This is a genomic window from Kitasatospora sp. NPDC057940, from assembly GCF_042887425.1.
Taxonomy (GTDB): domain Bacteria; phylum Actinomycetota; class Actinomycetes; order Streptomycetales; family Streptomycetaceae; genus Kitasatospora.
Map to the genome: position 1 here is coordinate 54,395 of NZ_JBHVPH010000012.1, position 102,158 is coordinate 156,552.

Here is a 102,158-nt window from a genome sequence, read left to right on the forward strand (position 1 = left end):
GCTCGGCCTGTTCGGCGGCGTGCTCGCCGACCGGATGCCCAAGCGCCGGCTGCTGATCTACACCCAGGGCGCGATGGGCCTGCTGGCCGCCGGCCTGGCCGTCCTGACCATCGGCGGCGTCGTGACGCCGTACTACGTGTACGCCTTCGCGCTGCTGCTCGGCCTGGTCACCGTGGTCGACAACCCGACCCGGCAGGCCTTCGTGTCCGAGATGGTCGGGCCCAAGGACCTCGCCAACGCGGTCAGCCTGAACGCCGCCAACTTCCAGACCGCCCGGCTGGTCGGCCCCGCCGTCGCGGGCCTGCTGATCGCCGTGGTCGGCAGTGGCTGGGCGTTCGCCGTCAACGCGCTGTCCTTCGCCGCCGTGATCGGCGGGCTGCTCGCGATGCGGGAGAGCGAACTGCGCCCGACCGAGCCGATCGCCCGCGAGAAGGGCCAGCTGCGGGAGGGCCTGCGCTACGTCAAGGAGCGGCCCGAACTGCTCTGGCCGATGGTCCTGGCCGGGTTCATCGGCACCTTCGGCTTCAACTTCCCGACGCTGCTCTCCGGCTTCGCCTACGACACCTTCAAGGTCGGCGCCGGGCAGTACGGCCTGCTGAACACCGCGATGGCGGTCGGCTCGCTGGCCGGCGCGCTGCTCGCGGCCCGCCGGGGCGTGCCCAGGCTGCGCCGGCTGGTGGCGGCGGCGCTGGCCTTCGGCTCGCTGGAGGTGGTGGCCGCGTTCGCGCCCGACTACTGGACCTTCGCGGTGCTGCTGACGCTGATCGGGGTGTTCGGACTCAGCTTCAACACCTCCGTCAACTCCACGCTGCAGCTGGCCACCGACCCCGCGATGCGCGGTCGTGTGATGGGCCTGCTGGTGCTGGTCTTCACCGGCGGCACGCCGATCGGCGCCCCGATCGTCGGCTGGGTGACCGCCTCGTACGGGCCTCGGCTCGGCCTGCTGGCCTGCGGACTGGTGTCCGCGCTGGCGGCCGGCGTGGTGGGCCTGGTGCTGGCCCGCAGCGCGGACCTGCGGGTGCGGTTCGACCTGCACCCCGGCCGTGGCGGCCGGGTGGTGGCCTTCGTGCCGCGGACCGTCACCGCCGCCAAGTCGGAGCTGGCGCCCGCCTGCTGACGAAGTGTCATGCCCCGGGGTGGTGGTCCGCCCCGGGGCTTCGGTGCAGGGTCGAGGAGCTTCGGCGCGGGGTCGAGGAGCTTCGGTGCAGGGTCGAGGAGCTTCGGCGCGGGGCCGAGGGGCTTCGGCGCGGGGCCGAGGTCAGAGCCGGATCGCGAGGACCTGGCCGGGCCAGACGCCGTCCGGCTGCTCGACCTCGAAGGACTCGGTCTCGGTGAACCCGAGCGCCCGGTACAGGCCGACCAGCCTGCCGTCGGCGCCCGCGTAGCAGTCCACCCGCAGCAGGCCGAGGCCGCGCCGGCGGGTCTCCTCGACCGCGTCGGCGATCAGCGCGGCGCCGATCCCCGAGCCCTTGCGGCTGCGGTCGGTGACCAGGATGCGGACGAACAGCTCGGGCTCGTCCACCGGGGGGATGTACTTCCCCCGCTGCTCGGACAGCACGCAGCAGCCGATGGTGCGGCCCTCGTCGTCCTCGGCGAGGCGGATCAGGAACGGTTCGGTGGCGTACCCGGAGACCTGCTCGACCCGGGCCGGGATGGTGCTGAAGGGCTGGTCCCCCCACTGGCCGGTGCGGCCCTGGCCGGCCAGCCAGCCCACGGCGCCGTCGAGCAGGGCGAGGATGTCGGGAATGTCGTCCGGTCCCCCGGTGCGGATCTTCATACGCAAGGTTCTAGCCCAAACGGCCTCGCGCGGGAAGATGTCTCCATGAGGCTCTTCGTGGCGGTCCTGCCGCCGGTCGACGCGTTGCAGGGGCTGTCGGACGCGGTGGCGCCGGTGCGCGGGCTGCCCGGGGCGGACCGGCTGCGCTGGACCACCGTCGAGGGCTGGCACCTGACCCTGGCCTTCCTCGGCGAAGTACCGGCCGAGGAACTGCCGGAGCTGGAGGCGGGCCTGGCCGCCGTCGCCGAGGTGCACCCGGTGCACCGGCTGCGGCTGGCCGGCGCCGGGCGGTTCGGCGACCGGGTGCTCTGGGCCGGGGTGGAGGGGCAGACCTGGGCGCTGCGCAGGCTCGCCGAGGCCGTGTCCGAGGCCACGGCCGCGGTGACCGGGGAGGTCGACGCCTTCACCTTCCACCCGCACCTCACGCTCGCCCGGGCCGGCTCCTCGCGCGGCCACCGGCGGGCCGTCCAACGGCTCGCGGCGGCCGAGCTGGACACCCTGGCGGCCGCGCTGGCCGACTACCGGGGGCCGGAGTGGGAGGCCGCCGAGCTGCACCTGATGCAGAGCGACCTGGACGGCGGCTTCGCCCACTACTCCTCGCTGCGCGCGTGGCCGCTCGCCGACTGGAGCTGAGCCGGGGCGCGCCCGGGGCGGGGGCTGGGCCCGGGGTGTCCGTCGAGCCCGGGGCGGCCGTTGGGCCCGGGGCTCCGGTCGGTCGGCGGGTGGTCCGGAGGTACGCTCGTTGACCGTGGATCCCAAGACTCGTATGCGTATCGTGACCGGCACCCTGGTGCTGCTGCTGGTCGTCGTGCTGATCAGCTCGATGGTCGGCGGGTAGCCGGGCCGGCGGGCACGCCCATCGGGCCCGGCAGGTCGACCCCGCCGCAACGGCTGAGGGCCACCGCCCGGAGGCGGTGGCCCTCAGCCGTGCACGGGATCGCTCAGAGCTGCTCGACCACGTGGTCGATGCAGTGGGTGAGCGCCTCGACGTCCGCCGGGTCGATCGCCGGGAACATCGCGACGCGCAGCTGGTTGCGGCCCAGCTTGCGGTACGGCTCGGTGTCCACGATGCCGTTGGCACGCAGTGCCTTGGCGACGGCGGCGGCGTCCACCGACTCGTCGAAGTCGATGGTGCCGACCACCTGGGAGCGCTCGGCCGGGTTCGCCACGAACGGGCTGGCGTAGGAGGACTTCTCGGCCCACGCGTACAGCCGGGACGAGGAATCAGCCGTACGGGCGACGGCCCAGTCGAGCCCGCCGTTGCCGTTCAGCCATTCCAGCTGGTCGGCCAGCAGGAACAGGGTGGAGATCGCCGGGGTGTTGTACGTCTGGTCCTTCGACGAGTTGTCGATGGCCGTCGGCAGGTCGAAGAACGGCGGGATGTACCGGCCGGAGCCGGCGATCTCGGCGGCGCGCTCCAGGGCGGCCGGGGAGAACGCGGCCAGCCACAGGCCGCCCTCGGAGGCGAAGGACTTCTGCGGGGCGAAGTAGTAGACGTCCGTCTCGGTGATGTCCACCGGCAGGCCGCCGGCGCCCGAGGTGGCGTCCACCAGGACCAGCGAGCCCTCGTCCGCACCCACCGGGCGCTTGATCGGCATCGCGACGCCGGTCGAGGTCTCGTTGTGGGTGAGCCCGTAGACGTCGACGCCGGCCTCGGCGACCGGCAGCGGGTGGGTGCCCGGGGCGGTCTTGATGACGCTCGGCTCGGCGAGCCACGGCGCGGCCTTGACCGAGGAGGCGAACTTGGAGGAGAACTCGCCGAAGTCCAGGTGCTGGGACTTCTCCCGCACCAGGCCGAACGCGGCGATGTCCCAGAAGGCGGTGGAGCCGCCGTTGCCGAGGACGACCTGGTAGCCCTCGGGGAGCGAGAAGAGGCTGCTCACGCCCTCGCGTACGCGCTTGACCAGGTTCTTGACCGGGGCCTGGCGGTGTGAGGTGCCGAGCAGGGAGGTCTGGGTGGCGGCGAGGGCACTCAGGGCCTCGGGGCGCACCTTGGACGGTCCGCAGCCGAAACGGCCGTCTGCGGGCTTGATGTCAGCGGGGATCTGGATCTGAGCCACGCGCGCAGCCTACCGGCCGGGGAGCCGCCCGGGGTACGGTCGTCCGCCCGCTGAGACTGTGATCTTCACGGCTCCCAGCTGCGGAAACAGCGGGCCCGACGGAGGTCGGACCCGCTGCTCAGGGGTGGTGCGGACGCGGAGCGCTCGGGGCGCTCGGGGGCGTTCGGCGGGCGCTCGGGGGCGCTCGGGGGCGCTCGGTGGGCTCAGTGGCCGATGGCGTCCCAGCCCTCGATCTCCTCGGGGCGGCGCGGGCCGGGCCCGATGTAGCGCGCGGCGGGGCGCACGAGCCGGCCGGTGCGCTTCTGCTCCAGGATGTGCGCCGACCAGCCCGCGGTGCGCGCACAGGTGAACATCGAGGTGAACATGTGCGCCGGCACCTCGGCGAAGTCCAGCATGATCGCGGCCCAGAACTCGACGTTGGTGGCCAGCACGCGGTCGGGGCGGCGGTTGTGCAGCTCCTCCAGCGCGGCCTTCTCCAGCGCCTCGGCGACCTCGAAGCGCGGGGCGCCGAGCTCCTTGGCGGTGCGGCGCAGCACGCGCGCGCGCGGGTCCTCGGCGCGGTAGACGCGGTGGCCGAAGCCCATCAGGCGCTCGCCGCGGTCCAGCGCGTTCTTGACCCAGGTGGTGGCGTCGCCGGTGCGCTCGATCTCCTCGATCATGCCGAGCACGCGGGACGGCGCACCGCCGTGCAGCGGGCCGGACATCGCGCCGACCGCGCCGGAGAGCGCGGCCGCCACGTCGGCGCCGGTGGAGGCGATGACGCGGGCGGTGAAGGTGGAGGCGTTCATGCCGTGCTCGGCGGCGGAGGTCCAGTAGGCGTCGATGGCCTTGACGTGCTTCGGGTCCGGCTCGCCGCGCCAGCGGATCATGAACCGCTCGACGACCGTCTCGGCCTTGTCGATCTCGCTCTGCGGGACCATCGGCAGGCCCTGGCCGCGGGCCGACTGGGCCACGTAGGACAGCGCCATCACGGCGGCGCGGGCGAGGTCGTCGCGGGCCTGCTCGGCGGAGATGTCGAGCAGCGGCTTGAGGCCCCAGACCGGGGCGAGCATGGCGAGCGCGGACTGCACGTCGACCCGGATGTCACCGGAGTGCACCGGGATCGGGAACGGCTCGGCGGCCGGCAGGCCGGGGTTGAACTTGCCGTCCACCAGCAGGCCCCAGACGTGGCCGAAGGAGACGTGGCCCACCAGGTCGTCGATGTCGACACCGCGGTACCGCAGCGCGCCGCCTTCACGGTCGGGTTCGGCGATCTCGCTCTCGAACGCGACGACTCCCTCAAGCCCGGGTACGAAGTCGGACATACGACGGCTCCTTCAGTTCTGCGATCGGCGCTGCGCCGTGGTGGGGCGGCGCGCCAGTGACCGAATGGTGGTTGGCACTCGGTGCCAGAGTGACAGGCACCGGGTGCATTGCGCCATACACCACCATGGTGATGTTGCGCTTGGGCCCGCTTGACTTTTCCGCCGAGGGTCGGTCGTGCCCGGGAATCTCCGGAACCAAACGCCTGGTTCGGGACAATTCACCGTACGGGGGGCGGTCGAGCGGTGGCGGGACACCTTATCTCCCACCGGGGTTTGTCCGGAGGTAGCGGTGCCGGTTGCTTGTCGTACGGGATGATGTTGACGTGCAGACCCCGGAACGCGCCCAGTCGACGCCCCTGAGCCCCGCCACCCGGATCCTGGCCGACGATGCCCGGCCCGGACCGGACCTCACCCTGATGCGCAAGCACTACACCCACGAGGGCCTGGTCGAGGAACAGCTCGCGCCCGAGCCGATCGCCCAGTTCACCCGCTGGTTCCACGAGGCGGACGACGCCGGGGTGGTCGAGCCCAACGCGATGGTGCTCTCCACCGCCGACGCCCAGGGGCGGCCCAGCTCGCGCACCGTCCTGCTCAAGGGCTACGACGCGCGCGGCTTCGTCTTCTTCACCAACTACGGCTCCCGCAAGGGCACCGAGCTCGCCGCCAACCCGTACGCCGCGCTGCTGTTCCCGTGGATCGCGCTGGCCCGCCAGGTGATCGTCCAGGGGCGGGTGGAGAAGGTCGGCCGGGACGAGACCGCCGCCTACTTCCGCACCCGGCCGCACGGCTCGCAGCTCGGCGCCTGGGCCAGCGAGCAGTCCAGCCCGGTCGGCGGGCGCGACGTCCTCGAACAGCGCTACGCCGAACTGGAGCGCCGCTACCCGGAGGGCGAGGGCGTGCCCGTGCCGCCGTTCTGGGGCGGGTACCGGGTGATCCCGGAGAGCGTGGAGTTCTGGCAGGGGCGGGAGAACCGGCTGCACGACCGGCTGCGCTACCTCGCCGATCCGGCCGGAGCGGGCGGGTGGCGGGTGGAGCGGCTCTGCCCGTAGCGGGCGGGTCCGCGAGGCGTTCGAATACCGGCGCGTCCGTCGGCTGGCCCGCCGCCGGGCTCGTCGGGCTCGGCTGGTCCGCCGACGGGCTCGTCGGGCCGGCCGTCGGGCGGTGCGGGGGAGTGCGGGGCGCTGTCGAATCGCGCCAACCGGCCTTCGCCGACCGGTGGTTCGGATGGGGCGCGAGCGCCGGGGGAGCGGGCTCCGGCCGCGCCGGTGGAGCGGGTCGGGCCGGGTCGGCGGCCGTGCGTCGGCAAAGGGGCGCCGCCGGGGTGGGTTCGGCGGCGCGACGCCGGGCCCCTGTGCGCCGGTCAGGTGCCTTCACGCGACCGCCGAGTGGGTGAACTTTTGGCGAGACTTCGCTGCGTGAAGGGGGTAGTGGGCTGTTAGGGGCGCGCAAGAGCACGGCGCAGCCCACGTGCTGGCAGTACCCTGGTCGACTAGGCCGACCTATATACCCGGCCCTGCTTCTCTCTAACCCCCATCGTGGAAGAGAATCGAACATGACACCCGCACTGGACACCATGCCCCGCACTGAACTGACGGAGCCTCAGGGCGAAAACCGACCTTCACTGGCCGACCTCGCCCAGCTCGGCGCCGAGGAACTCTCCGCCAGGATCCGACGAGCCCTGCCCGACACCGGTGCGGGTGCGGTGCCGGTCGCGGCCTTCAACTCCTCCATCTGATCAGCCGACTGACCATCGGCTCCGGCTGAATCCGATCGACCATGACGCCAACTCCGCTGCCTTTCACCCAGTTCGTCGTGAAAGTGCACAGCCGGTGTGATCTCGCCTGCGATCACTGCTACGTGTACGAGCACGCCGACACCAGTTGGCGTCGACGCCCCAAGGTCATCGGTGACGAAGTCCTGAACAGGATCGCCGAGCGGATCGGCGACCACGCGGCCGCACACCGGCTGCCCGCCGTCCGGGTCGTCCTGCACGGGGGAGAACCCCTGCTCGCCGGCCCGGACCGGTTACGCCACGCGGCCAAGGCGCTCCGGGCGGCCCTGCCGCCCGGCTGCGCACTCGACCTGCGCATCCACACCAACGGCGTCCAACTGGACGACGCCTACTGCGAACTCTTCGCCGAAGTCGGCATGAGGGTCGGCGTCTCGCTCGACGGCGACCGCGCCGCCAACGACCGCCACCGCCGCTTCGCCGACGGCCGCAGCAGCCACCCGCACGTCCTGCGGGCGGTCGAGCGGCTGCGCCGGCCCGCGTACCGGCACCTCTACGCCGGGCTGCTCTGCACCGTCGACATCGAGAACGACCCGGACGCCGTCTACCGGGCCCTGGCCGAACTCGACCCCCCCGCCGTCGACTTCCTGCTGCCGCACGCCACCTGGGAGGACCGGCCGAAACCGGCCGCCGACGGTGCGCGAACGCCTTACGCGGACTGGCTGTTGGCCGTGTACCGGAGATGGGACGCCGACGGCCGCCCGTTCGCCGTCCGCACCTTCGAATCCGTCCACCGGACGCTGCACGGGCTCTCCAGCCTCACCGAATCGCTCGGCCTGGAACCCTCCGACCTCGTCGTCCTGGAGACGGACGGCAGCTTCGAACAGGCCGACAGTCTCAAGACCGCCTACGACGGCGCGCCGGAGACGGGGTACGACGTCTTCGCGCACAGCCTCGACCAGGTCGCGCTGCACCCCGGCATGGCCGCCCGCCAGTCGGGGCTGGCCGGGCTGAGCGCCGCCTGCCGGGCCTGCCCGGTCGTCCGCAGCTGCGGCGGCGGCCTGTACGCCCACCGGTACCGGGCCGACACGGGCTTCGACAATCCCTCCGTCTACTGCGGTGACCTCATGAAGCTCATCAACGAACTCGCCGGCGACGCCGCCGGGTCCGCCGCCGGGTCCGTCACCGCGGCGGGTCCCTCCGTCCCCGCCCAGGCCGGGGAGCCGGTGGTGCCGGCCACCCTCACCGAGCGGCAGCTCGACCAGCTCGCCCGCGGGTACGGGGACCAGGACACCGTACGGGCCCTGTCCCGCGCCCAACTCGCCCTCACCCGGGCCATGCTGGCCGCCGCCTGGGACGCCTCCGGGCAGCCCGGATCGGCGGCCTGGGCGCTGCTGTCCGAACTCGACGCGAGCGCACCCGCCGCCGTCGACACCGTCCTCGCCCACCCGTACGCCCGCGCCTGGGCCGCCCGCCGGCTCGCCGGGGACCTCACCGTCGGGCTCGGCCCGCTGGCCGCCCTGGCCGCCGCCGCCGCCGTCCGCGCCGGGCGGGGGGACGCGGTCGCGGTGCCGGTGCGCGGCGGGTGGCTGCACCTGCCGACCCTCGGGCGGACCGCCGCCCCGGACGGGGACGCGGTCGTCACCGGCCTGGCCGACGGGTTCAGCGTGCGGGCGTCCGACGGATCGGTGTCCGCCGCCCTGGACGAGCCGCTGCGGCGGGTCCGGCTGGCCGGAGGGTGGACGGTCACCCTGGAGGACGTCGACCCGCTGCGCGACAGCCACGACCACGCCGTGGCCGGCCGGCTCTCCGACGGCGAACTGCTCGACTGGACGGGCGCGTTGCGCGAAGCCTGGGAACTGCTCGGGCACGACCTGCCCGCGTACGCGGAAGGCCTCAGGGCCGGCCTCACCACCATCACCCCGCTCCGGCCGGGCCCCGCCGGGCGGGACGTCAGCTCGGCCGCCCGGCAGGCCCACGGCGCGGTCGGCATCGCCCGGCCCGCGACCGCGCCGACGCTCGCCCTGCTGCTCGCGCACGAGTTCCAGCACGTCAAACTCGGCGCCGTACTCGACCTGTTCGACCTCCACGACCCGGCCGACGACCAGCTGTACCTCGCGCCCTGGCGGCCCGACCCGCGCCCGCTCGAAGGCCTGCTCCAGGGCACCTACGCGCACCTCGCCGTCACCGAGTACTGGGGCACCCGCGCGCTCGCCTACGACGGGCTGCCGGGCGAGGCCGCCGACCGGGCGCGCACCCAGTTCGCGCTCTGGCGCCGGTACACCGCCGAAGCCGTCGACCGGCTGGCCGGATCCGGCGCCCTCACGGCGCTCGGCTTGCGCTTCGCCGACGGCATGCGTGAGAGCGTCGCTCCGTGGCTCGCCGTACCGTTGCCCGCCGCCGCCGAACGGGCCGCCGAACGGGCCCGCCGCGAGCGCGGTCACGAGCGCGGCCACGCCCGCCACGCCGAGGTCTGACCCAGAGGAGCGGCCATGCGCACCGTCACTGCCCTCACCGTCACTGCTCCCACCGGCACTGCTCCCACCGATACTGCTCCCACCGGCACTGCTCCCACCGATACCGCCCTCACCGCTGGGGGCCTGGTCGCCGGGTTCATCCGACTCGGCGTCCGCCCGGGCATGGTGGTGCACGTCGAGGCCTCCCTGCGCGCCCTCGGCCCGGTGGACGGCGGCGCCGCCACCGTCGCCGACGCGCTGCTCCACGTCCTCGGCCCCGGCGGCACCCTGGTCGCCTACACCGCCACCCCCGAGAACTCCGCCACCTCGCGCATCCACCAGACCGCCACCGCCGGCCTCACCCCGGCCGAGACCGCCGCCTACCGGGCCCGGATGCCGCGGTTCGACCCGGCGACCACCCCCTGCTCGCCGACCATGGGCGCCCTCTCCGAGGAGATCCGCACCCGCCCCGGCGCCCTGCGCAGCCGCCACCCCCAGACCTCCTGGACGGCCCTCGGCCGGCACGCCCGCGCGATCACCGCCCACCACCCCCTCACCTCCCACCTCGGCCCCGAGTCCCCGCTCGGACGCCTCTACGACCTCGACGCCCGGGTGCTGATGCTCGGCGTCCCGATGGCCCGGTTCACCGCCTTCCACCTCGCCGACCAGCGGATGCCCGACGTCCCCGTGCGCGAGTACCGCTGCGTCGGCCCCGACGGCTGGCTCACCTTCCGGGCCCCCGAGCTCGACGACCTCCACTTCGCCGACCTCGGCACCCGCGTCCTCGCCGCCGCCACCGGTATCACCACCACCCACCTCGGCACCACCGACTGCCGCCTCGTCCCCGTCCGCGAAGCCGTCGACCTCGCCGAACACCTCCTCCGCCCCTGAGCCCCGCGCAGGCCCGGCCGCGATCACGACGACGGCCCGCGCCTGGGCCGGTTCCGGGTGACCGTCGGTGTAGACGGTGCACAGTCCGTCTGGCTGGATGATCCTGGTAACAGCGTCGCGGCCCGTTGACGACCGCTCCGTGCCGCCTTAGAACGGAGCACAGACCCCGGACACGGTGGGCCCGTGCCGCGCACGGACTGCCGGGGCACCCCCGAGAGATCCTGAGGAGCAATGCCATGGCTCCAGACGACAACGGCTGCCCGGTGCTGGACATGACCGCCCGGGCCCTGCACCAGCAGAACGCGGAACTCCGCGCCGCCGGGCCCGCCGTGCGGGTCGAACTCCCCGGCGGCATCATCGCCTGGTCCGTGACCCGCAGCTCGGTGATCCGCGCCCTGACCGGCGATCCGCGGGTCTCCCGCGACCCGCGCAAGCACTGGCCCGACCTGGCCTCGGTGCCCGAGGGGTGGCCGATGGGCCCGATCGCGTTCCAGCAGAACTTCTTCAACCGCTACGGCGACGAACACCGCTCGGCACGACGACGGATGGCGCCCTCGTTCTCGCCCCGCCGGGTGTCCGCGCTGCGGCCCGGGATCGAGGCGACGACCGCCGCCCTGGTCGGCGCGTTCCGTGACCTCGCCCCCGGCGAGGCCGTGGACATCCGCCGGGCCCTCTCGCTCCCGCTCACCATGACGGTGATCTGCGACCTCTTCGGCGTACCCGCCGACATGCGGCCGCAGATCGGCCGGTCGATGGACACGCTGCTGACGACGACGGCGACGACCGAGCAGATGACGCTCTCGCGGGCGGAGATCAACGTGGTGCTGGTCGAACTGCTGGAGCTCAAACGGCGCGACCCCGGGCCCGACCTCGCCAGCGACGTGGCCGCCGTCAGCACCGGCGGCGACACGGGCCGCGAAGAGGAGGAGTCCCGCGACGAGCTCTTCCTGATGCTCGGCGCCGGGTACGAGACCGCCGTCAACCTCATCACCAGTGCCGTCCAGGCGCTCCTCAGCCACCCCCACTACCTGGCCCAGGTCCGCGAGGGCACCCTCGCCTGGGAGGACGTCATCGAGGAGACCCTGCGCCACGAGAGCCCGGTGATGCACATTCCGCTCCGCTACCCGCTGGAGGACATCGACCTCGGCGAGGGCGTGGTCATCCGGCAGGGCGAGCCGATCCTGCTCGGATTCGGCGCGGCCGGCCGGGACCCGGAGGTCCACCCGGACCGGCCGGACGACTTCGACCCGACCCGCCCCGACAAGGAGCACCTGTCCTTCGGCTACGGCCCGCACTTCTGCCTCGGCGCACCCCTGGCCCGGCTGGAGGCCGAAGTGGCCCTGGCCGGCCTCTTCGGCGCCTACCCCGGCAGCGTCCTGGACCCGGCCAGCCCGCCGCCGGCCCGCCTGGAGTCCGTCATCATCAGCGGCCCGTCCGAACTCTGGATCGTCCCGAAGCCCACCGAAGTGTGACGGCGGTACCCGGAGGAAGGGCGGCTCCCGCGAGTTCGCGGGAGCCGCCCTTCCGTCGAAGGTGGCGACGTTTCTGTGGAGCGTCCCCGTGCATAGGAAGTCGGTGGGCCCGACTTCCTATGCAGCGGCCTCGCAGACTGTCATCGCGGCGGCCAGCGCATGTTTCTGAGTGATCCATTCCGTGTTGCCGGCTTCGACTGAGCGCCGTAGGGCTTCGATCATCTCTTCGTCGGCTGCAGCCGGTCTGGCCAGGTGCGCCCGTATGTAGTGCCTGAAGATTGCCGGCAGCTGGTCGGGTCGGGTTGCGGCCTTGGCCTGCAGGGAGAAGAGGGGGAGGAACCAGGCCTCGAAGCTCTCCTTGATCGCCGGGGTGGCTCGGTATGTGTCGTGGAGCGGTTGAAGACCTGCCGTGTGGTTGTAGGGCAGGTGTCCGTGGAGGGCATAGCGGAGGCGGATGCCGTCGTGTTCGCGGAAGTGCAGGCCGTGGGCGGCGATGTGGTTGGCGGCGTTCTGGGTGATGGTCATGACGGCCACCTCCGCCCGGTGCCTTCGGGCTGCGGCGAGGACGGTGGCATGGATGCCGGCGCGCGGGTCGAGCACGAGGCGGTCGAGACCGAACGGCGACAGGTCGATGCCGTGGTCGCGGGTGCGGGAGAGGATCAGGCGCCCGGGAACCTTTCCGACGGTGCCCTGAAGGTGTCTGGGCTGCTGCCGGTGACTGGCGTGGATGTCCGAGCGGTCGAGGACGGGGCGGTCCTCGGCGGGTTCGGCGACAAGGTGAAGGCCTGCGCGGTCCCGGGTGTCGGTGCTGCCGCAGGCCTTGCAGGGGTGGCCACCGGTACCGGTCATGTGGCCGCAGGCCCGGCAGGTGGGAACGGTCTCACGGCTGATGACCAGGGTGCCGGCGCAGAGGTTGTTCTCGATCATCTCCAGGGCGAGGCCTGCGACCTCAGTGTCGGTGTCGGTCATGATGCCGCCTGTCGGAGACTGCCCCGGCGCGTACTTGCCCGCGATGAGGTCGGTCTCAAAGCGCTGACGGGGGATCTTCGGCTCCTCGGCCTCGCGGTGGCGGAGGTCTCCGGCGAGGGTGACGGTGTTCCACAGGTGGGGTGCGGGCGGTGAGCCGAGGATGGCGTTGAGGACAGCGGCGAGGCGGATGCCGACGGCCTTGCCGGGGCGGGTGTCGAAGATGAAGGTCCCGTTCTGGACAGGGCCGTTGAGGAACAGGTGTCGCACGGGCTCCTCCTAGACCGGCGGGGTTGTGGTTCCCGTCCGGGTGAACCGGCCGTCTCGCAGCTCGTAGTGGAGGATCGCGGCGTTGGGCATCTTGCCCTTCCGCTCCTCGGCGAGGATCTCGGGCAGGGTGCAGGCTTCGAGTAGGGAGCGGAGTGCCACGGCGGCGGTCTGGTGGGTGAAGGCGACGACGGTGCTCGATTCCTGGAGTTCGGCGTGGGCGAGGGCGGCGAACTCGGTGGCCCGGTTGAGTACGCCTTCGGCGAGCGACTCGCCGCCACCCGGTGCGGTCCAGAGGTGCTTGCGCAGGCGGCGGTCCTCGGCGAGTTCGGGGTAGCTGTCGTTCAGCTCACGCTTGGTCATGTAGGTGGCGTCGCCGTAGTGCTGCTCGTCGAGGAGCGTGGTCTGCCGGGGCCAGCCGTCGGGGATGTCGGGCAGGGCGATCGCGGCGGTGTCGATCGTCCTGCGGTAGGTCGAGGTGTAGACGTGCGGCGTGGGGCCTGCGAGCTTCGGCAGGACACCGGCGAGCCACTGGGCCTGCCGGAAACCGTGCGGGGTCAGGCCGACGATCGTGCGGGAGATGGTGTGGGCGACGGCTCCGGTGCAGGGGCGCGGGTCCTGGTAGAAGCCGTGGTACTTGTCGGCGTTCTCGACGGACTCGGCGTGCCGGATGACGAGCAGGGCCACCACGCGGCGCCTACGCGGCGAGGTTGGCGACGTAGGAGCCGCTGACGGTCCAGGGGGTGAGCTCGATGCCGAAGCTGCTGCGGTCGCCGTCCTGGGAGTGGACGAGCTTGCCGGACAGGTGCACGGTGTCTCCGGATCGGAACGCGCCGGTGTAGGCGCCGAGGTAGGAGCGCATGTGGGTGATCCGGCGGGCGAAGGAGTCGGGCTCGTCGATGGTCGAGCTCAGGATGGTCCTGACCTTGATCCCGTAGAGCGCCGGGGTGGTGAGGCCTTCGGCGTGGTCGGTGATTCTCGCGAGGAGGGAGATCTCTCCGATCTCCTTGGAGGAGATGCGGGAGAAGGGTCTGTCGCGGTCGGAGCGGATGGGTTCGCAGTTGATGTGCGCGCCGGAGCTGGAGGTGAGCCCCTGGAGCTTGCGGCGTTCCTGCTTGATGAGGGCCTCGAAGGAGCTGCCCTCCATGTACTTGGCCCGGCGGATGTACAGCCGGGTCAGGTCGTCTCCGTCGTAGGGCTTGATCAGAGCGGTCTGCTGGAACAGGTCCTGGGCGGCCTCGTAGCCCTCCGGCCCGTAGCAGACGAGGTCGATGTCCGAGCGTTCGTTGAAACAGCCGACGAGAAAGGACCCGGTGACACCCAGGAGATCCCGGGCGCCGTTCGCGGTGATCCACTCGGTGATCGCCAGCAGGTCCTTGCCTGCCGGATTGTCGGCGACCGCTCCGGGTTCCTCATGGATGGCGGAGAGGGCCTGGCGGCACGAGTAGTGGACGGCGACGTCCTCACGCGGAATGCCCGTGATGACGCAGCCGAGGGCGTCGGAGTAGACGTAGCACTCCGGTCGGTCGGCAAGGATGCCGAAGGACTTCGACACGACACTGTTCTGCCGGTAGGTCCGGCCGAAGACCCGCCGGTCCCCCTTCTCGTCGGGGTGGTACTTGACGTAGCCCAGGTAGTGGCTGCCGGGGTGACTGTCCCCGATGACCTTGAAGACGACGCCGTGGTGATCCATCAGGTAGTCACGGTCGCGGACGGCGGGGACCGGCCTACCGGTGTTCAGCGGCGAACTGCTCCAGAGCGGGGAAGGCCCCGGTGTCGATCGTGGTGGACGACTCATACTGCTCAAGTCCCATCGAGAAGAGGGCACGGCGGTACTGCCACTTGATGTGCTTGTCATGCCGTGCGGGGTGAGTGGGCCGCATGAGGGCGAGGAAGAAGAAGCACTTGACGAGCAGGAAGTCGCCCAGGTGATCGCTCACCCGCCGGCCGATCAGGGACGTGCTGGTCCGGTCGAGTGCGACGGTGTACGTGGCGCGCTGCTCCGAGGTGATGGTGTAGCCCTTGCCTCCACCTTTGAAGGCCACGATGTCGAGCGCCGGGTACACGTCGTAGCCGAACGGGATCGGTCCGTGGTGCTGCCAGTCGATGATCCCGGCCGTGAGGATGTTGGGCAGGCCGTAGTCCAAGTGCCCGTGCACCATGGGGAGTCGGGACAGCCGGGCGAGGGCGTGCTCGACCGCCTGGTGGACCCGCGGTGTGTCGAAGTCCGGGTTCTCCTCGAAGACGTCCGCCGCGAAGGCCGCCTTCTCGAACCACGGTGTCGAGGGCAGAGGGTGCCTCGCCTGGGCCTGTAGGAGCTTCGAGGCGACGGCGGCCGCGGCGCTGATCACGTGGTCGCCGACCTGTCCGGTCCGCTGAGCATCGGCCAGGGCGTCCTCGTGCAACGAGCTGCTGCCGATGGTGCGTTCGATGGCGAAGTAACTTCCGTCTTCGAATCCGCTGTCGACAATCGCCGGTACGGGGTACCCCAGTCCGGCGGCCAGCTGCTGGAACTCGACTTCCGCCCGCAAGTCCTCTCCGCCGGTCCGTTTGTAGAGCGAGCCGTCGGCCGATCTCCAGACCGCCCCTCGGGTGGCGGTCCGGTCCTTCACGAACTCCCAGGTGTTCATCGGCCCGTCCTTCTGCCGTACCGAGTCGCCGTAGCGCAGGCGTCCAGAGTAGGAGAGTTCGAGCAGGCCGGACAACGGTATTCCCGTCAACGAATAAAGATCACTCGCGGTACATCATCGCCCATTCACCGAGCAGCCCCCTGGCCTCGTCGCCGAAGAGGGCGGATTCTTCGAATATCGAGAAAATTTCACGATAGCGCTGGATGTCCCGGTGATCGCGAAATGCGAGACGGCCGGTGAACGATTCCACAGTGGCGAGGCGGTCGTCGTACACCGTGAACGTGTTCATTGGTCCGCGAGTGATAAGTGTCCCATATGGAATCACGCCGATTCGAACCGACGGCAGATGGGTGAGCGATGCAAGGCGGTCGATCTGGACGGCCATGGCCTGAGGAGGAAGCAGTGCCCACTTCACCGCCTGCTCCGTGAGCAGGAACGTGAACGACTTCGATTCGTCGTAGAGAGCCGCCTGGCGCTCCAGCTTGCGGCCCACGACGATCGTCCTGTCACCAGGGGAGTGGCTCAGGCTGGCCCGAATGTACTCGGGCGTGGCCAGGAGGCCTGTGATCATTGCCGGCAGGAAATATCGCAGCTCTGTCGCGTCCGACTCCAGCGACGCCAGCTCCGCCTGTCGCTTTTCGATGCCCCGGCGCCATGAGGCTCGCTTGTCCTGCCACTCGGTATTGGCCGTACGAGCCAGCGAGGATACTTCCCTGACGAGGGCGGCCGGAGCCCCAAGAGCCCTGAGGATGCGCTCCACATCGACGAGGGTCGGGGTCAGTTTCCCGGTCTCGATCTTACTGATCTTGCTCTGGGAGATGCCACAACGCACCGAAAGCCGGTCTCCTGTGAGACCGGCTTCCAGGCGGAGCCTTCTGAGCGTTTCGGCCAGATCGGACTTCGACCGGCCGAGCTGATCCGGATCGAGCGTCACCCGAGCTCTTTCAGGTATTCGGAAAACGGCACGGAGTGAGCCAGGGCGATTCTTTTCCACTCGTGATGTCGGCGCATGTCGCCGCTGACCAGCTCCCGGTTGATCTGGGTGCCGTCGGGCCGGAAGTTCAGGTGGACTGCCGAGGAACCATCGAACAGCCACCAATCCTGGTCGGGAATGCCGAAGTTCCGTTCAGTGGCGTCCAGGATTCGGATGTCTTCTCCGGCGGCGATGTTGCCGGGGATGCCCCAGGCGAACTGGTACCGCTGGTAGTCCGTGAGGGGGCGGCGCACCACCCGGACGCGGCCGATCGTCCGCCCCGAGGAGACGAAGCCGTGCACCCTCCGGTGCCACGCCGCGTTGTGATCGACCGGCTTCGGCTCGCCGCGCAGAAAGCGGGCCAGGCTCTCTGCTTCCCTGGGCACGGTGTAGGCGGGCTGCGCCTCGAACCGGAACGCTTCGTGCTGGTAGCTGTCGAAGTGAGCGCGCCACTGGTCACCATCCAAGAGCACGGACGGCCTCCTCCAGGACATGCCGGGGAATCTCGACGGCGGACTCCCCGGTGGGCACCTCCAGGGCCGTGAAGTGGTCGCCCTGGACCACGAACGTCCCCCGATCGGTGGCGTACACGTTCGGGCAGTCGTCGTCGTCACAGTTCGGGCCGTTGAACTTGCCGGTAAGACGCAGTAGTTGCGGGCGCTCAGCCATGCTGACCCCTTCCGGGTCGAGTGCCTCCCAACCCGTCGACGACGCTAAGGCCGGCTTCGGCGCCTGTCCAAGCCGTATCGGGCATATTCCTGATCCGGAATAAGAATCTTGCTGGGGGTCTCCCGCTCTGACGCTCCGGGGAACTGTTGGCCGGCGGCTCCTTGCGAGGGGTGCCGCCGGCCCGGATGGAGTCCGTCATCGCCAGAGGCCCGGCCGAGCTCTGGGAAGGGCGGCTCCCGCGGGTTCGCGGGAGCCGCCCTTCTGTGCCGCGTGGGTCAGGCGGTGAAGTGGTCGAACTCGCCGGCCTTGGCGCCGAGGAGCCAGGCGTTGAGCTTGGCTCGCGTGGTGGTGACGATGCGGGCGGGGTCGTCGGACTCGCGGATGTAGACCAGCTCACCGTCGGAGGCGATCTCCACGCAGTTGGTCTGCTCCCCGCTAAAGCTCGACTTCTGCCAGTTGAGCTGTTCCATGCTTACCTTCCCTGTACTGCGTACCGAATGTGCTGGAGCAAGCCCCATGAATCGCGATATGAGGGCGATGGCTCGGATGCGCTGGCCGTCAGGGGCGGGAGTGCCAGGCCTTTGAGTCGTTCGAACTGTCGCCGGAACGAGGCTACTGCTTCGGGCTCGCCAAGGAATGGTGAGCCCTGGGGTTGTTCCATCAAGACGGTGTCCAGCTTGGAGTGTCGGCCGTGAAGCAGCATGAATGGGGTGTCGGCCGAGGCGAACACGGTGCAGTCGAACGGCAGGATCTGGATGGTGACGTGGGGCAGCTTGCCGACCTCGATCAAGTGGTTCAGCTGGTCACGCATGACGGTAGGTCCGCCGTACATCGTTCGTAGGGCAGCCTCGTGGATCACGGCATGAAATGGCGTCCCGCCCTCGACGCTGAGGATCCGCTGTCGCGACTGCCGGAACTCGACGGTCTTCTGCGCGTATTCGAGGATGACCTCGCTGTAGCCCTTGGTCTGGAGCAGCCCAGGGATCAGTAGCGTTTCGTAGGTGTCCAGGCGGGTGGCGCTGTGTTCGAACTCGGCGAGATCGAGGGCTGACGTCGGAACGTAGGGCCGGTAGTCCGTCCACCAGCCCTTGCCGTTGCTCTGGCCCATGGCGAGAAGGCCCGCTCGATACTCGGGATCGTTGGCATGGCAGGCGTCGAGCCAGAGGGTCAAGCGCTCAGGATTGATACCAAGCCTGCCCGACTCGGTGTGGCTGACAGCTGGCCCCTTCATGCCAACCAGCTCGCCGAGGTCCGGAAGGGACATGCCTGCGCTGGTGCGGAGACGTCGCAGCTCATCGCCAAGTCGACGCTGCCGTTCACTGATTGCGGTCCTGAATCCCATGCACGTGCCCTTCTCGTGCAGTAGTTCGGCCAACGAGTAGGCCGCCTACTGAAAGTGTAGATCTAGATGCGGAGAGTGTTGCAGGATTGTGGTGATTGGGCCTACAGTCCACTCACCAATCACTTTGCACCGCTGGGAGATTCCCCATGTGTGACCCCAACCTCAACTCCCCCTCCCTCACCGTCTCTCGCGAGGCGTTGCGCGACACCATGGCGCGCGCCGGGTACCCCAACTCCTCCATCGGGGACGCCGAACTCGCGCTCGTGGAACTGGTGGTGAACGCCTGGCGGCACGGGTTGACCGCCGCGCCCGTCGTCCTGGTCGCCGTCGTGCATGGGACGCTCCGCGTCACCGTCGCGGACCGCAGTCCCGTGTTGCCCGAGCAGCGGAAGCCCGACCCGTTCGCCCAGTCCGGGCGGGGGTTGATGCTGGTGGAGGGGCTCATGCACCGCTGGGGTGCGGAGCCGCAGAAGCTCGGCAAGCGGGTCTGGTTCGAGCTGGACGGCGCCGCGTGATCGCCCACCACCCGATCCACCCTGCCGACCCGGCCCTGCGGCAGCTCACCGGCCGGCAGATCACCGAACTGATCGTCGACCTCCGCACGGAGGGCCGCGAGTTCGGCCTCCTCTGGCCGTCCGCTCAGTCCGGTGAGACCGATCTGAACGGCCGCGCCCTGGTCTCCATCGGCAACATCCCGGCCAGCACCTTGATCAACCTGCTGACCCTGCTGCGCGAGTTCAAGCGTCGGCGGGGCCGGGCGTGACGGGCATGCTGGTCCTGATCCTGCTGGCCGCCGCCGTCGGCGGTGTCTGCCAGGCCCGGTCCGAGCGGCTTCGGGACCGACGGGATCGGACATAGGTGCCATGCATGGCACGCGGGCCCGCCTCTCCCTGGCGGGCCCGCGCCATGTCGGGCGTCGCGGTGGCCCCGTGGCATAGCACCGGCGTACCGCCCCTGTCCTGCGTTCCCGCGACTTTGATCTTCCTGTGGCCGGCTTGCCTACGCTGATGCCGCATCACTTTGTGATATCAGCCGGGGACTCGGAGTCATGGACCCCGTCTCCGTGTCCTCCGAACGAAGGAGCCGTCAGTGACCGACGCATACACCTTTATCAAGGGCAACCAGGCCGAGATCGCCCTCCCCGCCGGCGCGCAGGTCGCCGTCAAGGTGAAGACCAACTCGAAGCTCCTCCAGAGCGTGAAGCTCACCAGCAAGGACGGCCAGGTGGATCAGCTCTTCACCGGCACGGGGGAGCGCAACAACATCATCGGGCAGACCACCCTCACCGGCGTGAGCCAGCTCGTCGCCACCTTCGAGTACGGCGAGAGCGAGGGCGCTCTCAAGCCGAGCCGTCTCAACAGCGGCGGCCCGTACGACATCGGCGCCTACAACCTGATGGTGATCGTCGCCGAGAACGGAGACGACGCCGACTACAACGACACCATCCTGGAATTCAGCTGGTACACGCCGAAGCAGTAGGCGCAGAAACCGGACATCCTGCAACAGCCGGCGGCTCCCGCGAGGTTCGCGGGGGGCCGCGCTGTGCGGTTCAGGCGATGAAGTGGTCGAACTCGCCGGCCTTGGCGCCGAGGAGCCAGGCGTTGAGCTTGGTGCGGGTGGTGGTGACGATGTGGGTGGGGTTGTCGGACTCGCGGAGGTAGACGAGGTCGCCCTCGGAGGCGATCTCGATGCAGTTCGCCTGATCGCTGCTGAAGCTCGGCTGCTGCCAGTTGAGGTGCTCCATGGCTACCTTCCTCGTACTCCGTGACGGGCGTGCTGGAGACACGATAAGCGGGCGCACAGCCGCGTCGTTTCGGTCATGTCAATTCGTACGACTCGTTGTGCTATTCCCTTGGGTCCTCAGTCGTTCCTACACTGAGACCCCGCCGCACGGGGGCTGCGGGAACCAGGTTGCCGACGGGCCCGGGGGAGGCGCGTGTGAACGACCGTGGCTGGGACGAGGACGATGCCCGGCCGTACTTCTTCCTCTCCTACGCGCACACCCCGAAGGCCGGCACGCGCGGCGCCGGTGATCCGAACCACTGGGTCCGCCAGCTGTACCGGGACCTGTGCGAGGCGGTGCTGCAGCTGACCACGGTCCCGGCCGGGGTGCCGGTCGGCTTCATGGACGAGTCCATGCACCAGGGGGAGTTGTGGGCGGAGCGGCTGTCGGAGGAGCTGGCGACCTGCCGGGTGTTCGTACCCCTGTACTCGCCCCGGTACTTCAACAGCGTGCCGTGCGGTCAGGAGTGGCACGCCTTCACCCGCAGACCGGTGTACCCGGCGACGATCGACGCGGAGCGCACCAGCGGCATCGTGCCGGTGCTGTGGGCGCCGATGAGCCGCTACCGGTTGCCCAAGGTCGCCAGTGAACTCCAGTTCAACCACGCCAGTTTCGGGCCGGACTACGCCACCGAGGGCCTGTACGCGCTGATGAAGCTCACCTACTTCCGCTCCGCCTACGAGCTGGCCGTGCACCGGCTGGCGGCGCGGATCGTGCAGGTGGCGGAGGAGACGGTGATCCCGGTCGGGCGGCGGCTGGACTTCAACGGCCTGCCCAGCGCCTTCAACGTGAGCGCGCCGACCAAGCAGCTGCGGATCTCCGTACTCTCCTACCACCAGGGCGAGTTGCCGCCCGACCGCAATCCCGACTTCTACGGCACCCGGCGCACCGACTGGCACCCCTATCGCCCGGCCGGCTCGCCGATCGCCCAGCACGCGGTGCGGCTGGCCCGGCAGCTGGGGTTCCAGCCGACCGTGCACGAGTTCGACGACGAGGTCGAGTCCATCATCGAGGGGGAGGCGGCCGCCCCCGGCCTGCTCCTGCTCGACCGGTGGGCGCTGCGCGATCCGGACCGCCGGGAACTCGTCCGCCGCTTCGACCGCTCGGACGCCACCTGGGTGAGCGTCCTGGAGCCGTGGAACACCGAGGACCCCGAGTGCGAGGAACGCGGCGGCGAACTCGGCGAGTTGAGCGACCAGGCGCTGCGCATCACCCGGCGGGCGAGCCGCCCCAGCTTCCTCGGCGTGACCGGCCCGACCGGGCTGAACACGCTGGAGGACTTCGACGACGCGCTGCCCCGGGCCGCCATGAAGGCCAAGTACGCCTTCGAGGGCCGCACCAGGGCCGAGCCGGAGGACCCGCCGCCGCCCCGCCCGAACCTGCGGGACGCGTTCCGGCGCGGCCCGGGCGCGGCCCCGTTCGGCCGTGACGCCCCCTTCGGGCAGGACGGCTCCGGACCCGACGACCACCCAGACCGTGACGACGGCGATGACCCCGATGACGGGATGGCGCCCTTGGGAGGACGACCCAGATGAGCGAGAACCCCACCAGGAACTTCCGCGTCGGGGGCCTCACCGCGGCCGAACTGGCCGCCCAGCGGGAGGCCGAGCGACGGTCCGCGGAGCAGGACCGCAACGGCCGGATCATCACCTTCTACTCCTACAAGGGCGGCACCGGGCGCACCATGGCGCTCGCCAACACCGCCTGGATCCTGGCCGCCAACGGCTACCGGGTGCTCACCGTGGACTGGGACCTGGAGGCGCCGGGCCTGGCCAAGTTCTTCCACCCCTTCCTCGACCCGGCCTCGCTGGCCGGCACGACCGGGATGATGGACCTGATCGCCGAGTACCGCGAGGAGGCCCTGCGCCCGGTCGAGCACGCCGAGGGCTGGCACCTGGACTTCGCCAGGGTGCACCCGCACGCGCTGTCGCTGTCCTGGCCGCTGTTCCCGACCGGGGGCAGCCTGGACTTCCTGTCCGCCGGCCAGTTCAACCGGGACTACTCCGAGGCCGTCACCCACCTGGACTGGGACATCTTCTACGACCGCTTCGACGGCGGGCAGTTCTTCGACGCCCTCAAGGCCGACATGAGCAAGCGGTACGACTACGTGCTCATCGACTCGCGTACCGGCCTGTCCGACATCGCCGAGATCTGCACCGTCCAGATGCCCGACGACCTGGTGGTCTGCTTCACCCTGAGCGACCAGTCCATCGACGGCGCCTCCCGGATCGCCCAGCACATCCACGACCGCTACCGCGAGCGCGGCATCCGCATCCTGCCCGTCCCGATGCGCATCGACGAGGGCGAGAAGGAGAAGGCCGACGCCGGCCGCGCCCTCGCCCGGGTCCGCTTCGACGGGCTGCCGGCCGGCCTCAACGGCGAGGAACTCGCCTCCTACTGGGGCTCGGTGGAGATCCCGTACCGGCCGTTCTACGCCTACGAGGAGATCCTCGCCACCTTCGGCGACCAGACCGGCACCCCCACCTCGATGCTCGCCGCCTGCGAGCGGCTCACCGCGATGATCACCCAGCGCAAGGTCACCTCGCTGCCGGCCATGGACGAGGAACTGCGGCTGCGCTACGTGGACGCGTTCACCCGCCGCCGCCCGTCCGTCCCCGCCGACCTCTACCTCTCCTACGTCCCCGAGGACCGGATGTGGGCGGACTGGATCGAGTCCGTGCTCACCCGGGCCGGCTTCCGGGTGCTGCCCCGCGACCTCAGCGCCGGCACCGACACGCGCGAGGAGACCGAACGCGGCATCGACGCCGCCTACCGGACCGTCGCCGTGCTCTCGCCCGCCTACCAGCGCTCCCCGCAGGCCCGGGCGCTGTGGGAGTCCGTGGTCAACTCCGACCCCGCCGGCACCCGGCGCCAGCTCGTCCCCGTCCGTGTCGGCGACGTCAGGCTCACCGCGCCCTTCAGCAACCGCAACCCCGTCGACCTCGTCGGCCGCGACGAGGCGCAGTCCGTCCAGACCCTGCTGCGCGCCCTCGGCCGCGGCGACGTCGCGCTGACCGAGCCCAACGGCGGCGGGCCGCGCTTCCCCGGCAGCAAGCCGACCGTGTGGGACGTCCCGCCGCGCAACCCCTCCTTCACCGGCCGCGCCGCCGTCCTGGAGCAGCTGCGCAACCAGCTGCGCGGCGGCATGGCGGCCGTCCTGCCCACCCCCCAGACGCTGTACGGGCTCGGCGGCGTCGGCAAGACCCAGGTCGCGCTGGAGTACGCGCACCGGTTCATGTCCGACTACGACCTGGTCTGGTGGATCGACGCCGAACAGACCGAACTCGTCGCCCCCGCCCTCGCCGACCTCGCCCGCCGGCTCGGCCTGCGCGTCGGCGACTCCGTCACCGAGGCCGCCGAGGCCGCCCGGGAGGCGCTGCGCCGCGGCGTGCCCACCGCGCGCTGGCTGCTGATCTTCGACAACGCCGACGAACCGGCCGAGATCCGCCGCTTCTTCCCCGGCGGCTCCGGCCACATCCTGGTCACCTCCCGCAACCAGGCCTGGACCGGGCACGCCGAGGCGCTGGAGGTGGACGTCTTCACCCGCGGCGAGAGCGTCGAGCACCTGTGCCGGCGCGCCCGCGGGCTGTCCCGCCCGGACGCCGACCGGGTCGCCGAGGCGGTCGGCGACCTGCCGCTCGCCGTCGAGGTCGCGGCCGCCTGGCTGGACACCACCGGCACCCCGGTGGAGACCTACGTCGCCCAACTGCACGCCGAGGCGGCCCGCGCGCTGGCCGTCGCCCGCCCCGCCGACTACCCGACCCCGGTCGGCGCGACCTGGAACGTCTCCATCGGCCGGCTGCGCCAGCAGTCCCCGGCCGCCGTCCGGCTGTTGCAGCTCTGCGCGTTCTTCGCACCCGAGCCGATCTCGATGAACCTCTTCTACAGCGACCAGATGATCCGGGCGCTGGTGAAGTACGACGCCGACCTCAGCGACAAGTTCATGCTGGGCAAGGTGATCCAGGCGATCGGCCGGTACGCGCTGGCCAAGGTCGACGCCGGCAGCAACAGCTTCCAGGTGCACCGGCTCGTCCAGGCGGTGATCCGGGCCGAGATGACCGACGACGAACAGGAGATCGCCGTCCACGAGGTGCATCGCATCCTGACCGGCGCCCGGCCGGTCCTCGGCGACACCGACGACCCCGCCAACTGGCCCGCCTTCGACGAGATCTGGCCGCACCTGTCGCCCTCCAAGGCGCACAACTGCGATGAGGCGGACACCCGCCAGCTGCTCATCGACCGCGTCCGCTACCTCTGGAAGCGCGGCGAACTCGACCGCGCCCGCGACCTCGGCCACGCCCTGGACACCGAGTGGACCAACAAGCTCGGCGAGAACGACCGGCAGACCCTGCTGCTGCGCTTCCAACTCGCCAACGTGCTGCGCTCCCAGGGCAACTACGCGGAAGCCCTGGCCCTGGACGAGGACACCCTGGAACGCCAGCGGGCCCTGCTCGGCGAGCACCACCCGTACACCCTGATGACGGCCGGCTCCCTCGGCGCCGACCGCCGGGCGCTCGGCCGGTTCCAGGCCGCACTCGACCTCGACCGCGAAATCCTCGACCAGTTCCGCGAGTTGTTCGGCGACGACAACCCGCGCACGCTCTCCATGGCCAACAACCTGGCCATCGACTACCGGCTCGTCGGCAACAGCGAGGCCGCCCGCGAACTCGACCAGGAGACCCTCGACCGGCGCACCGCCGTCCTCGGCCCCCGGCACCCGTACACCCTCTCCACCAAATCCAACCTCGCCCGCGACCTGCGCGAACTCGGCGACTACCGCGGCTCGGTGGACCTGCTCCAGGAAGTCACCTCCGACCTCGGCGACGTCCTCGACCCCGACCTGCCGGAGAACCTGCGCAACGCCAAGTCCCTGGCCGTCTCACTGCGCCGCATCGGCGCGCTCGCCGAAGCCCGCCGGATCACCAAGGAGACCTACGAGCGCTACCTGGAGCGCTACGGCGCCGACGCCCCCGACGCGCTCGCCTGCGCCCTCAACCTGGCCGCCGACCACAGCGCCTCCGGCGACAAGGAGGCCGCCCGCGACCTCTGCTCCACCGTCTTCGAAGGCCACCGCCGGCTGTTCGGCGACGAACACCCCTTCACCCTGGCCTGCGCCAACAACCTCGGCATCTACCTGCGCGGCAGCGGTGACATCCAGGGCGCCATCGAACGCGGCCGGCTCACCGTCGAGGGGCTGACCGACTCCGTCGGAGCGGACCACCCGTACACCCTCAACGCGGTGATCAACCTGGCCAACGCCTACGGCGACGACGGCCAGATCGGCCTCGCCGAGGAACTCGGCCGGGCCGCCTACCAGGGCCTGTGCGAGCGCTACACGCCCCGGCACCCGGACGCCGTCGCCTGCGAGGCCAACCTGTCGATCACCCTGCGCTCGGCCGGCCGGCACACCCAGGCCGCCGAACTGCGGGCCCGGGCGATCGGTGAGCTGATCCGGCAGTTCGGCGAGGAGCACCCCAACACGGTCGCGGCGCGCGGCTGGAAGCGGATCAACCGGGACCTGGAGCCGCAGCCGGTGTAAGCGGCGGTGCGGGTACCGGTGTGAACACGGCCTCCGACCGGGGGCGGCGGGTACGCTGCGGGACCATGAGCGAGCAGCCCCCGCCCCCGGTCCTGGTCACCCGGCGCCTCGCGCCCGGAGTGATCGAACGGCTCACCGCGCGCCACGCCGTCACCTGCCACGACTCCGACCGGGCGATGGCCCGGGCCGACCTGCTGGCCGCCGTCCGCGGCCGCCGCGCCGTGCTCACCACCCTGGACGACCGGGTCGACGGCGAGTTCCTGGACGCGGCCGGGCCGTCCCTGGAGATCGTCGCCAACCACGCCGTGGGGCACCACAACATCGACCTGGCCGCCTGCGCCGAACGCGGCGTGCTGGTCTCCAACACCCCCGGCGTGCTCACCACCGCCACCGCCGACATGGCCTGGGCGCTGCTGCTGGCCGCCACCCGCCGCCTCGGCGAGGGCGAGCGCCTGCTGCGCTCCGGCAGCCCCTGGACCTGGGCGCCGAACTTCCTGCTCGGCATGGAGCTGGCCGGCACCCCGCTGGGCGTGCTCGGCATGGGCCGGATCGGGCAGGCGGTGGCCCGCCGGGCCCGCGCCTTCGACATGCCGGTCAGCTACCACAACCGCCGCGAGCTGCCGCCCGAGCAGGCCGACGGCGCCACCTGGCGGCCGCTGGAGGACCTGCTCGCCCACTCCACGGTGCTGGTCGTCACCGCCCCGCTCAGCGCCGCCACCCGGCACCTGCTGGACGCCCGCCGCCTCGCCCTGCTGCCGCGCGGGGCGGTGGTGGTCAGCATGACCGCCGGAGTGGTGGACGAGGAGGCGCTGGCCGCCGCGCTGGAGTCCGGCGCGCTGTTCGCCGCCGCCGTGGACAACTTCGAGCACGAGCCGGCCGTCCCCTCCGCGCTGCTCGCCCAGGAACGCGCCGTCCTGGCACCGCACCTGGGCAGTGCCACCGTCGCCACCCGGCAGGCGATGGGCGGCCTGGCCGTGGACAACGTGCTGGCCGTGCTGGGCGGGGGAGCGCCGGTCACCCCGGTGACGGCCTGAGGCCTCAGCCCGCCGCCCAGGCCAGGGCGGTGGTCAGCACCCGGAACGCGCCGAAGTGCGCGGCGCCGGGCTCCAGGAAGAGCTCGGCGCCGGGGATGTGGTCGCCCAGCCAGCGGGAGTGGTCGACCGGGGAGAACTGGTCGTCGGTGCCGTGCCACAGCCAGCTCGGCACCGCGATGTCCTCGACCTTGAACCCCCAGTCGGCGGTGAACGCCAGCACGTCGTCGATCCAGCCGTCCGCGCCGTGCCGGAACGCCTCCCGGTAGTTGCTCTGCAGCATCCGCCGCAGGCCGCTGTCGGCCACCACCTCCCGGTCGGCGGGCGACAGTTCGGGCCGCAGCCCGTTCAGCAGCCGGACCGGGTCGTCCTTGATCTGCCGGGAGCGGAACTCCATCGCGTCGGCGATCCGGCCGTGTCCGCGCTCCGCCTCCTGGTAGGCGTGCACGTTCGACGGGGTCATCCCGGCGTACCAGTCCAGGCCGGCCGCGTTGCGCGGCGCCAGGCCGACCAGCACCGCCACCCGGCTGACCCGCTCCGGCAGCAGCGCCGCGCAGGCCAGCGCGTGCGGGCCGCCGCCGGAGCGGCCGAGCACCGCGAAGCCGTCCAGCTTGAGGTCGTCCGCGATGGCCCGCACGTCGGCGGCCGCCGCGCTCACCCGGCGGCCGAACTGCCGGGTCGAGTCGCCGTAACCCGGCCGGTCGTAGGAGATCAGCCGCACCCCCAGCCGGTACAGCACGGTGCTGCGCGGGTGCGGGCCCACCCGGCTGCCGGGCATGCCGTGCAGCAGGAACACCGGGCGGCCGCGCGGGTCGCCCAGGGATTCGACGGCGAGGGCGCGACCGTCCGGGGCCTTGACCATCCGTAACGACACCTGCGGCCTCCTCAGTGGTCCCGGTCGGTGGTGGTGCGGATCTCCCGGCGGGCCTGCCAGGTGGTGTGCTCGCGGGAGACCGCGTCCTCGGCGTCCCGGGCCAGCCGGGCCCAGAGCTCCTCGGCGTCCGCCGACTCCACGTCCAGCCGGGCCAGTTGGCGCCGGATGAGCTCCAGCTCGTCGGCGGCCAGCCCGTACGCGGCGGCCAGCGGGCGGTACTGGCGCAGCTGCGCCCACGCGGTGATCGAGGCGGCCACCGCCGAGACGGTGCCCAGCGCGTCGTAGGTGAACGCGCCGAGCGCCCGCAGCACCGCGAGCACCAGCCCGAACGCCGGGAGCACCACGCCCAGCACCCCCGCCAGGGCTCCGGCCCGGGCGCAGTACCGGGACTTGGCGCGGTACCAGTCGTGCTGCACCTGGATCCGCTCCCGCAGGTACACCTCGCGCCGCACCGCGAGCGGCTGCTCGCGCAGGTCGCGCATCGCCGCCGTGATCCCGGCGAGCTCCGCCCCGGCGCCCGGCGTGACCACCCGGCCGTCCCGGAAGGCGCCCAGCACCCCGCCGAGCTGGACGCGGTACAGGCCCTCCGCGTCCGGCAGGGTGTGCGGCGGCGGCTGGTAGGCGTCCGCCCGGACGGCGAACTTCCAGGCCAGCGTCTTGACCGACTCGGCGGCGGCCCGGCCCTCGTACCAGAGCCCCTGCGGGTTCTGCCGGCTGATCACCACCGCGAGGACGATCGCGCCGAGGTAGGCGGCGGCCGCCGGCCAGGCCCAGGGCTCGCCGTCGGCGGAGCCGGTCGCGGCGGCGGCCACCAGCAGGAGCAGCTCCCAGGCGGAGAGCAGCACCGAACGCCGCTGGCCGCGCAGCGAGGCCGCGTCGGCGGCCCAGAAGAACCCGGGCAGCAGTTCCCGCTCGCGCACCCACCCCGTCCGTCCAGCCCCAGACGCCATGTCCGGCCCCCACCCGTCGCTCCGGTCGCACCGCTCTCCTGCCCCGGGCGGCTTCCCGGTACGCCTGGCCCGCCCCCGGGCCGCCCGCAATGGCCGGGATGCCCCGGTGGATTGTCCGGCCCGGGTACGTTCGGTGGGCGGGCGGACACCCTGCGTGGCCCGGGGTGCCCGTGGGCGCGACCGGTGGGTGTCAGTAGGTGTAGAGGATCCGGTCGGCGTTGTCGGCCATCTGCTTGGCGTTCCACTCGGTGCCGCCGGGGACGTTGCCGGAGCGGAACAGCGGCGGGGCCGCGGTGGTGCCCTCGGCCGCCGCGTCGGCCAGCCGGCCGACCGCCGAGGCGACCACGGCCTGCATGAGCGCGCTGGTCACGATGGTGGAGACCGGGCCGAAGGTGGTCTCGGCGGCCGGGTGGGTCAGCTCGCCGTCCCCGACCGCGATCTTGCTGTCCAGCACCACGTCGCAGTTGTCCTTCAGGTACGTGCCGGACGGGTGCGCCGGGGGCACCTCGCCCGGGTACGCCAGCGAGGTCACGCCGATCACCTTCAGACCGCGGTCCCGGGCGTACCGGGCCAGCTCGACCGGCATCACCTGGCGGCCGGACAGCGAGATCACGAACAGCAGGTCGCCGGAGGCGGCCGGGGTCAGGTCCAGGGTGGTGGTGGCCAGGCCGGACACCCGCTCCAGCGCGCTGGCCAGCGGCGCGGGCATCACCGTCACCCCCGCCATCCCGGGGACGTTCAGCAGGTTCATCGGGACCAGCCCGCCGGCCCGGTAGACCACGTCCTGGGCCGGCAGCGCGGAGTGCCCGGCACCGAAGGTGAACACCCGGCGGCCCTCGGTGATCGCCTCGGCGAGCAGCGCCGCGGCGGCCTCGATGGCGTCGGCCTCCTCCTCCCGGACCCGCTGGAGATGGGCGATCGCGGCGTCGAAGTACCGGCCGACCAGGTCGTTCATCTGTTGCCTTCGCTCTCTGCCGGTGGGGGAGCCGGCCGGGTGGGGCGGGCCGGGAGGGTCCGGGCCGCCAGTGGAGAAAGCTACGGCGAGCACCGTGGCGCCCCGGCGGCACCGCTGTCAACAGGAACGAAAACCGGGACCCGGGGCCCTTGCGCGGGCCCGGTTGTCGGTGCAGTACGTCAGAATTGGCGGTGAGGACACCGAAGAACGGAGCCAGCGGCGATGTCTGGGCTGATCGACACCACTGAGATGTACCTTCGCACCATCCTGGAGCTGGAGGAGGAAGGCATCGTCCCGATGCGCGCCAGGATCGCCGAGCGACTGGAGCAGAGCGGCCCGACGGTCAGCCAGACGGTCGGCCGGATGGAGCGCGACGGGTTGTTGCAGGTCGCGGGGGACCGCCACCTCGAACTGACCGACGACGGGCGCCGGCTCGCGGTGCGCGTCATGCGCAAGCACCGCATCGCCGAGTGCCTGCTCGTCGACGTGATCGGACTGGAGTGGGAGCAGGTCCACGAGGAGGCCTGCCGCTGGGAGCACGTGATGAGCGAGACGGTCGAGCGCAAGGTGCTCGCCATGCTCGGCCACCCGACCCAGTCCCCGTACGGCAACCCGATCCCGGGCCTGGACGAGCTGGGCGACGCCAAGGCCGAGGGCGAGGGCTTCGACGCCGCGCTCGTCCCGCTGGACACCGTCAAGCCGGGTGACGGCGGCGCCAGCGTGGTGGTCCGCCGGATCGGCGAGCCGATCCAGACCGACGGCGAACTGATGCGCACGCTGCGCCGGGCCGGGATCCGGCCGGGCTCGACCGTGCGGGTCAGCACCGGCGTCGGCGGCGTGCTGGTCGGCACCGGGGAGAACGCGGCGGAGCTGGGCAAGGACATCGCCCAGCACGTCTTCGTCGCCCAGGCCTGAGGAACGACGCGAAGGGCCCGCTGCTCCCCGTGCAGCGGGCCCTTTCGCCTCCCCGTTCCCTCCCTGTCCCCTCCGTCCCTCCATCCCCTCCGTTCCCTCCCGGCCCCTCCACCGCCTCGCCCGGCTTCCCCGTCCGAGCGCTCCCTCCGGCGTCCCCTCGCACCGCAATTCCTCCCCTCGGCCGATCATGGCAATCCTTGAGCGTTGTCACTCGTCCGGGGGGCTTTCGTCCATGATCAGCGGGTACACGGAGGCCTTATCCGCACATGCGTGTGACGGGCCCCGCCTCCGGTGGGAGACAAGGCCCGTCAGTCGGGCGCGGGGTGTCGCGCGCTGCGCGCCCTCACCCGATAGGCGGAGGGCGGCCGTTCACGGGGCGGTGAATCGAGGCGGTGAACCGAGACGGTGAACCGAGGTGGTGAACCGAGGTGGTGAACCGAGGTGGTGAACCGTTGCTGCGCCCGTTCAGCGCACCGCTGCCGCCGGCTGGGCGGGCTGGGGGTGGGCGGCCGCGGGCGCCTCGCGTCCGCAGGCGTAGGCGAGCGGGCTGATCAGCTCGGCGGCGTCGGGCAGCCAGCGGTTGAGCGCCGAGGGGGAGCGGGCCCACTGGGCGTAGCCGGTGCCGCCGATCCGGGACGGCGGGGCGACCGTCCAGTCCCCTTCGCCGCGGGCCACCAGGTCCAGCCGGCCGGGCGGCCAGCCGAGCTTGCGGAGCATCTCCGGCAGCTTGGCCGCGACCCCGGGCAGCACCAGGAAGTGCAGCCGCCGGCCGATCCGGCCGGGCGAGGCGGGCAGCACCGCGACCGGGCCCAGCTGGAGGTCCATCCGCTCCATCCGCGCCAGCGCCAGGCAGCCGGCCGTCTCCGGGACGTCCAGGACGTCGAAGGACCGGCCGGTGGGCAGCAGGATCGAGGCCTGCGGCCGCTCGGTCCACCAGCGCCGCACCGCCCCCGGCCCGGCGCTCGCCTTGCGGGCCCAGTCCGCGTCGAGCGGGTGGGCCCCCGGCAGCAGGCAGCGCCGGTCGCCGCAGGAGCAGCGGGCGGGCCCGTCGCCGTCGATCAGCCAGGCACCGGGAGCGACCTCCCAGTGGCGGTTCTCGGCGTAGCCGACGGCTTCGATGAGCAGCGGGGGCAGTGCGGCGTTCTTGCCCTGGTCGGGGGAGTCGGGGATGTCTTCCACGCGCTGCTCAACTACCGTGTGTGAGGCTGGTTACGGCCCGGCGCAAGCCGGTTGGGCGCATACCGGCAATGTCACCCGATCCGGTTACTCGACCGAGTTGAGGCGGGCGGGGGCAGGCGCAGTGGGGGCGCACAGGAGCATTTCCCAGGGCGCGTGGGGGGTGCGGATCGTCACCGTGGGTATCCCGCTGGCGTTGCTGATCGCTAACCTGGTGTCAGATTCCTTGGACGGTCGGACAGTCGGCAACAGATCAGCAGAATCGTCGCCCGCCGGCCGGGACCGGAGGGTGTGGGGAGGCGAAACCCAATGGCCGCAAGACCACTCGTCGCACGACAGCCCAACGAGCGTCTGCAGCAACTGATCCAGGAGGCCAGCTGCTCCAACGCCGGCCTGGCCCGGAGGGTCAACCTCTGCGGCGCCGAGCACGGTCTGGACCTGCGGTACGACAAGACCTCCGTCGCCCGCTGGCTGCGCGGGCAGCAGCCGCGCGGGCAGGCGCCGGCCGTGATCGCCGAGGCCCTCGGCCGCAAGCTCGGCCGCAGCGTGTCGGTCGAGGAGATCGGCATGGCCGACGGCAAGAACCTCAGCTCCGGCATCGGGCTCCAGTTCGCGCCGACCCTGAACGCCGCCCTGGAGCAGGTCTGCGAGCTCTGGCGCAGCGACGTCGGGCGGCGGGACTTCCTGACCGGGGCCACGGTCGCGGCCTCCGCGCTGGTGGAGCCCAGTCGGGACTGGCTGATCACCCCGCCCGACCCGGTGGTGGCGCGCACCGGCGGCCCCCGGGTCGGCCCGACCGACGTGGCCGCGATCAAGGCCACCACCACGATGCTGGTCGACCTGGACCACCGCTTCGGCAGCGGTCACGTGCGCCCGGTGGTCGTGCACTACCTCAACTCGGTGGTCTCCAGCCTGCTCGGCGGGGCGTACCGGGACGAGACCGGGCGCCAACTCTTCGCCGCGGTGGCCCGGTTGACCGAACTGGCCGGTTACATGGCGGTGGACACCGGCCAGCCCGGCCTGGCCCAGCGCTACTACATCCAGGCGCTCCGGCTCGCCCAGGCGGCCGACGACCGCGGCTACGGCGGCTACGTGCTGGCGGCGTCGATGAGCCACCTGGCGGCGACGCTCGGCAACCCGCGGGAGATCGCCCAGCTCGCCCGCGCCGCGCAGGAGGGCGCCCGGACGGTCGCCACCCCGACGGCGATGGCGATGTTCTACGCCGCCGAGGCCCGCGGCCACGCCCTGCTGGGGGACGCCCGCTCCTGCGAGGCGGTGTCGGCCAAGGCGCTGGAGATGATGGAGAAGCGCCGCCCGGAGGACGACCCGGACTGGATCGTCCACTTCGACGACGCCTACCTGTCGGACGAACTGGCCCACTGCCACCGGGACTTGGAGCAGGCCGGCCAGGCCGAGCACTACGCCCGCCGGGCGCTCGACCTGCACCCGCCGACCCGGGTCCGCCGCCGCGCGGTGGACCTCGTCCTGCTCGCCACCGCCCAGTTGCAGCAGCGGGACCTCGAACGCGCCTGTGAGACGGGCGCGCAGGCGGTCCGGCTGCTGAGCGGGCTGCGTTCCAACCGGGGCGTGGAGTACCTGGACGAGTTCCGGCGCAGGCTGGAGCCCTACCGGGAGCAGCGGGTGGTCCGCGAGTTCCACGCCCGGGCGGATGCGGAGGCCGCCTAGTGTCACGTCCGGGGTGCCAGGGCCGGTCCGAGGCCCCGGGCCCCGGCGGGGCGGCGTGAGGGGAGCGTGAGGGATGTCCCGCCCGCGTGGTCACCCGGTTCGGCGAACCGGTAGCGTGGGCGTGACGTCCAAGGAACTGTGATGCCCCCAAGAACCGACGAGATGTGGTCCGCCGTCAGCGCGCGGTCGTGCACAGGTGAGGAATCGCGTTGAGCCAGCGCCGCTCGTACCCCAACTCGGGTGACTTCAACCTGGACGACCTGTTCCGCCCCGAGCCCGGCCAGACCCAGGGCGGTGTGCCGGGCCAGCCGCAGGGTCAGCCCCAGGGCCACCCGCAGGGGCAGGCGGGCGTGCCGCCGGTGGGGCAGCCGTCCGGGCAGCCCGAGTACCTCGGCGAGGGCGGGCACGCGCGGCCGACCCAGGCCATGCCGGCCCAGCCCGCCCCGTGGGCCGGCGCCCCGCAGCCCGGTTACGGCGTCCCGCAGCACGAGCCGGCGCCGGAGACGCAGCACCTCCCGCCGTACCCGGGCGCGGACCCGTACGCGGGCGGCTACCCCACGGGCCAGTCCCAGGCCGGCTACCCGCAGCAGCCCGGCCCGGGCGGCTACCAGGGCTACTCGCAGGCCGGGCAGCCGCAGCCGGCGCCGGCCTACCCCGGTCAGGACTACGGGCAGAGCTACGGCCAGGGCTACGGGCAGGACCACGGACAGGGCTTCGACACCACCCAGGCGGGCGCGCAGGCTCCGGCCGCCCGGGGCGGCCGCCCGTCCAACAAGCTGATCATCGGTGGGGTGGTGGCCGGCTTCGCGGTGGCCGGCATCCTGGTCGCCGTCCTGGTGAACGGGGACGACGCCACCCCCGCCGCCGACGCCAAGAAGACCCTCCCGGTGGCCGCCACCGGCAGCGCCACCCCCGGCACGGCGAGCGCGAGCAGCTCGGGCGCCACCGTCGACCCGGCGGTCAAGGCCCAGGCACAGCCGCTGTCGGACCTGCTCGGCACCGCGAGCGACAGCCGCTCGGCGGTGGTCGGCGCGGTCGCCGCGGTGCAGAAGTGCGACAAGCTGCCCGAGTCGCAGCAGGCGCTCACCGGCGCGGCCGGCAAGCGGCGCGAGCTCCAGACCAAGCTCGGTCAGCTGAAGGCCGACAAGCTGCCCGGCGGCCAGCAGCTGGTCGAGCAGCTCAACGCGGCGTGGACCGCCTCCGCGCAGGCCGACGACGAGTACGCGGCCTGGGCCGGGGACTCACAGGCGCCCGGCGCCTGCGACCCCAAGAAGCTGGACAACCAGCACTACAAGAACGCCGTCCAGGCCAGCGGCACGGCGACCACCGCGAAGAAGCAGGCCTCGACCCTGTGGAACGCGATCGCCACCCAGACCGGCCTGCCCAGCCGCAGCGACGGCGACCTCTAGGACGGACGGGGGAACGGGCCCGCCGGCCCGCCCCTTCGTCGTCCGTCCTTCGTCACCGGTCCTGTGCCGTTCCGGCGTCACGCCGGCGGGCGGCCCCCGGTGAGCACCCAGCGGATGTCCACGAAGCCCGGCTGCTGCAGGGTCATCCGGCCGCCCTTGACCACCTGGTAGGTGACCCAGGTGTTCACCAGCCGCGGGGACTCGGTGCTGGGCAGCATGTTGGGGGTGCCCCAGTTCAGCGGCGGGGTGAGGCCGACGTCGATGCTCTCGCCGCTGTCCAGCAGCCCGGTGACGGTCTTCTCGGTGACCTGCCGGCCGGACGCCGCGACCTTCTCGGCGACCAGTCGGAACACCTCGTACGCGACCCAGGTGGTCTGCACGCCGGGATCGGAGACGTCGATGCTGTGGCCGCCGGAGGTGTCGGCGCGCACCACCGCGCGCAGCCCGTCCCAGACCTTCGCCGACTCCGGCGGGTACCAGCTGGTGACGTAGGTGCCGGCCAGCGGGCCGGAGTCGCCGCCGGTGGAGTCGACCACCGACTGCTGGACGCTGCCGATCACCGAGGCGAACCGGGTGTTCCTCGGGTTCAGCCGGCGGTAGGAGTCCAGCAGGTTGCCGGTCGGCTCGGCGGCGAGGGCGCTGGTGACGCAGTTCGCCGCTTCGTCCTTGCCGATCGCCTTGCGGGCCACCGCCGTGTAGTCGGTGGACTGCTCGGGAGCCTTGACGTCGAGCAGCTTGATGCCGGCCGGCTTGAGCGCGTTGGCCAGGTAGCCGAGCAGGTTGTCGCCGGACGGGGTGTCCGGGCGGACGAGTGCGACGGCCTTGCAGCCGGCCTCGACCAGCTGACGGCCGCTGCCGCCGATCAGCGCGGGCATGCCGCCGTCCACCGGGTACGAGAGCGGGCTGCTGAACTCGGGCTGGGAGAGCCCGTAGCCGCCGATCAGGGGGATGCCGGCGCGTTCCAGGACGGGCATGAAGTCGAAGCCGTACTGGCTGTAGGAGCCGATCACGGCGACCGCCTTGGCGTCCACCGCCCGCTGGGCGCAGGCCTTGGCGCCTTCGGAGGTGTTGTGCTCGTTGCAGGTGAGCACCTGCAGCCGGCGGCCGTTCAGTCCGCCCTTGAGGTTGACGTCCCGGCCGATCGCCTCGGCGAGGGCGGTCATGCCGGGCCGGTCGGCGGCGCCGGTGCCGGACGGGGACCAGGTCATCACGGTGAGGTCGCCGCCGTTGGTGGAGGCATCGGCCGGTCCGCCGCACGCGGAGGCCGAGAAGAGGGTGGGGAGCAGGGCCGCGGCGGTGGCGGCCGCGGCGATTGGGCGGCGGCGGCGCCGCGCGAACTGGTGCCGGGGCTGGAACGGGTCCCTTCGGCTGGTCATCGGTCTTCCCTCTCTGGGGCGCCATCCGGCGCACCGGAGCAAGCCAAGCCCCGGCGCCACACGCAGAGAGGGCCGAAGTGCGAACGGTCGGACAACGGGAGCTGAAATCCGGTGGGGCACGCGTGTAGATCGGGAGTGGAGTACGAACGGACAGGGAACGTACGATCGTTCTCCATGTCCGCCAGCACAGATTCTTCGCATCGGTCTGCCCGAAACACTTCTCGTCCGGGCCACCGCTCCAGCACGATGAACGGCATGCCGCTCAACGACCTGCCCTGGTGGCGCTGGCGAGCCCGACTGCGCTCGGCGCTGCACATGTTGTCCGACCCCGGTTTCCAGCAGGAGACCTGGCTGAACGGCCGGGAGGGGTACGGCGACGTGACCGACGCCGTCTACCGGCTGGTGGAGGACACCTGGCTGGACCACTGGTCGGCCGAGAAGTACGTGGGCACGATCTTCCGCGACTCCGCCGAGGCCGCCCTGGTCGACGTCGCGGTGCTGCGGGTGGTCCAGCTGCTGCACGAGGTCGGCGCGGACGCCCACGCCGCCGCCTACTTCGGCCACCCCGGCTGGCCGGAGGCGGTCCGGGCCGCGCGCGAGGCGCACGTCGCGCTGGCGGTGAACGACGGGGACGACCCGGACGCGGCGCCCAAGTCGCTGGACGTGCTGCGCATCCTCACCCGGGTCTGAGCCCGGGTCCGGGCCCGGGTCTGGGCCCCGGCCGACGGCGGGGCCGCCGGTCGGGTGCCTGGCCGGGTGCCCGGTCGGGCTTTCGGCCGGGCCGCTGAGCAGTGCCGTCCCGCAGTACGGGCAGCCGGGCGGCGACTGTCCAGGATGTGACACGCTGGACCACCCACGAACGCCACGACACCAGGACGGGATACCCCCAGTGGACCAGCAGCCGGCCAGCGCCCAGTACGTCCTCACGCTGTCCTGCCCCGACAAGCAGGGCATCGTCCACGCCGTCTCCAGCTACCTCTTCATGACCGGCTGCAACATCATCGACAGCCAGCAGTTCGGCGACGGGGACAGCGGGCTGTTCTTCATGCGGGTGCACTTCTCCGCCGCCGAGCCGGTCACCGCCGACAAGCTGCGGGCCAGCTTCGCGGCGATCGGGGCCTCGTTCGGGATGGACTGGCAGATCCACCCGACCGAGCAGCGGATGCGGATCGTCCTCATGGTCAGCAAGTTCGGGCACTGCCTGAACGACCTGCTCTACCGCACCCGGATCGGCGCCCTGCCGGTGGAGATCGCCGCGGTGGTGTCCAACCACACCGACCTGCGCGACCTGACCGAGAGCTACGGCGTCCCGTTCCACCACATCCCGGTCACCCGGGACACCAAGGCCGACGCCGAGCAGCAGCTGCTGGACCTGGTCGCCAAGGAGGACGTCGAGCTGGTCGTGCTGGCCCGCTACATGCAGGTGCTCTCGGACCAGCTGTGCACCGCGCTGTCCGGCCGGGTGATCAACATCCACCACTCCTTCCTGCCGAGCTTCAAGGGCGCCAAGCCCTACCACCAGGCGCACGCCCGGGGCGTGAAGCTGATCGGCGCCACCGCGCACTACGTCACCGCCGACCTCGACGAGGGCCCGATCATCGAGCAGGAGGTGGCCCGGGTGACCCACGACGTCACCCCGGACCAGCTGGTCGCGCTCGGCCGGGACGTCGAGTGCCAGGCGCTGGCCCGTGCGGTGAAGTGGCACAGCGAGCACCGGGTGCTGCTGAACGGCACCCGCACGGTGGTCTTCGCGTAGCGAGCCCGGGGCGCGCGGTCGGGACGGTCGGCGCGGCCGTGGCCGCTTACGGCCGCGACAGCAGCGGCAGGGCGTGCAGCACCTCGCGGATCGCGGCCCGGTCGCCGTGCTCGCCGACCGGCAGCCGGTCCGGATCGCGGTGCGCGGCGGCCAGCTGGCAGAGCTCCAGGCCGTCCAGCACCATCGAGGCCACCGGCTCGCCGCCGGGCGGCCCCGACTCCGGTCCGTCCAGCGGTATCAGCCACTCGCCGGCCGCCGGGCCGTCGATCACCAGTCGCAGCCGCCGGCCCCGGCCTCGACCCTGGTCCGCCACGGGCGGGAGGGCCGGCGCCCCGGCGGGCTCGGGGCGGGTGGCGCGGGCGGCACGCAGCTCGGCCAGTGCCCGCGGGACCATCCGGACCGCCAGGTCCACCATCTGCCGCAGGTGCTGGGGCGCCGGCGGGTCGTACGGGTAGGCGACCGCGCGGGCCACGTCCTCGCCGTGCACGTAGCACTCGAAGGCGCGGTCCACGAACGCGTCGCGCAGCGGCAGCACGGCGAAGCCGTAGTCGACGGGGGTGTTGCCCTGCGGGGCGAGCGCGGCGGTGCGCACCAGGTCGTGGGTCTGCCGCCGCCACCGCTCCCGCACCGACTGCGGCGGGAGGCCGGCCTGGTCGGCGACCAGCCGGGCGGTGCGCTCGCCGATCCCGGCGTACGGCCCGCCCTGCGGCGGGACCCGGGGCGGGAGCAGCGGCGGGAGCCGGAGCGCCGGCGGCCGCCCGGCCGGCTCCTGCCGCGGCACCCGCCGGGCGGCCGGGGCCGGTGCGGCGCCCGGGCCGGCCGGCACCGGGTCGGGCAGGCCGAGGGCGAGCGCCAGGTAGCCGTCCACGGCGGCGAGGTGGCACAGCACCTCGGCCGGGCGCAGCCGCCCGGTGCCGCCGTGCCACGGCAGGTCGGCCACCTCCTGCCACTCCTCCGGGCCGAGGTCGCGCAGCAGCGCGTCGAGCTTGGCCGTCTCCGCGGTGTACGGCATCCCCCAGGCGGGGACGGGCAGTTCGGCCGGGCGGCGGGCCAGGCACCAGTCGAGCACCTGCTGGCGCAGCGAGTTGGGCTGGTCGAGCGGCTCGTCCAGGGCGAGCCAGCCCGCCGCCTCGCGCAGCCGGGCGGCCTCCTCGGCGCACTCCGGGCAGGTGCGCAGGTGCCGCTCCAGCTCGGCGGCGTCATGGCTCGGGCAGGCGCCGAGGGCCCAGGCGCCGAGCAGCGAGCGCAGGGCGTCGTGCCGCTCCTCGGTGGTGGGCTCGCTCCGCTCGCTCATGCGCCCCTGTCCCCGTCGTCCCTGTCGCCCGCGTCGTCCGTGTCTTCCCGGTCGCCCTCGCGGCCGTGCCGTTCGTCGTGGCGGGCGCGCTCCTCGGCCAGTTCGGTGGCCAGCAGTTCCAGTCCGAGCCGCATCCGCTGCTTGGCGGCCTGCTCGCTGATGCCGAGCAGCCGGGCCGTCTCCTGGTAGGTGCGGCCGTCGTAGTACGTCACCGCGATGGTCTCACGCAGGGGTTGGGGCAGGGAGTCCACCACGTACTGCATGCGCGCGGCGGTGGCCACGGCGCGGATCTCCGCCTCGGCCGCGCCCTCGCCGCCGCCCGGTCCGTCAAGTCCGCTGCCCGGGCCGCCCGGTACCCGCTCGGCGGCCCGCCGCGCCCGTAGCCGGTCGACCGCGCGGCGGTGGGTGAGCGCGCCGAGCCAGGAGCGCAGCGAGCCCTGGGCGGGGTCGAAGTCCTCGGGGTGCTCCCAGACGTGGGCGAATATCTCCCGGGTGAGCTGGGCGGCGGCGGCCTGGTCGGCGAGTATCCGCCCGGCCAGTCCGTGCACCATCGGTGCGAGCTGGTCGTAGATCTCGCCGAGCGCGGTCTCCTCGCCGCGGGCGAGGCGGCGTTGGAGCTGCTCGTCCCAGCGCGGCGCGCGGTCGGGGGTGGCCATCGGGAACCACCCTCCTGCCCGGGTTTCGCTGGCGTACCCAACGGTATCTTGCGGCCGGTCGGCGGCGGGAGCATTCCCCGAAGAACGGAACCCGGGCCCGCGGATCGTCGCCCGGTCGTCGCCCGGTTGTCGCTCGTACCGGCGGCCCGTGTGCGGGGCGGTCCGTGGAGGCCGCTGTTCGAAGGCCGTTGGACATATGTCGCACGGGTGGTTCGCGAGTGGCGGGCCGGGCGTGCGGGGCGTCCGGAGGTAGGTTCGCCACTGCGGGGACCGGCGGGTCGGCCCGGGCCGGACGAGTGCCGGTACGAGGCTCGCGAGAGTGAACGGGACAGTATGCACTGCGCTGTCCCCCGATCGCTGGAATATGCCCGAAGCGCTTGCCGAGGCCCGTCCGCCCACTCATCCTGAGGCGTAATCGAGTCGCGGCCAGTGCGCGACGGACGAGTTGGCCCGGACGAGTTGGCCCGGACGGGACAGGTCGGGTGAGCGCCGGGCGGGAGCCCGGCCGAGGGCCCGGGTGGCACCGGGCGATGTGCGAGGGTTCGCCGGCTGGACGATCCGGCCCGATCGGGACGATGGCCGAACTGCGAGTGCGGGTGGTGGAGCGGTGCAGGTTCTTCAGGTACAGCTGGCGGTGCAGGCGGACCCCGCCGAGGTCGGCCGGGCCCGTCGGTGGGTGCGCTCGCGGCTGCTGAACCACGGGGTGGACCCGGACGCGCCGGTCGCCGAGACGGTGGTGCTGGTGGTCTCCGAGCTGGTGACCAACGCCGTGGTGCACACCGGGTGTCCGGCGGTGCTGCGGCTCTGTCTGCCGGTGGAGGAGGACCAGGCGGGCGGCGAGCCGGCCGGCCCGCTGCGGGTGGAGGTCGCCGACGCGAGCCGGACGGCCCCCGCCCCGCGGCACGCCGGGGCGGACGAGAACGCCACCAACGGGCGCGGTCTGGAGCTGGTCGAGCTGCTCTGCGAGCGCTGGGGCTGGTTCCCGGACGGCTCGGGCAAGCGGGTGTGGTGCGAGATCGGTGCGGACGCCCGGCCGACGGACCCGCTGGCGGGCGTGGACTGGGCGGCGCTGGCGCAGTAGCGGCAGCGGCAGCCCGGGGCCTGCTCGGTTCGCCGCCGTTCCCGCCGCCGTTCCCGCCGCCGTTCCCGTCGGTGATCGTCGGTGGAGATCACTGGCGGAGATCACCGGCCGAAAGTTGACGCAACCATTCCGAATTTCGGACTACCCATTGACGTGACGTATCCGACTGATCACGCTTGGGTGCGGCTCTCCGTCAGTGAGGGGACGCCGAGGGGACGCCCGAACGCCGCCGCGGTGCTGTTGTCCAGGGGGACCACGCCAGCAGGGGGGCCGTGGACCGCCGGTCGCGGGCGCTCCTTGGCGAGTGCGGAGGGCGCGGCGCGGGTTCAGGGCCCGTGCGTCGCGATTGGATGGCGGCCGGCCGCGCCGTGCTCGGGGTGCACGCGGCCGGTCGCCATCCGACCCGCCGTCATCCGGCGTCGCTTTTCGGCCACTCGGCCGAGAGCCGCCCAGGGCACCCGAAGCCGCCCGAGGTCACCCGGGGACGGTGCGGAAGGTGCGCCGGTAGGCGCTCGGGGCGACGTCCAGCCGGTCGCGCAGTTGCAGCCGGAGCGAGGCGGCGGTGCCGAAACCGGACTCCCGGGCGACCTGGTCGATCGTCAGGTCGGTGCGCTCCAGCAGCTGCCGGGCCCGCTCGGTGCGCTGCACGGTGAGCCACTTCCCGGGGCTGGCGCCGGTCTCCTCGCGGAAGCGCCGGGTGAAGGTCCGCACGCTCATGCCCGCCCGGTCGGCGAGTTGGCGCAGCGCCAGCGGCTGGTCCAGGTGTTCCAGTGCCCACGCGCGGACGGCGGCGGTGCCGTGGCCGGTGGAGTCCACCGGGCTCGGGGCCTCGACGTACTGCTTCTGGCCGCCCTCGCGCCACGGCGGCACCAGGCAGCTGCGGGCCACCGCGTTGGCCACCGCGCTGCCGTGGTCGCGGCGGACCACGTGCAGGCACAGGTCCACCCCGGCGGCCACCCCGCCGGAGGTGAGGAGGTCGCCGTCGTCGGTGTAGAGCACGTCCGGGTCCAGCCGCACCTTCGGGTACAGCTCGGCGAAGCGCTGGGTGTAGCGCCAGTGGGTGGTGGCCGGGCGGCCGTCGAGCAGTCCGGCGGCGGCCAGCAGGAAGGAGCCGGTGCAGATCGACATCAGCCGGGTGCCGGGCCGGATCCGGCGCAGCGCGGCGGCCAGTTCGGGGGTGAAGGCGGTGTCGACGGTGGCCGTGCTCGCGTCGGCGGAGGCCGGGATCACCACCGTGTCGGCCCGCTCCAGCAGCTCCGGCCCGTGGTCGACGCTGATCCGGAAGTCCGCGCTGGTGGCGACCGGCCGGCCGTCCAGCGTGCAGGTGGCGACCTCGTAGAGCGGCCGTCCGGCCGGGTCCTTGGCGCCGCCGAAGATGCGGGCGGGGATGCCGAGTTCGAAGGCGATCACGCCGTCGAGGGCGAGTACCGCGACCAGGTGGGCCATGCCGTTCCCCTTCGGTGGTGCGGCCGCCCGGGCCGGGTCGGCGGTTTGAGTCGGGTCGGTTCGGTCGGCGAGTCCGGCCGGTTCGGGCCGGTCCTGCCGGTTCGGGCCAGGGTACGCCGGGACCGTGGCCCGATTCTTGCGAAAGCTGTCATTCAGGCCACTCGTCGCGGCCGCGCCGCTTCGGGACACTCGTCCGCGTGACCGAACGCAACGCCCTCGCCCCCGCCCCCGCGCCCGCCCCCGAAGGACCCGTCCGCCCCGCCCGCCCGGCCCGCTTCCGGGTGCACTACGCCTGGGTGGTGGCCGGTGTCTCGCTGCTGGTCCTGCTCGGCTCGGCCGGCTTCCGGTCCACGCCCAGCCTGATGATGGACGCCCTGCACAACGAGTTCGGCTGGTCGCTCGGGACGATATCCAGCGCGACCTCCGTCAACCTGACCCTCTACGGCCTCACCGCCCCCTTCGCCGCCGCCCTGATGGACCGTTTCGGCGTGCGCCTGGTGGTGGTCTGCGCGCTGCTGACCATCTCGGTCGGCTCCGGGCTCACCATGCTGATGCGCGAACCCTGGCAACTGGTGCTCTGCTGGGGCGTGCTGGTGGGCCTGGGCAGCGGCTCGATGGCCGGCGCCTTCGCCACCACCATCACCGGCCGCTGGTTCCAGGCGCGCCAGGGCCTGGTCACCGGCGTGCTGACCGCCGCCGGCGCAGCGGGAAACCTGGTCTTCCTGCCGGTCGGCGCCTGGCTGGTCGAGCACCACGGCTGGCGCTCGGCGGTGATCGTGGTCTCGCTCGCGGCCAGCGCGGTCGCCGTCCCCGTCCTGCTGCTGATGCGCGAGCGGCCCGCCGACCTCGGCCTGCTCCCGTACGGAGCGACCGAGGAGCCCCCGGCGCCCGCCGCCGACGGCCGCGCCCTGACCCGCTCGCTGCGGGTGCTGCGGGACGCCGCCCGGAGCCGGGCGTTCTGGCTGCTGTCCGGTTCCTTCGCGATCTGCGGCGCCACCACCGCCGGCCTGGTCGGCACCCACTTCATCCCGGCCGCCCACGACCACGGCATGCCGGTGACCACCGCGGCCGGCCTGCTCGCCATGATCGGCGTCTTCGACGTGGTCGGCACCATCTTCAGCGGCTGGCTCACCGACCGGGTCGACTCCCGGATCCTGCTGGTCACCTACTACGGGCTGCGCGGGATCTCGCTGCTCCTGCTGCCGCAGCTGCTCGCCGGCTCGCTGCAGCCGCCGATCCTGGCCTTCGTCGTCTTCTACGGCCTGGACTGGGTGGCCACCGTGCCGCCGACCGTCGCGCTGTGCCGCCGGCACTTCGGCGGGGACGCCCCGATCGTCTTCGGCTGGGTGCTGGCCAGCCACCAGATCGGCGCGGCCGTCGTCGCCGGGCTGGCGGGCCTGGCCCGCGACGCGCTCGGGAACTACGACCTCACCTGGTACGGCGCCGGCGCCCTGTGCGTGGTCGCCGTCGGGCTCTGCCTGGCACTGCGCACCGGCCGGCCGGACCGCCCCGTCCCGGCCCTCGCCTAGGACGGGCCCCCAGGGCGGGTCGGGGGCCTGTCGGACCGGAGAGCTAGGCTCCGCAGCCATGGCGCTCATCTTCACCCTGGACCCGAAGCTCGACCCGGACCTGCGCACCGCCGTCGTCCGGCTGTGGGCCGACGTCACCAACGCCGGCGGCGCGGTCGGCTTCGTGGCGTCGGTGACGGAGGACGAGGTCTGGGACACCGCCGACCACCAGTTCGCCGGGGTCGCGCCGGACGGCCCGGACCGGCTGCTGGTCGCCCACGAAAGTGACACCGGTCGGCTGGTCGGCGTCCTCTTCTTCGAGTCGATGCGCTTCGGCCTGATGGAGCACTGGCGGATGCTCAAGCGGGTCATGGTGCACCCCGACTGCCAGGGCCGCGGCTACGGCGTCCGGCTGCTCGCCGAGGCCGAGCGGACGGCTCGGGAGTGGGGCCTGGAGAGCCTGCGGCTGACCGCGCGCGGCGGCCAGGGCCTGGAGCGCTTCTACACCCGCTGCGGCTACCGGGAGGTCGGCCGGGTGCCGGCCGCGGTCCGGGTCGCCCCCGGGGACGACCGCGACGAGATCACCATGTGGCTCGACCTGCGCTGATCCGCAGGACGGCCGGGCGGCGGCGGGCGGGGGGACGGGCGCCCCCTTCCCCACGCCCCCCGTCAGGCATGCTTCACTGGGAGACCGGCCCCGCCCAGACCAGTGAAAAGGATGTGTCCCGTGAGCAGCACCGGCCAGGAGAAGTCGCATGCCACGCTCCGCTACACCTCCCTGCGGGTCAGCATCTTCCTCGGCTGCCTGCTGGTCGCCCTGCTGCTCGGGCACTTCAAGATCATCCCGGTCAGCGGCCAGGCCGGAGTGATCTTCCTGTTCCTGCTGGCCGCGATCGCGTCCGCGCCGCTCAGCTACGTGCTGCTGAGCCGTCAGCGCGACGACATGTCCGCCCAGATCACCACCAAGGTCTCCGGCCTGCGCAGCCGTACCGCCGAGCGGATCGCCGCGCAGAACGCCGAGGAGGACGCCGCCGACGAGGCGGCCCGGGCGGCCGCCGTCCGGCAGAGCTGACCCCGGCCGGACCCGCAGCCGCAGCCGCCGTGCCCGACTCCGCCGCCTCGGACGCCTCCGCCTCCGCCTCCGACCCCGCTTCCGCTTCTGCTTCTGCGGCTTCCGGGCCCGGACCGGCCGACCCGCCGTCCGGGCCGTCCGCGTCGAGCGGGTCGGCCGCGTCGCCCGAGGCAGCCGTCGAGGGGGAGGCCGGGACCTGGCCGGCCCCGGTGCGCCGGCCCACCGGCCGGGACGTGGCCAGGCTCGCCGGGGTCTCCCAGGCCACCGTCTCGCTGGTCTTCTCCGGCGCCGAGGCCGGCCGCCGGGTCTCCGACGCGACCCGGGAGCGGGTCCGGGAGGCCGCCCGCAGCCTCGGCTACCGCCCGCAGGCGGCCGGCCGGCAGCTGCGGCTCGGCCGTAGCGGGATGATCCTCCTGGCGGTGCCGAACATCCTCGGCCCGTTCTTCGGCCGGGTGCTGGAGGGCGTCCACGAGGAGGCCGGCCGGCACGGCCTGGCGGTCGTGGTCAGCTCCGGCTGGGGGAGCGCCACCCTCGCCGAGGCCGCCACCACCAGCCGCTTCGACGGCCTGCTGATCTGCTCCCCGGACGACAGCCAGCTCGGCGAACTGCCCGCCGACACCCCCGTCGTCTTCCTCGACGCCGACCCGGGCACCGACCGGGCCCGGCCGACCGTCGAACTCGACGTGGCGGGCGGGATGCGCGCCGCCGTCGAGCACCTGGCCGGGCTCGGCCACCGCCGGATCGGGCGGCTGCGCTCCACCCACTCCGCGTACACGTTCCGGGTGCGGCAGGCTGCGTTCGAGCAGGTCGCCGCCGAACTCGACCTGGAGGTCGTGGAGTTGGGCGTGAGCCTGAACGAGGGCCAGCCGGCCGCGCGGACGGTGGCGCACCGCCTGCTGGAGCGCCCGGACCGCCCGCGCGCGGTGATCTGCGACGACGACGTGGTCGCCTCCGGGGTGTACCAGGCCGCCGCCGAGCTGGGCCTGAGGGTGCCGGCCGACCTGTCGGTGGTCGGCATGGACAACGTCGCGGTGGCCGCGCTGCTGGCCCCGCCGCTGACCACCGTCGACCTGCCCGGCGAGGAGCTGGGCCGGGTCGGCGCGGCGGCGCTGGCGGGCCTGCTGCGCGGCGAGCGGGCGGCGCCCGTCCCGCCGCTGGCCACCTCGCTGGTGCTGCGCTCCTCCACCGCGCCGGCGGTCGGCGCGCCGGGGCGGGGCGCGAAGCCGTAGGCAGGGGCAGGGGAGAACGAAAGACCGCGCCCGCCGGCCAGACCCCGGTGGGCGCGGTCGTCTGTGGGGGGCCTCAGCCCACCGGCACCGGCCGCACCGACGGCGCCGGCGGCACCGGGTGGAACCAGCGGCGGGCGCCGAACAGCAGCAGGGCGCCGAGCGCGATCCCGCCCGCCGCGCACAGCGCCACCGGCCGCAGCGAGTCCTCGGCCAGGTTGCCGGACACCGCGTAGCCGAGCGAGTTGCCCGTCGCGAACAGCGTCACCAGCCAGGCGAACGCCTCGGTCACCGTCCCGGTCGGCGCCAGCTCGGCGACCAGCACGAACGCCGCCGCCAGCAGCGGCGCCAGCCCGATCCCGGAGAGGAAGGCCAGCGCGGCCATCGGGTACGGCCCGGGCAGCAGCACCAGCGGCAGGTAGGACGCGGCCATCGCGAGCGCCATGACCCAGGTGCGGGTGGCCGTGCTGCTGCGCCACTTCACCGCGCCGTAGGCGAGCGCGCCGAGCAGGCCGCCGAGCGCCGCCAGCGCCAGCAGGGTGCCCGCGCCGCCGGGCAGGGCGTCGGCGTGGTGCTCGGCGTAGGCGATGAACAGCACGTTCTGCGCGCCGACCGCCCAGCCGGCCCCGGCCAGTCCGACCAGCAGCAGCACCAGGCCGGGGGAGCGCAGCGGGCCGAGCAGCCCGGCGGAGTGCGCGCGGGCCGGGGCGCGCCAGGCCCGGGCCGGGGCGGCGGTGGCCACGATCAGCGCGCCGGCCAGCCCCAGCCCGGCGGCCATCCAGAGCGCGGCGACCGGGCTGAACAGGCCGGCGATCCCGGCGACGGCCAGCGGGCCGGCCACGTAGAGGATCTGCTGGGAGGCGGAGTCGAAGGCGTAGGCGGTGTCGAGCTGCTCCTCCTCCACCACGTCCGGCCAGAGCGAGCGCAGGCAGGGTTCGAGCGGGGGCATGGCGAGCCCGGCGATCGCGGCGCCGAGCGGGGCGGCGATCCCGGAGCCGGGTGCGAGGGCGAGCAGCGCGTACCCGCCGCCGGCGAGCACGGCGGAGACGAGCAGGACGCGGGGCTGCCCGGTGCGGTCCACGATCCGTCCGAGCACCGGCCCGCCGACGGCGGCGGAGATCGCGTAGGCGGCGGTGGCCAGTCCGATCCGCCCGTACGGCGCGCCGGCCTCGCGCAGGGCGAGGGCGATCACCAGGGCGGTCATGCCGGCGGGCAGGCGGCCGAGCAGGGTGCCGAGGAGCAGGCGGCTGACATGGGGGGCGCGGAGCAGGGCGAGGTAGCCCATCGGGCGTCTTCTCCGGTCTGGGCAGGCGGGGGCGGGGACGCCGTCAAAGTTATACGTATAACCGTTCAGCGGTCAATCGGGCCGGTGGGGATGATCTGATGGTGTGTCAGCTTCGTTCGTGTCCGGATCTCACCCCAACCTCAAACAACTACTTTGAACATCTCAAACCTTTGCTGCTAATGTGTCGGCCATGACCACCTCAGACGCATCGCGGAAGCACGGCCAGGGCTCGCTGCCCGGCGCCGCCCGCCCGTGCGCTCTGACCGGTGCTGTGGACAGCCCGCGCCGTTGTCGCGCCATGAGCTGTATCCCGGCGGCACGCCCCTGACCGGGGGCCGGGACCTCCCCGCCCGGCCCGCGCGCCGTGCCGCCTCCTCCGCCACACCCCCACCGTCGAAGCAACGCCCTCCCCCGGAGCCGCACCGTCATGTCCACAGCGCCCGAGGCGACCCCGTCGCCGTCCGTGCTCGCGAGAATCCGCAAGACCCCGTTCTGGGTCCAGATCGTCGGCGGCCTGCTGCTCGGCGTCGGCCTGGGCTACCTGGCCCGCGCCGCCGACATCTCCTGGCTGGCCACCACCCTGGAGACCATCGGCAAGATCTTCGTCCAGCTGCTCAAGCTGGCCGTCCCGCCGCTGGTGTTCACCGCGATCGTGGTGAGCGTCGCCAACCTGCGCAACGTCACCAACGCGGCCCGCCTGGCCACCCGCACGCTGCTCTGGTTCATGATCACCTCGCTGATCGCGGTGGCCGTCGGCCTGGGCCTGGGCCTGCTGACCAACCCCGGCCAGGGCACCAACCTCAAGACCGACGGCCTCAAGGCGCTCGACTCCAAGGGCTCCTGGATCGACTTCCTGACCGGGATCTTCCCGACCAACATCGTCGACGCCTTCGCCAAGGTGAACGTGCTGCAGATCGTCTTCATGGCGGTCGTGGTCGGCGCGGCGATCATCAAGCTCGGCAGCAAGGCCGAGCCGGTCCTCAAGCTCAGCGAGTCCGTCCTGGAGCTGACCCAGACCGCCCTGTGGTGGGTCATCCGGCTCTCCCCGCTCGGCACCCTCGGCCTGATCGGCAAGTCCGTCGCCAAGTACGGCTGGGACCTGCTCAAGCCGTTCGCCACGCTGACCCTCGACATCTACGTCGGCTGCGCGCTGGTGCTCTTCGTCGTCTACTCGCTGCTGCTGAAGTTCGCCGCCGGCCTGAACCCGGTCAACTTCTTCAAGGGCGCCTGGCCCGCCATCCAGCTGGCCTTCGTCTCGCGCTCCTCGGTCGGCACCCTGCCGGTCACCCGCCGCGTCACCGAGCGCCTCGGCGTCCCCAGCGAGTACGCGTCCTTCTCCGTGCCGTTCGGCGCCACCACCAAGATGGACGGCTGCGCCTCGATCTACCCGGCGATCGCCGCGATCTTCGTCGCCCAGGTCTACAACATCGACCTCGGCATCCGGGACTACCTGCTGATCGCCTTCGTCTCGGTCGTCGGCTCGGCCGCCACCGCGGGCCTCACCGGTGCGATCATCATGCTGACGCTCACCCTCTCCACCCTGGGCCTGCCCCTGGAGGGCGTCGGCCTGCTGCTCGCCATCGACCCGATCCTCGACATGATGCGCACCGCGACCAACGTCGCGGGCCAGGTGCTGGTGCCGGTCCTGGTGGCCTCGCGGGAGAAGATCCTCGACGTCGCCGCCTACAACCGCCCCTCCGGCGACCTGTACGAGGACGCGCCGTCGGCCGCCGCCCCGGCGCAGACGGACAAGGCGGCCCCGGTGGCCGCCTGATCCCCGCCGGCTCGGCGACCAGGGCCCGCCTCCGCACCGTTCCCCGGTGCGGAGGCGGGCCCTCGTGCGTGCCGCGGGGGCGCGGGTGGTGTGCTGCTCCCCGGGGCGTGCGGCCGGGAGAAAGGCCGGGGAAAGGCTGAGGGAAGGCTGGGGGAAAAGGCCCGGGGAAAAGGCCCGGGGAAAAGGCAGGGGGCCCGCCGGTTGGGCGGGCCCCCTTGGGTGTTGCTCTTGTGCTCATGGTGACGGCTGTCGGGAGCCGCCGACGGACCCGCTGGGGTCCCGAGCGATCAGAACATCAGAGGATGTCAGATGGGGGTGACGTTCTCCGCCTGCGGGCCCTTCGGGCCCTGGGTGACGTCAAAGTTCACCGCCTGGTTCTCCTCCAGCGAGCGGAAGCCGCTCGCGTTGATGGCGGAGTAGTGGACGAAGACGTCGGGGCCGCCGCCCTCCTGGGCGATGAAGCCGAAGCCCTTCTCAGCGTTGAACCACTTGACGGTTCCCGTGGCCATGCCGTTCTCCTTGCGAGGGACGTGTCGGGGCCACACCGTGTGGCACCCGGTCCGCTGCGCTGATCGCCCTGCCTCCGGACGAGTCCGAAGTTTTTCGATATTGCTGAAAAACTACAAAAAGCCCGCGGTTACATGCTCCGCAGGCTTCAAGTACTGCAAGGGGAATCAAACTGCAACTGAGGGCAACGCTAGCATGCGGTCGCTGTGACGACCAGGGGTGAACTGCGGCCCCCACGGCGCGTGTCGTAGGGCCCCGCGGGGGCCTCCCGCAGGCCTCGCGGGCGCGTGTCGGGTGCCCGGTGCAAGCCTTTGTGAACAGCAGGCATACGCTGCGGGAAAGCGCACGAACAGTACAAGGGAGCGGCGCAGTGGCAGCACCGGACGGACAATCGCGGGAGCCCCAGGAACACCCGGTCAGGCCTCGCGTCGGCCACATCCAGTTCCTGAACTGCGTCCCCCTCTACTGGGGCCTCGCCAGGACCGGCAACCTGCTGGACCTCGACCTCACCAAGGACACTCCCGAGAAGCTGAGCGACCAGCTCGTCGACGGCTCGCTGGACATCGGTCCGATCACCTGCGTGGAGTACCTGCGCAACGCCGACGACCTCCTGGTGCTGCCCGACATCGCGGTCGGCAGCGACGGCCCGGTGATGTCGTGCCTCATCGTCAGCAAGGTGCCGCTCGCCGACCTGGACGGCCGCCGCGTCGCCCTCGGCTCCACCAGCCGCACCTCCGTCCGGCTCGCCCGGCTGCTGCTGGAGGAGCGCGAGGGCGTCCGCCCCGACTACTTCAGCTGCCCGCCCGACCTCAGCTCGATGCTCGCCGAGGCCGACGCCGCCGTCCTGATCGGCGACCCGGCGCTGCGCGCCTACCTCGGCCAGGCCGCCGACCTCGGACTGACCGTCCACGACCTCGGCGAGATGTGGAAGGAGTGGACCGGCCTGCCGTTCGTCTTCGCCGTCTGGGCCGTGCGCCGCGAGTTCGCCGAGCGCCGTCCGGAACTGACCGCGGCCGTGCACCGGGCCTTCCTGGAGTCCCGCGACCTCTCACTGGTCGAGGCCGCCAAGGTCGCCGAACAGGCCGCCCGCTGGGAGGCGTTCGGCGCGGACGTGCTGGAGCGGTACTTCAGCGAGGCCCTCGACTTCTCGCTCGGCGAGCGACAGCTGGCCGGCGTCGCCGAGTTCGCCCGCCGGGTCGCGCACGACAGCGGCTTCGCGTCGGACGTCGCGGTGCGGCTGCTGGAGCCGGCGGCGCTGCCGGTCGGCTGAGCGCGACGGGGCGCTCCGGTGCTCGGGTGCTCGGGTGCTCGGGTGCTCGGGTGCTCGGGTGCTCGGGTGCTCCGGGGCCGACGGGCAGCGGGCTGACGCGGACGCTCGAAAGGCCTGGCGTAGGCTGGTTCGGCCGTACCCGGACGCCCGCCGTCCGGGGGTCGGCAGCGCCGAGAACTGCAGTATCCGAGAGAGAGAAGGCGGCCAGGTGACCGAGCTCGCAGCGACCACCCTCGATGCGCCCAGCACCGATTTGCAGGCCGTGCTCGACCGCGCCGCCGGCGGTGGCCGGATCACCCCGGAGGAGGCGCTGGAGCTGTACCGCTCGGCGCCGCTGCACGCGCTCGGCTCCGCCGCCGACGCGGTGCGCCGCCGCCGTTACGCCGGTACCGAGCACATCGCGACGTACATCATCGAGCGCAACATCAACTACACCAACGTCTGCGTGACGGCGTGCAAGTTCTGCGCCTTCTACGTGCCGCCGAAGAGCGACAAGGGCTGGTCCCGCGAGCTCGACGAGATCCTGCGCCGCTGCGCCGAGACCGTCGAACTGGGCGGCACCCAGATCATGTTCCAGGGCGGCCACCACCCGGACTACGGCGTGGAGTACTACGAGCGCGCGTTCTCGGCCATCAAGGCCGACTTCCCGCAGCTGGTGATCCACTCCCTGGGCGCCTCCGAGGTCGACCACATGGCCCGGATCTCGGGCGTCTCGATCGAGGAGGCCATCACCCGGATCCACCGGGCCGGCCTGGACTCCTTCGCCGGCGCCGGCGCCGAGCTGCTGCCCGCGCGGCCGCGCAAGGCGATCGCCCCGCTCAAGGAGTCCGGCGAGCGCTGGCTGGAGATCATGGAGGCCGCGCACGGCCTCGGCGTGGAGTCCACCTCCACCATGCTGATGGGCACCGGCGAGACCAACGCCGAGCGGATCGAGCACCTGCGGATGATCCGCGACGTGCAGGACCGCACCGGCGGCTTCCGGGCCTTCATCCCCTACACCTACCAGCCGCAGAACAACCACCTGAAGGGCTCGACGCAGGCCACCGTCTTCGAGTACCTGCGGATGATCGCGATCGCCCGCCTGTTCCTCGACAACATCGCCCACATCCAGGGCTCCTGGCTCACCACCGGCAAGGAGGCCGGCCAGCTGTCGCTGCACTACGGCGCGGACGACCTCGGCTCGGTCATGCTGGAGGAGAACGTCGTCTCTGCGGCCGGTGCCAAGCACCGCTCCAACCTCACCGAGCTGATCCACCTCATCCGGGCCGCCGACCGCGTCCCGGCGCAGCGCGCGACCACGTACGAGCACCTGCGGGTGCTGGACGACCCGGCCAACGACCCGGTGGACCCGCGGGTCGCCTCGCACATCGCCTCCACGGCGATCGAGGGCGGCACCGCGCACCCCGAGCTGAAGATCCTGGACAACTGAGGCCCGGGGCACCGCCGTGCTGACCCTGCACCGGGCGGCCCTGGTGCTGCCCGACCCGGCCGACCCCACCGCCCCGTCCCTCCCGGACGGGGCGGTGCTGGTGCGCGGCGACCGCGTCGAGGCCGTCGGACCGTACCGGGAGCTGGCCGCCGCGCACCCGGGGGCGCGACTGCGGGACTGGGGCGCCGCGGTGCTCACGCCGGGGCTGCGCAACCCGTACGGGCACCGGCTGCTGGAGCACGCCTACCACCCGGACCCGCGCGAGGAGATCGGCGTCGAGCCGGTCGCGGACGGGCTGACGGGCTCCGTCGACGAGGGGCGCTGCGGCGCGAGCGCCCGGCGCGGGCTGCAACGGATGCTCGGGTTCGGGGTGACGGCGGTGGCCGGGCCGTTCGAGCGGGCCGCGGTGCGCACGGCCGTGGCGCGCTCCGGGCTGGTCGCGCTGCCGGGCGCCCCGGACGCGACGGACCCGGGGGACGGCCCGCTGGACCCGCTGGCGGTGCTGCCGCTCGCGGCGGCCGTGCACGGCCGGGTGGCGGCGGGCGGCCGGGCCGACTTCGCGGTGTTCCCGGCCGTTGGGGAGGGCTTCGCCCAGCCATCGCCGGGCGGTTGCCTGGCCGCCGTGCTGGGCGGACGGTTGGTGTACCGGCGGCGCTGAACGGGGCCGGGAACCGGGCGGCGTACCCGCCGGTAGTCGGACTTCCTTGCGGCGCACGGCACTTCCTTCGTGTGCCGCCGAACTCCATTGTCCACCCTGCGGGGTGATTCCCCCTTCGCCGTGACCTGAGGGCCCGCCAGCGGATACGATCCCGGACAGCTCACTCCGTACCCTCACCACCTACCGCCCGTGCCCGCGGGTGGCGGGGCCGTGTCCCAGGCCCCGAAGGCAAGCCAGGACAGGAACCATGCGATCCGCGACCGTCCCCCCGCCGCGATCCCCGCGGTTGGGCCGTGGTTGGTACCTCGCCGCCGTGCTCAGCGCCGTGCTGGCCGTCGGCATGTGCCTGCTCGGCTGGCGCCAGGCCGACCAGGCCGACCGGATCGGCGCCCACCCCGTGAGAGTCGAGGGCGTCGTCACCCAGCTCCCCACCGGCGGCGGCTCCTACAGTGCCGTCAGCTACCGGGCGTCCGGCCAGTCGCACACCGCGGCCGCGCTGCCGCTCGCCGACGGTGCCAGGATCGGGGACCCGATCTGCCTGGAGCACGCCGCCGACGACCCGGGCGCGGTGCGGATCTGCGGCGACACCTACCCGCAGCCGGTCGGCGTGGGCCTGGCCCGGTTCAGCGTGCCGGTCGCGGTCGGGATGTTCGTGATCTGCGTGCTGCGCATCCGGCGGCACCGGCGGGCGCTCGCGGTCCGCGCCGGGCAGGGCCGGCTGGCCACCACCGTCGCCCTGGCGACCGGGGCGCTGGCCGACGGGATGCCCGCGATAACCCACGGCAAGCGCTCCCGGCGCCGGCGGCGCGCGGGCGGGCGGCGCGCGCAGCACTGACGGGGCGCGCGGCACCGGTGGGGCCGGGCGGGGGCGCTGGACGGCGGGGGCGTGCGGCGGGGCCCGTACGGCGGGTGCGGACGCCCCGCGGTGTGCCCCGTTGGTCGGGGTGTCGGCGCCAGGGTGAACAATGGGGGCGTGACCCGAGCCTCTCTGGACAAGCAGCCGCACGAAGTCGCCGCCATGTTCGACGACGTCGCGGCCAAGTACGACCGCACCAACGACGTGCTGTCCCTCGGCCAGGCCCGCGCCTGGCGCCGGGCGGTGGCCGAGGCGGTGGCCGCCGGACCGGGGGACCTCGTGCTCGACCTCGGAGCCGGCACCGGCACCTCCTCGCTGCCCTTCGCCGAGGCCGGCGCGCAGGTCGTCCCGTGCGACTTCTCCGTCGGCATGCTCGTCGAGGGCAAGCGCCGCCACCCCGAGCTGCCGCTCACCGCCGGCGACGCCACCCGGCTGCCGTTCGCGGACGGCACCTTCGACTCGGTGACGATCTCCTTCGCGCTGCGCAACGTCCAGGACACCGACGCGGCGCTGCGCGAGATGCAGCGCGTCACCAAGCCCGGCGGCAAGCTGGTGATCTGCGAGTTCTCCACCCCGACCTGGACGCCGTTCCGGACGGTCTACACCGAGTACCTGATGCGCGCCCTGCCGCCGGTCGCCACCGCGGTCAGCAGCAACCCGGACGCGTACGTGTACCTCGCCGAGTCCATCCGCTCCTGGCCCGACCAGCCCGAGCTGGCGGCCCGGCTGCAGGAGAGCGGCTGGTCCAAGGTCGCCTGGCGCAACCTCACCGGCGGCATCGTCGCGCTGCACCGGGCGTACAAGCTCGGGTAGCCGTCGCACCGGCAGGGTGGGGGCGTGGTCGTTTCCGGCGGCGGGGACGGAACTAGACTGCCGGAGACAAAAGCCGCCGTCCCCACAGCCGCAGCTCCAGGAGAGTGTCCACCGTGACCGAGACCGCAGCCGATCTGACGAAGCCGGACAGCCCGGTCGAGAGCACGGCCGACGTCATCGTGGTCGGCGCGGGTCCGGCCGGGTCCACCACCGCGTACTACCTCGCCCAGGCCGGGCTGGACGTGCTGCTGCTGGAGAAGACCGCGTTCCCGCGCGAGAAGGTCTGCGGCGACGGCCTCACCCCCCGCGCCACCAAGCAGCTGGTGGACATGGGCATCGACGTCTCCACCGAGAACGGCTGGCTGCACAACAAGGGCCTGCGCATCATCGGCGGCGGCGTCCGGCTGGAGCTGGACTGGCCCGAGCTGTCCGCCTTCCCCGACTACGGCCTGGTCCGCAAGCGCGCCGACTTCGACGAGCTGCTGGCCCGTCAGGCCGAGAAGGCCGGCGCCCGGCTCTACGAGCGCTGCAACGTCAGCGGGCCCGTCCTGGACGAGCGCACCGGCCGGATCGTCGGCGTCACCGCCAAGCTCGGCGACGAGAAGCGGCCGGTCACCTTCCGCGCCCCGCTGGTGGTCGCCGCCGACGGCAACTCCACCCGGCTCTCGCTCGCCATGGGCCTGCACCGCCGCGAGGACCGCCCGATGGGCGTCGCCTACCGGACGTACTTCACCTCGCCGCGCCACGACGACGACTACCTGGAGTCCTGGCTGGAGCTGTGGGACACCCGCGGCGGCCAGCGCAAGCAGCTGCCCGGGTACGGCTGGGTCTTCGGCATGGGCGACGGCACCTCCAACGTCGGCCTCGGCATCCTCAACTCCTCGCCCGCGTTCGGCGAACTCGACTGGCGCGAGGTGCTCAAGGCCTGGTGCGCCGGCATGCCGGAGGAGTGGGGCTACACCCCCGAGAACATGACCGACCCGATCCGCGGCGCCGCGCTGCCGATGGCCTTCAACCGGCAGCCGCACTACACCCGCGGCCTGCTGCTCGTCGGCGACGCGGGCGGCATGGTCAACCCGTTCAACGGCGAGGGCATCGCCTACGCGATGGAATCCGGCCAGATCGCCGCCGGGGTCATCGTCCAGGCCCACGCCCGGGTCACCGAGACCGGGCGCGAGCGCGCCCTGCAGGGCTACCCGCGCGTCCTCAAGGACGTCTACGGCGGCTACTACACGATGGGCCGCGCCTTCGTGAAGCTCATCGGCAACCCCAAGGTGATGCAGATCGCCACCCAGCGCGGTCTCACCCACCCGATGCTGATGCGCTTCACCCTCAAGATGCTCGCCAACCTCACCGACCCGCAGGGCGGCGACGCGATGGACCGCATCATCAACGGCCTCGCGAAGGTCGCGCCCAACGCGTAGCGGGCCCGGGGCCCTCTCCCGGCCCCCCTGCCAAAGGCCTCAGGGCGTCTCCTCCGCCGTCTTCCGCTCCCCGTCCGCCGGGCGGCGGGAGGCGGCGGTGCGCTGTTCGACGTAGACGAGGCGGTCGGCGAAGACCCGGGCCGCGTCGGGGGTGAGCGTCCGGAGGGCGACGAGGGCGGTGAAGACGACGTCGCAGAGCTCGTGCTGGACGTCCTCCCAGCTGTGGGTGACGCCCTTGCGCGGGTTCTGGCCGGTGGCGCCGATCACCGCGGCGCCGACCTCGCCGACCTCCTCGGAGAGCTTGAGGAGCCGCAGCAGGCGCTCCTCCCGGGGCGACTGCGTGCTCTGCTCGTCGAGCCACGCGACGAGGTGGTCCACGCTCTCCCAGATCCGGCTGTCCATGCGCGCTGCTCCCGTGCGGTGTCGTTGGTGCTGCCACCGTACGGGAGGCGCCGCGGGCGTACGGGAACGGCGTGGGGGCGGGCGGTGCGGGGGCGGGCTCCCGGTCAGCGGGTGCTGATCTTCACGTGGCGGATGTTCACGGGGAGGGTGGGGAAGCCGTCGCCGGGGTTGTTCTGGTCGTCCTCGCCGCCCGCGGCGATCTTCTGCAGGACGTCCAGGCCCGCCGTGATCCGGCCGAACGGGGTGTAGGCGGGGGAGAGCTTGGTGTCCTTCCAGACGAAGAAGAACTGGCTGCCGTTGGTGTTCGGACCGGCGTTGGCCATCGCCACGGTGCCGGCCGGGTAGGTGGCGCCGGTCAGGTTCTCGTCCGGGAAGGAGTAGCCGGGCCCGCCGCTGCCCGTTCCGGTCGGGTCGCCGCACTGCAGGACGTAGAGCCGCTGGGTGGTGAGGCGGTGGCAGTGGCTGCGGTCGAAGTAGTCGTGCTCGGCGAGGAAGCGGAACGAGAAGGTGGTGCAGGGCGCCTTGTCGGTCAGCGCCTGGAAGGTGATCGCGCCCTGGCTGGTGCGCAGGGTGGCGCGGTAGGGCTGGGCGGCCTTCTTGGCGTCGAAGACCGGGATGCCCTTGAAGTTGTCGGCCGGCACCGCGGGCGTGTAGGCGCAGGCGGGCGCGGGCGGCGGGGTGTCCGCGACGGCGGTGCCGGTGCCCGCCGTCAGCGGGAGGACGGTGGCGACGGCGAGCAGGGCCCAGGGTGCGCGCTTCACGGGACTGGCCTTCCGGAGGGTGGTGGACGGCGGGGTTGGCATGGCGACATCATCCACGCCGGGGCGGGGATCCGGTAGGGGTCGGCAGGGATCGGTGGGGTTCGGGGCCTGCCGGGCGGATGGAGGGTCAGGAGTCCTTAGAGGGACCGGGGTTGGCCTCGGGTGCGGAGGTGAACAGCCCGGCGCGGGCGGCCAGCGCGGCGGCGTCGGCGGCCCGCTCGGCGGTGTGGGCGTCCAGCGGCTCGCCGGTGACGAACAGCCGGTAGTAGAGCGGGGCGGTGGCGGCCCGGACCACCTCGGCGCCGTCCGTTCCGGTGGGCAACTCGCCCCGGGCGACGGCTCGTTCGGCGACCTCGGCGGCCTGGCGGTGGCGGGAGGCGAAGAAGGCGCGCAGGGCGGTCGCGCCGGCGTCGGAGCGCTGGGCGGCGAAGATCAGCGCGGTGGGGGTGGCGCCCAGGCCGGGATCGGTGAAGACGGTGAACACCTCCCGGGTGATCAGCCGCAGGTCCTCGCGGAGGTCGCCGGTGTCGGGCAGCGGCCAGGGCTGGTCGGCCGAGGCGGTCAGGGCGTCCGCGACCAGGCCGTCCGCCCCGCCCCACCGCCGGTACAGCGTCGCCTTGTGGACGCCGGAGCGGCTCGCGACCGCCTCGACGGTGAGGCCGTCGTACCCCTTCTCGGTGATCTCGGCGAGCGTGGCGGCGACCACGCCCTCCCGGACCCGGGCGCTGCGGCCGCCGGGGCGCGGGGTCGGGGTGCGGGGCTCGGGGTGGTCCGTCCCGGGGTGGTCCGTCCCGGGGTGGTTCGTCCCGGGGGTGTTCTCGTGCACGGTCGACTCCAGTCGCGTCAGGGCTTGCCGTGGTGTGGCGGTCTCGCCGCGCTCATCGTAAGGCGACTTCTGTCGCGTTACGGGTGGAGTCCAGGCGACCGTCGAGCCCGGGGCCGCCGGCTCCGAGGGCCGTTTCGCACGCTTGTGAACGAAGGGTCAAGCGAGCGTTCGGGCCCCCGCCACCCCTCAGGGTGAGCCGCTATAACACGTCAACATGACGCCTCGAAATTTGCTCCCGTCGACGCATAGTTGATATAGGAGCGCGGCTCTGACCAGCCGCTTCACAGGTAAATGCGACTGATTGTGACCATTTGACTTCTTTGTGTCGACAACTCTGGGCATGTTCATATTCGGCACGATTCCCATCGTGGCGTAGATCACAAAGATGACGTTGAACTGCGTGTCGCAGATCACAAGCCGACGGGCATAGGATGCGCTCGTTCCAGGCTTTGTGAACTGCCTCACATGGGGTGGATTCCGGGAACCGGAACGCGGGTTCACCACAGCGTGACCCGCCGGTTCCGATCTGCAGTCAAGGACGACTGGACGGAGGGAGCGGGGGCTATGAATGCCTACGCGCCGATCCTCGTACTCGGTGCCATCGCGGCGGCGTTCGCGGTCGGCTCCGTCGTGATGGCCTCACTCACCGGCCCCAAGCGGTACAACCGGGCCAAGTTGGAGGCGTACGAGTGCGGCATCGAGCCGACCCCGCAGCCCGTGGGCGGCGGTCGGTTCCCGATCAAGTACTACCTGACGGCGATGCTCTTCATCGTCTTCGACATCGAGATCGTCTTTCTCTACCCCTGGGCGGTGACCTTCGACGCCCTGGGGATCTTCGGGTTGGTCGAGATGCTCCTGTTCATCGCCACGGTCTTCGTCGCCTACGCCTACGTGTGGCGCCGCGGCGGCCTGGAGTGGGACTGAGCGCGGGGTGGCCGCCGCCTTTGTGAACGAGCGGACAAGCCCGAACGGGCCGACGTACCACAGGACTTGAGGGCTTCTTGAGGGCATTGAGAGGGATCTGATGGGAATCGAGGAGAAGCTGCCGAGCGGCTTTCTGCTCACGACCGTGGAGACGGCCGCCGGTTGGGTGCGCAAGGCGTCACTCTTCCCGGCCACCTTCGGTCTGGCCTGCTGCGCGATCGAGATGATGACCACCGGCGCCGGCCGCTACGACCTGGCCCGGTTCGGCATGGAGGTGTTCCGGGGCTCGCCCCGGCAGGCCGATCTGATGATCGTGGCGGGTCGGGTGAGCCAGAAGATGGCCCCGGTGCTGCGCCAGGTGTACGACCAGATGGCCAACCCGAAGTGGGTCATCTCGATGGGCGTCTGCGCCTCCTCGGGCGGGATGTTCAACAACTACGCGATCGTGCAGGGCGTCGACCACATCGTCCCGGTGGACATCTACCTGCCCGGTTGCCCGCCCCGCCCGGAGATGCTGATGGACGCCATCCTGAAGCTGCACGACAAGATCCAGCACGAGCCGTTGGGCGCGAACCGGATCCGGGCCGAGGAGCTCGGCGAGGCGCTCGCCCTCAAGGCCACCCCGGTCAGCGAGATGCGGGGGCTGCTGCGATGAACGAGCAGGTACCCGAGACCCGCCGCGAGCACCCGGTCCGCGAGATCCCGGTCGAGGTGGTCGGCCGCCGGCAGGGCATGTTCGGCGCCCAGGACAGCGGTGACACCTCCGGCTTCGGCGGCCTGGCCGCGCCGATCGTGCTGCCCGGCCCGAGCGAACGGCCGTACGGCGGCTGGTTCGACGAGGTCGCCGACGAGCTGGAGGGCGCCTTGGAGGAACAGGGCCTGGACCCGGCCGAGGTGATCGAGAAGACCGTCGTCGACCGCGGCGAGCTCACCTTCCACATCGACCGCGCGCACCTGCTCCGGACCGCCCGCACCCTGCGCGACGACCCGGCGCTGCGCTTCGAACTGTGCCTGGGCGTGAGCGGCGTGCACTACCCCGACGACAAGGGCCGCGAGCTGCACGCGGTCTACCACCTGCGGTCGATCACCCACGGACGGCTGATCCGGGTGGAGGTCACCGCGCCGGACGCCGACCCGCGCATCCCCTCCGTGGTGAGCGTCTACCCGACCAACGACTGGCACGAGCGCGAGGCCTACGACTTCTTCGGCCTGGTCTTCGACGGCCACCCGGCGCTCACCCGGATCATGATGCCGGACGACTGGCTGGGCCACCCGCAGCGCAAGGACTACCCGCTCGGCGGCATCCCCGTCGAGTACAAGGGCGCCCAGATCCCGGCTCCCGACCAGCGGAGGTCGTACAGCTGATGAGTACTCGGCACCACGAAGATGCTCGGCACGACGAAGAGACCCGACCCCACGAGGAGACCGAGCAGGCAGAGTCCCGGGAGACCACCGAGGGCCGGGTCTTCACGGTCACCGGCGGCGACTGGGGCGAGGTGGTCGAGGCGGTCGGCCGGGCCGACGACGAGCGCATCATCGTCAACATGGGCCCCCAGCACCCGTCCACCCACGGCGTGCTGCGGCTGATCCTGGAGATCGACGGCGAGACGGTGAAGGAGGCCCGCTGCGGCATCGGCTACCTCCACACCGGCATCGAGAAGAACATGGAGTTCCGCAACTGGGTCCAGGGCACCACCTTCGTGACCCGGATGGACTACCTGACCCCGCTGTTCAACGAGACCGCGTACTGCCTGGCCGTCGAGAAGCTGCTCGGCATCACCGACGACATCCCGGACCGGGCCAGCGTGATCCGGGTGCTGATGATGGAGCTCAACCGGATCGCCTCGCACCTGGTCTGCCTGGCCACCGGCGGCATGGAGATCGGCTCCACCACCCTGATGATCTACGGCTTCCGCGACCGCGAGCTGATCCTGGACGTCTTCGAGCTGGTCACCGGCCTGCGCATGAACCACGCGTACGTGCGCCCCGGCGGCCTCGCCCAGGACCTCCCGCCCGGCGCCGTCGACCAGATCCGCGAGTGCGTGAAGACCCTGCGCTCCCGGATGCACGAGTACGACAAACTCGCCACCGGGAACCCGGTGTTCAAGGCCCGCCTGGTCGACGTCGGCTTCCTCGACCTGCCCGGCTGCCTGGCCCTCGGCGCCACCGGCCCGATCCTGCGCGCCACCGGCCTGCCGCACGACCTGCGCAAGACCGACCCGTACTGCGGCTACCAGGACTACGACTTCGAGGTCGCGACCGCGGACAGCGCCGACTCCTACGGCCGCTTCCTGATCCGCCTGGAGGAGATGCGGCAGTCGCTGGGGATCGTCGAGCAGTGCCTGGACCGGCTGCGGCCGGGCCCGGTGATGGTGGCCGACAAGAAGATCGCCTGGCCCGCCCAACTCGCCGTCGGCCCCGACGGGATGGGCAACTCGCTCGACCACATCCGCAAGATCATGGGCACCTCGATGGAGGCCCTGATCCACCACTTCAAGCTGGTCACCGAGGGTTTCCGAGTCCCGGTCGGCCAGGCGTACGCGGCGGTCGAGTCGCCCAAGGGCGAGCTGGGCGTACACGTCGTCAGCGACGGCGGGACACGCCCGTACCGGGTCCATTTCCGGGACCCGTCGTTCACCAATCTGCAGACGATGGCGGCGATGTGCGAGGGCGGCCAGGTCGCCGACGTGATCGTCGCGGTGGCCGGGATCGACCCGGTGATGGGAGGCGTGGACCGGTGACAGACGTCCAGTTGGGGATGCCGGCGCTGCCGGCCACACCGTACCCCGAGGAGGTGCACGCCCGGCTGGCCGCCGACGCCGCGGAGCTGATCGGCCGCTACCCGCAGGCCCGGTCGGCGCTGCTGCCGCTGCTGCACCTGGTGCAGGCCGAGGAGGGCTTCGTCAGCCCGACCGGCATCCGGTTCTGCGCCGAGCAGTTGGACCTCACCACCGCCGAGGTCACCGCCGTCGCCACCTTCTACACCATGTACCGGCGGCGCCCGGCCGGGAAGTACCACGTCGGGGTCTGCACCAACACCCTGTGCGCGGTGCTCGGCGGCGACCAGATCTTCGACGAGCTCCAGCAGCACCTCGGCGTGCGCAACAACGAGACCACCGGGGACGGCGAGATCTCGATCGAGCACATCGAGTGCAACGCGGCCTGCGACTACGCGCCCGTGGTGATGGTCAACTGGGAGTTCTTCGACGACCAGACCCCGGAGAGCGCCAAGCGGCTGGTCGACGACCTGCGCGCGGGCCGGGAGGTCCGGCCGACCCGCGGCGCCCGGCTGTGCACCTTCAAGGAGTCCGCCCGGATCCTGGCGGGCTTCCCCGACGAGCGCCCGGGTGCCAACGACGAGTCCGGCGCGGGCGGCGCGCCCTCGCTGGCCGGCCTGCGCCTGGCCAAGGGCGAGGCGCTGCCCGGCACCGGCGGCACCAAGGTCGTCGCACCCCGCCACGAAGGCACCGGTCACGAGGGCACCGGCCACGAAGGGACGGAAGCGTGATGACCGCCGCCGAGCCGGCCGAGAAGCTGCTCACCCCCGTCCTGTCCGCCTCCTGGGACGACGAACGGCCCTGGACGCTGGCCACCTACCGCCGCCACCACGGCTACGACGGCCTCAAGGCGGCCCTCGCCATGCCGCCGGACGACGTGATCGCCCTGGTGAAGGAGGCCGGGCTGCGCGGTCGCGGCGGCGCGGGCTTCCCCACCGGGATGAAGTGGCAGTTCATCCCGCAGAACGACGGCAAGCCGCACTACCTGGTGGTCAACGCGGACGAGTCCGAGCCGGGCACCTGCAAGGACATCCCGCTGATGTTCGCCAACCCGCACGCGCTGATCGAGGGCATGATCATCGCCTCCTACGCGATCCGCTGCGACCACGCGTTCATCTACCTGCGCGGCGAGGTCGTCCCGGTGCTGCGCCGCCTGCACGCGGCCGTCGCCGAGGCGTACCAGGCCGGGCTGCTCGGCCGCGACGTCCTCGGCTCCGGCGTCAACCTCGACATCACCGTGCACGCCGGCGCCGGCGCCTACATCTGCGGCGAGGAGACGGCACTGCTGGACTCGCTGGAGGGCCGCCGCGGCCAGCCCCGGCTGCGGCCGCCGTTCCCGGCGATCGCCGGCCTGTACGCCTGCCCGACGGTGGTCAACAACGTCGAGTCGATCGCCTCGGTGCCGCCGATCCTGGCCCGCGGCAAGGAGTGGTTCAAGGGCCTGGGCACCGAGAAGTCCCCCGGCTTCACGCTGTACTCGCTCTCCGGCCACGTCACCAACCCCGGCCAGTACGAGGCGCCGCTGGGCATCACGCTGCGCCAGCTGCTGGACATGAGCGGCGGCGTCCGCCCCGGGCACCGGCTCAAGTTCTGGACCCCGGGCGGCTCCTCCACCCCGATGTTCACCGACGAGCACCTGGACGTCCCGCTGGACTACGAGGGCGTCGGCGCGGCCGGCTCGATGCTCGGCACCAAGGCGCTGCAGGTCTTCGACGAGACCACCTGCGTGGTGCGGGCGGTCACCCGCTGGACCGAGTTCTACGCCCACGAGTCCTGCGGCAAGTGCACCCCCTGCCGCGAGGGCACCTACTGGCTGGTCCAACTGCTCAAGCGGATCGAGGCGGGCGCGGGCGTCGACGGGGACCTGGAGAAGCTCCTCGACATCGCCGACAACATCAACGGCAAGTCCTTCTGCGCACTGGGCGACGGCGCCGCGAGCCCGATCGTCTCCTCCCTCCAGCACTTCCGGGCCGAGTACGAGCAGCACCTGGCCGAGCGCCGCTGCCCGTTCGACCCGGCCGCCTCCACCGTCTGGGCCGACGGCCCCCGCCCCGGCCACCAGTCCGCCACCGAAAGGGAGGTGCACGCGTGACGATCACAGAGCCATCCACCTCCACGGGCGACAAGGCCGCGGTCGAGCTGGTCACGCTCACCATCGACGGCGTCGAAGTGCAGGTCCCCAAGGGGACGTTGGTGATCCGGGCCGCCGAACGGATCGGCACCCAGATCCCGCGCTTCTGCGACCACCCGCTGCTCGACCCGGCCGGCGCCTGCCGGCAGTGCATCGTCGAGATCGAGGGTCAGCGCAAGCCCGTCGCCTCCTGCACCATCCCGGTCGCCGAGGGCATGGTGGTGCGCACCCAGGTGAGTTCACCGGTGGCCGAGAAGGCGCAGCGCGGCGTGATGGAGCTGCTGCTGATCAACCACCCGCTGGACTGCCCGGTCTGCGACAAGGGCGGCGAGTGCCCGCTGCAGAACCAGGCGATGTCCACCGGTGACGCCGACACCCGCTTCGAGGGGATGAAGCGCACCTACGAGAAGCCGATCCCGCTCAGCACCCAGGTGCTGCTGGACCGGGAGCGCTGCGTGCTGTGCGCGCGCTGCACCCGCTTCTCGCAGCAGATCGCCGGGGACCCGTTCATCGACCTGCTGGAACGCGGCGCGCTCCAGCAGGTCGGCACCGGGGACGACGAGCCGCTCGACTCGTACTTCTCCGGGAACACCATCCAGATCTGCCCGGTCGGCGCCCTGACGTCGGCGGCCTACCGCTTCCGCTCCCGCCCGTTCGACCTGGTCTCCTCGCCGAGCGTGTGCGAGCACTGCTCCGCGGGCTGCGCCCAGCGCACCGACCACCGGCGCGGCAAGGTGCTGCGCCGGCTGGCGGGCGAGGACCCGGCGGTCAACGAGGAGTGGAACTGCGACAAGGGCCGGTTCGCGTTCCGCTACGCCCAGCAGCGGGACCGGATCGCCACCCCGCTGGTGCGGGTGGACGGCGAGCTGGTGCCCGCCTCCTGGCCGGAGGCGCTGGCCCGGGCCGCCGAGGGACTGCGCGGCGCCCGCGCCGGGGTGCTGACCGGCGGCCGGGTCACCGTCGAGGACGCCTACGCGTACGGGAAGTTCGCGCGGGTGGTGCTCGACACCAACGACGTGGACTTCCGGGCCCGCCCGCACAGCGGTGAGGAGGCGGACTTCCTGGCCGCCGCCGTCGCCGGGCGCGGCGTGGACGTGGACGGCGAGGGCCTGACCTACGAGCAGCTGGAGCAGGCGCCGGCGGTGCTGCTGGCGGGCTTCGAGCCGGAGGAGGAGTCGCCGATCGTCTTCCTGCGGCTGCGCAAGGCCAGCCGCGACCGGGGCCTGAAGGTGTACTCGGTGGCGGCGTTCGCCTCCCGGGGCCTGGCCAAGCTGCGCGGCGCGCTGCTGCCGGCCGCCCCGGGCACGGAGGCGGAGTGGTTCGCCGCGCTGGCCGCCGACGAGCCGCTGAACGACGAGGCCGGGCGGGCCGCCGAGCTGCTGCGCGGCCCGGGCGCGGTGATCCTGGTGGGCGAGCGGCTGGCCGTTGCCCCGGGCGCGCTGACGGCGGTGCTGCGCCTGGCGCACGCGACCGGTGCCCGGCTGGCGTGGGTGCCGCGCCGGGCGGGCGAGCGCGGTGCGGTCGAGGCGGGCCTGCTGCCGGGGCTGCTGCCCGGCGGCCGTCCGGTGGCGGCTCAGGCCGCACGGGCGGAGGCCGCCGGAGTGTGGGGGGTGGCGGAGCTGCCGTCCCGGCCGGGCCGGGACACCGAGCAGATCCTGACGGCCGCGGCGCACGGCGAGCTGGACGCGCTGCTGGTCGGCGGCGTCGACCCGGACGACCTGCCGGATCCGGCGCTGGCCGACGCGGCGCTGGCGGCGGTGCCGTTCGTGGTGTCGCTGGAGCTGCGGCCCTCCGCGGTGACGGCGCGCGCGGACGTGGTGCTGCCGGTGGCGGCGGTGGCGGAGAAGGCCGGCGCCTTCCTGGACTGGGAGGGCCGGCTGCGGATGTTCGAGGCGGCGCTCAAGCCCGATCAGCAGATGGGCCGCCACCTGTACCCGGACCTGCGGGTGCTGACCATGCTGGCGGAGGCGCTGGGCCACCGGCTGGGCCTGCCGGACGTCCGGGCGGCCCGGCTGGAGCTGGACCACTTCACCCCGTGGGCGGGCGACCGGTCCGCGGACCCGGCCGCGCACCCCGGCGTGCTGCCCCGCCCGGCCACCGGCCAGGCGGTGCTGGCGGGTTGGCGCCAGCTGTTGGACAACGGCACGTTGCAGCAGGGCGATCCGCACCTGGCGGGCACCCGGCACCGGGCGGTGGCCCGGGTCTCGCCGGCCACCGCGAAGGAGATCGGCGCGTCGGAGGCCGGTGCGTCGGAGGCCGGTGCCGAGGGGGGCGGGTCGCTGCGGCTGACCGGCCCGGCCGGCTCGCTGACCCTGCCGCTGGAGGTCACCGACTCGATCCCGGACCGCACGGTCTGGATCCCGCTCAACTCCACGCCGGGCGGCGCCCACCGCGCGCTCGGCACCACCGTCGGCCATCTGGTCACGATCGCCGTGGCCGCCCCCGAGCCGGCCGCGCGGGCCGAGGCCGCGGCGGGCGACGCGGGCAGCGAAGGGGAGGAGCGATGACTCCGCAGCCGTACGAGACGCTCCACTTCTTCGGGCAGGACCCGTGGTGGATGGTGCTGCTGAAGGCGGTGTTCTGCTTCGGCTTCCTCGTCCTGACGGTGCTGATCGCGATCGTCTGGGAGCGCAAGGTGGTGGCCTGGATGCAGCTGCGCATCGGGCCGAACCGGCACGGGCCGTGGGGGATGCTGCAGTCCCTGGCGGACGGCGTGAAGCTGGCGCTCAAGGAAGACCTGGTGGTCAAGGGCGCGGACAAGGTGGTCTACATCCTGGCCCCGATCGTCTGCGCCGTCCCGGCGTTCATGGCCTTCGCGGTGATCCCGTTCGGGCCGGCCGGCAACGAGGTGTCGATCTTCGGCACCCGGACGGCGATGCAGCTGACCGACTTCCCGGTGGCGCTGCTGTACATCCTGGCGACGGCCTCGATCGGCATCTACGGCATCGTGCTGGCCGGCTGGTCGTCCGGTTCGACGTACCCGCTGCTGGGTGGGCTGCGCTCGGCCGCGCAGATGGTCAGCTACGAGATCGCGATGGGCCTGTCCTTCGCGGCGGTATTCATCTACTCGGGGTCGATGTCGACCTCGGAGATCGTGGCGCACCAGCAGCCGACCTGGTTCGCGGCGCTGCTGCCGGTGTCGTTCATCGTGTACATCATCGCGATGGTGGGTGAGACCAACCGGGCGCCGTTCGACCTCCCGGAGGCCGAGGGCGAGCTGGTCGGCGGCTTCAACACCGAGTACTCCTCGCTGAAGTTCGCGATGTTCATGCTGGCCGAGTACGTCAACATGGTGACCGTCTCGGCGGTGGCCTCCACCCTGTTCCTGGGCGGCTGGCGGGCCCCGTGGCCGGTGTCGACCTTCTGGGAGGGCGCCAACCACGGCTGGTGGCCGATGCTGTGGATCACGCTGAAGATCCAGCTGCTGCTGTTCTTCTTCATCTGGCTGCGCGGCACGCTGCCCCGGTTCCGCTACGACCAGTTCATGAAGCTGGGCTGGAAGGTACTGATCCCGGTCTCGCTGGTGTGGCTGGTGCTGATCGCGAGCGTGCGGGCGCTGCGCAACGAGGGCTACGGCTTCGGCGAGGTGGTGCTGTACGTCGGCGCGCCGGTCGGGGCGATCCTGCTGCTCGCCCTGCTGCGGGACTTCCTGAAGAAGGAACCCGAGCCCGAACCAGCCCCGCCGAAGGGGGAGTTCGACCCGATGGCGGGCGGCTACCCGGTGCCCCCGCTGCCCGGACAGGAGCTCCCGCCGGTGCCGCGCCGGCGCAGCCGGGCCCCGAAGCAACTCCAGGACGCCCTCAACGGGGCCGACCATACCGAAGGGAGCTGAACCGAGATGTCGTCCGACCAGACGGAGCGGGCCGAACGGCCCGACAAGCCGTCGATCCTCGGCCCGGCCGCCGGCTTCGGCGTGACCTTCAAGGCCATGTTCAAGAAGCGGCTCACCGAGCAGTACCCGGAGCAGAAGAAGCCCACCGCTCCGCGCTTCCACGGCCGCCACCAGCTGAACCGGCACCCGGACGGCCTGGAGAAGTGCGTCGGCTGCGAGCTGTGCGCGTGGGCCTGTCCGGCCGACGCCATCTACGTGGAGGGCGCGGACAACCGGGAGGAGGAGCGCTACTCGCCGGGCGAGCGCTACGGCGCGGTCTACCAGATCAACTACGCCCGCTGCATCCTGTGCGGGCTGTGCATCGAGGCCTGCCCGACCCGCGCGCTCACCATGACCAACGAGTACGAGCTGGCCGACTCCTCGCGCCGGGACCTGATCTTCACCAAGGAGCAACTGCTGGTCGGTCTGTCCGAGGGCATGGTGGACTCCCCGCACTCGATCTTCCCGGGCGCCGACGAGGGCGCGTACTACCGGGGCGAGATCACCGCGGCGGCGCCCGGGACGGTCCAGCAGGAGCGCACCGACCGGGAGCGGGAGGTCCAGCAGTGACCTCCCTCAACCTGGCCGCGACCGGGACGACCTCCCTCGGGGAGGCCGTCCAGTTCTGGGTGCTCGCGGTGATCGCGGTCGGCGGCGCGCTCGGCATGGTGCTGATGCGCAAGGCCGTGCACAGTGCGCTGTGCCTGGCGGCCACGATGATGGCGCTGGCGGTCTGCTACATGGCGCAGGGCGCGGTGTTCCTGGGCGTGGTGCAGATCGTCGTCTACACCGGCGCGATCATGATGCTGTTCCTGTTCGTGGTGATGCTGGTCGGTGTCACCAGCGAGGACTCCCTGAAGGAGCAGTTGAAGGGCCAGCGGTTCGCCGCGGTGCTGTGCGGGCTGGGCTTCGGCGTGCTGCTGATCGCCGGGATCGCCAACGCGCGGCTGGACCACTTCACCGGCCTGTCCGAGGCGAACGCCGAGGGCAACGTGCCGGGTCTGGCCCGGCTGATCTTCACCCGGTACGTGTGGGCGTTCGAGGTCACCGGCGCGCTGCTGATCACCGCGGCGATCGGTGCGATGGTGCTGACCCACCGCGAGCACGTGAAGGCGCCGAAGACGCAGCGCGAGCTGGCCGCCCAGCGGGTCGTGGACAACCTCCAGCTGCCGCCGCTGCCGGCGCCGGGCGTGTACGCGCGGCACAACGCGGTGGACGTCCCGGCGCTGCTGCCGGACGGCACGATCGCCGAGGACTCGGTGATGGCGACGCTGCGCGAGCGCGGCCAGGTCCGGGACGTCAGCCAGGAGATGCTGCGGCGGATGGCCGAGCTGGAGAACACCACGGCGGACTGGCTGGGCCGGCCGTCGTCCGAGCGGCCGGCGGTCTCCGGACCGCGCAAGTCCCTGGAGCCGGTGCCGGCGTCGGTGAACGGCAACAGCGGTCCGAACGGGCTGAACGGCCTGAACGGCAACGGCGGTTCGAACGGCCTGAATGCCAAGGACGGTCTGAACGGCAAGGGCGGCCCGAACGGCCGCGCCGACGAGGAGGGAGCGGAGTGAACCCGGTCAACTACCTGTACCTCGCGGCCCTGTTGTTCACCATCGGCGCGGCCGGAGTGCTGATCCGGCGCAACGCGATCGTGCTGTTCATGTGCGTGGAGCTGATGCTGAACGCCTCGAACCTCGCCCTGGTGACCTTCTCCCGGCTGCACGGCACCCTGGACGGCCAGATCATCGCGTTCTTCACGATGGTGGTCGCGGCGGCCGAGGTCGTGGTCGGCCTCGCCATCATCGTCTCCATCTTCCGGACCAGGCACTCCGCTTCGGTCGACGACAGCAATCTGATGAAGCTGTAGGCGGAGGGCCTCGGTGAACTCTCTCATTCCGCTGCTGGTGGCGGCCCCGCTGGCCGGCGCCGCCCTGCTCCTGCTCGGCGGCCGCGCGCTGGACCGCTTCGGCCACTGGCTGGCCACCGCCCTCGCGGCGCTCTCGTTCGGCTTCGGCCTGGCGCTGTTCCGGGACATGCTGGGCCGCGAGGCCGAGCACCGGGCCGTCACCGAGCACCTGTTCAGCTGGATCCCGGTGAACGGGTTCCAGGCCGACATGTCGTTCCGGCTCGACCAGTTGTCGATGACCTTCGTCCTGCTGATCACCGGCGTCGGCACGCTGATCCACCTGTACTCGGTGGGCTACATGGCGCACGACGAGCGCCGGCGCCGCTTCTTCGCGTACCTGAACCTGTTCCTGGCCGCCATGCTGCTGCTGGTGGTCGCCGACAACTACCTGCTGCTGTACTTCGGTTGGGAGGGTGTGGGCCTCGCCTCGTACCTGCTGATCGGCTTCTGGCAGCACAAGCCGAGCGCGGCGACGGCGGCGAAGAAGGCGTTCATCGTCAACCGGGTCGGCGACCTGGGCCTGTCGATCGCGATCATGCTGATGTTCACCGAGTTCGGCTCCTTCGCCTTCCAGCCGATCCTCGGTTCAGAAGGAGGGGCCGGTGGGGCGGCGCAGGCGAGCGAGGGCAAGCTGACGGCGATCGGCCTGATGCTGCTGCTGGCGGCCTGCGGCAAGTCGGCGCAGGTGCCGCTGCAGTCCTGGCTGGGCGACGCGATGGAGGGCCCGACCCCGGTGTCGGCGCTGATCCACGCGGCCACCATGGTGACCGCCGGCGTCTACCTGATCACCCGCTCGTCGGCGATCTTCGACCTGGCGCCGGACGCGCAGACCGCCGTGGTGGTGGTCGGCGCGGTCACGCTGCTGTTCGGTGCGATCGTCGGTTGCGCGAAGGACGACATCAAGAAGGCGCTGGCCGGGTCGACGATGTCGCAGATCGGCTACATGGTGCTGGCGGCCGGGCTCGGCCCGATCGGCTACGCCTTCGCGATCATGCACCTGGTGACGCACGGCTTCTTCAAGGCCGGGCTGTTCCTCGGTGCCGGGTCGGTCATGCACGGCATGAACGACGAGGTGAACATGCGTCACTACGGCGGCCTGCGCAAGTTCATGCCGGTCACCTTCGTCACCTTCGGCCTCGGCTACCTGGCGATCATCGGCTTCCCCGGCCTGTCCGGCTTCTTCTCCAAGGACAAGATCATCGAGGCGGCCTTCGCCAAGGGCGGCACCGAGGGCTGGATCCTCGGCCTGTGCGCGCTGACCGGCGCCGCCGTCACCGCGTTCTACATGACCCGGGTGATGCTGCTGACCTTCTTCGGCGAGAAGCGCTGGCAGCCGGACGCGGAGGGCAACGCCCCGCACCCGCACGAGTCCCCGAAGACCATGACCATCCCGATGGTCCTGCTGGCCTTCGGCTCGGTCTTCGCCGGCGGGCTGTTCGCCTTCAACGACTCGTTCCTGAAATGGCTGGAGCCGGTCACCGGACACTCCGAGGGCAACTCGCCGCTCGCCCCGCTGGTGGTCACCGTGCTCACCACGGCCTGCATGCTGGCCGGCGTCCTCGTCTCGTACCTGATGTACGGGCGCTCCGCCGTCCCCGTGGTGCCGCCGGTCGGCTCCCCGCTCACCCGGGCCGCCCGCCGCGACCTGCTCCAGGACGACTTCAACCACGCCGTCCTGGTCCGCCCGGGCTCGGCGCTCACCGCGACGCTGGTCTACTTCGACAGCCGCGGCCTGGACGGCTTCGTCAACGGCCTGGCCGCCACCATCGGAGGCGTATCCAGTCGGCTGCGGCGGGTCCAGAACGGCTTCGTCCGCTCGTACGCGCTCTCCATGTTCGGCGGCACGCTGGTGCTGGTCGCCACGACTCTCCTGATGAGGTCCGTCTGATGACTCGCGCAGATTCCACGTGGGGGGTGCGGCCATGAGCGCGTTGCTGACCGCCACCTGTGCCGTCCCGGCGGCCGGCGCGGTGCTGACCGCCGCCCTGCCCGCCGGGTCGACCGAGCGCCGCCGCTCGACCACCAAGGCCGTCGCCCTGGGCGTCTCGGTCGTCACCCTGGTGCTGGCCGCCGTGGTGGCGACCCGCTTCGACCCGCACGGCGACCGCTACCAGCTGACCGAGTCGTACAGCTGGATCCGCTCCTTCGGCATCACCTTCTCGCTCGGCGTGGACGGCATCGGCGCCGTCCTCGCCCTGCTCACCGCCGTCCTGGTGCCGGTGGTGATGCTGGCCTCCTGGCACGACGCCGACCCGGGGCCGGCCGCCCCCGACGGCACGTTCGAGAACAGGCGCCGCACCCAGGGCTTCTTCGCCCTGATCCTGGCGGTGGAGGCGATGGTGGTCGTCTCCTTCTACGCCACCGACGTCTTCCTCTTCTACGTGTTCTTCGAAGCCATGCTGATCCCGATGTACTTCCTGATCGGCGGCTTCGGCGACCGGGCCGGCGGCCCCGACGCGGCGCGCCAGCGCTCGTACGCGGCCGTGAAGTTCCTGCTCTACAACCTGCTCGGCGGCCTGGTGATGCTGGCCGCCGTGATCGGCCTGTACGTGATCGCGCAGGACCAGGGCTTCGGCACCTTCGACCTCCGGACCCTCACCTCGGCGATCGCCGACGGCAGGCTCCAGCTGTCCGGCACCGCCGAGAAGGCGCTGTTCCTCGGCTTCTTCTTCGCCTTCGCGGTGAAGGCCCCGCTGTGGCCGCTGCACACCTGGCTGCCGAACGCGATGGGCGAGGCCACCGCCGGCACCGCCGTGCTGATCACCGCCGTGGTCGACAAGGTCGGCACCTTCGCGATGCTGCGCTTCTGCCTCGGGCTGTTCCCGCACGCCTCGAAGACCTTCGCCCCGGTGATCCTGGTCCTGTCGGTGATCGGGATCATCTACGGCGCGCTGCTGGCGGTCGGTCAGAAGGACATCAAGCGGCTGGTCGCCTACGCGTCGATCTCGCACTTCGGCTTCATCATCATGGGCATCTTCGCGCTGACCAGCCAGGGCCAGAGCGGCGCCACCCTCTACATGGTCAACCACGGCATCTCCACCGCCGCGTGGATGCTGGTGGCGGGCTTCCTGATCTCCCGCCGCGGCTCGCGGCTGATCGCCGACTACGGCGGGGTGCAGAAGGTCGCCCCGGTGCTCGCCGGAACGTTCCTGGTCGGCGGTCTGGCCACCCTGTCGCTGCCCGGGCTGGCCCCGTTCGTCAGCGAGTTCCTGGTGCTGGTCGGCACGTTCACCCGCTACCCGGCGATCGGCATCGTGGCGACCTTCGGCATCGTGCTGGCCGCGCTGTACGCCCTGCTGCTGTACCAGCGCACCATGACCGGCCCGGTGAAGGCCGGCGTCGGCGGGATGCCCGACCTCAAGGTCCGCGAACTGGCCGTGGTCGCCCCGCTGGTGGCGCTGACCATCCTGCTCGGCGTCTACCCCAAGCCGCTCACCGACCTGGTCAACCCCTCGGTGAACGCGACGCTCTCGCAGGTCCACGAGACCGACCCGGCGCCGGCCCACCCGGTCGCCGCCACCTCAGGAGGTGAGCAGAAGTGAGCACCACCGGCATGCTCGCCGCCGCCGGCGGCAACACCGCCAGCATCCCGGCGCCGCACCTGGAGTACGGCCAGCTCTCCCCGATGCTGGTGGTGTTCGGCGCCGCCGTGGCCGGCATCCTGGTGGAGGCCTTCGTGCCCCGCCGGTACCGGCACTGGACGCAGGTGTCGCTCGCCCTGGCCGGGCTGATCGGCTCCTTCGTCGCCGTGGTGGTGCTGGCCTCCCAGGGCTTCGGCTCCACCCGGGTCGACCTGCTGGCCATGGAGTCCGTCGCGCTGGACGGCCCGGCACTGTTCCTGCAAGGTGTGATCCTGCTGGCCGCCGTCGTCGCGGTGCTCACCTACGCCGAACGGAAGCTGGAGCCCAAGGCGGGCGGCCTGCCCGCCGACGCCTTCGCGGCCCAGGCCGCCGCCACCCCCGGCGGCGAGCAGGAGCGGGCCGCGGTCCGGGCCGGCTTCGCCACCAGCGAGGTCTTCCCGCTCACCATGTTCGCGGTCGGCGGGATGCTGCTGTTCCCCGCGGCCAACGACCTGCTGACGATGTTCGTGGCGCTGGAGGTCTTCTCCCTCCCGCTGTACCTGCTCTGCGCGCTGGCCCGGCGCCGCCGGCTGCTCTCCCAGGAGGCGGCCGTCAAGTACTTCCTGCTGGGCGCCTTCGCCTCGGCGTTCTTCCTGTTCGGCACCGCGCTGCTGTACGGCTACGCGGGCAGCGTGAAGCTCGGCGACATCTCGGACGTGATCTCCGGCAAGGCGATGACCACCCCGGCGCAGCTGAGCAGCACCCAGAGTGACGCGCTGCTGCTGATCGGCCTGGCGATGCTCGCGGTCGGCCTGCTGTTCAAGGTCGGCGCGGTGCCGTTCCACTCCTGGACCCCGGACGTGTACCAGGGCGCGCCGACCCCGGTGACCGGCTTCATGGCGGCGGCGACGAAGGTCGCGGCCTTCGGGGCGTTCCTGCGGCTGTTCTACGTGGCCTTCCCCGGCCTGCGGCTGGACTGGCGACCGGTGCTGTGGGGGGTGGCGATCCTCACCATGGTGGTGGGCGCGGTGCTGGCGGTCACCCAGCAGGACGTCAAGCGGCTGCTGGCGTACTCCTCGATCGCGCACGCCGGGTTCATCCTCACGGGCGTGATCGCCACCAACAAGCAGGGCCTGTCCTCGGTGCTGTTCTACCTGCTGTCGTACTCCTTCGTGACGCTCGGCGCGTTCGCCGTGGTCACCCTGGTGCGCGACTCCAAGGGGGAGGCGACCCACCTGTCCAGCTGGGCCGGGCTGGGCCGGCGCTCGCCGCTGGTGGCGGCGGTGTTCGCGCTGTTCCTGCTGGCCTTCGCCGGGATCCCGCTGACCTCCGGGTTCACCGGGAAGTTCGCGGTGTTCCAGGCGGCGGCGGCCGGCGGGGCGACGCCGCTGGTGATCGTCGGTGTGCTGAGTTCGGCGGTGGCCGCGTTCTTCTACATCCGGGTCATCGTGCTGATGTTCTTCTCCGACCCGAAGCCGGGCGGCCCGACGGTCGCGATCCCGAGCGCCTTCACGGCGACCGCGATCGGGGTGGGGGTGCTGGTCACGCTGGGTCTCGGCCTGCTGCCGCAGTACTTCCTGGACCTGGCGTCGAAGGCCGCGCTGTTCGTCCGCTGACCGCCTCCGGGGCGGCGCCGCCGCCCCGGGCCCGTCCGGGCCGCGCCCTCGGCGCGCGGTCCGGACGCGCGTTTGCCGCCGGCCCGCCGGCGGAGGGGCTCCGGCCCGTGTTTTCCAGCTGAATTCGCCCCCACCGCAGTACTGCCCCCACAGCCGCCCTGACCAGGGCATCCGGCCCGATCATGACAGGATCCGCACGCCCGTGCAGTGATCCACTCGTGACCGGATACCCTGCCTGTATGGCCAGCGGCGGCACTCAGGGACCAGGCCGCTAGATCGACCAGGGACAGAGGAGTGGTCTTCGTGACCGTCGTGGGACCCTTCGGGCTCAGCGTGCAGGACCGCGACCTGACCCGGGACGTTCAGGCCGGACTGGACGCGGTGGAGACGGCGCTCGCCGAGGCCGTCAAGAGCGACGTCCCGTTCATCACCATCACCGCCAGTCACCTCATCGAGGCCGGCGGCAAGCGCTTCCGTCCGCTGCTGCTGCTGCTGGCGGCGCAGTTCGGCGACCCGGGGGCGCCCGGCGTGGTGCCGGCCGCCGTCGTCGTCGAGCTCACCCACCTGGCGACCCTGTACCACGACGACGTCATGGACGAGGCCCCGGTGCGCCGCGGCGCCCCCAGCGCCAACTCCCGCTGGGACAACTCGGTGGCCATCCTCACCGGCGACTTCCTGTTCTCCCGCGCCTCCCAGGTGCTCGCCGACCTCGGCCCCGAGGCGGTGCGGATGCAGGCCGACGCCTTCGAGCGGCTGGTCACCGGCCAGATCCTGGAGACCCGCGGCCCCGGCCCGGACGGCGACCCGCTGCTGCACTACCTCGACGTGCTGGCCGGCAAGACCGGCTCGCTGATCGCGGTCTCCTGCCGGATAGGAGCGCTGATGGCCGGCGCCGAGCCGTGGATGGTGGACACCCTCAGCGAGTTCGGCGAGCGGATCGGCATCGCCTTCCAGCTGGCCGACGACGTGCTGGACATCGCCAGCGACGGCCAGGAGTCCGGCAAGACCCCCGGCACCGACCTGCGCGAGGGCGTGCCGACCCTGCCGACCCTGCTGCTGGAGCAGATGCCGGCCGACCCCGCCGACCCGGCCGACGCCCGGCTGCGCGAACTGCTCACCCTGGACCTCGCCGACGACGAGCTGCACGCCGAGGCGCTGCGGCTGCTGCGCCGCCACCCCGCGCTGGAGCGCGCCCGCCGGGAGACGCTGCGCCAGGCCGAGGACGCCCGGGCGCTGCTCGCCCCGCTGCCGGACTGCGCGGCGAAGGCGGCCCTGGAGGGGCTCTGCGACGCGGTGGCGATCCGGACCATGTGACCGGGGCGCGGCGGGCGGCGGCCCCCGGCCGGCGGATCCGCGGACGGCGGGCCGGGTGTTTACCCGGATGGGGGAGACTGGCCCCTGTCAGCTCAGCCCTGCCGGGAAGGTCACCATGCGCCGCGTCGTCATAGCCGAGGACTCCGTACTGCTGCGGGAGGGCCTGACCCGGCTGCTCACCGACCGGGGCCTGGAGGTCGTGGCGGGTGTCGGCGACGGCGCCGCGCTGGTGAAGACCATCCACGACCTGGCCGCGGCCGGGCAACTGCCGGACGTCGTGGTCTCCGACGTGCGGATGCCGCCGAGCCACACCGACGAGGGCCTGCGCGCCTGCGTCGAGCTCCGCGCGCGCTACCCGGAACTGAACGTGCTGGTGCTGTCGCAGTTCGTGGAGGAGCGGTACGCCTCCGAGCTGCTGGCGGGTTCGACCCGGGGCGTCGGCTACCTGCTGAAGGACCGGGTCGCGGAGGTGCGCGAGTTCGCGGACGCGGTGGTCCGGGTCTCCGAGGGCGGCACCGCGCTGGACCCGGAGGTCGTGCAGCAACTCCTCAGCCGCAGCCGCAAGGGCGACGTGCTGGCCAACCTCACGCCGCGCGAGCGGGAGGTGCTCGGGCTGATGGCGGAGGGCCGCACCAACAGCGCGGTGGCCAAGCAGCTGGTGGTCTCGGACGGCGCGGTGGAGAAGCACGTCAGCAACATCTTCCTGAAGCTGGGCCTGGCGCAGAGCCCGGAGGACCACCGCCGGGTGCTGGCGGTGCTCACCTACCTCAACTCGTAGCCGTCCGAGCGGCCGGGCAGCTCGGGGGCGGGGAGCGGCCGTCGGACGCGGAATGATCTCCGCCGGTCGTACGTTGTACCCCGTGTGCGGTTCGGGCGCGGGCCGGTGTTTTCCCGCCGCACGTGGGAGTTCCGTCCGGGATCAAGTGCCCGCGCATAGGATGCGGGAGGTGCACCAAGCGGACGGGGCACGGGGCCGCGCCCGCGGTGGTGTGCCCTCGAGGAGGTCCGCGGCAGTGACCAGTCAGGTCGATCAGTCAGAGGCAGTGGACGGCTCGGACGGCGATGGTGGTCGTTCCGGGAACGGTGACGGACGCCCTGGTGCGGCCGTGCCCGCCGATCCAACGGCCCCGGGAGGTTCGCCGCCGAGGCACAGCAAGCCGATCCGCCGACTCGACCGGGTGATCATCCGTTTCGCCGGCGACTCGGGTGACGGCATGCAGCTCACCGGTGACCGGTTCACCTCGGAGACGGCGTCCTTCGGCAACGACCTCTCCACGCTGCCGAACTTCCCGGCCGAGATCCGGGCGCCCGCCGGGACGCTGCCGGGCGTGTCGAGCTTCCAACTGCACTTCGCGGACCACGACATCCTCACCCCGGGGGACGCGCCGAACGTGCTGGTGGCGATGAACCCGGCGGCGCTGAAGGCGAACCTGGAGGACCTGCCGCGCGGCGCGCAGATCATCGTCAACACGGACGAGTTCACCAAGCGCGCGCTGGCGAAGGTCGGTTACGCGGCGGATCCGCTGGCCGACGGCTCGCTGGAGGGCTACCACCTGCACAAGGTGCCGCTGACGACGCTGACCCTGGAGGCGTTGAAGGACAGCGGCCTGGCGCGCAAGGACGCCGAGCGGGCCAAGAACATGTTCGCGCTGGGGCTGCTGTCCTGGATGTACCACCGCCCCACCCGCGGGACGGAGACCTTCCTGCGCAGCAAGTTCGCGAAGAAGCCGCAGATCGCCGAGGCGAACATCAGCGCCTTCAAGGCGGGTTGGAACTTCGGTGAGACCACGGAGTCCTTCGCGGTCTCCTACGAGGTGCCGCCGGCCAAGCTCCCGGCCGGGCGCTACCGCAACATCTCGGGGAACCTGGCGCTCTCCTACGGCCTGATCGCCGCCGCGCAGCGCTCCGGGCTGCCGCTGTACCTGGGCTCGTACCCGATCACGCCGGCCTCGGACATCCTGCACGAGCTGAGCCGGCACAAGAACTTCGGCGTCCGCACCTTCCAGGCCGAGGACGAGATCGCCGGGATCGGCGCCGCGCTCGGCGCGTCCTTCGGCGGCGCGCTCGGCGTGACGACGACCTCGGGCCCCGGGGTGGCGCTGAAGAGCGAGACGATCGGCCTGGCGGTGTCGCTGGAACTGCCGCTGCTGGTCGTGGACATCCAGCGCGGCGGCCCCTCCACCGGCCTGCCGACCAAGACGGAGCAGGCGGACCTGCTGCAGGCGATGTTCGGGCGCAACGGCGAGGCGCCGGTGCCGATCGTCGCCCCGGCGACGCCGGCCGAGTGCTTCGACGCCGCGCTGGAGGCGGCGCGGATCGCGGTGACGTACCGGACGCCGGTGTTCCTGCTCTCGGACGGCTACCTGGCGAACGGCTCGGAGCCGTGGCGGATCCCGGAGGTGGACGAACTCCCGCTGATCAGCCCGGACTTCGCGACCGGGCCGAACCGCGAGGACGGCTCGTTCTGGCCCTACCTGCGGGATCCGAAGACCCTGGCCAGGCCGTGGGCGCTGCCCGGCACGCCGGGGCTGGAGCACCGGATCGGCGGGATCGAGAAGCAGGACGGGACGGGGAACATCTCCTACGACCCGGCGAACCACGACTTCATGGTCCGCACCCGGCAGGCGAAGATCGACGGGATCGCCGTCCCCGACGTGGAGGTCGACGACCCGAGCGGCGAGGCGCGGGTGCTGGTGCTCGGCTGGGGCTCGACGTACGGGCCGATCACCGCGGCCGTGCGGCGGGTGCGGGCGGACGGCGGGGAGGTCGCCCAGGCGCACCTGCGCCACCTGAACCCCTTCCCGGCCAACCTGGGCACGGTGCTCCGGAGTTACGAGAAGGTCATCGTCCCGGAGATGAACCTCGGCCAGCTCGCGCTGCTGCTGCGGGCGAAGTACCTGGTGGACGCGGAGTCCTACAACCAGGTGCGTGGACTGCCGTTCAAGGCGGCACAGTTGGCGGACGTGCTGTCGGCGGCGATCGGCACCCTGGACGAGGAGGACCACCGATGAGCGAGAACGGCTTCCCCTCCCTGAACCTGGTGCCCAAGGCCGAAGGGCCGCAGAGCGCCCGGGACTTCAAGACCGACCAGGAGGTGCGCTGGTGCCCCGGCTGCGGGGACTACGCCGTCCTGGCGGCGGTGCAGGGCTTCATGCCGGAGCTCGGCATCAAGCGCGAGAACACCGTGTTCGTCTCCGGGATCGGCTGTTCCTCGCGCTTCCCGTACTACATGAACACCTACGGGGTGCACTCGATCCACGGGCGCGCGCCGGCGATCGCGACCGGGCTGGCCTCCTCGCGGCAGGACCTGAGCGTGTGGGTGGTGACGGGGGACGGCGACGCGCTGTCCATCGGCGGCAACCACCTGATCCACGCGTTGCGGCGCAACGTCAACCTGAAGATCCTGCTGTTCAACAACCGGATCTACGGCCTGACCAAGGGCCAGTACTCGCCGACCAGCGAGCTGGGCAAGATCACCAAGTCGACGCCGATGGGCTCGCTGGACGCGCCGTTCAACCCGCTCTCGCTGGCGATCGGCGCCGAGGCGACCTTCGTCGCCCGGACGATCGACTCGGACCGCCAGCACCTGCAGTCGGTGCTGCGGGCGGCGGCCGCGCACGAGGGCACCGCGCTGGTGGAGATCTACCAGAACTGCAACATCTTCAACGACGGCGCGTTCGAGGCCCTGAAGCAGCCCGGCACCCGGGACGAGGCGCTGATCCGGCTGGAGCACGGGCAGCCGATCCGCTTCGGCGCGGACCTGGCCGGCGGCGTGTTCCGCGGCCCGGACGGCGAGCTGTTCACCGCGCCGGTGACGGCGGACAACGAGGCGCGGGTGCTGGTCCACGACGCGCACGCGGCCAACCCGGCGGCGGCCTTCGCGCTGTCCCGGATCGCCGACGCCGACACCCTGCACCACACCCCGATCGGTGTGCTGCGCGATGTGCGGCGGCCCGTCTACGACGAGCTGATGGCGGGCCAGCTGGTGGCCGCGCAGGCCGATCGCGGGCCGGGCGACCTGGCCGCGCTGCTGGCGGGCGGCGACACCTGGACGGTGGACTGACCGGTCCGGTCACTGCGGCGCCCCCTCGGCCATCGGCCGAGGGGGCGCCGCCGTTTCGGGCGCCCGGTCCCTGCTCGGGGCGCTCGGTTGCTGCTCTGGCGGGCGGTTACTGCCTGGCCCACTCGACCAGTTCGATCACGACCCCGTTCGGGTCGGTGACCTGGAACAGCTTCTCGCCCCACGGCTCCTCGCGCAGCGGCAGGGTGATCTCGACCCCTTCGCCGCGCAGCCGCCGCTCCTCGCCGGCGAGGTCCTCGACGACGAACGCCAGGATGACGCCGGACGCGGTCCGGTCGCGCTGGTCCTCGGGCAGCACCTCCAGGCCGCGCCGCAGGCAGACGACGTTGACCCCGCCGCCGGGGTGCTGGAGCGAGACGAAGCCGTCGGCCGACATCTCCTCGGTGTAGCCGAAGTGCCGCCGGAGGAAGGCGGCGGAGGCGGTGACGTCCTCGACGGTCAGGGCGAGGGTGGTGGTGGTGATCTGCATGGCGGAGCCCTCTCGTCGGCGCGGGCGCGCGGTTATCCCGTACGCAGTACACTATACATAGTACGGAGAATTGCGCGAGGGGCGTCCGCCCTGGATTCGGACGTGGGGGAAGGCGCGGGGAAAAGCCGTAGGGAGGCTCCCTGGTGGGAGCCTCCCTACGGCTCGGTGCGTCAGGTGCGGGGTGTCAGTAGACGCAGGGGATGCCGCCGTCGCTCTGGGCGTCGACCGACGGGCCCTGCACGGGCAGGTTGGCCGCCGGGTCGGACGGGGCCCCGGTCGCGGAGCCGCCCGGCGCTGCGGCGCCCGTCTTGTCGTCGGTCGCGCCGGTGAAGCCGGTGCCGAGGGTGACGACCACCCGGTCGGCGGGGGCCGACGCGGACTCCGTGGCGGTGACGCCGTAGCGGGCGGCGATCTGGTCGGCCGCCTCCTTGGCGCCCTTGCCGTAGGCCACGGTGGTGGTCTTGGGCTTCGCGGCGGCGCTGCCGGTCTTGCCCGCCTTGAAGCCCATCGCGACCAGGGCCTTGGACTCGGCGGTGGAGGAGACCCCGGCGGCCGTGGAGGCGTTGAAGACGTCCACGGTGGTGGGGACGGCGGCCTTGGTGGTGGGCGGCGCGGTCGTGGGCGGAGCGGAGGAGGCCGCCGGGGCGGGCGTGTCGCCCGCCGCCTCGGGGGCGGCCGGGGCGGAGTCGGCGTAGCCGAAGATCTGCTTGACGACCTTCTGGAGCTTCGCGGGGGTGACCAGGTTGACGTCCTGGCCGTTGCGGGTGCCGAAGCCGTCGAAGGTCAGGGTGTTGAACTCGACGTTGCCGCCGGTGAGGTTGGGGGCCTGCTGGGCGAAGTCGAGGACGTTCCACTCGTTGTCGATGACCAGGTCCTTCTGCACCACGCCGAACAGCTGCTGCAGCTTGCCGAGGTCGCTGATGACGCCGTCCTGCTTGAGCTTGTGCACGACGGAGGAGATGAAGGCCTGCTGGCGGTGGGTACGGGCGAAGTCGCCGCTGTTGCCGTCCGGGCCGTCCAGGTTGTGGCGCTGGCGGACGAAGGAGAGCGCCTGCGAGGCGTTGAGCTTGTTGATGCCCTTGTGGAAGTCGGCACCGGAGCCCTGGCCCTCCATGGCCGGGTCCTTGGTGTCGTGGGTGAGGCAGACCTCGATCGGCTCGACGGCCTTGGCGATGTCGTAGAAGCCCATCAGGTTGACTTCGGCTATGTGGTCGACGGGCTGGTCGAGGAACTTCTGCACGGTCTGGATGGTGGCCGCCCGGCCGGCGTCACGGCCGGCCTTCTCCAGGTCCGCGCCCTTGAGCCCCTTCGCCTGGAGGGCCGGGGTGGCCTTCTCCTTGGCCTCGCCGTAGGCCTCCTTGATCTTGCGCATACCGGCCTGCTTGCCGTCCCCGGTGTAGGTCATGACGTAGTCGTCACGGGGGATGGAGACGGCCTGCGCCTTGCCGCCGCCGGCGGGGATGTGCAGCAGGATCAGGGAGTTGGTGTTGTAGCCGCCGATGTCGGAGCTGTGGCCGGCGTGCAGTTCGTCCTGGACGAACTCCGGCGGCAGGTCCGTCCCGTCCATGTTCTTGCGGCTGTCGAGGCCGATCAGCAGGATGTTGACCGAGTTGTCGAGGTGCTTGGGCGCGTTCTTCTTGGTCTCGGCGATGGCGTTGGAGGTGGTCATCCCGTCCGTGAGGGACGTCACCTCGTACCAGACCACCCCGCTCGCGGCGAACACCGCGAGGGCGACCGAGCAGGCCAGCGTCCGGCCCGCGATCAGCAGGGGGGACGTGCGGCGGGTCGGGGGCGCGGCGGCGCGGCCGCCGTCCCGGGTCTGCGGGTTCTCAGCCATGGTCCCTCCTCCGGTCCCGGACCAGCCGGACCACGATCACCAGGGCGGCCGCCGCGGCGGCCGCGGCCATCACGGGAAAGTCGTGGACCACCCACTTCGCGGAGCCGGTGGCCAGGTTCTTGCCCTGGTAGGCGTCACCGTCGGCCAGCAGTTCCGCGCCGGCCGTCACCCCCAGGACCAGCAGCGGAGTGGAGGCGAGGACCCACCACCAGCCGTTGCGGCTGCTGAGTGCGGCCGCCAGGCCGGTGCCGAGCACGGCGCCCACCAGGAAGGCCGTCCCCATGCCGGGGCCGGAGAGCTCGTCGATACCGGCGCCCACGGCCGGCAGCCCCACGGCCAGGGCCACGGGCAGGGCCGCTCCGCCGGGGCCGGGGCGGGCGGGGGCCTTGTTCGCCCGTCGGCGGGCTCCCTGGTCGGAGGCGCGCCCCGGTGGCCGGCGGTCGGAGGCGCGCCCCGGTGTCCGCTGGTCGGTCGTTCGCTGGTCGCGCGTTCGCTGGTCGGCCGACCGTTGGCCGGTCGTCCGCTGGTCGGTCGTCCGTGCCTGCGTCTCCTGGCCGGGCGTTCGCCCGTGTGCCTCCTGGTTGGACGTCCGTCCTCGCCGCCCCGCCACGCACTCACCCCCGGTGTTCCCGTGCTTTGCGCCCCTGTGGCGCCTGCGCCCGGTCCTCGTGAGATGAGCCGTTGTGCGCTGCCACTTCTGGACGCTGCTGTTCGGCCGGCCGGTTCCCGCGCTCGGCTTCCGTGTTCCGGTCGGGGGCAGGCGTGCTGTTGAATTCCCTCTACACGGGTGTAGAGGTTGTAGGCAGCATAGAGCACCCTTGTTCGATGGCAACCCGGCTCAGGCGGGCTCGGGAGACACTACACCGGGCAGTTTTCGAGAGTCCCGGTAGATGAGGAGTGACGCCGTGGCGGCGACGGGCGGAGCGGGACGGCCGGAGAAGCGCAAGGCGATCACGCGGGCCGCGACGGCGGTGTTCGGGCGCGAGGGTTACGTCCGGGCCAGCATGGACGCGATCGCGGCGGAGGCCGGGGTGTCCAAGCGCACGGTCTACAACCACTTCGCCGACAAGGAGACCCTCTTCCTCTCCGTCGCGCTCCAGAACTCGGCCGAACTCACCGAGGTCATGGGAGAGTTGATGGACAAGCACCTCGACCGGGTGGTGGACCTGCGCCAGGGCCTCACCGACTTCGCGGTCGAACGGGCCCGGGCCGCCCTCTCGGCCGGGGACCGCGGCGCGCTCGGCCGGGCCATCCGCGCCGAGGTCGCCAACATCCCGGCCGACGTCCTGGAGGCGTGGCTGGAGGCCGGCCCGATCGCCTCGCAGCGCGACCTCGCGCGGCGGTTCGAGGCGATCGCGGACCGGGGCCTGCTGGCCGTCGACGACGCCCCGCAGACGGCCGAGCAGTTCACGCTGCTGACCTTCCACGGCGTCGCCGAGCGCTCGTTCTGGGGCGCCCTGCCGGTGGCGGACGAGGAGCTCGCCCGGATCGCGGCGCTCGGTGTCGACGCCTTCCTGCGGATCCACCGGGTGCCCGTGGCGCGGTGACGGCGCGGGTGCCCGCGGCGCGGTGACGGCGGGCGCCGGAGCGTGGGACGTCCGCGGTGCGGTGACGGCGGGCGCCTGACCGTGACACGCCGTCGGGGAGGGGTTTCGGCGGCGTGTCACGGGGCCCACTCGTGGGCGGGCAGGTCGAGGACCGGCTCGCCGACGAACCCCTCCGCCGGCCCAGGGGTGGCTCGGGCGGAGGGTGGTGGGCGCGGACCGGTCCGCTCGCCGGAGTCGGCGAACGGACCGGGGACGGGTCGGGTCCGACGGTCCGCGCCCGGGGCGGGAACCGTCGGACCCCTCTCGGTGAGCCGTCAGCCGATCTTCCAGCGCTGGGCCGGGTCGTTGCCGTTGCAGGACGTCACCGAGGTGAGCTGGGCGACGCCGTTGGACTTGAGGCACTGGCCGGTGGCCACGTTCTGGATCAGGTACCAGCCGCGGTCCTCGCCGGTGCGGATCCACTTCTGGTTGGTCGGCAGCCACTCGCCGGCCGGGCGGTTGAGGCCGTCCCAGCCGCCGGGGGTGTCCCAGAGCTGGACGGCGCCCGAGCGGGTGTCGAGGTCGACGACCTTGCCGGCCGAGCCGTGCGAGATGGCGGTGGTGCCGTCGCAGTAGCCCCAGAACGACCAGGTCTGCGCGGCGCTCTGGTTGCCCTGGTAGACGCCGATCCGCTGGCCGTTGACCTCCGTGTTGGCCGGCAGGTCGAGGACGCCGGTGGCGCCGTTGTAGACGGCGGTGACGGTCTGCAGGTTCGGCGGCAGCTCGCAGCCGGCGGCGTGCGCGGCCGGGGCGGTGACCACGGCCGCCCCCGCGACGGCCGCGACGGCGCCGAGCCCGGCGAGGAACCTGCGGGTACGGGTGACGGGTTTCATCGGGTTCTCCTTCTGGGTGTGGTGGCCCTGGGTGCGGTGGATCCGGGTGCGGTGGATCCGGATGGGGTGGAGGCGCGGCGTCAGCCGCGCGGGACCTGGAGGGCGTCCCACTGCTTGGGGCCGGGGATTCCGTCGGCGTCGCCGCCGGAGTCGCCCAGCTTGTGCTGCCAGTTGCGGAAGGATTCGAGGTCCGCGCCGGACCACTCGGGGCCGGGGCCCTCGGCGTAGGCGGAGCAGCCCTCGGCGACCAGGCGCTCGCCCATCCGGGTGATGACGTCGCTCTTCTGGCCGTCCTGGAAGAAGTCGGCGCCGGGGAAGGGCTCGTAGCCGCCCTCGCCGCCGCCTCCGTCCCCGCCGCCGTCGGCCTGGGGCCGGGCGCCGCCGTTCGGCTGGTCGGCGGCGGAGGCCTCCTGCCCGAAGTAGACGGCCCCCTGGCGGTCCCGCCACTGCGGGTCGGCGAGGATGACGCCGTCGGCGAAGTCCGGGATGCCGTACCCGTACACCCAACTCGACTTGCGGTCACGGGTCTTGAGGTAGACGCCGTCGCCCTCGGAGCTGCCGTCGTCGTTGGTGTTGCCCTCGACGGTGGTGATGGTGGAGCCGGTGTAGGCGACGCAGATGCCGGTGTGGCTGCCGCCGCCGGGGCCGTAGAACACCTGGCCGCCGATCACCGGGTAGTCGGTGAAGCGGTCGCGGTCCCTGAACCAGGCGACGCCCTCCGCGCAGGAGGCCGTCACCGGGAACAGTCCGGCGTTGCCGGACTGCCGGGCGCACCAGGCGACGAACGTCGCGCACCAGGCCTCGCCCTGGGACCACTCCAGGCCGGGGACGGCCGGGGAGTACTTCTGGATGTTGTTCCAGTGCGAGCCGCTGCGGCCCTCCTGGTATCCGACCTCGTCTCGGGCGACGCGGATCAGGTCCGCCGCGTTCGAGGACATGAGGGTGGCTCCTTGCTTGCTGTGGCTGCTGTGGCTGCTGTGACGACTGAGGGGGCGGGGAGGTCAGGCCTGGGCGAAGGTCTGGACGTAGCGGCCCCAGTTGCCGCGCTGGCGGGGGGTGTAGCCGATGCCGATGGAGGTGAAGTCGCGGCCCAGGATGTTGTCGCGGTGGTGCGGGCTGTTCATCCACATCTGCATGGCCTCCGCCACGCTGTTCCCCGGGGTGACGTTCTCGGCGGCCGAGCGGAACTGGAAGCCGGCGGCGTGGATGCGGTCCCACGGGTTGCTGCCGTCGGTGCCGTCGTGCTGGGTGAGGTCGTGGGACGCCATGTCGTTGGCGTGCCGCTGGGCGGCGGCGCTCAGGCGGTCGTCGAGCCGCAGCGGCTGGAGGCCGGCCCGGCCGCGCTCCGTGTTGACGGAGGCCAGCATCTCGGTGCGGAAGTCGCCGCCGGGCTGCGGCTGGGGCTGGGGCTGCGGCTGCTGCTGGCCGCCGGCGCCGCCGTTCTGGCCGCCGGCCGGGATGAGCTGCCAGCGCTGCGCCGGGTTGTTGTCGTCCTGCTTGGTGAGGGTGAGCGGGGAGCCGGGGGCGGCCGCGGTGAGGAACAGCTGGCCCTCGTCGCAGCGGGCGGTCCGGATCCGGAACCAGTCGTTGTCGATGACGTCCAGCACCCAGCGCTGGTTGGGCTGCCCGTGCTCGTTGAACAGCCAGGTCTGGCCGGTGGAGTAGTTGTAGTCGATGACGACGGCCTGGCCGGGGGCGTGCCTGCCGTTGGTGAGCTGGGTCTCCAGGAGCCAGCTGCCGCCGTCCTTGGCCCAGAAGACCCAGCCCTGGGCGGTGGTGCCGTTGGGGCCCCAGGACTGGACCGGGGTGCCCGGGCTGCTCTGGCTGGAGCGCACGTCGGCGACCGTTCCGTTCGCGGACTTGAGGGTCCAGGTCTGGCCGTTCTGCGGGAGCGTGGGCATGAGTCGCGCCTATCTTCGGTGGGAGTGGCCCCGGCTCCGCACTGGTGCGGTCCGCGACCTGACGAGAGAGAAGATCGCGGACCGCGGTAGACAAGTGATCAACAAGGGGTGGACGGCCCCCGGGGACACGCTCAGGGCCGCGGCAGGCCGTCCAGCAGGGCCCTGGTCCGCTCGGCGTCCTCGCCGAGCCCGAGCCGCTCGTACACCTCCAGCGCGTCCGCCAGGCAGGCGCGGGCCTGGCGGGGGCGGCCGAGGCCGGTGAGCGCGGTGCCCAGGGTGCGCAGCAGCGCGGCCTCCAGGGCGGCGCTGGTGCGGCGGGCGAGCGGCAGCGCCGCCTCGGCGGCGTCGGCGGCGAGCAGCCAGCGTTCGGCCTCGGCGTGGATCCGGGCGGCGAGGTCGCCCGCCGCCGCCGCGAACACCGTCACCTGGAGGGCGGCGAACTCGTCGCGGGCGCCGACGGCGTGGGCGAGCGCCGCCTCCGGGTCGCCGCACAGCCGCAGGACCCGGGCCAGGTAGTAGCGGCCGGTGGCGGCGGACACCGGGCCGGATCCGCTCATCAGGCGGGCGCCGCGCTCGGCGGCGTCCCGGGCCTCGGCCAGCCGGCCGGTCTGGGCGCAGCTGAACGCGAACTCGCCGAGCGCGCTGCCCTCGGAGCGTTCGGCGCCGAGGCGGCGGAACAGGTCGGCGGCGCGGCCGGCGTGTCGGGCGGCGTCGGCGTAGCGGCCGTGGACGCGGGCGTTGCCGCCGAGGGTGAGCAGGGCCTTGGCGAGGACGCGGACCTTCGGGCCGTCGCCGCTGCCCCCGTTGCCGCGGTCGTCGTCCTGGCAGAGCGCGACGGCCTGGCGGATGTCCTGTTCGGACTCGGCGTAGCGGTTGATGTGCCAGAGCATGCCGCCGCGCACGTAGCGGGCGAGGGCGAGCGGGCCGTGGTCGCCGCGGGCGGCGGCCTCGCGGGCGATGCGGTCGGAGAGGTCGGCGATGTCGCGGGTCTGGGTGCGTTCGGCGAGTACGGAGCCCATCCGGTCGGCGAGTTCGGCGGCCCGGTCGAGCGGCAGCGCCGGGTCGGCGCAGCTCAGGGCGATGGCGGCGGCGTGCACGCCGGCCTGTTCGCGCATCCAGCGGACGGCGGCGGGCCCGTCCGTGATCGTCTTCCCGGGGGAGCGGACGGGTGCGTCGAGCAGGCTGAGTTCGACCGGGTCGGCCTTGCGGGCGGCGCGGTCGGCGTTGCGGGCGGTGGCCAGGCAGTAGTCGACCAGCCGGTCGGCGGCGGCGGTGTGCTCGGCGGCGGGCTCCTCGGCGGCGAGCCGGCCGCGGGCGTAGTCGCGGACCAGGTCGTGGAAGCCGTAGCGGCCGAAGCGGGGGGAGTGCAGCAGGTTGAGGTCGACGAGCGCTTCGAGGAGCTCGTCGGTCTCGGCTTCGCTGCGGCCGAGCAGGGCGGCCGCGCAGGGCAGCGGGACGTCCGGGGCGTCGGGCAGGGACAGCAGGCGGAAGGCGCGGGCGAGTTCGGTGTCGAGGCGGTGGTAGGAGAGGGCGAAGGTGGCCTCCACCGTCCGTTCGCCGTCGCTGAGTTCGGCCAGCCGGTGTTCCCGGCGCAGCCCGTCGGCGAGCGCGGCCAGGGTGAGCGCGGGGTCGGCGGCGAGCCGGGAGGCGACGATGCGCACGGCGAGCGGCAGCAGTCCGCAGGCCCGCACGATCTCCTCGGCGGCGCCGGGTTCGGCGTCGACGCGGTCGGCGCCGACGATCCGGGTCAGCAGTTCCAGCGCCTCGGCGGGCGGCAGGGTGTCCAGGCGCATCTGGTGCGCCCCGGCGAGGCCGGCCAGCCGGACGCGGCTGGTGACCAGGACGGCGCAGCCGGACGAGCCGGGCAGCAGCGGTTCGACCTGGCCGAGGGTGGCGGCGTTGTCGAGGACGACGAGGACCCGCCGCCCGGCCAGCGCCGAGCGGTAGAGGGCGGAGCGCTCCCCGGTGTCGAGCGGGATCTCGGCGGCGGCCACGCCGAGGGCGCGCAGGAAGCCGGCGAGCACCGCGCCCGGGTCCAGCGGGGTGCGGTCGGCGCCGCGCAGGTCGGCGAAGAGCCGTCCGTCGGGGAAGCGCCCGTGGGCCTGTCGGGCGACGTGCACGGCGAGCGTGGTCTTGCCGACCCCGCCCATGCCGTCCAGGGCGGAGACCACGACGGCTCGCCCGCCGGCCCCGGCGAGGCGGTCCACCAGGGTCTCGACCTCCTCCGTGCGGCCGGTGAAGTCGGCCAGGCCGTCGGGCAGTTGGTCGGGCGGCTGCCAGGCGGCGGCGGGTTCGGCGCGGGCGGAGGCGGAGGCGGCGGGGGCGGGCAGCAGGGACGGGTCCTCGCGCAGGATCCGCAGGTGCAGTGCGGCGGGGCCGTCCTCGGCCGTCGTGGCGGCGGCCGTCGGCGGCCGCCGGGTGTCCTCGTGCCGGGTGGGCCCGTCCCCGCCGGGCGGCAGCCGGCGGCGGGCGTCCTCGTACACGGCGAGCGCCTCGGCCTTGCGGCCCGCCTGGTAGAGGGCGCGCATCAGGACGGCGGTCAGCCGGGGCCGTTCGGGGTGTTCCAGGGCGAGGGCGGCGGCCTCGGCCGTCAGGCCGGTGTGGTCGCCGATCTCCGCGTCCAGCTCCAGCCGCGTCTCCTTGGCGTGAAGTCGCTGTTCGGCGAGGCGGGAGCGGACGGCCTCGGCGTGCGGCCCGGGCAGCCCGGCCAGCGGTTCGCCGACCCACAGCCGCTGCGCGGCCAGCAGGACCTCCCGGACCTCCTGCGGCGGGGCCTGCTCGTCGCGCAGCCGTCCGGCCGTGGCCAGCAGTTCCTCCCAGCGGGCCGCGTCCACCTCCGCGTCCGGCACCCGCAGCGCGTAGCCGTCGCCGACCCGCACCAGCGGCATCCGCTGCGGATCCGGCCCGGTGTACGGCTTGAAGGCCGACCGCAGCCGGGAGACGGCCAGCTGGACGGCCTTGCGGGGGTCGGCCGGCGCGGCCCCGCCCCACACCCCCTCCACCAGCACCGGCGTCGCCACCGTCCGTCCGGCGGCGCTCAGCAGCACCGCCAGGACGGCCCGCTGCTGCGGCCGGCCCAGTTCGATCTCCCGCTCCCCGTGCCAGGCGCGCAGCGGCCCCAGCAGTCCGAACCGCAGTCCGGACGCCCCGATGTCAACCATGTCCCGTCCCCGAATGTCGTGCGGTGCCCGGATCGCGCCAGTTCTGTGCGGACGGCGGTGCCCCCTGGTCCGGTCACCTATGCTCTGTCACGGATTGTGTACTTGAAACTCATGGCTTCGAGGGGTGGGGGCATGGGGCTCGAATTCCGTGTGCTGGGGCCGCTGCGGGCCCGGTGTGACGGCCGCGAGATCGACCTCGGCCGGCCGCAGCAGCGGGCCGTGCTGGCCGCCCTGCTGCTCGCCCCGGGCCAGCTCGTGCCCACTGAACGGCTGGTCGAGGGCTTGTGGGGCGAGGATGACGCCCGTTGGCCCAAGGCTCCGGCCGGCCAGATCGGCACCCACGCGCACCGGCTGCGGCGCGCCCTCGCGGCCCCCGGCCTGTTGGTCGCCACCGCCGGTGGCTACCGGCTGGCGGTGGATCGGGCCGCCGTCGACCTGTTCCGCTACGAGGCCGGGGTGGCCGAGGCCGTCACGCTGCGCTACGACGACCCGCTGCGGGCCCGGGAGTTGCTCGCCGGCGCGCTCGCGCTGTGGGAGGGGCGCGCGCTGGACGGCGTGCCCGGCGGTTTCGCCGAACGCGCCCGCGAACGGCTCGCCGCCGGACACCACGCCGCCGTCAAGGTGCTGCACGACCTGGACCTGGCGCTCGGCCGGCACGCCGAGGCGCTGCCCGCACTGGACGCGCTCGCCGCCGCACACCCGCGCGACGAGGAGGTCCAGCGCCTCCACCTGCTGGCCCTGCACCGCTGCGGGCGGACGGCCGAGGCGCTGGCCGCCTTCGAGGCGCTGCGCGAACGGCTGGACCGCGAGCTGGGGCTCGAACCGGCACCGGCGGTCGCGGACCTGCACGCCCGCATCCGGGGAGGGGACGCCGAGCTCGCGGCGCCGTCCGCCCCGGTACCGCCGCGCCGGCCCGCCCGGCCCTGCCAACTGCCGCCGGACATCCCCGACCTGGTCGGGCGGGCGGCCCAGGTGCGGGAGGCCGAGCGGATCCTGCGGACGGCCTGTGACGGCGGTGACGGCGGTGGTGCCGATGCCGGGGCCTCGCCGGTGCTCGGCCTGTCCGGGCCGGCCGGCAGCGGCACCTCCGCGCTCGCCGTGCACCTGGCGCACACCGTCCAGGACGCCTTCCCGGACGGGCAGCTGTACGCGGCCGGCGAGACGGCGGAGCCGGGCACGGTGCTGCCCGCCTTCCTGCGGGCCCTGGGGGAGCGGCCCGTCGAGGACGCCGACGTCGGCGAACTGGGCGCCCGCTACCGGGCCGCGCTCGCCGGGCGGCGGGTGCTCGTCGTGCTCGACGGCGTCACCGACCCGGCGCCGCTGCTGCCCGCGGTGGCGGGCTGCGCGGCCGTCGTGGCCGGCGCCGAACCGGGCGCCCTGCCCGCCGACGCGGCCCGGTTGGCCGTGGGCCCGCTGGAGCCGCAGGACGCGTACGAGCTGCTGGCCCGGGTCGTCGGCGCCGAGCGGATCCGCCGGGAGCCGGGCCCGGCCGCCGAGGTCGCCGAGCTCTGCGGCTACCTGCCCGTACTCCTGCGGTCGGTGGCGGCGCGCCTCGCGGCCCGCCCGCAGTGGTCCGTCGCCGACCTGGTCCGCTGGCTCGCCGAACGGGGCGCCTGAGCGGCGCTCCGTCCGGAGGCTGGGGCTAGGGCGTGTCAGACACGCCTTAGTAGAGGTCCGAGGACATCGCCCACATGCGGATGTCGCTGGTGGGCGTGGTGACGATGGGGACCTCGCCGTCACCCCAGTAGATGGCGACGCCGCCGAGCTTCTTCACCACCAGCCGGGCGCCCGGGTGCCCGTACGTGCCGGAGGACCAGCAGACGCCCCCGGAGGCGGAGTAGACGACCAGGTTGCCGTCGGACTGCATGACCGCCTTGTACCCGCAGTGGTTCACGTTGGTGCGGGAGTCCCACACGGCCAGCGGGTTCGGGGTGTTGTACCCGCGGTAGACGACCAGGTTGCCGTCGGACTGCATGATCAGCCGGGAGTTCTCGGAGTCGACGTGCCAGCCCGGGTAGAGCGGCTCGTCGTTCCAGAGCGTGTGGGTCACCGGGTCGTACGCCGCCTGCGCGGTGCCGGCCCCCAGCATCGTCCCCGTCAGCGCCAGCGCCGTCGCCGCCACCCCGACGGCCATGCGTCGCACTGCCTTCACTGCCTTCATCCCCGGGTACCTCTTTCGTCCATATCGCGCCCGTGAAAGTTCGGGGCGCCCCGTGGGACTGACCATGGGGCAAGGCGGTAGACAAACGATGAACGATCCCGTTCATGGGCGGGGGCGAGACGGCTCAGCCTCCGTGCTCCTCGTCCTCGTGGGCGGCGGCGTGGTCGGCGGCGTGGGCGGTTTGGTGGCCTGCGGCCGGGCCGGACAGCACCCGCCGGGCGTTGGCCTCGGCCTCGCGCTCGAAGCGGTCGGACGGGTCGCTGATGCTCAGCCCGGAGCCGTTGTCGGAGCCCGCCACGGGGCCCTGCCGCTGCTGGAGGACGTGGGTCAGCTCGTGGGCGAGGGTGTGCCGGTCGCCGCCGCCGTCGCCGATGACGACGTGGTTGCCGGAGGTGTAGGCGCGGGCGCCGATCTCGGCGGCGGAGCTCCGGGCGGCGCTGTCGTCGTGGATCCGGACGTCCGAGAAGTCGGCGCCCAGGCGGGCCTCCATGTCGGCGCGGGTGGCGCCGTCGAGCGAGCGGCCGCCGCTGCGCAGCACGTCGTGGACGGCGGCGCCGGAGCGCTGCACCTGGCCGGCCCGCTGGAGCCGCTGGACGACGGCGGCGTTGCCGACGGACGCCTGGAGGCCGAGCAGTGCGGGTGTCGGTGTCCGGGCGGAGGCGGGAGAGCTGGTCGAGGGGGAGTGCGCCTTGTCGTCACTGTCGCGGGTCCTCATCGGCGTCCCTTCGGGTCGATGGCCGGTGAGTCCTGGATACCCCGCCCACGCCCGCAGCGGTAGGGATGGCGGGGGCAGCAACCCTGCCCCCGGGGGCAGCACAGCCCGTTGGTTGGTCCCCAACATGTGGACGGAGCAAGAGGATTGCCGTCGAGGGTAGGGCGTGCAGGCGAGGCGGCCATGCTGGATCAGTGAAGCCGGTACTCCTCGTGCGGGATCGCTCGCTCCCACACCGCCTCGAATGCCGACTTCACCAGTTCGACGACGGCCGGCTCGGTGCGCCATTCACGGTCGACGACCTCACCGACGCCCGAGAAGTACGTGAACAGCACCGACGACCCGTCGAACAGCCACAGGTCGGTGCCGGGCAGCGCGATGTCGGCCGCCTTCCGGCGGGGAAGCCAACGGACCTGTTCGCCCGCTCGGACGTTCGGGAACGTCACGTCGTACTCGTACCGGATGTAGTCGGTGACCGGCTCGGAGACGACCCGGGCGCGCCTCATCGCGACACCGCGTGCCGTCGTCTCGGCTACCACGTCCAGGAACGGGCGCCACCAGGACGATCGCTCGGCAGCGGGGTCAAGGCGCTTCCCCTGCTGCCATGCGATGAATTCGGGGTCGCCGGGCTGGTAGGTGTCGCGCATCTCAAGGTGTACGGCGGAAATCTTGGCCGTGGCCAGGCCCTCAAGTACCGGGTTCGTCATCGTTCCTCCTCATCGCCGCGCAGATCTGCTTTGCCGCCCGCTCGTTGGGCTCCAACGAGCGGGCGGGAGGGGCCTCGTCCTACGGCACCCGGCTGATGACGGTGGCCGGGCCGTCGAGGAAGACCTGCTGCTCGTCGCCGACGATCCGGAGCCCGAACCGGTCCGGGCCCGGCCGGTCGGCCTTCTCCCACCAGCCGTGGGCCTCCTCGATCTCGTCCCAGAGTCGGCGAGGCCCGTACTGCCAGACCGTGAACCGTTCCTCCTGGCGGCCATCGTGGTCCACCGCGGCCCACGAGGTGGCGTCCGTGGTGGCCACCCACAGACGGGTGGCCACCCCCTCGATGTCGGGTTCGTGATGCCAGGCGGTCCACACGTCGCCGAGTTTCAGGCCGAGTGCGAACCGTACGTCCAGGTCATCGCCGCACACCTGCCACGGCGACAGCCGGGTGGTGGACTCGTCGGGCTGGTGGTGGTCGCGTACGACGTCCCGGTAGATCCGCAGGTCCGTCCGCTGGGCGCGCATCAGCATGAACGAGCCGTGCGCGCTGAACTTCCCGTAGGTGTGGTGCTCGCCGACGACGAGCCTGAGCAGGCCGAAGGAGAGCATCGGGCTCTCCCAGGGTGTGACGATCACGCCGCCGGGGTCGGTCTGCTCGATCCACGCCGTCGGTACCCTGCGGACCGAGCAGGTGGAGATGATCCGGTCGTACGGCTGCCGGGAGGCCCAGCCGTCGGCGCCGTCCCCGCAGACGGCCTCCACGGCGAGCCCGGCCGCGTTGAGTGAGGCGCGGGCCTGCCGGGCGACGTCAGGGTCGACCTCGATCGAGGTGACCCGATCGGCGCCGAGCCGGTGGGCGAGCAGCGCGGCGTTCCAGCCCGTCCCGGTGCCGATCTCCAGGGCCTTCAAGCCCGGCCAGACACCGAGGTCGTCGAGCATCCGCACGACCATGGCGGGCGAGGAGGCGGAGGACGACGCCCAGGCCTCCTCGCCGTCGGCCGGTTCCTCACCGTCGTTGACCTGCGTGACGGCAGGTTCGTTGGCGTAGGCGGCCTCGAACCACCGGTCGGGATCGTCCCGGAGGTCGCAGGGCCGGAGGTCCCCGTTCTCGTCGTCCAGCCAGATTCGGTCCGGCAGGAACCGGTGACGCGGGGTCGCCCTGATCGCGTCCTTCCACTCCTGCGGGACGGGCTTGCCGAGTTCTTCGCTGACGGCCAGGAGCAGGCCGCGCACGGCGGCCTGCTCCTGGCGGATGTTCTCCGTCACTGGTCCTTCTTCTCGTGCTTCGGAGGCGGTTTCGGGTGCGAGGTGTCCTTGGACGGTTTGTCCTTGCCCGGGTCCTGCTGGCCCGCGTGCTTGCCGGCCGTTCCGCTCATTGGCCCTCCTTGCTGGTCGGTGCGGTGTGGAGGTCGTCGCGTGGCTACAGGTCCGGCGGCCTCGGCGACGGGGGCGAGGCGGACTTCTTCGGCTTCGGGGGATCGGTGACCTGCAACGGCCCTCTCCTGTCAGCTCGTTGTGTCCTCAACGGTAGGGAGGGGGCCTACGCCCGGTCGATGAACTTGCTCGACCTTGCCCGGATTCACCCGAGCGCGTCGATGGCCTGGGTGATGAGCGAACGTGCCTCGGCGCCGTAGACCGCGATGCTCGCCAGCTCGGAGAAGGTCTGGCCGTACTCGGCGATCTCCGCCGGTTGGGTGATGGTGAGGTGGGCGGAGACAAGCTCGACGTTCACCTGTGCATCGTCGTACATGGTGAAGGACTCAACCGGCCATCCCGCACCCCTGGTTGTCCCGAGGGGAATCACTCCGAGGCTGACCGAGGGAAGGGAGCCGATACCGATCAGATGGCCAAGCTGGCCCAGGAGGACGTCCGGCGTGCCGATGACCGTTCGCAGCACCCACTCCTCGACCAGGACGGCGAAGCGATGGTCTCCGGTGTGCAGCACGTTCTGCCGCTCCATCCGTACGGCGACGGCTTCATCGACGTCGTCGGGCGTGTTGCGCAGCGACACGATCGTGTGGAGCACTGCACGCGTGTAGGCGGCGGTCTGGAGCAGGCCGGGGATGACCCACGACTGATACATGCGGAAGCGGCGTGTCCGCTCGAACAGCGGGCGCACGGATTCCTGCGCCCGCTTGAGTCCGGCTCGTTCGAGGCGGCGCCACTCGACGTACATGCCTTCGATGTTCCGGGCAGTTGCGATGAGGTCCGCAGCCTGATCAGGTACGCCACAGATGGCCGTCCAGACGCGTATGTCAGCCTCCGACGGCATCACCCGGCCACTCTGGATCTTGGAGCACTTCGATTCATGCCACCCAGCGGCCTCGGCCACCGCCCGCGCGCTGAGTCCGGAATCTCGCCGGATATCGCGCAGACGCTGGCCGAGAGCCTGTTTGGCTTGCTGGACGCTGGATGACGCGGACACGGTCTAGTGCAGCCGGAAGTCCTCGTGCGGCACTGCCCGTTCCCAGACGGCCTCGAACGCGGAGTGGCAGAGCTTCAGGATCTCCGGGTCGGTGCTGATCTCGTCGCCGACGAAGTCGCCCTCGCCGCTGAAGTGGTGGACGACGAGGTACTGCCCGTCGATCAGCCAGAAGTCATTGCCGGGGAGCGCGAGGTCGGTCGTCTGCCTACGCGGAAGCCAGCTGACCTGCTCGCCGGAGGCGATGTTCCGGAACGTGATCTCGTGCTCGAACCGGACGTACTCGCTGACCGGCTCCGACACCACGCGGGCGCGCCGGATCTCGACGCCTCGGGCGGTGGTCTCCTGGACCAACTGCAACCAAGGGCTCCACCACGTCGAACGGTCGGCCGGGTCGTCGCGGAGCCCGTCGAGCCAGCGGACGAACAGCGGATCGTCTCGCATGTAGCCGTCGCGCATCTCAAGGTGAAGCGCCGAGCGGGTGCAGGACCGCAGCAGGTCCTCAAGCGTGGGGGCCGCTGCCACCGTTCACCTCCGGGAAGAACTGCATCATTCGCCTGGGGAATTCGATCACGGTCTCGTGCCCGGGGATGTCCATCTGCGCGAGACGGTTCGGGTCGAGGACCTTCCAGCCCTGGAGGATGTAGTTGCCCGTCACGTCATCGAGGTAGACGGTCGGGGACTTGCCTTCGGGGCTGTCGGGGTCTTGCCCGAGCTTGTGCAGCGCCATCGTGGGCCTCCTCGTGGTTGGAGTCGATCGCTGTGAGAGAGCTTGCCGCACAACTCGGGACCCGCACCACGAACTTGCTTGAACTTGCCCGGCGAGAGCGAGCAGGTTCATGCAGCGGAAGTCGCCGACATTCTTTTTGATGCTATATCAGATCCAGCTTTCGGCAGCTGCGGTGAGCAGCCGCCGGGCGTCCGCGTCGTAGAGCGCGCTCGGGGCCAGCAGGTCGAAGACCTTGCGGTACTGGGCGATCTCCTCGGGCAGGCCCAGTCGGAGTTCGCCACTGACGACCTCGACGGAGGCCAGCTGGTCGTCGAAGACCCAGAATCCGTGCACGGGTGAGGCGGGCAGGCGTGTGCGGAACGGCACGACGCCCAGGCGCAGGGCCGGGAGGGTCGTCGCGGAGACCAGGCGGTCGATCTGGGCGCGCATCACCTCGGCGGAGGCCGTCCCGTAGAGCAGGGCGGCCTCGGTGAGGAGGATGTGCCAGTGCCGGCCGCCGGGCGAGTGCGAGTACAGGATCTGTTGACGGGCGAGGCGGGCGGCCACGGCGGCGTCCGTGTCCGGCGGGCTGTCGTTGAGCTGGGCGTGCTCGCGGAACCGTGCGGCCGCGTAGTCGGCGGTCTGGAGAAGACCCGGCACCCAGCAGGGTTCGAATGCGCGGATGGTCTGTGCCGCGGCCTCCATGTCGGCCCAGGACTTCTGGACTGCGGCGTGGCCGTGCCGCAGCTCGCGCCGCCATTGGGCGTACCGGTCGTCCAGCTCGTGCAGTTGGACGACGAGTTCCGCAGCGGCCTCGGGGACGTCGCAGGCGTCGGCCCAGGCCCGGACGTCGGCGACCGTGGGGGATTGCCGCCCTTGCTGAAGCTTGGACACCTTGCTCGCGGGCCAGCCGAGCCGGCCCGCGAGGGTGCGTCCGTCGAGCCCGGCCGCCGTACGGATCGTGCGAAGGCGTCGGCCGAGTTCCAGGCGGGCTTCGTGGACACCCTGTCGTGCGGTGCTCAACGCGGGCTGCCGGTGAGTCGCGGCTTCACGATTGCTCCTCCTAGCCGAAATTTCTCAAAGTTTCTCACCGGCGTGGTCGTGACGGAAGGCCGGAATCGGCCAACGGTGCGTCGTGGAGGGCGCTTTGAGGGCGGGAGGTTGGTTGGGGAACGAGATCGCCCGCTCGTCGGGATCGACGAGCGGGCGAGGGTGTGTAGCTGTGGAGTGGGTCTGCCTCAAGCGCTGAAGAGGCGGCGGCGGGGAGGGCGCGCGACGACCGAGGCGTGTTTGAGGGTGCCGACGAGCTCGATGCGGAGCCGGGGCCTGGCGTCGCCGCCGCTGTCGAAGCGCTGCTTGACCTTGGAGAAGACCAGGGTGAGACCGTCGGTGTCGAGGGTGACGAGGCCCGGCGGGCTGATGATGAGCAGCTTGCCGTGCCGCAGGGACACGTCGATCTGAAGGGTGTCGGCCGTGATGACCGCCTCGGTGAAGTCGAGGACGACCGTGCAGTGCTTCGGCCGCAACTCGATGTGCCGGGGGACCACCCAGCGCCCCGCCCGGGTGTACTTGCCGCCGCGCTGGTCGATGACCAGCACGTCCTTCGGCACGGCCACGGGCGATGCGAAGCCCGGCAGGTCGGTGGTCAGCTCGGCCAGTTCGCCGAGCGTCCGGGCCGAGAGCGCGGCTTCCAGTCGGGTTTCAAGCTCGTCGGGGGTGAGCCGGCCGTCTGCGGCGGCGACCTGCAGCGTTTCTACGATGCGGTCCCGGTCCTGATGGGATGCCCGTAGCGCGGGCAGGTCACTCGACATGGGGTCCACGCTAACCCAGTGCGGGCAGCCCGGAACAGGGAGCTGGGCGGGGGCGGTCAGCACCAAGTGTGCTGACCGCCGGGCGTGCGGCAGGGGTTCAGGCTCAGACGAGGTGGTCGAACTCGCCGGCCTTGGCGCCGAGGATGAAGGCGCGGAGTTTGGGGGCGGTGGTGGTGACGACGACGTCGGGGTCGTCGGATTCGCGGAGGTGGCGGAGGCTGTCGACCCCAGTTGCTAGTTCAAGACATGTGCTGCCGCCGTCTGCATCGCTGAAGGATGACTTCTGCCAGGCAAGGTCGGACATCGGGCGCCTTTCACGTTTGGAGCTGGTAGACGAGGTGCTGAAGGAGTCCCCACGAGTCACGAGAGGAGTCACGCCTGGGCTTCGACGCGTCCACGGCCGGTAACGAGAGATCGCAGGCCTCTCGAAACTTCTGGTGGTAGGCCACTACATCTGATGGATCTCCAAGGTGAATAGCGCGCTTGGGCCCATCCAGGATGATGGTCGACAGGGCGGTGCACCCGGGGTCGCAGATCAGGAAGGCGCCTGTGTAGGGGACCTTCTTGGGGGCGTCGAATGGAATGATCTCGATCGTGACATTGGGTAGTTCCGCCATATCGACGAGGTGAAGAAGCTGCTCGTGCATGACTGATTTGCCGGCGAACCGCATCCGAAGAGCTGCTTCGTGGATGACGAATCGAAACTGGCGCCTACTGTCGGTCAGGACACGCTGCCGCTGTAGACGGAACTGGACGGCGGTCGCCGTGTCCCAACGGCCATCTTGATAAGCATCCTTGTAGATAGCTTCGATATAGCCCGGGACCTGCAAGCTGCCGGGGATATGGAGTGTGTCGAACACGGAGAAGGTCTGCGCCCTGTCCTCCGCCTCGGCCAGATCCAGCGCGAGTGCCGGGACTTTGCCCTCGAACTCGCTCCACCAGCCCTTGCCGCTGCTCCGACCCATCTCGGTAAGACCCGCGCGGTATACCGGGTCCGTGCAGCCATAGGCGTCGAGCCAGACTTCGAGGCGTTCGGGGTTGAGAGTGATCCGGCCAGCCTCGGTGTGACTCACTGCCGGAACCTTCATGCCGACCAGTGCCCCGGCATCGGCCGACGACAGCCCGGCGGCTGTCCGCAGGTGCTGCAACTCCTCGCCGAATCGGCGCTGCCGTTGGCTGATTGGTCCCTTGTATCCCACGATCGTCCTTCCCTGTCGGCGCAGTCTCGCGCACAACCCCTCCGGGATGCCACCAACGAGTGATGGCTGACACGAGTCTCCTGGATCGGCTTGCAACCTTGCCAGATAGGCCCCTACTCTCAGTGTTGCACCTATCACATGACGGAGCGTCAGCCGGGTTCATGGCGACGTTTCCGCCGATTCCCCTCCTCTCCCTCCCGGGGTCTCCCATGCGTGCTTCCAACCCTCCCGACTGGACCGCCGCCCGCACCGAGCTGTGCGACCTCCTCGCCACCGCCGGCTGGCCGCCCCCCACCATCTCCGACGCCGAACTCGCCCTCCACGAACTCTTCTTCAACGCCTGGAAGCACGCCGGGAGCCTCGCGCCCCTCGTCGTGCTCTCCCTCCTCAACCACCGGCTCCGCGTCTCGGTCTGTGACGACAGCCAGACCCTCCCGCCCGAGCCGTGCGCCCCCGTCGACCCCTACGCGCTCTCCGGCCGAGGCCTGCATCTCGTCCGTTCCCTCACCCACCGCTTCGGCGCCGACCTGCGCAAGCAGGGCAAGGCCGTCTGGTTCGAGCTGCAGTTGGACGCCGCCTGATGCCCCTTCCCCGCCGCCGCCCGATGCTCCCGACCGACCCCCGGATCCGGTACTACACCGACGACCACATCCGTACGCTCCTCGCCGAAGTCGACGAGCGCGGACGCAGGTTCGGCCTCATCTTCCCCTCCGCCACCATCGACCGCACCATCGACGGCCGCGTCCTCGTCCGCTTCAACACCGCCCCGGCCTCCACGCTCCTCAACCTCCTCTCCCTCCTCCTCGCCGCCGAACGAGACCGCGAAGACCCGTGCGCTTCCTGATCGCCGCCGCCTTCGCCGTCCTCCTCGCCCTGGCGATCGCCACCGTCGTCCTGGGCGTCATCACCGCACTCAACGTTGCAAAGCCCGACGAGGAGGACCCCTGACATGCCCGACCCGGACCTGGGCCCCGACTTCGGCCCCAACCCCCTGGCCAACGCCCTCGCCGCGACGCACTACGCCGTCGCCGCCGCCTTCAACACCCTCGCCCCCGGCGCCGCCCAGCCCGTCCCCGACGACTTCGACTGGCGCGAACTCGAAGCCTTCATCTTCCACTTGGGCTTCGTCGCCGACGGCTCCGACGCCGCCCTCAACCTCTACCGCCTGCTCACCGCCGTCCAGCGCATCGCCTACCGCGAGGCCGCCGGTCGCAACGCCGCCGGCCACCCCGCCCGCCTCAACCCCCGCCCACCCTCTGCCGGATTCACCCGTGGGAGTGGTGCCGGGTGAATGCCACCGACCGCGCCCCGCGCGGCCCCTAGCGTGGGCAGGGCCAAGCGCCAGCCACCCCAGGGGAGGGGAACCGACGTGTCCGACGTCGCCGAATACCTGCTGCTTTACGTCGAGGGCGACGCAGTCGTGGCGCACGACGCGGACCTGCGCCCGCACACGTTCCCCCTCCCGCCCGGCGAGCTGGGCGCCACCATCACCCGGGCCGATGCCACCGGGGGCGCCCAACTCCTGCTGGCCGTCGGCTCGGCCGGGATCGTCTCCTGTCGCGAGATCTGACGCACCGTCAATTCCCGGGCGTGTTCCGCGCCGACCACCGTCCGCGTCTGGTTGGCTACCCGGATGCGAGGCGACAGGCGCCTCCAAGTCAAAGGAACACCGGCATGACGACAGAGCGCACCAACCCGGCGGCCCGGCTCGGGTTCCAGCCCGGGCGGGTCGTCCAGGAGATCGGCTACGACGACGACGTCGACCAGGACCTCCGCGAGGGCATCGAGTCGATCACCGGCCAGGACCTCGTCGACGAGGACTACGAGGACGCGGCAGACACCGTCCTGCTCTGGTTCCGCGACGACGACGGCGACCTCACCGACGCCCTGGTCGATGCCATCGGCCTCCTCGGAGAGGGCGGCATGATCTGGCTGCTCACCCCGAAGTCGGGCCGGGACGGCTACATCGAGCCCAGCGACGTCAACGAGGCCGCCCAGACGGCCGGCCTCGCCTCGACCAAGGCCATCAGCGCCGCAGCGGACTGGACCGGCATCCGCCTCATCACCCCCAAGCGCTGACCCTCCGAAGCAGGAAGTCGGCGGAGCAGGAAGTCGGCGGGGCACGGAATCGGCCCCCCCGGCAAACATCTGCCCGCCCCTCACCCCACCGCGGCGGCACCACGCCCCCCTCCGGCCCGCAGCCCGCG

General features: G+C 72.1%; 99 protein-coding genes (1 of these 99 cut by a window edge). 55 read left to right on the forward strand and 44 right to left on the reverse strand.

Annotated features, from left to right (window positions below):
- Positions 1 to 1,117, forward strand: partial view of an MFS transporter gene (locus ACFVTF_RS19675; protein ID WP_387815215.1) — the 3' portion only. Its footprint begins 173 nt before the window's first position; the window shows 1,117 of its 1,290 coding nt (coding positions 174–1,290); its start codon lies beyond the left edge, outside the window; it ends in the stop codon at positions 1,115 to 1,117.
- Positions 1,118 to 1,258: 141 nt separating this feature from the next.
- Here ACFVTF_RS19675 and ACFVTF_RS19680 read toward each other — a convergent pair whose 3' ends face one another.
- A complete protein-coding gene (locus ACFVTF_RS19680) occupies positions 1,259 to 1,777 on the reverse strand; it encodes a GNAT family N-acetyltransferase (protein WP_387815005.1) in 519 nt (172 codons plus the stop codon).
- A gap of 45 nt (positions 1,778 to 1,822) precedes the next feature.
- Between ACFVTF_RS19680 and thpR the strand changes: the two genes are divergently transcribed.
- The gene (gene thpR / locus ACFVTF_RS19685; protein WP_387815007.1) at positions 1,823 to 2,410 is read left to right on the forward strand and encodes an RNA 2',3'-cyclic phosphodiesterase; all 588 of its coding nucleotides are present in this window, start codon (positions 1,823 to 1,825) and stop codon (positions 2,408 to 2,410) included.
- 308 nt (positions 2,411 to 2,718) lie between these two features.
- On the opposite strand, the gene serC is transcribed toward thpR, so the two are convergent.
- Positions 2,719 to 3,837 (reverse strand): phosphoserine transaminase, encoded by a 1,119-nt coding sequence (serC, locus tag ACFVTF_RS19690; RefSeq protein ID WP_387815009.1) that lies wholly within the window; start codon positions 3,835 to 3,837, stop codon positions 2,719 to 2,721.
- A gap of 203 nt (positions 3,838 to 4,040) precedes the next feature.
- A complete protein-coding gene (locus tag ACFVTF_RS19695; protein ID WP_350877533.1) occupies positions 4,041 to 5,141 on the reverse strand; it encodes a citrate synthase 2 in 1,101 nt (366 codons plus the stop codon).
- A gap of 416 nt (positions 5,142 to 5,557) precedes the next feature.
- Between ACFVTF_RS19695 and pdxH the strand changes: the two genes are divergently transcribed.
- From pdxH to ACFVTF_RS19720, 5 genes are all read left to right on the forward strand, one after another.
- Entirely contained in the window at positions 5,558 to 6,190 is a 633-nt protein-coding gene (gene pdxH, locus ACFVTF_RS19700) for a pyridoxamine 5'-phosphate oxidase (protein ID WP_387815217.1), read from the forward strand.
- Positions 6,191 to 6,693: 503 nt separating this feature from the next.
- Positions 6,694 to 6,876, forward strand: coding sequence for an FxSxx-COOH cyclophane-containing RiPP peptide (fxsA, locus tag ACFVTF_RS19705; protein WP_387815011.1), 183 nt, complete (start codon positions 6,694 to 6,696; stop codon positions 6,874 to 6,876).
- Positions 6,877 to 6,917: 41 nt separating this feature from the next.
- Complete coding sequence (locus tag ACFVTF_RS19710; RefSeq protein ID WP_387815013.1) at positions 6,918 to 9,347, forward strand: FxsB family cyclophane-forming radical SAM/SPASM peptide maturase; 2,430 nt, start codon at positions 6,918 to 6,920, stop codon at positions 9,345 to 9,347.
- 15 nt (positions 9,348 to 9,362) lie between these two features.
- Positions 9,363 to 10,217 carry an aminoglycoside N(3)-acetyltransferase gene (locus ACFVTF_RS19715; RefSeq protein ID WP_387815015.1) on the forward strand — a complete coding sequence of 285 codons (855 nt, stop codon included), beginning with the start codon at positions 9,363 to 9,365 and terminating at the stop codon, positions 10,215 to 10,217.
- 236 nt (positions 10,218 to 10,453) lie between these two features.
- The gene (locus ACFVTF_RS19720; protein ID WP_387815017.1) at positions 10,454 to 11,689 is read left to right on the forward strand and encodes a cytochrome P450; all 1,236 of its coding nucleotides are present in this window, start codon (positions 10,454 to 10,456) and stop codon (positions 11,687 to 11,689) included.
- 117 nt (positions 11,690 to 11,806) lie between these two features.
- Here the strand turns inward: ACFVTF_RS19720 and ACFVTF_RS19725 are convergent, their stop codons facing one another.
- From ACFVTF_RS19725 to ACFVTF_RS19765, 9 genes are all read right to left on the reverse strand, one after another.
- Entirely contained in the window at positions 11,807 to 12,925 is a 1,119-nt protein-coding gene (locus tag ACFVTF_RS19725; protein WP_387815019.1) for a hypothetical protein, read from the reverse strand.
- 9 nt (positions 12,926 to 12,934) lie between these two features.
- Positions 12,935 to 13,609, reverse strand: a complete 675-nt coding sequence (locus ACFVTF_RS19730; RefSeq protein ID WP_387815021.1) for a histidine phosphatase family protein — start codon at positions 13,607 to 13,609, stop codon at positions 12,935 to 12,937.
- A gap of 10 nt (positions 13,610 to 13,619) precedes the next feature.
- The gene (locus ACFVTF_RS19735; protein ID WP_387815023.1) at positions 13,620 to 14,615 is read right to left on the reverse strand and encodes a hypothetical protein; all 996 of its coding nucleotides are present in this window, start codon (positions 14,613 to 14,615) and stop codon (positions 13,620 to 13,622) included.
- Positions 14,616 to 14,649: 34 nt separating this feature from the next.
- A complete protein-coding gene (locus ACFVTF_RS19740; protein WP_387815025.1) occupies positions 14,650 to 15,642 on the reverse strand; it encodes a phosphotransferase in 993 nt (330 codons plus the stop codon).
- A gap of 10 nt (positions 15,643 to 15,652) precedes the next feature.
- Positions 15,653 to 16,486 (reverse strand): helix-turn-helix domain-containing protein, encoded by an 834-nt coding sequence (locus ACFVTF_RS19745; RefSeq protein WP_387815027.1) that lies wholly within the window; start codon positions 16,484 to 16,486, stop codon positions 15,653 to 15,655.
- Entirely contained in the window at positions 16,483 to 16,998 is a 516-nt protein-coding gene (locus ACFVTF_RS19750; protein WP_387815029.1) for a DUF6879 family protein, read from the reverse strand. The genes ACFVTF_RS19745 and ACFVTF_RS19750 overlap by 4 nt, the downstream gene beginning before the upstream one ends.
- Positions 16,982 to 17,194 (reverse strand): hypothetical protein, encoded by a 213-nt coding sequence (locus tag ACFVTF_RS19755; RefSeq protein ID WP_387815031.1) that lies wholly within the window; start codon positions 17,192 to 17,194, stop codon positions 16,982 to 16,984. The genes ACFVTF_RS19750 and ACFVTF_RS19755 overlap by 17 nt, the downstream gene beginning before the upstream one ends.
- A 275-nt stretch (positions 17,195 to 17,469) precedes the next feature.
- Complete coding sequence (locus ACFVTF_RS19760) at positions 17,470 to 17,664, reverse strand: DUF397 domain-containing protein (RefSeq protein ID WP_387815033.1); 195 nt, start codon at positions 17,662 to 17,664, stop codon at positions 17,470 to 17,472.
- A gap of 2 nt (positions 17,665 to 17,666) precedes the next feature.
- A complete protein-coding gene (locus ACFVTF_RS19765) occupies positions 17,667 to 18,536 on the reverse strand; it encodes a helix-turn-helix domain-containing protein (RefSeq protein ID WP_387815035.1) in 870 nt (289 codons plus the stop codon).
- Positions 18,537 to 18,682: 146 nt separating this feature from the next.
- Here ACFVTF_RS19765 and ACFVTF_RS19770 point away from each other — a divergent pair, with 146 nt between their 5' ends.
- From ACFVTF_RS19770 to ACFVTF_RS19780, 3 genes are all read left to right on the forward strand, one after another.
- Complete coding sequence (locus ACFVTF_RS19770) at positions 18,683 to 19,051, forward strand: ATP-binding protein (protein WP_063348181.1); 369 nt, start codon at positions 18,683 to 18,685, stop codon at positions 19,049 to 19,051.
- The gene (locus tag ACFVTF_RS19775; protein ID WP_387815037.1) at positions 19,048 to 19,299 is read left to right on the forward strand and encodes a hypothetical protein; all 252 of its coding nucleotides are present in this window, start codon (positions 19,048 to 19,050) and stop codon (positions 19,297 to 19,299) included. Before ACFVTF_RS19770 ends, ACFVTF_RS19775 begins: the two co-directional genes overlap by 4 nt.
- A gap of 326 nt (positions 19,300 to 19,625) precedes the next feature.
- Entirely contained in the window at positions 19,626 to 20,015 is a 390-nt protein-coding gene (locus tag ACFVTF_RS19780; protein ID WP_387815039.1) for a fucose-binding lectin II, read from the forward strand.
- Between the two features lie 70 nt (positions 20,016 to 20,085).
- Here the strand turns inward: ACFVTF_RS19780 and ACFVTF_RS19785 are convergent, their stop codons facing one another.
- Complete coding sequence (locus tag ACFVTF_RS19785; RefSeq protein ID WP_387815041.1) at positions 20,086 to 20,280, reverse strand: DUF397 domain-containing protein; 195 nt, start codon at positions 20,278 to 20,280, stop codon at positions 20,086 to 20,088.
- Positions 20,281 to 20,474: 194 nt separating this feature from the next.
- On the opposite strand from ACFVTF_RS19785, the gene ACFVTF_RS19790 reads away from it, so the two are divergent.
- The 3 genes from ACFVTF_RS19790 (at position 20,475) to ACFVTF_RS19800 (ending at position 26,892) form a co-directional block, all read left to right on the forward strand.
- Positions 20,475 to 21,854, forward strand: coding sequence for a TIR-like protein FxsC (locus ACFVTF_RS19790; protein ID WP_387815042.1), 1,380 nt, complete (start codon positions 20,475 to 20,477; stop codon positions 21,852 to 21,854).
- Entirely contained in the window at positions 21,851 to 25,858 is a 4,008-nt protein-coding gene (fxsT, locus tag ACFVTF_RS19795) for an FxSxx-COOH system tetratricopeptide repeat protein (RefSeq protein ID WP_387815044.1), read from the forward strand. The genes ACFVTF_RS19790 and fxsT overlap by 4 nt, the downstream gene beginning before the upstream one ends.
- Before the next feature lie 65 nt (positions 25,859 to 25,923).
- Positions 25,924 to 26,892 (forward strand): 2-hydroxyacid dehydrogenase, encoded by a 969-nt coding sequence (locus tag ACFVTF_RS19800; protein WP_387815046.1) that lies wholly within the window; start codon positions 25,924 to 25,926, stop codon positions 26,890 to 26,892.
- A 4-nt stretch (positions 26,893 to 26,896) separates the two neighbouring features.
- On the opposite strand, the gene ACFVTF_RS19805 is transcribed toward ACFVTF_RS19800, so the two are convergent.
- From ACFVTF_RS19805 to ACFVTF_RS19815, 3 genes are all read right to left on the reverse strand, one after another.
- Entirely contained in the window at positions 26,897 to 27,751 is an 855-nt protein-coding gene (locus tag ACFVTF_RS19805; protein WP_387815219.1) for an alpha/beta fold hydrolase, read from the reverse strand.
- Positions 27,752 to 27,774: 23 nt separating this feature from the next.
- Positions 27,775 to 28,683, reverse strand: a complete 909-nt coding sequence (locus tag ACFVTF_RS19810; protein WP_387815048.1) for a DUF4231 domain-containing protein — start codon at positions 28,681 to 28,683, stop codon at positions 27,775 to 27,777.
- 220 nt (positions 28,684 to 28,903) lie between these two features.
- Complete coding sequence (locus ACFVTF_RS19815) at positions 28,904 to 29,668, reverse strand: sugar isomerase domain-containing protein (RefSeq protein WP_387815050.1); 765 nt, start codon at positions 29,666 to 29,668, stop codon at positions 28,904 to 28,906.
- Between the two features lie 222 nt (positions 29,669 to 29,890).
- On the opposite strand from ACFVTF_RS19815, the gene ACFVTF_RS19820 reads away from it, so the two are divergent.
- Entirely contained in the window at positions 29,891 to 30,583 is a 693-nt protein-coding gene (locus ACFVTF_RS19820; RefSeq protein ID WP_387815052.1) for a metal-dependent transcriptional regulator, read from the forward strand.
- 465 nt (positions 30,584 to 31,048) lie between these two features.
- On the opposite strand, the gene ACFVTF_RS19825 is transcribed toward ACFVTF_RS19820, so the two are convergent.
- On the reverse strand, positions 31,049 to 31,753 hold the full coding sequence (locus ACFVTF_RS19825; RefSeq protein ID WP_244293629.1) for a bifunctional DNA primase/polymerase: 705 nt from the start codon (positions 31,751 to 31,753) through the stop codon (positions 31,049 to 31,051).
- Between the two features lie 315 nt (positions 31,754 to 32,068).
- Here ACFVTF_RS19825 and ACFVTF_RS19830 point away from each other — a divergent pair, with 315 nt between their 5' ends.
- On the forward strand, positions 32,069 to 33,445 hold the full coding sequence (locus ACFVTF_RS19830) for a transcriptional regulator (protein ID WP_350877580.1): 1,377 nt from the start codon (positions 32,069 to 32,071) through the stop codon (positions 33,443 to 33,445).
- 209 nt (positions 33,446 to 33,654) lie between these two features.
- Positions 33,655 to 34,854: a hypothetical protein gene (locus tag ACFVTF_RS19835; RefSeq protein WP_387815054.1), complete on the forward strand. Its 1,200-nt coding sequence runs from the start codon at positions 33,655 to 33,657 to the stop codon at positions 34,852 to 34,854.
- Between the two features lie 77 nt (positions 34,855 to 34,931).
- Here ACFVTF_RS19835 and ACFVTF_RS19840 read toward each other — a convergent pair whose 3' ends face one another.
- Positions 34,932 to 36,230: an ABC transporter substrate-binding protein gene (locus ACFVTF_RS19840; protein WP_387815056.1), complete on the reverse strand. Its 1,299-nt coding sequence runs from the start codon at positions 36,228 to 36,230 to the stop codon at positions 34,932 to 34,934.
- A 174-nt stretch (positions 36,231 to 36,404) separates the two neighbouring features.
- Between ACFVTF_RS19840 and ACFVTF_RS19845 the strand changes: the two genes are divergently transcribed.
- Both ACFVTF_RS19845 and purU read left to right on the forward strand, forming a co-directional pair.
- Positions 36,405 to 36,920: a hypothetical protein gene (locus ACFVTF_RS19845; protein WP_387815058.1), complete on the forward strand. Its 516-nt coding sequence runs from the start codon at positions 36,405 to 36,407 to the stop codon at positions 36,918 to 36,920.
- Between the two features lie 199 nt (positions 36,921 to 37,119).
- Entirely contained in the window at positions 37,120 to 37,986 is an 867-nt protein-coding gene (gene purU / locus ACFVTF_RS19850) for a formyltetrahydrofolate deformylase (protein ID WP_371517487.1), read from the forward strand.
- A 46-nt stretch (positions 37,987 to 38,032) separates the two neighbouring features.
- Here the strand turns inward: purU and ACFVTF_RS19855 are convergent, their stop codons facing one another.
- Complete coding sequence (locus tag ACFVTF_RS19855) at positions 38,033 to 39,280, reverse strand: anti-sigma factor family protein (RefSeq protein ID WP_387815060.1); 1,248 nt, start codon at positions 39,278 to 39,280, stop codon at positions 38,033 to 38,035.
- On the reverse strand, positions 39,277 to 39,936 hold the full coding sequence (locus ACFVTF_RS19860; RefSeq protein ID WP_387815062.1) for a sigma-70 family RNA polymerase sigma factor: 660 nt from the start codon (positions 39,934 to 39,936) through the stop codon (positions 39,277 to 39,279). Before ACFVTF_RS19860 ends, ACFVTF_RS19855 begins: the two co-directional genes overlap by 4 nt.
- Positions 39,937 to 40,543: 607 nt before the next feature.
- Between ACFVTF_RS19860 and ACFVTF_RS19865 the strand changes: the two genes are divergently transcribed.
- Positions 40,544 to 41,017, forward strand: a complete 474-nt coding sequence (locus ACFVTF_RS19865) for an ATP-binding protein (protein WP_371517484.1) — start codon at positions 40,544 to 40,546, stop codon at positions 41,015 to 41,017.
- A gap of 474 nt (positions 41,018 to 41,491) precedes the next feature.
- Here ACFVTF_RS19865 and ACFVTF_RS19870 read toward each other — a convergent pair whose 3' ends face one another.
- Positions 41,492 to 42,463: a GlxA family transcriptional regulator gene (locus ACFVTF_RS19870; RefSeq protein ID WP_387815064.1), complete on the reverse strand. Its 972-nt coding sequence runs from the start codon at positions 42,461 to 42,463 to the stop codon at positions 41,492 to 41,494.
- A gap of 197 nt (positions 42,464 to 42,660) precedes the next feature.
- Between ACFVTF_RS19870 and ACFVTF_RS19875 the strand changes: the two genes are divergently transcribed.
- The 4 genes from ACFVTF_RS19875 to ACFVTF_RS19890 all read left to right on the forward strand — a co-directional run bounded on the left by ACFVTF_RS19875 (position 42,661) and on the right by ACFVTF_RS19890 (position 46,272).
- The gene (locus ACFVTF_RS19875; protein WP_387815066.1) at positions 42,661 to 43,992 is read left to right on the forward strand and encodes an MFS transporter; all 1,332 of its coding nucleotides are present in this window, start codon (positions 42,661 to 42,663) and stop codon (positions 43,990 to 43,992) included.
- 58 nt (positions 43,993 to 44,050) lie between these two features.
- Positions 44,051 to 44,578 (forward strand): GNAT family N-acetyltransferase, encoded by a 528-nt coding sequence (locus ACFVTF_RS19880; RefSeq protein WP_387815068.1) that lies wholly within the window; start codon positions 44,051 to 44,053, stop codon positions 44,576 to 44,578.
- 120 nt (positions 44,579 to 44,698) lie between these two features.
- Positions 44,699 to 45,043 (forward strand): DUF4229 domain-containing protein, encoded by a 345-nt coding sequence (locus ACFVTF_RS19885; protein ID WP_371517480.1) that lies wholly within the window; start codon positions 44,699 to 44,701, stop codon positions 45,041 to 45,043.
- 233 nt (positions 45,044 to 45,276) lie between these two features.
- Positions 45,277 to 46,272 carry a LacI family DNA-binding transcriptional regulator gene (locus tag ACFVTF_RS19890; protein WP_371517479.1) on the forward strand — a complete coding sequence of 332 codons (996 nt, stop codon included), beginning with the start codon at positions 45,277 to 45,279 and terminating at the stop codon, positions 46,270 to 46,272.
- A gap of 73 nt (positions 46,273 to 46,345) precedes the next feature.
- Here ACFVTF_RS19890 and ACFVTF_RS19895 read toward each other — a convergent pair whose 3' ends face one another.
- Positions 46,346 to 47,554, reverse strand: a complete 1,209-nt coding sequence (locus ACFVTF_RS19895; RefSeq protein ID WP_371517478.1) for an MFS transporter — start codon at positions 47,552 to 47,554, stop codon at positions 46,346 to 46,348.
- Between the two features lie 427 nt (positions 47,555 to 47,981).
- On the opposite strand from ACFVTF_RS19895, the gene ACFVTF_RS19900 reads away from it, so the two are divergent.
- The gene (locus ACFVTF_RS19900) at positions 47,982 to 49,328 is read left to right on the forward strand and encodes a dicarboxylate/amino acid:cation symporter (protein ID WP_371517477.1); all 1,347 of its coding nucleotides are present in this window, start codon (positions 47,982 to 47,984) and stop codon (positions 49,326 to 49,328) included.
- A 305-nt stretch (positions 49,329 to 49,633) separates the two neighbouring features.
- Here ACFVTF_RS19900 and ACFVTF_RS19905 read toward each other — a convergent pair whose 3' ends face one another.
- On the reverse strand, positions 49,634 to 49,837 hold the full coding sequence (locus ACFVTF_RS19905; protein WP_052580872.1) for a cold-shock protein: 204 nt from the start codon (positions 49,835 to 49,837) through the stop codon (positions 49,634 to 49,636).
- A gap of 368 nt (positions 49,838 to 50,205) precedes the next feature.
- On the opposite strand from ACFVTF_RS19905, the gene ACFVTF_RS19910 reads away from it, so the two are divergent.
- The 6 genes from ACFVTF_RS19910 (at position 50,206) to ACFVTF_RS19935 (ending at position 56,285) form a co-directional block, all read left to right on the forward strand.
- Positions 50,206 to 51,105, forward strand: coding sequence for a menaquinone biosynthetic enzyme MqnA/MqnD family protein (locus tag ACFVTF_RS19910; RefSeq protein ID WP_371517476.1), 900 nt, complete (start codon positions 50,206 to 50,208; stop codon positions 51,103 to 51,105).
- 208 nt (positions 51,106 to 51,313) lie between these two features.
- Positions 51,314 to 52,534, forward strand: coding sequence for a cyclic dehypoxanthinyl futalosine synthase (gene mqnC, locus ACFVTF_RS19915; protein ID WP_063348156.1), 1,221 nt, complete (start codon positions 51,314 to 51,316; stop codon positions 52,532 to 52,534).
- 16 nt (positions 52,535 to 52,550) lie between these two features.
- Positions 52,551 to 53,192, forward strand: a complete 642-nt coding sequence (locus ACFVTF_RS19920) for a hypothetical protein (protein ID WP_387815073.1) — start codon at positions 52,551 to 52,553, stop codon at positions 53,190 to 53,192.
- 247 nt (positions 53,193 to 53,439) lie between these two features.
- Positions 53,440 to 54,027 carry a hypothetical protein gene (locus ACFVTF_RS19925; protein ID WP_371517473.1) on the forward strand — a complete coding sequence of 196 codons (588 nt, stop codon included), beginning with the start codon at positions 53,440 to 53,442 and terminating at the stop codon, positions 54,025 to 54,027.
- A 138-nt stretch (positions 54,028 to 54,165) separates the two neighbouring features.
- A complete protein-coding gene (locus tag ACFVTF_RS19930; RefSeq protein ID WP_063348153.1) occupies positions 54,166 to 54,861 on the forward strand; it encodes a demethylmenaquinone methyltransferase in 696 nt (231 codons plus the stop codon).
- A gap of 134 nt (positions 54,862 to 54,995) precedes the next feature.
- Complete coding sequence (locus ACFVTF_RS19935; protein ID WP_387815222.1) at positions 54,996 to 56,285, forward strand: geranylgeranyl reductase family protein; 1,290 nt, start codon at positions 54,996 to 54,998, stop codon at positions 56,283 to 56,285.
- Positions 56,286 to 56,324: 39 nt separating this feature from the next.
- Here the strand turns inward: ACFVTF_RS19935 and ACFVTF_RS19940 are convergent, their stop codons facing one another.
- From ACFVTF_RS19940 to ACFVTF_RS19950, 3 genes are all read right to left on the reverse strand, one after another.
- The gene (locus tag ACFVTF_RS19940) at positions 56,325 to 56,687 is read right to left on the reverse strand and encodes a MazG-like family protein (RefSeq protein WP_387815075.1); all 363 of its coding nucleotides are present in this window, start codon (positions 56,685 to 56,687) and stop codon (positions 56,325 to 56,327) included.
- A gap of 104 nt (positions 56,688 to 56,791) precedes the next feature.
- A complete protein-coding gene (locus ACFVTF_RS19945; RefSeq protein ID WP_387815077.1) occupies positions 56,792 to 57,448 on the reverse strand; it encodes a peptidylprolyl isomerase in 657 nt (218 codons plus the stop codon).
- A gap of 127 nt (positions 57,449 to 57,575) precedes the next feature.
- On the reverse strand, positions 57,576 to 58,274 hold the full coding sequence (locus tag ACFVTF_RS19950; RefSeq protein ID WP_387815079.1) for a TetR/AcrR family transcriptional regulator: 699 nt from the start codon (positions 58,272 to 58,274) through the stop codon (positions 57,576 to 57,578).
- Positions 58,275 to 58,838: 564 nt separating this feature from the next.
- Here ACFVTF_RS19950 and ACFVTF_RS19955 point away from each other — a divergent pair.
- From ACFVTF_RS19955 to ACFVTF_RS20040, 18 genes are all read left to right on the forward strand, one after another.
- Positions 58,839 to 59,198: an NADH-quinone oxidoreductase subunit A gene (locus ACFVTF_RS19955; protein ID WP_030060100.1), complete on the forward strand. Its 360-nt coding sequence runs from the start codon at positions 58,839 to 58,841 to the stop codon at positions 59,196 to 59,198.
- Between the two features lie 100 nt (positions 59,199 to 59,298).
- The gene (locus ACFVTF_RS19960) at positions 59,299 to 59,853 is read left to right on the forward strand and encodes an NADH-quinone oxidoreductase subunit B family protein (protein WP_063348147.1); all 555 of its coding nucleotides are present in this window, start codon (positions 59,299 to 59,301) and stop codon (positions 59,851 to 59,853) included.
- Positions 59,850 to 60,563 (forward strand): NADH-quinone oxidoreductase subunit C, encoded by a 714-nt coding sequence (locus ACFVTF_RS19965; RefSeq protein ID WP_371517469.1) that lies wholly within the window; start codon positions 59,850 to 59,852, stop codon positions 60,561 to 60,563. The genes ACFVTF_RS19960 and ACFVTF_RS19965 overlap by 4 nt, the downstream gene beginning before the upstream one ends.
- Positions 60,563 to 61,939 carry an NADH-quinone oxidoreductase subunit D gene (locus ACFVTF_RS19970; RefSeq protein WP_371517467.1) on the forward strand — a complete coding sequence of 459 codons (1,377 nt, stop codon included), beginning with the start codon at positions 60,563 to 60,565 and terminating at the stop codon, positions 61,937 to 61,939. Before ACFVTF_RS19965 ends, ACFVTF_RS19970 begins: the two co-directional genes overlap by 1 nt.
- 17 nt (positions 61,940 to 61,956) lie before the next feature.
- A complete protein-coding gene (gene nuoE, locus ACFVTF_RS19975) occupies positions 61,957 to 62,706 on the forward strand; it encodes an NADH-quinone oxidoreductase subunit NuoE (protein WP_387815224.1) in 750 nt (249 codons plus the stop codon).
- On the forward strand, positions 62,706 to 64,067 hold the full coding sequence (gene nuoF, locus ACFVTF_RS19980) for an NADH-quinone oxidoreductase subunit NuoF (RefSeq protein ID WP_387815082.1): 1,362 nt from the start codon (positions 62,706 to 62,708) through the stop codon (positions 64,065 to 64,067). Before nuoE ends, nuoF begins: the two co-directional genes overlap by 1 nt.
- A complete protein-coding gene (locus tag ACFVTF_RS19985; protein ID WP_387815084.1) occupies positions 64,064 to 66,613 on the forward strand; it encodes an NADH-quinone oxidoreductase subunit G in 2,550 nt (849 codons plus the stop codon). Before nuoF ends, ACFVTF_RS19985 begins: the two co-directional genes overlap by 4 nt.
- Positions 66,610 to 67,938: an NADH-quinone oxidoreductase subunit NuoH gene (nuoH, locus tag ACFVTF_RS19990; protein ID WP_371517464.1), complete on the forward strand. Its 1,329-nt coding sequence runs from the start codon at positions 66,610 to 66,612 to the stop codon at positions 67,936 to 67,938. Before ACFVTF_RS19985 ends, nuoH begins: the two co-directional genes overlap by 4 nt.
- A 6-nt stretch (positions 67,939 to 67,944) precedes the next feature.
- Entirely contained in the window at positions 67,945 to 68,547 is a 603-nt protein-coding gene (gene nuoI, locus ACFVTF_RS19995; protein ID WP_063348141.1) for an NADH-quinone oxidoreductase subunit NuoI, read from the forward strand.
- Positions 68,544 to 69,539: an NADH-quinone oxidoreductase subunit J gene (locus tag ACFVTF_RS20000; protein ID WP_387815087.1), complete on the forward strand. Its 996-nt coding sequence runs from the start codon at positions 68,544 to 68,546 to the stop codon at positions 69,537 to 69,539. The genes nuoI and ACFVTF_RS20000 overlap by 4 nt, the downstream gene beginning before the upstream one ends.
- Positions 69,536 to 69,835: an NADH-quinone oxidoreductase subunit NuoK gene (gene nuoK, locus ACFVTF_RS20005; protein ID WP_030060110.1), complete on the forward strand. Its 300-nt coding sequence runs from the start codon at positions 69,536 to 69,538 to the stop codon at positions 69,833 to 69,835. The genes ACFVTF_RS20000 and nuoK overlap by 4 nt, the downstream gene beginning before the upstream one ends.
- 13 nt (positions 69,836 to 69,848) lie before the next feature.
- A complete protein-coding gene (nuoL, locus tag ACFVTF_RS20010) occupies positions 69,849 to 71,762 on the forward strand; it encodes an NADH-quinone oxidoreductase subunit L (RefSeq protein ID WP_387815089.1) in 1,914 nt (637 codons plus the stop codon).
- Between the two features lie 34 nt (positions 71,763 to 71,796).
- Positions 71,797 to 73,416 (forward strand): NADH-quinone oxidoreductase subunit M, encoded by a 1,620-nt coding sequence (locus tag ACFVTF_RS20015; RefSeq protein WP_387815091.1) that lies wholly within the window; start codon positions 71,797 to 71,799, stop codon positions 73,414 to 73,416.
- A gap of 11 nt (positions 73,417 to 73,427) precedes the next feature.
- A complete protein-coding gene (nuoN, locus tag ACFVTF_RS20020) occupies positions 73,428 to 75,050 on the forward strand; it encodes an NADH-quinone oxidoreductase subunit NuoN (RefSeq protein WP_350877774.1) in 1,623 nt (540 codons plus the stop codon).
- A gap of 303 nt (positions 75,051 to 75,353) precedes the next feature.
- Positions 75,354 to 76,364, forward strand: a complete 1,011-nt coding sequence (locus ACFVTF_RS20025) for a polyprenyl synthetase family protein (RefSeq protein WP_371517460.1) — start codon at positions 75,354 to 75,356, stop codon at positions 76,362 to 76,364.
- Between the two features lie 115 nt (positions 76,365 to 76,479).
- On the forward strand, positions 76,480 to 77,142 hold the full coding sequence (locus tag ACFVTF_RS20030; protein WP_387815093.1) for a response regulator: 663 nt from the start codon (positions 76,480 to 76,482) through the stop codon (positions 77,140 to 77,142).
- Between the two features lie 235 nt (positions 77,143 to 77,377).
- Entirely contained in the window at positions 77,378 to 79,375 is a 1,998-nt protein-coding gene (locus ACFVTF_RS20035; RefSeq protein WP_371517458.1) for a 2-oxoacid:acceptor oxidoreductase subunit alpha, read from the forward strand.
- Positions 79,372 to 80,427 carry a 2-oxoacid:ferredoxin oxidoreductase subunit beta gene (locus ACFVTF_RS20040; RefSeq protein ID WP_350877618.1) on the forward strand — a complete coding sequence of 352 codons (1,056 nt, stop codon included), beginning with the start codon at positions 79,372 to 79,374 and terminating at the stop codon, positions 80,425 to 80,427. The genes ACFVTF_RS20035 and ACFVTF_RS20040 overlap by 4 nt, the downstream gene beginning before the upstream one ends.
- A 106-nt stretch (positions 80,428 to 80,533) precedes the next feature.
- Here the strand turns inward: ACFVTF_RS20040 and ACFVTF_RS20045 are convergent, their stop codons facing one another.
- The 3 genes from ACFVTF_RS20045 to ACFVTF_RS20055 form a co-directional block, all read right to left on the reverse strand.
- Entirely contained in the window at positions 80,534 to 80,914 is a 381-nt protein-coding gene (locus tag ACFVTF_RS20045) for a VOC family protein (RefSeq protein ID WP_387815095.1), read from the reverse strand.
- A 184-nt stretch (positions 80,915 to 81,098) separates the two neighbouring features.
- Complete coding sequence (locus tag ACFVTF_RS20050) at positions 81,099 to 82,751, reverse strand: LCP family protein (RefSeq protein WP_387815097.1); 1,653 nt, start codon at positions 82,749 to 82,751, stop codon at positions 81,099 to 81,101.
- Positions 82,744 to 83,097 carry a DUF6542 domain-containing protein gene (locus ACFVTF_RS20055; protein WP_387815099.1) on the reverse strand — a complete coding sequence of 118 codons (354 nt, stop codon included), beginning with the start codon at positions 83,095 to 83,097 and terminating at the stop codon, positions 82,744 to 82,746. The genes ACFVTF_RS20050 and ACFVTF_RS20055 overlap by 8 nt, the downstream gene beginning before the upstream one ends.
- A 544-nt stretch (positions 83,098 to 83,641) precedes the next feature.
- Here ACFVTF_RS20055 and ACFVTF_RS20060 point away from each other — a divergent pair.
- The gene (locus ACFVTF_RS20060) at positions 83,642 to 84,298 is read left to right on the forward strand and encodes a TetR/AcrR family transcriptional regulator (RefSeq protein ID WP_371517453.1); all 657 of its coding nucleotides are present in this window, start codon (positions 83,642 to 83,644) and stop codon (positions 84,296 to 84,298) included.
- Positions 84,299 to 84,612: 314 nt separating this feature from the next.
- Here the strand turns inward: ACFVTF_RS20060 and ACFVTF_RS20065 are convergent, their stop codons facing one another.
- The 4 genes from ACFVTF_RS20065 to ACFVTF_RS20080 all read right to left on the reverse strand — a co-directional run bounded on the left by ACFVTF_RS20065 (position 84,613) and on the right by ACFVTF_RS20080 (position 90,232).
- On the reverse strand, positions 84,613 to 85,170 hold the full coding sequence (locus ACFVTF_RS20065; RefSeq protein WP_387815100.1) for an RICIN domain-containing protein: 558 nt from the start codon (positions 85,168 to 85,170) through the stop codon (positions 84,613 to 84,615).
- Between the two features lie 80 nt (positions 85,171 to 85,250).
- Positions 85,251 to 86,108: a peptidoglycan-binding protein gene (locus ACFVTF_RS20070; RefSeq protein ID WP_387815102.1), complete on the reverse strand. Its 858-nt coding sequence runs from the start codon at positions 86,106 to 86,108 to the stop codon at positions 85,251 to 85,253.
- A gap of 63 nt (positions 86,109 to 86,171) precedes the next feature.
- Positions 86,172 to 87,071 carry a CAP domain-containing protein gene (locus tag ACFVTF_RS20075; RefSeq protein WP_371517450.1) on the reverse strand — a complete coding sequence of 300 codons (900 nt, stop codon included), beginning with the start codon at positions 87,069 to 87,071 and terminating at the stop codon, positions 86,172 to 86,174.
- 131 nt (positions 87,072 to 87,202) lie between these two features.
- A complete protein-coding gene (locus ACFVTF_RS20080; protein WP_387815105.1) occupies positions 87,203 to 90,232 on the reverse strand; it encodes a BTAD domain-containing putative transcriptional regulator in 3,030 nt (1,009 codons plus the stop codon).
- A 132-nt stretch (positions 90,233 to 90,364) separates the two neighbouring features.
- On the opposite strand from ACFVTF_RS20080, the gene ACFVTF_RS20085 reads away from it, so the two are divergent.
- A complete protein-coding gene (locus ACFVTF_RS20085; protein WP_387815107.1) occupies positions 90,365 to 91,849 on the forward strand; it encodes a BTAD domain-containing putative transcriptional regulator in 1,485 nt (494 codons plus the stop codon).
- 46 nt (positions 91,850 to 91,895) lie between these two features.
- Here ACFVTF_RS20085 and ACFVTF_RS20090 read toward each other — a convergent pair whose 3' ends face one another.
- The 11 genes from ACFVTF_RS20090 to ACFVTF_RS20140 all read right to left on the reverse strand — a co-directional run bounded on the left by ACFVTF_RS20090 (position 91,896) and on the right by ACFVTF_RS20140 (position 99,951).
- A complete protein-coding gene (locus tag ACFVTF_RS20090) occupies positions 91,896 to 92,393 on the reverse strand; it encodes a hypothetical protein (protein WP_387815109.1) in 498 nt (165 codons plus the stop codon).
- Positions 92,394 to 92,517: 124 nt separating this feature from the next.
- Positions 92,518 to 93,108: a DUF4157 domain-containing protein gene (locus tag ACFVTF_RS20095; RefSeq protein ID WP_387815111.1), complete on the reverse strand. Its 591-nt coding sequence runs from the start codon at positions 93,106 to 93,108 to the stop codon at positions 92,518 to 92,520.
- A 188-nt stretch (positions 93,109 to 93,296) separates the two neighbouring features.
- Positions 93,297 to 93,812 (reverse strand): DUF6879 family protein, encoded by a 516-nt coding sequence (locus ACFVTF_RS20100; protein ID WP_387815113.1) that lies wholly within the window; start codon positions 93,810 to 93,812, stop codon positions 93,297 to 93,299.
- A gap of 79 nt (positions 93,813 to 93,891) precedes the next feature.
- Complete coding sequence (locus ACFVTF_RS20105; protein ID WP_387815114.1) at positions 93,892 to 95,076, reverse strand: methyltransferase domain-containing protein; 1,185 nt, start codon at positions 95,074 to 95,076, stop codon at positions 93,892 to 93,894.
- 313 nt (positions 95,077 to 95,389) lie between these two features.
- On the reverse strand, positions 95,390 to 96,235 hold the full coding sequence (locus tag ACFVTF_RS20110) for a helix-turn-helix domain-containing protein (RefSeq protein ID WP_387815116.1): 846 nt from the start codon (positions 96,233 to 96,235) through the stop codon (positions 95,390 to 95,392).
- A 3-nt stretch (positions 96,236 to 96,238) separates the two neighbouring features.
- Entirely contained in the window at positions 96,239 to 96,757 is a 519-nt protein-coding gene (locus ACFVTF_RS20115; protein WP_387815118.1) for a DUF6879 family protein, read from the reverse strand.
- The gene (locus tag ACFVTF_RS20120; protein ID WP_387815120.1) at positions 96,735 to 96,962 is read right to left on the reverse strand and encodes a hypothetical protein; all 228 of its coding nucleotides are present in this window, start codon (positions 96,960 to 96,962) and stop codon (positions 96,735 to 96,737) included. The genes ACFVTF_RS20115 and ACFVTF_RS20120 overlap by 23 nt, the downstream gene beginning before the upstream one ends.
- A gap of 147 nt (positions 96,963 to 97,109) precedes the next feature.
- Positions 97,110 to 97,964 (reverse strand): helix-turn-helix domain-containing protein, encoded by an 855-nt coding sequence (locus tag ACFVTF_RS20125; RefSeq protein WP_387815122.1) that lies wholly within the window; start codon positions 97,962 to 97,964, stop codon positions 97,110 to 97,112.
- 215 nt (positions 97,965 to 98,179) lie between these two features.
- Positions 98,180 to 98,752 carry a DUF1707 domain-containing protein gene (locus ACFVTF_RS20130; RefSeq protein WP_387815124.1) on the reverse strand — a complete coding sequence of 191 codons (573 nt, stop codon included), beginning with the start codon at positions 98,750 to 98,752 and terminating at the stop codon, positions 98,180 to 98,182.
- A 103-nt stretch (positions 98,753 to 98,855) separates the two neighbouring features.
- On the reverse strand, positions 98,856 to 99,056 hold the full coding sequence (locus ACFVTF_RS20135; protein WP_387815126.1) for a DUF397 domain-containing protein: 201 nt from the start codon (positions 99,054 to 99,056) through the stop codon (positions 98,856 to 98,858).
- Positions 99,057 to 99,066: 10 nt separating this feature from the next.
- Complete coding sequence (locus ACFVTF_RS20140) at positions 99,067 to 99,951, reverse strand: helix-turn-helix domain-containing protein (protein WP_387815128.1); 885 nt, start codon at positions 99,949 to 99,951, stop codon at positions 99,067 to 99,069.
- A gap of 209 nt (positions 99,952 to 100,160) precedes the next feature.
- On the opposite strand from ACFVTF_RS20140, the gene ACFVTF_RS20145 reads away from it, so the two are divergent.
- From ACFVTF_RS20145 to ACFVTF_RS20165, 5 genes are all read left to right on the forward strand, one after another.
- Positions 100,161 to 100,532, forward strand: coding sequence for an ATP-binding protein (locus ACFVTF_RS20145; RefSeq protein ID WP_387815130.1), 372 nt, complete (start codon positions 100,161 to 100,163; stop codon positions 100,530 to 100,532).
- Complete coding sequence (locus ACFVTF_RS20150; protein ID WP_371517433.1) at positions 100,532 to 100,795, forward strand: hypothetical protein; 264 nt, start codon at positions 100,532 to 100,534, stop codon at positions 100,793 to 100,795. Before ACFVTF_RS20145 ends, ACFVTF_RS20150 begins: the two co-directional genes overlap by 1 nt.
- Positions 100,796 to 100,900: 105 nt before the next feature.
- A complete protein-coding gene (locus tag ACFVTF_RS20155) occupies positions 100,901 to 101,242 on the forward strand; it encodes a hypothetical protein (RefSeq protein ID WP_387815132.1) in 342 nt (113 codons plus the stop codon).
- Positions 101,243 to 101,320: 78 nt separating this feature from the next.
- Positions 101,321 to 101,521: a hypothetical protein gene (locus ACFVTF_RS20160; protein ID WP_387815134.1), complete on the forward strand. Its 201-nt coding sequence runs from the start codon at positions 101,321 to 101,323 to the stop codon at positions 101,519 to 101,521.
- A 104-nt stretch (positions 101,522 to 101,625) separates the two neighbouring features.
- The gene (locus ACFVTF_RS20165; RefSeq protein ID WP_387815136.1) at positions 101,626 to 102,030 is read left to right on the forward strand and encodes a DUF3052 domain-containing protein; all 405 of its coding nucleotides are present in this window, start codon (positions 101,626 to 101,628) and stop codon (positions 102,028 to 102,030) included.
- Positions 102,031 to 102,158: the final 128 nt, after the last annotated feature.

Bases quoted from the DNA above. Each gene is read 5' to 3' on its own strand.
- ACFVTF_RS19805 (WP_387815219.1), bottom strand. From the start codon at position 27,751: ATGGTCAAGGCCCCGGACGGTCGCGCCCTCGCCGTCGAATCCCTGGGC.
- ACFVTF_RS19855 (WP_387815060.1), bottom strand. From the start codon at position 39,280: ATGAGCGAGCGGAGCGAGCCCACCACCGAGGAGCGGCACGACGCCCTG.
- ACFVTF_RS20145 (WP_387815130.1), top strand. From the start codon at position 100,161: ATGCGTGCTTCCAACCCTCCCGACTGGACCGCCGCCCGCACCGAGCTG.
- ACFVTF_RS19895 (WP_371517478.1), bottom strand. From the start codon at position 47,554: ATGGGCTACCTCGCCCTGCTCCGCGCCCCCCATGTCAGCCGCCTGCTC.
- ACFVTF_RS19680 (WP_387815005.1), bottom strand. From the start codon at position 1,777: ATGAAGATCCGCACCGGGGGACCGGACGACATTCCCGACATCCTCGCC.
- ACFVTF_RS19720 (WP_387815017.1), top strand. From the start codon at position 10,454: ATGGCTCCAGACGACAACGGCTGCCCGGTGCTGGACATGACCGCCCGG.
- ACFVTF_RS19970 (WP_371517467.1), top strand. From the start codon at position 60,563: ATGAGTACTCGGCACCACGAAGATGCTCGGCACGACGAAGAGACCCGA.
- ACFVTF_RS20015 (WP_387815091.1), top strand. From the start codon at position 71,797: ATGAGCGCGTTGCTGACCGCCACCTGTGCCGTCCCGGCGGCCGGCGCG.
- nuoI (WP_063348141.1), top strand. From the start codon at position 67,945: ATGTCGTCCGACCAGACGGAGCGGGCCGAACGGCCCGACAAGCCGTCG.
- ACFVTF_RS20030 (WP_387815093.1), top strand. From the start codon at position 76,480: ATGCGCCGCGTCGTCATAGCCGAGGACTCCGTACTGCTGCGGGAGGGC.
- nuoE (WP_387815224.1), top strand. From the start codon at position 61,957: ATGCCGGCGCTGCCGGCCACACCGTACCCCGAGGAGGTGCACGCCCGG.
- pdxH (WP_387815217.1), top strand. From the start codon at position 5,558: ATGCGCAAGCACTACACCCACGAGGGCCTGGTCGAGGAACAGCTCGCG.
- ACFVTF_RS19765 (WP_387815035.1), bottom strand. From the start codon at position 18,536: ATGGGATTCAGGACCGCAATCAGTGAACGGCAGCGTCGACTTGGCGAT.
- ACFVTF_RS20045 (WP_387815095.1), bottom strand. From the start codon at position 80,914: ATGCAGATCACCACCACCACCCTCGCCCTGACCGTCGAGGACGTCACC.
- ACFVTF_RS19820 (WP_387815052.1), top strand. From the start codon at position 29,891: ATGTCTGGGCTGATCGACACCACTGAGATGTACCTTCGCACCATCCTG.
- nuoH (WP_371517464.1), top strand. From the start codon at position 66,610: ATGACTCCGCAGCCGTACGAGACGCTCCACTTCTTCGGGCAGGACCCG.
- ACFVTF_RS20095 (WP_387815111.1), bottom strand. From the start codon at position 93,108: ATGAGGACCCGCGACAGTGACGACAAGGCGCACTCCCCCTCGACCAGC.
- ACFVTF_RS20040 (WP_350877618.1), top strand. From the start codon at position 79,372: ATGAGCGAGAACGGCTTCCCCTCCCTGAACCTGGTGCCCAAGGCCGAA.
- ACFVTF_RS20075 (WP_371517450.1), bottom strand. From the start codon at position 87,071: ATGCCCACGCTCCCGCAGAACGGCCAGACCTGGACCCTCAAGTCCGCG.
- ACFVTF_RS20165 (WP_387815136.1), top strand. From the start codon at position 101,626: ATGACGACAGAGCGCACCAACCCGGCGGCCCGGCTCGGGTTCCAGCCC.
- ACFVTF_RS19870 (WP_387815064.1), bottom strand. From the start codon at position 42,463: ATGGCCCACCTGGTCGCGGTACTCGCCCTCGACGGCGTGATCGCCTTC.
- ACFVTF_RS19710 (WP_387815013.1), top strand. From the start codon at position 6,918: ATGACGCCAACTCCGCTGCCTTTCACCCAGTTCGTCGTGAAAGTGCAC.
- ACFVTF_RS20155 (WP_387815132.1), top strand. From the start codon at position 100,901: ATGCCCGACCCGGACCTGGGCCCCGACTTCGGCCCCAACCCCCTGGCC.
- ACFVTF_RS20080 (WP_387815105.1), bottom strand. From the start codon at position 90,232: ATGGTTGACATCGGGGCGTCCGGACTGCGGTTCGGACTGCTGGGGCCG.
- ACFVTF_RS20090 (WP_387815109.1), bottom strand. From the start codon at position 92,393: ATGAAGGCAGTGAAGGCAGTGCGACGCATGGCCGTCGGGGTGGCGGCG.
- ACFVTF_RS19770 (WP_063348181.1), top strand. From the start codon at position 18,683: ATGTGTGACCCCAACCTCAACTCCCCCTCCCTCACCGTCTCTCGCGAG.
- ACFVTF_RS20150 (WP_371517433.1), top strand. From the start codon at position 100,532: ATGCCCCTTCCCCGCCGCCGCCCGATGCTCCCGACCGACCCCCGGATC.
- ACFVTF_RS19755 (WP_387815031.1), bottom strand. From the start codon at position 17,194: ATGGCTGAGCGCCCGCAACTACTGCGTCTTACCGGCAAGTTCAACGGC.
- ACFVTF_RS19960 (WP_063348147.1), top strand. From the start codon at position 59,299: ATGGGAATCGAGGAGAAGCTGCCGAGCGGCTTTCTGCTCACGACCGTG.
- thpR (WP_387815007.1), top strand. From the start codon at position 1,823: ATGAGGCTCTTCGTGGCGGTCCTGCCGCCGGTCGACGCGTTGCAGGGG.
- ACFVTF_RS20130 (WP_387815124.1), bottom strand. From the start codon at position 98,752: ATGTCGAGTGACCTGCCCGCGCTACGGGCATCCCATCAGGACCGGGAC.
- ACFVTF_RS19845 (WP_387815058.1), top strand. From the start codon at position 36,405: ATGTCCGCCAGCACAGATTCTTCGCATCGGTCTGCCCGAAACACTTCT.
- ACFVTF_RS19695 (WP_350877533.1), bottom strand. From the start codon at position 5,141: ATGTCCGACTTCGTACCCGGGCTTGAGGGAGTCGTCGCGTTCGAGAGC.
- ACFVTF_RS19760 (WP_387815033.1), bottom strand. From the start codon at position 17,664: ATGGAACAGCTCAACTGGCAGAAGTCGAGCTTTAGCGGGGAGCAGACC.
- ACFVTF_RS20050 (WP_387815097.1), bottom strand. From the start codon at position 82,751: ATGGCTGAGAACCCGCAGACCCGGGACGGCGGCCGCGCCGCCGCGCCC.
- ACFVTF_RS20100 (WP_387815113.1), bottom strand. From the start codon at position 93,812: ATGACGAACCCGGTACTTGAGGGCCTGGCCACGGCCAAGATTTCCGCC.
- ACFVTF_RS19785 (WP_387815041.1), bottom strand. From the start codon at position 20,280: ATGGAGCACCTCAACTGGCAGCAGCCGAGCTTCAGCAGCGATCAGGCG.
- ACFVTF_RS19925 (WP_371517473.1), top strand. From the start codon at position 53,440: ATGCGATCCGCGACCGTCCCCCCGCCGCGATCCCCGCGGTTGGGCCGT.
- ACFVTF_RS19715 (WP_387815015.1), top strand. From the start codon at position 9,363: ATGCGCACCGTCACTGCCCTCACCGTCACTGCTCCCACCGGCACTGCT.
- nuoF (WP_387815082.1), top strand. From the start codon at position 62,706: ATGACCGCCGCCGAGCCGGCCGAGAAGCTGCTCACCCCCGTCCTGTCC.
- fxsT (WP_387815044.1), top strand. From the start codon at position 21,851: ATGAGCGAGAACCCCACCAGGAACTTCCGCGTCGGGGGCCTCACCGCG.
- ACFVTF_RS19840 (WP_387815056.1), bottom strand. From the start codon at position 36,230: ATGACCAGCCGAAGGGACCCGTTCCAGCCCCGGCACCAGTTCGCGCGG.
- ACFVTF_RS19955 (WP_030060100.1), top strand. From the start codon at position 58,839: ATGAATGCCTACGCGCCGATCCTCGTACTCGGTGCCATCGCGGCGGCG.
- ACFVTF_RS20070 (WP_387815102.1), bottom strand. From the start codon at position 86,108: ATGTCCTCGAACGCGGCGGACCTGATCCGCGTCGCCCGAGACGAGGTC.
- nuoN (WP_350877774.1), top strand. From the start codon at position 73,428: ATGCTCGCCGCCGCCGGCGGCAACACCGCCAGCATCCCGGCGCCGCAC.
- ACFVTF_RS20135 (WP_387815126.1), bottom strand. From the start codon at position 99,056: ATGTCCGACCTTGCCTGGCAGAAGTCATCCTTCAGCGATGCAGACGGC.
- fxsA (WP_387815011.1), top strand. From the start codon at position 6,694: ATGACACCCGCACTGGACACCATGCCCCGCACTGAACTGACGGAGCCT.
- ACFVTF_RS19905 (WP_052580872.1), bottom strand. From the start codon at position 49,837: ATGGCCACGGGAACCGTCAAGTGGTTCAACGCTGAGAAGGGCTTCGGC.
- ACFVTF_RS19965 (WP_371517469.1), top strand. From the start codon at position 59,850: ATGAACGAGCAGGTACCCGAGACCCGCCGCGAGCACCCGGTCCGCGAG.
- ACFVTF_RS19800 (WP_387815046.1), top strand. From the start codon at position 25,924: ATGAGCGAGCAGCCCCCGCCCCCGGTCCTGGTCACCCGGCGCCTCGCG.
- ACFVTF_RS20085 (WP_387815107.1), top strand. From the start codon at position 90,365: ATGGGGCTCGAATTCCGTGTGCTGGGGCCGCTGCGGGCCCGGTGTGAC.
- ACFVTF_RS19815 (WP_387815050.1), bottom strand. From the start codon at position 29,668: ATGAACGACCTGGTCGGCCGGTACTTCGACGCCGCGATCGCCCATCTC.
- ACFVTF_RS20060 (WP_371517453.1), top strand. From the start codon at position 83,642: ATGAGGAGTGACGCCGTGGCGGCGACGGGCGGAGCGGGACGGCCGGAG.
- ACFVTF_RS19830 (WP_350877580.1), top strand. From the start codon at position 32,069: ATGGCCGCAAGACCACTCGTCGCACGACAGCCCAACGAGCGTCTGCAG.
- ACFVTF_RS19900 (WP_371517477.1), top strand. From the start codon at position 47,982: ATGTCCACAGCGCCCGAGGCGACCCCGTCGCCGTCCGTGCTCGCGAGA.
- ACFVTF_RS20065 (WP_387815100.1), bottom strand. From the start codon at position 85,170: ATGAAACCCGTCACCCGTACCCGCAGGTTCCTCGCCGGGCTCGGCGCC.
- ACFVTF_RS19940 (WP_387815075.1), bottom strand. From the start codon at position 56,687: ATGGACAGCCGGATCTGGGAGAGCGTGGACCACCTCGTCGCGTGGCTC.
- ACFVTF_RS19880 (WP_387815068.1), top strand. From the start codon at position 44,051: ATGGCGCTCATCTTCACCCTGGACCCGAAGCTCGACCCGGACCTGCGC.
- ACFVTF_RS19735 (WP_387815023.1), bottom strand. From the start codon at position 14,615: ATGGATCACCACGGCGTCGTCTTCAAGGTCATCGGGGACAGTCACCCC.
- ACFVTF_RS20120 (WP_387815120.1), bottom strand. From the start codon at position 96,962: ATGGCGCTGCACAAGCTCGGGCAAGACCCCGACAGCCCCGAAGGCAAG.
- ACFVTF_RS19860 (WP_387815062.1), bottom strand. From the start codon at position 39,936: ATGGCCACCCCCGACCGCGCGCCGCGCTGGGACGAGCAGCTCCAACGC.